Raw genomic sequence first — 115,343 nt, forward strand, 5'->3', positions numbered from 1 at the left:
GAACAGAGTACAAAAATTTTTGCTTAGTAGTGCTCTTTATAAATAGGACACTGTTGTCTTCCTATTCTATAAGAAGAGCATGTAGTGATTTTGTATACTTTATGATGAAGCCATATAGATTTGGAATATATAGAAAGAAAAGAGACGGAAAATGAATAAAAAGTTTGTAAAGGGAGCAGCGATTTTAACCATCACAACCTTTTTATCGAAGATATTAGGAAGCTTCTTTCAAATACCGTTACAAAATATTGCGGGAGATGAGGTTTTAGGAATTTTTCGCCTTATTTTTCCAGTATATATGATTGCTTTAACATTATCGGTAGCGGGAGTTCCTTTAGCAATATCTAAATTGGTTGCAGAGCTGCATGAAAAGAATGATCAAGAAGGGATAGCAAAATTATTTACTTCCGCTTCGATCATAGGCATGATATGTGGAACATTGGGATTTAGTGTGATTATGATATGGTCTCGTGAGATTGCCGATATGCTTGGAGGACAAGAGACTAGACTTCCGTTAATGATTACATCATTTGCGCTTTTGATTGCACCATATATGGCGGTATACCGTGGTTACTTTCAAGGGTTTGGTGATATGGTACCAACGGGTTCATCGCAAGTAATTGAACAATTTGTTCGCGTCTTTTTTATGCTAATCATTGCCTATATATTGGTTATCTTAAACAAAAGTAGTAGTGTTGTAACTGGCGGAGCCATGATTGGGTCGTTTCTTGGTGTTCTTTGTTCACTGTTTTATTTGAGATGGATTTATATAAAAAGTCCATATCGCTATAAAAGTAAAATATACGCATTTCAAGATTTCAAGAGGGATGGAAAAAGGATATTACGTGTATCGATTCCAATTGCAGTCGGTGCATTATCTATGCCTCTTTTAAATTTGATTGATTCGGTAACCATTCCAAACGTATTACACGAGTCGTCAGCAACCATTCAAGAACAGTTTGGTATATATAGTCGTGGGTTTGCATTTATGCAGTTAATTGCTGTTTTTTCCAGTGCAATTGTATTTCCACTCATTCCGTTATTAACATCAGCGTTAACAAAAAAAGATATACAGTTAGCAAAGATGACTGTGCAGCGCACCAATCAATTAGCACATATGATAACCATGCCACTTACAATATGGTTGATTGCCTTAACAGTTCCTTTGAATATTGGATTATTTACAGATGCGAAAGGAAGCAGCATGTTAGCTGTAATGATTGGAAGTTCGTATTTCTCATCATTTATGGTATTATCAATAGGGATTTTGCAAGGAATTAATCGATCGATGCAAGCTGCATGGATTGTGATTAGTGTAAGTTGTTTGAAAGTATTTTTTAACATGGTGCTTGTGAATAAATTTGGAATAGATGGAGCGGCATATAGTACGTTTATCACATATATGACAATCTGTGTTATAAATTATTTTTATATTCGAAAATACCTTGCATATTCTATTTCAATAATACGTTTTTTATCTGTTATAATGATATCTTGTATATTTGGAGCAGGGGTGTATGAGCTAACGAATATCGTTAATGTAACAAATTCACGATTCCTTGCATTACTATTTAGTTTTCTAGTACTTGGTATTGTTTCATTTTTATATATAATCTGTGCTTTGAAATTAGGATGGATGAAAAGAGAACAAATTTCATTTTTACGTAAGTGAATATAGTACGGGATTGTCTAATTTTTTGATATCTGATGTGAAATGTTAATAATTTGGAATTAGATGGTTTGTTTTGTTACAGAACATCCATGAGTGTTTAAGTATATAGTCTTACGTTATCAAACCTTTTTAGATGAGGAGTTGATGGCAATTTGTTCAAGTATAAAAAGAGTTGATTGCGGAATGTTGGAGGAGATTAAGAGTGCGGTTAGTTTTATCGGGATATTATGGTTTTTATAATGTGGGGGACGAAGCGATTTTGCAGTCAATTATTAAAGCGTTGTATGAAGAGGAGCCAACTCTTGAACTTGTTGTACTTTCAAATGACCCTGATTATACGAGAAAAATGTACGGTGTAGAAGCAGTAAATAGATGGGATATAAAAGCCATTTATCGAGAGATAAAAAAAAGTGATGGATTAATTAGTGGCGGAGGTAGCTTGCTACAAGATAAGACAAGCGTGAAAAGCATCTTATATTATACTGGCATTATGCGTTTAGCGCGCTTTTTGAAGAAACCGTATTATATTTACGCACAAGGAATTGGCCCCATTACAAAGAGACAGAATCGTTTGTTAGTCAAGTGGCATGTGTCGAAGGCAGAATATGTATCAGTTCGTGATGAAGATTCTTTTTTATATTTAAAAGAAATTGGTGTCAAAAAAGACATTGAGCTTGTCCCAGATCCAGTATTAGCATGTCAGCCTGAAGGGAAATCGAATTGGTTACAAAAACAGTCTGTACAAGGAAAAGTCGTGGCTGTTAGTGTACGATATTGGAATGCAAAAGAAGATTATATGAGAAAGTTAGCAGAAACATTAAAGAAGCTAAAGAGAGAAGGATATCATATTCTTTTTGTACCTATGCATGGCCCTTTTGATCAAAGCGCATCGAGAGATATTATTAATTTAATGGGGGAGGAAGCTCATATGCTTCCCTATCAAATGGATATTTATGAGAAAATATCTATTTTATCAGAGTGTTCGCTTTTAATTGGGATGCGTCTTCATGCCCTGATCTTATCTGCTGTTGCAAATACGCCAATGATTGGCATTTCATACGATCCGAAAATCGATTCCTTTTTACAACAAGTAAATCAGCCTATTATTGGAAATGTAGATGGAGATTGGACTGCTGAAACACTATACAACATGGCAACAAAACAGCTACAGCAAAAAGAAAATGTACAGTATGGATTGGTACAGCGAGTAAGCGAATTACGTCTACAAATCTCAAAGGCATCAAAATACATTATTCAAGATTTAAAAAAAAGAGAGGGTCTTAAAAGCGAGAGACAATCGAGCTTTTAGAGGAGACCCTCTTTTTGCTATTTGTAGATAGGAAGAAAGGGCTACGGGATTGTTTATCTTGTTGTTTTAGAGTCGGAATACAAGGGTGTTAATCAGTAGAGGTACAGAAAATAATCACTGATTAAAGGTTCATTTACGTGAAAGAATAATTGGAAATAAAAGTGAAAAAACAAAAAAGTTACCTGCTTTTTTGTTTTTTTTTGAACAAAACACGAAACATGTCGAAAAGTATCTGTAATTTTTGTCGAACAATGTCATAATATCTTTATAATTAAATGTTGCAATCCGTAACATATCTTTGTTATAATGCCATATAGATATATTTGGAATATTTGAATGGAATTTTAAATGCAGTTCTTGATATATCTTCTAAATAAGGAGATAAATAAATATGATTAACTAGTAACACCATTTTTTGTCGTATTTTAATGTTGAAAAATGTTTAAAAAAGTCCAGAAATGGTGTATTATGTATGTGGGTCATATTTTGGTAATTCAGTTCTTATTTTCCTTATTAAGATTTTTTTACCACAATGATTTCTACCAATTTCGTAAAATATGAAATTGGTATTATATTCCTAAAGGAGGAAATACATAAAAATGGCAAAGAATAACTCTTACAAAAAAATCGTTGCTGGAACAATGACAGCTGCAATGGTAGCAGGTGTAGTAACTCCAGCTGCAGCAGCAGGAAAAACATTCCCAGACGTACCGGCATGGGCTGCTGACTCTGTTAACTACTTAGTAGAAAAAGGTGCAATTAACGGTAAACCAGATGGAACTTTCGCTCCAACTGAAAATATTGATCGTGCTTCAGCTGCAAAAATCATGGCAGTTACTTTAGGTTTAGAAATTGATAAAGAAGCAAAACCATCTTTCAAAGATGCACAAGACAGCTGGGCAGCTCCATATATCGCTGCAGTTGAAAAAGCAGGCGTAATCGTTGGTGACGGTAGCGGCTTATTCAATCCAAATGACCAAATCACGCGTGCTTCTATGGCATCTATGCTTGTAAAAGCTTACGAATTAGAAGCTCCTAACGCAGAAACAAAATTTGCTGACCTTAAAGATCATTGGGGTGCAAAATATGCTAACGTACTAGTAGCATTAGGAATTTCTAACGGAACTGACAATGGTTGGGCTCCTGATAAAGCTGTAACTCGTGCAGAAGCAGCTCAATTTATTGCTAAAACTGATGCAAAACATGCTCCAGCAAAAGAAGCAAAAATCGCATCTGTAACTGCAACTTCTACAACTACTTTAGAGCTTAAAGGTGAAGGCCTACAAACTTTAAAAGCTGAAGAACTTTCTGTAGAAGGTAACAAAGTAGCTTCAATCACTCCATCTATTAGTGGTAAAACTGCGAAAGTTACTTTAGAAGGTAAATTAGCTCCTAACAAAGAGTACACTTTAAAAGCAAACATTAAAGGTGAAACAAAAGAATTTAAATTCGCATATGCTTATAAAGTAGAAACTGTAGCTGTAAATAACACTACTGTTGATAATGACACAAAAGGTCAAAAAGTAACAATTAACGTGAATGGTGCAGCTGCTGATTTAGATGCTTTAAAAGCTGCTGGATACACAGTTGAGTTCTTAGCATTAGATGCTGATAACAACAAAGCTGAAGTATTTGAAGATACAACAACTGGTGAATTAAAAGCTAATTTAGATGCATTTAATGACAAAAACCTTAAAGTACAAGTTACAGTAACAAAAGGTTCAACAGTTGTTACTTCTGAACTTGGAACATTAAAAGTAAGAAACTTAGAAGCTGTTACAACAGCAATTAACTCTTACGAATTAACAAACCCAGCTATTGCTGGTAAACAAAACAGCACAACACTTGTAGTTGGAGAAAAAGCTTTCTTCAATAAATTAGAAGTAACATCTGCTGGTGAAAAACTTACAATTGGGGATAAAGACGCAACTGCAACTCCTGATAAAGTAAAAGTTGAATCTTCAAACCCAGCTGTAATTTCTGTTAAAAATGGTGAATTAACAGCTAATACGCCAGGTACAGCAACGGTTACACTTACTTACGGAGATGTTAAGAAAAACGTAACATTTACTGTAAAAAATGATGCGCGTAAAGTAGCAAAAGTAACAACAGCTAAAAACTCAGTAAAAGTAATTAAAGGTAATACAGAAACTGTAGAAGTAACTGCATATGACCAATACGGTGATTTAGCAAACGGCAAAACATTTAATGTAAATCTTCCAAAACAAGTAACTGGTGCTGCAACAGCAACTACAGACCAAGAAGGTAAGGCAACAGTTACTGTAACTGGCGCAGAAGTTGGTAATGGAACTGTTTACATTAAAGATAAGAAGAAAAATGTATTAGGTTCATTTAACGTAAACGTAACAGAAGTGAATAACGTTGGTTCTAAGAAATTAGAAATCGTTAAAGATGAAAATGATGATACACAATCAGCTGATGCAACATTAGATATTAACAACGATAACAAAGTAATTTATCAATTAAAAAAATACACAACTGAAAATGTATCTAATGGCACTGAATCTTTAAACGGATACACAGTGAAGTATAATGCAGACGTTGTAACAATTGGTGCTAATGCAGAAGGTGAACAATCTCAAGCAATTAATGCAGACAACCTTGTAATTACTGCTAAAAAAGCTGGTTCTACAGATGTAGCAGTATACGATCAAGCTGGTAAATTTGTAACAAAAGTAAAAATTACAGTTGTTAAAGAAGAAGTAAAAATTACGGATGTTAAATTTAAATCAGTTCCAACAATTAACTACATCGGTAAAACTATCTCAGCAACAGAAGTATTTGATATGACAGATGTAGCTGACAATAAAGATCGTATTGTAAAAGGTATTACGCTTTCTAAACCAAATGCACATCCAATTCGTGTTGAAAATAGTGGTGTAGTATATATCGATAAAGATGGAAATGGTCATAAAGATGAAAAAGAAGTTGTACTTGGTTCAATCGAAGGCGCTGTAACATCTGATTCAGAGAATCTAACATTTGGTGCTACAATCTTTGATGGTGCTACTACTGCTGAGAAATCAAAAGGAACAGTTATCTTCAAAGTATTAGATAACAATAACAAAATCATTAAGTCTACATCTGTAAGCGTTAATGTGAAGTAATTTTTTCATAACGGACCTGTGAAGCATAGCTTCACAGGTTTTTTTAATCTAGTTTTATATTTTTGTATATTGATATATTAAGGAGAAAGTGCAATGACAAAAAATAAATCATATAATAAAGTAGTTGCCGGTACAATGGCAACAGCAATGGTAGCAGGTGTTGTAACACCAGTAGCGGCGGCAGGAAAAACATTCCCAGATGTACCGTCATGGGCTGCAAACTCTGTTAACTACTTAGTAGAAAAAGGTGCGATCAACGGTAAACCAGATGGAACTTTCGCTCCAACTGAAAATATTGACCGTGCTTCAGCTGCAAAAATTATGGCAATTAGTTTAGGGTTAGAAATTGATAAAGAAGCAAAACCATCTTTCAAAGATGCACAAGACAACTGGGCAACTCCATACATCGCTGCAGTTGAAAAAGCAGGCGTAATCGTTGGTGACGGTAGCGGCTTATTCAAACCAAATGACAAAATCACGCGTGCTGCTATGGCATCTATGCTTGTAAAAGCTTATAAGTTAGAGGGGAAAGTTGCAAATCCAGAAACGAAATTCCATGATTTAGAAGATCATTGGGGTGCACACTACGCTAACATTTTAGTTGCGTTAGAAATTTCTAACGGAACTGATAATGGCTGGGCTCCTGATAAAGATGTAACGCGTGCAGAAGCTGCGAAATTTATTGCGGTAACAGATATGAAATATGGTAAAAAACAAGAAAAAGAAGCAAAAGTAGAAGCTGTAAATGTATTAAATGCGAAACAAGTAGAAGTGAAATTTACACAGTCAGTTGATGTTCAAACAGTGGCAAAAGAAAATGAAACATTAAAAGATACAGTTGTATTTAGTGCGATTGGCGATGCAAAAGCAATTAATTTAGATAAGGCGAAAGCGCAATTAAGCGAAGATGGTAAAATATTAACAGTTACTGCGGGAGAAAATGAAATTTTTGTTGGTAAATATGCGACAACAATTATCGGTGTGAAAACAATTGATGGAAAAGAAGTAACTTCACATGCTAGTTTCTTTACATCAAATGATACAACACGTCCAGTTGTATCAGGTGTAGACTATACAGATAACAATACAGCAAAAATTAAATTCTCTGAGCCCTTAAAAGAACTTGGAACAGTAACAACTGACAATCAAAATGTAACAAGTGAAGATGTGAAATTTAAAGCAGGTAACGATTTCGCTACAATAGACTTATCAAAAGTAACAGGTGAGGGCACAGTTCCTGTAAAAGTTACACTTGTTGGTACGAAAGACTTTACAGGCAACTTCATTACACCAAATCCAGCTCAAGTAACGGTAGAAAAGAAAGAAGATAAAGTTGCTCCTGAAGTCAAAGGAGTTCAAGTTATTTCAGATACGCAAATAAAAGTAACATACTCTGAAAAAATTAAAGCGGCTACTGTGAAAATTAATGGAAATACAGTAACGGGAACACCAGATGCAGAAGGGCTTGTGTATACATATACAGCAAACTTTAAAGATGGTGTGAACAAACTTGATATTACTAGCTTAACTGATTTAGTTGGAAATACAGGGAAAAGCTACTCAAAACAATTTGTTGTATCAACGGATAAAGTAGCGCCAACTGTAGTAAATAATAAAATTGTTACAGAACATGGAAAAGAAGTTCTAGTTGTAACATACTCTGAACCAGTAACAGTAAGTAATCGTGAGGCACAGCGTTTCCATGGAACTTTTATGAAAGATTACGTAACAGCTGATGGTTCTTTCATGGCGACACCAGTTGTTGATAGTAAAGATAACAAAGTTGTGAAGATTCCTGTAACAGAAGCGTCAAAAGGAAATTGGACGATTACATTACCAAAAGGATTTGTAACGGATCAATCACAAGCGAAAAACCAAAGCCCAGAAAAAAGCATTGAATTTGTACGTGCTGGTGATGAGGTAGCACCAACAAAACTTACAACGAGTGTAAGTGAAAATAAAAACGTCATTACTGTAACATTCAATGGTAAAGTAGACGGGGCAACAGCAATCAAAGCTGAAAACTATAAATTAGAAGGTGCTGCAGTTGAGAAAGCAGTATTAAAATCAAATGAAGAAAAAGCTGCGGCTGTTGAGTTAACGCTAAAAGAAGGATCTGTGAAAGCGACAGGAGACTACCAATTAACGGTGTCAGGAATTAAATCAGCGGCAGGTGTTGATGTAGATAAAGTAACAAAATCTGTACAATTAGATGAAAATATTGCTCCAGTTATGCAAAAAGTAGAATTAGTGAACGGACAAGAAATTGTATTAACATTCAGTGAAAATTTACTTCCAGCATCTGTTGTAGAGAAAAACCCAGTAGCTGATTATGCAGTATTCATTGAAGGTGTGCAAATTGATGCAGCAAAAGTAACAGAAGCAATGGGAGAAAAGAATAATCAAATTAAGCTTACTTTAACAGACGAATTAAATAGTGATCAATTAGCAAAAGCAATTACAATTAAACCAACGGACCATTATGAAGTATTAGATCTAGTTGGCAATAAAGCAGCTACATTTGAGAAATTTAATGTTGCAAAGGTAATTAAATAATAGAATTAGAGTTTCTTTCTAGTAAATAGAAAAAGAGTTTGTCGAGAAGACAAGCTCTTTTTTCTTTGTCGGTACACGTGTATTCATGTATATTTCAGAAAATAAGTGAAGAAAATTGTCGTTCATCATATATGAGAATAAGTGTTATTTTTTGTGTTAAGATTTTGTAAACTTTAAAGCGATTTTTATCGAATAAAATTGAAATAAAATAGAAAATGTCGATAAAAAAGTGTTGTGGAATATAAAGTATGAATATCGATTTTTTTGAAATAATTTTCATGAAACAAATCGCATATTTTTTTCTTGCAATTTCAAGAAAATATACGATTAGAATGAGAATTGGATTTTTAAGCTATATATTAAAATAAAGAAAGGTAAAATTTATTATAAAATAATATCAATAATTAATAGAAAAATCAGAATGTGTCGAACTTTCTTTTGAGAAAAATCATTGAAAAAAAATATATAAGTGTAGTACTATAAACATGTTTCAACAAAATGGTAAAAGGAGCTAAATTTTCCACTTCGTTTTAGTTAAGTAATATGGCAATTTATTGAATCAATCATTGTACAAGAGAATACTCATCATTTTGTTTGGAATTATGTTGTTTAATAGATTGTAGATAGCTAGTTTTCAAATTACATACGATGAAACTAGTAGGATAATCTCAAAGGGGGAAATAGACGGGATGGAAAAGAATAATTCTTACAAAAAGTTAATCGCAGGTACAATGACAGCTGCAATGGTAGCTAGTGTTGTATCACCAGTTGCAGCGGCAGAGAAAACGTTCCCAGATGTTCCAGCAGATCATTGGGCTGCTGAGTCTATCGAGTATTTAGTAGATAAAGGTGCAGTTAATGGATTACCAGATGGTACATTTGGTCTTACGCAAAATGTGGACCGTGCATCGGCAGCAAAAGTTTTTGCCTTACTATTAAATTTACCAATCGATGAAAATGCAAAACCATCTTTTAAAGATGCGAAAGATAGTTGGGCAGCAAAATATATTGCAGCTGCTGAAAAAGCTGGTGTGATTCAAGGGGATGGAAAGGAAAACTTCTATCCAAACAGTAAAATTGACCGTGCATCTATGGCGTCTATGGTTGTAAAAGCTTACGGCTTAAAAGATAAAGTAAATGGACCATTAGTAACGAAGTTTGACGACTTAAGAAATCATTGGGGTGAAGAATATGCAAATATCCTAATTCACTTAGGTTTGTCAAAAGGGACTGGTAATGGCTGGGAACCATATAAATCGGTAACACGTGCAGAAGCAGTTCATTTTATTGCACAAGCAGATCAGAAATATGCAAAACCAGATAATAGCATTGCAAACGTCACAGAAGTTAAAGTTTCTGAACCTACAAAATTGACATTAACAGGTACAGGTTTAAATAATCTTTCAGCTGATGATGTGACTCTTGAAGGTGACAAAGCGACTGGAATTCAGGCAAATGAAACTGGTACATCAGCAACGGTAACGCTTGGTGGAAAAGTAGCGCCAAATAAAGAACTTACTGTGAAAGTAAAAGATCAAACATTCAAAGTGAAATTTGTATATGAGGTTACGAAATTATCTGTAGAAGAGCTAATATTTGATGATGATCGTGCTGGTCAATCAATCGCTTTCAAGTTAAATGATGAAAAAAGTAACGCAGATGTTGAGTATTTAAATTTATCTGGCCATGAAGTGAAATTTGTAGCAAATAAAACAGATGGTACGCCAGCGAACATCTTTGAAGGTGGCTCTGCTACTTCAACTACAGGTAAACTTGGTGTTGGTATTCCAAAAGGTGAGTATAAGGTAGAAGTACAAGTTACGAAAAAAGGCGGCTTAACAGTATCTAATACTGGGAAAATCAAAGTGAAAAACCTTGATGCACAAGCTTCAGCGATTAAAAATGTTGTAGTTGCAGTAGATAAAGACCAAAATGGTGTTGTTTACGGTGGTACACTTACAGGGAGCGACTTTGCATTAAATAGTAAAACGTTAGTCGTTGGTGAAAAAGCTGCTCTTCACAATGTTGTTGCTACAATTGCTGGTGAAGATAAAGTAGTAGATCCACTTTCTGTTAGTGTAACATCTTCCAATCCTGGTGTTTTATCTGTTGTAAATAACCATATTACAGCAGAGGCAAGCGGCAAGGCAACACTTACTATTAAAGTAGGCGATACAACAAAAACAATTGATTTTACGGTATCTACTGATTCACGTAAGCTTAAGACTGTGAAAGCAAACCCAGATCAATTACAAGTTGTTCAAGGTAAAACATTGCCAGTGACTGTTGTAACAACTGACCAATATGGAGATCCATATGGTGCAGAACTTGGGGAAGTTAAACCGTTTATTCCGCAAACTGGTGTTGTAGTAGCGAAAGATGTAGAATTTGCCACAACTGATTCTGGATCAATTGGTAAAAAAGTTCTAAATATTACCGGAAAAAATGTTGGGAAAGGAACAATTCATTTCCAAAATGGTAACCGTGATACATTAGGTTCATTATTTGTAAATGTAACAGAAGGTAACCTCGCTTTCAGAAACTTAGAGCTTGTTTCAAAAGTTGGTCAATATGGCGAATCACCAAATACAACGCTTGATTTAAATGTTTCAAATACAGTAGAATATCAGTTATCTAGATACACTTCAGAACATGTGTATTCTGATGCGGAAAATTTAGATGGATATGCAGTAGAATCGAAAAATACGAATGTATTTGATGCTAAGATTGTTGGTAATAAAATTGTTGTAACAGGTAAAGCACCTGGTAAAGCGGATATTTTATTGACGAAAAATGGTGCAACTGCTGGTAAAGCAACAATTGAAGTAGTTCAAGAAGTAATTAGTATTGATTCTGTTAACTTCAAACCTGTACAAACAGAAAACTTTGTGAATAAGAAAATTAATATCGGTACTGTATTAGATGTTGTTCCAAGTAATTCTGATGATATTTTATCAGGTGTTAATTTAACAAAAGAAACACAACATAAAGTACGCGTTGTCAAATCTGGAGATAACCAAGGTAAAGTGTATCTTGATAGAAATGGAAACTCTCGTTTTGACGGCTTTGATGTACCACTTGGTTATGTAACTGTTTCAGCAACAAGCGATTCTAAATTTACTAACTTTAGTACAGATATTTACAATACTTTAACAACAACAGCTACAGATAAAGGTACACTTGTATTCAAAGTATTAAAAGATAAAGATAACCCAACAACTGAGTATGGTTCTAAATCTGTAACAGTAAATGTTCTAAACAATCCAAATCTATAATTGAAAAAAATGGAGCAGCCCCTTCTTAAAATAGAAGGGGCTGCTCCATTTTTTTACGATTTAAACTTATACATTTCACCACTTAAATTGGAGTCGCTATATACGAATAAGACCATGTTAATATTGTTATCTTTTATATATTGGTAGACATCTTTTTCGTGATAGTGACGTAAGTCTAGTATCGATGTATGTTTAAAGTTTTGAGCGAAGTGCGGTATGATCGCATTTGCAAATGAGTCTTTTAAAATTAAAATGCGGGTATTGTTTGGTGCATCATGATTTTCAAAGATAATTTCCGGATAATCGTTTGTGTAATACCCTGCATATGATGTTGTGTCCTTCTGTTTTTCTGTGCCATATAGTTCATCTAGTGAATGATAGATTGTGCCATTTGCATCTTTGATCGTAACACTTGTGAAGTGGAAGCCATCTTTTGGTGTGTAATAGCATAGTTTTTCTCCTGTTGCATCGATGAGCTGATACAATTGGTTATTAAAGCTACCAACGAGACGTTTGTTGTTTGCACATACTCGCGTGTAATCTTCTCGTTTCACTTCTTTCCATATATATATAGAAGATTCTTGCTTTATCGTATTCATAATATATTGGTAGCCTAGAAATGCACCATCCATATTCCAGTGATGATCTGTTTTAAAATACATATCTTGTATTTCTTTTTGTGTATACTGCTTCTGGAAATATTCCATTATTTTAATTGGTTTTACATCCGCTGGAAGGTGATTCAAAAAGTATTGTAAATTTTCCTTCGCATATGTTTGAATGTGAGAAGGTAATTTAAATGATAATGCGTTCGTTTTAGACGGCGGCAGTGCAAAGTAAAACTCAATGTTTTGTTCTTTTAGAAACTGAGACAATTCTTGAATCCTTGGCATTGACTCGTCAATTTCTTTATATTTTGTTGTCCATGCCGGATTTTTTAAGAGCCATTTATCATCGGTAAGAATGATATCGTTAATGAGAGACTTGTCCATTTTGATTTGGGCAAGTGTATAGGTTTTTATGAGCTCATCTCGGCCAACTAATTGATCGTTTGTATATGCTTCGAAATCTTTAAAGAAATTGCCCGACACAATCGATTCTTTTGTCAGAGCAGGTTTTTGAGCAAGTTGGCGATTTTCAACAGGTGAAATCGCACGATCTGTTTTCAGAAACGATATAATTCCAAATGAAAGGATAATGGTGAGAAAACCGATGCAAAGAACAAAGTTCCCCAATTTTTTCATAATGACTTTTCCTTCCTTTATAAGTTAGAACCTAAAATAAATAAATGGATTATATGTCGAATTAACGAGATACATAATCGAAATCATAAATAATGTGAGTAATACAATGGGACGTGCAATTTGCATAGAAAATGCATACGTCTTTGGCGCAAGTTCGAGTACATTTTGAATGCGTGTTAAAATTGGTGTTGCTGCAAGGAAGGCAATGAGAAAGACAAGGCCATATTCATGTAAGTACAGCATCGTATTATCATCTGTTAGCGGATGATGAAGACCGAGCATCGATTGTAAGTATTGGAATGAGTACGCAAAATTGTCAGCACGGAAAAAGACCCATCCGATCATAACAAGTAATAATACATACATATGTTGCAGCGGTTTCCATAGTTTTTGTAACAGTTTTTCAAGGCCTGCTTTTTCAATCGAAATGATCAATCCGTAATATAATCCCCAAGCAAGGAACGTCCAACTTGCGCCATGCCATAAACCAGTGAGTCCCCAAACGATACATACATTTCGGTAATTGGCTAGTTTAGAGACGCGATTTCCTCCGAGCGGGATATATACATAATCGCGAAACCAAGAACCGAGTGTAATATGCCATCTTCTCCAAAATTCCGAAATGGATTTTGAAATGTATGGATAATGGAAGTTGCGAGGGAAATCAAATCCGAACATTTTCCCAAGTCCAATTGCCATATCAGAGTATCCGCTAAAATCGAAATAAATTTGCAGTGTATAGGCAATAATGCCAATCCATGCTGTGCCGACACTCATTTCTGAAGGAGGAAGGGCAAAAATTTGATCAGCAACAAATCCAACTTGATTGGCGATTAAAATTTTCTTTGCCAGTCCAAGGATGAAGATTTGAATGCCTTCTGTAAATTTTTCAAAAGAATGAATGCGCGTTTTAATTTGTTCCGCAACGATATTGTACCGAACGATTGGCCCAGCAATGAGCTGCGGGAAAATCGAGATATACAATGCTAAATCGAGCGGATTTTTTTGAACCTTTCCATCTTTACGGTATATATCAATGACATAAGACATTGCTTGGAACGTATAGAATGAGATTCCAATTGGTAATGGAACAGGGTCGATATGAATCGATAGGTTCAATGCTTGATTAAAAATGTCAGTAAAGAAGGAAATATACTTAAAATAAGCAAGAAGTAAAATATTTCCGATGATCGCCATAATTAAAAAGGTGATTTTCATATTTTTATGCTGTTCATAGCGATGTACGAGTAAACCGAAGCAGTAGTTTAATAGAATGGAGAAGAGCATTAAGAAAACAAAGCGCGGTTCTCCCCATGCATAAAAGATTAAACTAAATGCTAGTAATACGAAGTTCCGTAATTCAGCCCGCACAATAAAATAGAAAAATAATACTAAGGGTAAAAAGATAAATAAGAAAACAGTACTACTAAATACCAAGCTATTCTCCTCACTTTTTATGTAATACATTTATAGATGAAACCGTATTGTTTTTTTACTCTTATTTGAAAGAGTATATACCTTATTATATCGCTTTTTGCATCCATTAGATAAAGGGAATTTTCAATCAGTAGCTACTGATTATGAACTTTCATCAATTGGGCAGGGATTGTATCATGAATAAAGGGAATGGACATCAAGTATAGAAACAGATGTTCATTCCCTTTATATGTTATTCCGCTCGTAAATCAACAATTAAGTATGCAAGAATGACTACAAAGAAAATGCTAACAGATGGTGCAGTTAATACGTGACCGGACATAAAGCCGATGCCAAGCGATAAGAGAATGGTGCTAGCAAGCAGCATATATTTTACAGTCAGCATTTGTTTGAAGTTTCCAAGGAAACGGATTAGTAATCGGATTCCAAAGTATAGAAGCGGTATGAAGTAAATGAGAAAGCCAACGATTCCGAAAGCAAAGAATAGATCGTGGAAATCCATCTCGATTAACTTAATTTTTTTTGTATAATTTCCAGCGTACCCCATACCAAATAGTTTCTGTGACAAGGGTGCCTCTTTATAATATCCTTGGTATACCTTTAAGAATTTATCTCGGTCGCTATAGATTAAGCTCTTTACTTCAGAATCTGTCAGTTCACCTTGCGCATGTTTTTTCGCTTCGGCCGGGTCTTCTTTTACTACTTTTCCTTCTTTTCTTTCCTGTTCTTCTCGTACTGCTTTTTTGTATTCATATATTTGCAAATGTATGCCCATATTTTTGGCGATTGGAGTTAGCGGCGTAAGCACACCTAATCCCGCTAGTACAACGAGCGCAACAATTGTATTTACGAGCTGAGGGAATCCTTTCCCTTCCTTTTTCCGATTCATCATATATTCAATGAATGAAAAGAAAAGGGCTACGCCTAATGTAACAACAATTGCGCCATAACCAACTTTTGTTCCAACCATAATGCTTGCATACATGGCTAACAGTGTTGGAATCCAGTAGTATATTTTTGAGAATGAAGTCGTTTTATGTATCGAGTAAAGGACAACGATTGGGAACATAATTGCGAAAATAGCACTTAAGTCATTTCCGGCAAAGAACCATCCTCTTGAGCCAATCTTTGAATGCGGATAGCTCGGGAAATCCGTTCCCGTTGCCATCGATACAATCATGACAACACTTAAAATAATTGTTGTATATAAGAAATAGGTAATCAGTTTGTTGTATGTATCTGCTCGATCCTTTAATTCCTTAAAGACGATAATATATCCAAACAATAATACAAATGGATATACACTCTTTAAAATGAACTTCACTTCTTCGCTAAGTGAAACAGGTGATTTTACGATCATATTGTTGATTAGGCTAATTGCCAAAACAATTCCAAGTAAGATCAAATAAACAATATACTTTATATTGCCAGGCTTCTTTATGTGGAAAAGAAGATACCCTAGTGCAAGAAGCATAAAGGCAAAACGGACTACAACTCCGACTGTCGCACTCATGTGTAATATGTAGATTGAAAAAGATGTTAGTAAATCTAAAATGGGTTGAAACACAATGAATAGTAACAGGAAATGTGGGAAGTAGTTATCCGTTTGTTTCAACTTGTTAACCATGTTTTCCTCCATTTCTTCATTCCTTTATTGCAGCGTGAGTTTCCGCTGCTCATAAAAGCCTTTCATCTCTTGTAAGGCGAATGAATTTCGATATGATTTTGGTACATCAAACTTAAGAATACACTATTTCATTCTAATGGTAAATAGAAGAGAAGAGGTGAGGAATCTCTTTGAACTCCATTATTTTTCTTCGCGATCATTCGTTTTATACAAGAAAATATACAAAATTTGTCTATATTAGACAGAAAATTAGGAAAAAAGAAGGGTTTTGTAGCTCTTTTCTATAAGTATAGAAGTATAATCATTGGACAAGAGAGAGGGATATATAATGGAAGTAAAAAGCAAAGCAGAGTCTGTTGTTGTGAAATATGAAGGACGTGTTGCAACAGTGATGGTCAATCGTCCGGAAGTATTAAATGCGTTAGATGAGCCTACCTTAAGAGAATTACGAAAAAAATTGAAAGAAGTGGCAGAAAGTTCCGCTCACATTGTCGTATTATGCGGAAATGGCCGCGGTTTTTCCGCAGGTGGGGATATTAAATCCATGCTTTCTAGTAACGATGAAAGTAAATTTGATGACATTATGAATACAATTTCGGAAATTGTTGTTACGTTATATACAATGCCGAAGCTTGTGATTAGCGCAATTCATGGTCCAACGGCAGGCCTTGGACTAAGCATTGCGTTAACAGCGGATTATGTGCTAGCAGATATTTCCTCTATTATTGCGATGAATTTCATTGGAATTGCGCTAATTCCAGATGGCGGAGGGCATTTCTTCTTACAAAAACGACTTGGTGAAAATGTGGCCAAGCAAATCATTTGGGAAGGGAAAAAACTATCAGCAACGGAAGCGTTAGATCTCGGTTTAATTGATGAAGTAATCGGGGAAAACTTCCAAGGGGCTGTAAAACAAAAAATCAATGAGTGGTTGCAAAAACCAATTCAAGCAATGATTCAAACGAAACAAATTTTATGTGAATTCAATCGCTCAAGTCTGGAACAAACGCTAGCGCTTGAAAAGCGTGGACAATATGCAATGAGAAAAACAGCTGATCATAAAGAGGGAATTGCTGCGTTTTTAGAAAAGCGTTCCCCAATCTTTAAAGGAGAATAAAAAGGAAGAAAGTGCTAGCACATTTTAGTATAATTGTGTTAGCACTTTTTTTTAGGAGAAATAGATGAAAAACAAAAGAAAAAGTATGATGGTGATTACACTTTTCATCATTATGTATGTTATATTGCATAGCACACCAAACGTAACAATCCGAACGACAATGTTCTTATCTGGACATCCAAAGATTGCTGTGCAAGGAGACGTTCAAAAGAGAGCGAATCTTTATGAAGAGGCGATTCCTGAGTCATTGCGTGTTCTATACGGGGAAGAGAAAGATGAATATGATTCTTATCATGTATTTTCTTCAAAGAAAAAGGAAGAAGAGGAAGCTTTCGGATGCGTTTATGTAAAGAAAGTTTGGATGTTGTATAGTGCAGAGTTCAAAAGATTGTAAGGAATGAGAGGAAGGCAAAGAGACGATGGCAACATATAATAAGTTAGTAAGAGACCGTGTTCCAGAAAGGATTTTAATGTCTGGAAAAACGTATACAGCACAAACATTAACAGGGCAAGCCTACATACAAGCATTAGCGAAAATCGGAACGGAAGAACTTCGTGAATTTGCTTCGATGAAAGAGCGGGAACATGCGCTTGATTCACTTGCTGATGCATTAGAAGTTATCATTGCATTAGCAAGTGCAGAAGGGGCAACGTTCCAAGACATCGAACGCATTCGGAAACAAAAAGAAACAGAGCGCGGAGGGTTCGAAAAAGGCATCTATCTTCTTGATGTTTCTGAGGAATAGTGTAATAGAAAAAGCACAGCTGTTAGGAATGGCTGTGCTTTTCTGATGTAAAGATTCATCCTGAAAATGGCGATAGAAGTATCGATAGCGTAAGAGACTTGTAGGCAGAATAAAGATGATAATAACCAAAGTAAAAGAATTTCTCCATGTTTTTTTGTGAATTTTATAATTATCTTTTACCATAATGATGAAATTTGAAAAAAGATGTATAGAAGAGAAGTAGAGGTTTTATAAATACTTCTGTATACTGAATATTAGGGAAAAAAGAGGAGGAATGACAGTGGCACATCAAACAAAAGAAACGATGGAGCTGATCAAGCAGCTCGTTTCAATTCCAAGTCCATCTGGAAATACAGGGAAAATTATAAGCTTTATTGAAAACTATGTGAAGGAATGGAATGTAGAGACGAAACGAAATCATAAGGGAGCTCTTATTCTGACGCTAAAAGGAAAAAATGAGGCGCAGCACCGTTTAGTAACAGCACATGTCGATACGTTAGGGGCGATGGTAAAAGAAATTAAATCGGATGGTCGCCTTCGTTTATCGATGATTGGTGGATTTCGCTGGAATTCCGTGGAAGGAGAATATTGTGAGATTGAAACATCGAGCGGAAAAACGTATACCGGGACAATTTTAATGCACCAAACATCGGTTCATGTATATAAAGATGCAGGAGAAGCGAAACGTGATGAGAAAAATATTGAAGTCCGCATTGATGAGCGAGTATCTTCAGCTGATGAGGTGCGCGCATTAGGCATTGAAGTAGGAGATTTTGTTTCATTTGATCCGCGTGTGCAAATTACAGAAAGCGGATACATAAAGTCGCGTCATTTAGATGATAAAGTAAGTGTCGGTATTCTATTACAACTTATAAAACGATTACAAGATGAAAAGATGATATTACCATATACAACGCATTTCTTAATTTCTAATAATGAAGAAATTGGTTATGGGGGAAATTCCAACATTCCAGAAGAAACGGTAGAATATGTAGCGGTCGATATGGGAGCGTTAGGAGATGGACAAGCTTCAGATGAATATACGGTATCCATTTGTGCAAAAGATTCTAGCGGTCCGTATCATTATGGCTTACGCAAGCACCTAGTAGAACTTGCGAAAGAAAACAAGATTGCATATAAAGTAGACATTTATCCATATTACGGATCAGATGCTTCAGCAGCGATTCGAGCTGGATTCGATATAAAACATGCATTAATTGGAGCAGGGATTGATTCATCCCATGCGTTTGAACGTACACATGAAAGTTCAATTGCACATACAGAAGCACTTGTTTATGCATATGTGTTATCACCGATGGTAGAAGAGTAATCAATCGTTGAAAAAGGTGAGTGGTGTTTCGGTACTACTCACTTTTTTAATGCTTCAAAGGAGTATATTTTAAAAATATGTTTACTATAATATTTTAATAATGTAAACTATTATAGTTGACATATTTTAGGTGATTAGTAGAATGAATATTTTACGATGAAAATGAGAGATTTTGAGAGGAGAAGGATTGATTTATGAATTACAGAAAAGTTGTTGCGGGCATTTTGACAGCTGCGGTATTATCTTGTCCAACGAGCAGTTTGGCCGCGGGAAAAAGCTTCCCAGACGTGCCAAATTGGGCGCAAGATTCAGTGAACTATTTAGTTGAAAAGAATGTACTGGATGGAAAGCCAGATGGGACATTTGCACCGATTGAAGAGATTGACCGTGGATCGGCAGCTAAATTATTAGCAAGTGTTCTTGGATTAGATGTGAACAAAGAGGCAAAACCATCGTTTACAGATGCGCAAAATCATTGGGCAGCTCCCTATATTGCAGCAGTAGAAAAAGCTGGAGTGATTGTTGGGGACGAGAATGGGAAATTCAATCCAACAGGTAAAATCAATCGGGCTTCTATGGCGACGATGCTTGTTAAAGCTTATGCTTTAGAAGGGAGAATTATTGGGGAAATCCCAAATCAATTTGATGATATAAAAGATCACTGGGGCAGAAAAAATGTGAACATTCTAGCGGCTTTAGAGATGTCTAAAGGAAAAGGAAATGTTTGGGACCCAGAAGGTCAAGTAACGCGAGCGGAAGCAGTTCAATTGATTGCACAAACAGATATGAGAAAAGAAAATACATCTAAGAGAATGTATATGGATAGACCATTCATCACATATCATCAGCCATCCCTTTCATCTGGTATTACGTCTAATCAGCATAAACCACAAATTATTGAAGTAAAAGAACAGCGAAAAGACGGCTGGATGAAGATTGCAACAAGTACAGGTGATAAATGGACGCCATTACATGAGAAAACAGAGTATATCGGTGAGTCATTTACTACATATCAAGAAGCATCTCACAACTCTACAGTATTAGGGAAATATGAACCGCAAACCGTAACAGTTATGGAAGAAAATGGAAATTGGATTCGTATTCGTACTTATGCTGGTTTCCAATGGGTGGATAAAAATCAATTAAACCCGCCGAAACAAGCGAACTTCCTAGAAGGAAAAGCAATTATCATTGATCCAGGTCACGGTGATCCGGACCCAGGGAAAGACAGTTTATATATGGAAGAAAGTAAAATTGTGTTGGATACATCGAGACGAGTAAAGACACTGTTTGAGAAGAAAACACCACTTACTGTTTTGTTAACACGTGAAGGAGATGCAAGACCAGGAAGCAGTGCAGCGGACTCCCTAAAAAAACGAGTAGAATTTGCACAAAGAAATAAAGGGGATATCTTTGTAAGTATTCATGGTAATGCATATAACGGACAAGCTCATGGAACAGAGACATTTTATTATAACTCTAAAACAAAAAGAACAAACCCACATGTAGATGAAAGCTACATGTTAGCTCAAAAAATTCAAAAACGCCTTGTTGCGGCACTTGGAACACGCGATCGAGGTGTACAACATAAAGACTTATATGTGACCCGTGAAAATACAATGCCGGCTGTATTAACAGAACTAGCATTTGTTGATAACAAGATCGAGGGTGAAAAACTAGCTCAGCCAGAGTGGAGACAACGTGCTGCTGAAGCAATTTATGCTGGTATTTTAGATTATTATGAGTGGAAAGGCAACGACGTGTCAGCGTATCGCTAATATATAAGTTTGATAAAATAAGAGAGATTGTCTATGAATAATAGGCAGTCTCTTCTTACGATTCGTTAAGTAGTTTTTTAATCAAACTTCTTTATGAATTATCAGACTTTATTTTGAATTAATATCAATAAAAGTATAGCAAATAAAAGATGGCTCCGGTACAATGCCGGAGCCATCTTTTATTTGCTTGATTCTTAAAGGTCTTTTTATGAAACTGTCCATTTTAAAGGGGGAAAGTTCCCCTCTAACTATTCAACTTTTAATTTAATTTCTTTACCCATCATACCACCACGAGCTTTTAAAATGAATCCTTTAGCGTCTTGTGGTACATCAAATACAATCTTTCCTGTTTGAGTTAAACCAGGATTCAGTTGTTTTAAGAAAAAGTCTGATTTTCCGCCATTAGCAATATCGTAAGACGTTTGACCTTGTGTAGAATATTTAAACTCACGATCTTGATCATCAACTAATTTAAAACTGTTAGCATCAATAGTGATAGCGTCTTTTTGACCGTTTGTAATTGAGATTTCAACTACTTTAAATACACCTTGCGCTTTTTCATTCACATATTCATTACCAACAGAATCTAATGTTTCAACAGATCCTACAGCAATCTTAACTTTAGAAGATTCACCTTCTTTAGAAAGCTCCTTTTTAGGCTCATCCTTTTTTGTTTCTTGTTTTGGTTCAGTAGAAGTTGTTTTTGTTTCTTCTGTATCTTTGCCACCATTACCTGCAGCAACGATTACTACAATAACAACAATAACCCAAAACCACCATTTTTTGTAGAAAGGTTTTTTCATTTTTGTTTCCTCCGTATATTATATAAGATTTCTAGAACATAATAACAGAAACAACGATAAATTTTTGTCGGATTTTGTCGAAATAAAATTGGTGAAATTATAAATCTAGCAAATGGAAAACATTTCTTCTACAATGTACTTAAATCAGAATATTTTAGGTTTTTCTTTAATCATCCGAATGAATAAGCTAACCTGATTGCAAAAACGTTCTTTATGAGCTTCATTCAACGCCCCATACTCATTGGGTTATAATTAATCGCATAAATAATTTTGTAATATAAGGATGTTATGTTTAGAAGGGGATTCAAATTGGTTAAAAACTTACCTTTACTAATAGCTATTTTAATACTAGGTGTAAGTTCTTCTACATTTCTATTTTACAGAAACAACTTTCAGAACCTTTATCAGTCATAGAAAATGTACCGTTTCATCGCATTCGCATTTTATATTCAAATGGGTTTAAAACGCTAACAGCTGATTCAGATATGGGATATTACTACATAAATACATTTGACCATATATGTAATTCTTTGTAAAAATAATATGTATGGAAAAATTATGAATATATAGTTAACTTATGGATCGTAGTTTCCAAGAAATGATTTGGGGGGGAATTTCTTAGTTAAGTATATTAATTTTTTTTGTACGAAATTTTACAAATAAAGGGGTATTAGGAATCATGAAAGCAAAGAAATTAGTAAGTTTAGCGTTACCAGTTATGTTATTGAGTGGTTGTATTACAATTGAAACTGGCGGTAAGGAAGCTGAACCAAAGAAAGAAGACACGCAAAAGGTAGAGAAGGAGAGTAAGGCTTCTGAAAAAGAGAGTAAGTCAACTGATAGCAAGAAAGAGGATAGCTTATCTGCAACAAAAGATGAAGGTACAAACAGTAGTTCATCAAGTAGTCAACCAAGTTCTTCTTCAAGCAACTCATCTTCTTCTAGTTCTTCAACTGGTACGGTAACTGGTTCAGATGTTGAAAGATACAAGTCAGATATTATAAACAGTGCTACTCAAATTGAAGATACAATGAAATTAATTGAAGGAATAGCAGATTCAGACGTAAAGTCATACAAACAAAAGAAAAGTGAAGTACAACTGAGTTTAGGTGGAGCAAAGGCAACCACAACGAAACTGAAGAATCTACAAGCACCTCCTGCGTTACAGGAAGAACAAGCGAAGATAAAGCAGTCAATGGAACTATATGCGGATTGTTTCCAACTTCTCTTTGACGCATTAGAACAAGAAGACGAGAGTAAAATGCATCAAGCTGTATCAAAAGCAAAAGAAGGTTCAAAACTATTTGAAGAAGCAGCAAAGAGTATTGGTAATAAAACGAACTAAGGGGTATAGGGTATTGATTACGGTAGTGGCGTAAAAACTACGTTAGTACTAAAAGGTGATAAGACATTTGAGACTTATGCGAATGGTTCTTATCCGAATAAGGATAACTATTTAACAGGAACATATGAAGTGGATGTTCCATCATTCCAGTTAACATTAAAAGTAACAAAAGCAGTAAAAGACGGGCAAGAAGTAAAGCTAACAAATGATCGTGTAATGTATAAATTGCAAAACTACGATGGTAATACATTACAAATTTATCACATGGGCGATAATGTTCGTATTCGATATGTAAAACAATAAATAATGAGCAAAACACTGTGGAAACTTCTACATATTTTTTCCGCGGCTCTAAGTGTAATCAAAATAGGTGTAGCACCACACCGCTATCGAGTTAAGAAATATAAATCCTTTCAAAGCGAGAAAAATGATATCTTCGTGTAAAGATATCATTTTTTTGTTGTAAAATATGTGGTGCTCTGTTTTCTCTATTCCTACTTCAAAGTTGAGCTAGGTAGAAAGGTTTTTTTATCGTTATATCTAAATGATACGTTTCTGTAATCAATATTTAAATATTAATTAATGTTATTCATATTTACTCAAATTAATAAATGGAATACACTAATTTAGGTACTATTTTAATAAATGAGATTTTGAGAATGAGAAGATTTGAGAGGAGAAACTAGCGAATGAAATACGGAGTAATCGCAGCCGGAATTTTGGCAGCTAACTTATTTACTTATCCATTAAGTACTTCAGCAGCAGAGAAGACATTTCCAGATGTACCAAGTTGGGCACAACAATCTGTTGACTATTTAGTGGAGAAACATGCACTTGATGGAAAACCAGATGGAACCTTTTCACCATCAGAAGAAATTGACCGTGGTTCAGCTGCAAAGTTAATAGCTATGGTACTAGGTTTACAGATTAATAAAGAAGCAAAGCCGTCATTCCAGGATGCCAAACATCATTGGGCAGCCCCATATATTGCAGCAGTTGAAAAAGCTGGTGTCATTAAAGGAGATGGGAGCGGTCACTTTAACCCATCAAAAAACATTGATCGTGCTTCCATGGCATCTATGCTTGTTGAAGCTTATAAGCTAAATAATAGAATTATTGGTAATTTACCAACGCAATTTGCTGATTTAAAAGGGCATTGGGGCGAAAAACAAGCAAATACATTGGTTGCATTAGGGATTTCAAAGGGTACTGGTGACGGCTGGAAACCAAATGGTATTGTGACGCGCGCAGAAGCAGCGCAATTTATCGCACAAACGGATATGCAAAAAGCAGACACATCAAAAAGAATGTATATGAACAGATATTTCATTACATATCATCAGCCATCCTTATCCTCAGGGATTACATCAAATCAACATGTACCGCAAATGGTTGTGGTAAAAGAAGAGCGAGAAGATGGTTGGCTGAAAATTGTAACGGATAAAGGCGATAAATGGACGCCGTTACAGGAAAAGAAAGAAGCAATTCATAGCGCGTTTACTACATATCAAGAAGCGTCACACTCATCGAAAATACTAGGTACATATGCACCGCAAACAGTAACAGTTATAGAAGAAAGCGGTAGCTGGATTCGCATTCGGACAAGCTCTGGTTTTCAATGGGTCGATAAAAATCAATTAAATCCGCCAAAACAAGATAACTTCTTGGAAGGAAAGGCGATCATTATTGATCCAGGTCATGGCGGGATCGATCCAGGTCATACAGGCGTAAATATGGACGAGAGTAAAATTGTACTAGATACAGCGCTGCGTGTACAAAAATTATTTGAACAAAAAACGCCGTTTACTGTATTGTTAACACATGATACAGATGTACGACCAGGAACAGATGCAAAAGATTCTCTGAGAGAGCGAGTGGAATTTGCACAACAAAATAACGGGGATATCTTTGTAAGTATTCATGGTAACGGTTTTGACGGAACGGCTCACGGTACAGAAACTTATTACTACAGATCAGCAACACGTGCAACAAATCCATATGTAGACGATAGTCGTTTACTAGCTGAAAAAATCCAAAGTCGTCTTGTAGATGCACTTGGAACACGCGACAGAGGCGTTAAAGAAGGGGATCTATACGTAGTTCGTGAAAATACAATGCCAGCTGTATTAACAGAACTAGGATTTGTAGACAATCAAATAGAAGGTGAAAAACTATCTTCACCAGAATGGAGACAGCGTGCTGCTGAAGCAATCTACGCTGGTATTCTAGACTATTACCAAGCAAAAGGACATAACGTTTCTGCTTATCGTTAAAAAAGTGGTGCCCCCGGAGGGAGGGCACCACTTTTTTATATACTTGTTTTTTCGTTCTTAGTTTCGGCGAATTTTGTCGACCGGTCGATATTCCGTGTCGAATCGCCGATATTTTAGAAAGAATGAACAATATCGTTTTATCGGTTTATTCTAACTATTCACTTTTCTTTTGTTTTTCCGCCAGTAAATTGCGCAGTACATGTCCTCGGTAGCTTTCTAATTTCCGTCCCTCATGATAACGAATGCCTAATTTTTTCAGCTCCGCTACGTACCATCCTTTTGTGCCGTAGTACATGAAAATCACTTCCTTTTTAGCTTTTAGACAGTATATGCCCCAAAAGAGTAGGAGTTGATGTATTTAAAAATAAAAAATCCCTCTTAAGAGGGATTTCAAAAGTTTACGATATCGCTTGGTTTTCTTTCTCTACATGATTGTCTTCCCAACACTCTGTATTTTTTAAGTTGGGGATAGAACTTGCACGGAAAATGGGATCTTTTCCAGCTTTTCTTTGTTTTATATAGTCTGCTAAAGTCGCATATACAAACTTGCTAAGAAGTGTAATCGCAATTAAATTTGTAAATACCATTAGTCCCATAAATAAATCAGCCATATTCCAAACTGTTTGAAGTGTTGCGATGGATCCGAATAGTATCATTCCAACAACTGCAATACGATAAATCAGTAGCCATAGTTTACTTTCTTTAATGAACGCAATATTTGTTTCCCCATAATAGTAGTTGCCTAGTAATGAACTAAAAGCAAATAAGAAAATAATAATGGCTAAGAAACTGCTTGCCCATGGGCCAATTTGTGAACTTAATGCGTTTTGAGTTAATTCAATACCTTCTAAGTTTGTTGCTTTATATGCTCCAGAGCACAATACGATAAACGCCGTTGAAGTACATACTAAGAATGTATCTACAAAAACACCGAGTGCTTGAATGAATCCTTGTTTTGCAGGATGCGATACATCTGATGTCGCGGCAGCGTTTGGAGAACTCCCCATACCAGCTTCCGTTGCGAATAAACCGCGCTGAATTCCATACTTCATTGCAGCTCCAATCCCGCCGCCGATCGCTTGCTCTAAACCAAAAGCACCTTTAAATATTTCTAGAAAAACATCTGGCAATATATAGTAATTTTTAATAACAACAAAAACGGCAACACCGATATAAACGATTGCCATTGGAGGTACGATTGTTTCGGAAATACGTGCAATACTTTTAATACCACCAAAAATAATAATCGCCACTAATACAGCTAATACGATCCCTATTACATAACGTTCCACACCGAAAGCATTTTTAAATGCTAATGTTACTGTATTAGCTTGTACAGAGTTGAAAATTAATCCGTAAGTAACGGTAATGAGGAGTGAGAACCAAACGCCCATCCAGCGCTTCTTTAAACCTCTCTCCATGTAATAAGCAGGACCTCCGCGAAATCTGCTTCCGTCTTTTACTTTGTAAATTTGTGCAAGCGTACATTCTACAAAGCTTGTAGCTGCACCAATAATCGCGATGAACCACATCCAAAATACGGCCCCAGGTCCTCCCATTGAAATCGCGAGTGCCACACCAGCTAAGTTTCCGATTCCGATGCGAGCTGCTGCACTTAAACAAAATGCTTGGAATGCAGATATACTACCTTTTTTCTTTGTTTTTCCACTAAATCCATCACTTATTAATCGTATCATTTCGCCAAAATGGCTAATTTGTACAAATTTCAATTTAAAGGAAAAATAAAGCCCAAGGCCGATTAACATTGCAAGAAGAATATATGTCCATAAAATGTTATTCGTCATCCCAAGAAATCTACTAAAGGTTTCTATCATATAATGCACTTCCTTTTCTAGTTATAAGAAAAGTATATTCAAAAAATATAAGAGAATCAAATTATGAATAAAATTAACTTAAAAAAGCGATAATATATTAATTGTTAAAATTATTTTGTTTTTACTAAATAATTTTAAAATTCGATTGGATTGAAATTATCTCTTGATCGATACTAAAAGAAGTATGTGCATAACAATGGAGAAGTATACAAATTTGAAGTGATTGGATGAAGAAGGTAAAGAAATAAACGAGGAATGAGACAAAGAATCAAGCGGATGGTTTTTGCTTTTTTGGAGATACTCCTTATGAAATGTATGTAGGAAAGAGTATTTTGCACCATTGAATGGAGAATGTTTCGGAGACTCGGTTTAAATAGAATAGGTTATATTGTGAGTTTGCGCGTATGCTACAATAAAAGGAGTATGTGGCATAAGGAAGTGGAAGCATGGATGGATTACAATTTGTTCAATCTTATATTGTGAAAAGTGCAGAAAAGATAGATCATTTATATATACGTAAAGAAAAAGTATTTACGCTATTTGAAGAAGAATTACAGAGAAAAAAATCATGATATCGTATTGCCGGTTATTTCGTATCAGAGTGCAGGAAGACTTTTTTCCAAAAAGAAAAATAAGTGGGTAGACCCATTTGAGCGCCAGGAATTATCGAGATTCATTGGTTATACAGATTGTTTAGAAGCAGAATCAAATATTAAGTTATTTGTAAACTGGTTACGCAGAATGACAATGATTCAAATTCAAAAGAGGAAAAAGATTGGGGAGTTAGATGCCACTTTACATGCAGTTGAAGAATTTATGCGAGGGCTCGCCAAAGATAATGAAACGGTAAGTATGGTGTATGATTTTGAAGAAGAAGAAGTCATTGTACAATTAGGTGAACAATCGATACCGTTGCGTTTAATGAGTGCTGGATATAGAAGTGTAATTGGGATGGTAGCTGATCTTGCTTTCCGTATGTCACTTTTAAATCCGCAGCTTAAGGAGATGGCAGTAAAAGAAACGCCAGGTGTTGTTCTAATTGATGAGTTAGATCTACATCTTCATCCAAAATGGCAATGGAAAATTGTTGAGGATTTAAAGCGAACGTTTCCTAAAGTACAATTTATCGCAACTACACATGCGCCAATTGTAATATCTTCATGTAAGCAAGGCGAAATCATTCAATTATATGAAGATAATGGAATCATTAGGAATGAAAATCAAAATAGCCCGTATGGTTGGCAAACGGAAGATATTTTATTAAATGTCATGGGAACTGTGAACCGTGTGCCTGCTGTCCAAAAAAAGATTGAAGAAGTAAAAAAATTATACGCTCAAAAACTACAAAGAAAGTTAACGGAAGAAGAATTGATTCTGAAGCAACTTACAGCTGAGGCTATATCGTATGTTGCCAGAAGACGATCCTGCTGTGACTTTAGCAAAGTTAGATGCATTGGATGAAATGAAAAAGGTAAATCGTAGTACAATCCCAGATAGTTTAAGAATAAATGGTGGTAAATGGACGGCCGACCTGCTAGCGGCCATTCAGCAAGCTGGAGAATTTAGTAAGGTATCATCCTCTTTAAAAAATAACTACAATCAACCAGATGTCAAAGCAGCTTTAGAAAAGATGTATAACTGGAAATGTTGTTATTGTGAAAAGTACCTTGGTATTGAAAGTTATGAACATATCGAGCACCGGAAGCCAAAGGCGCTTCCTAAATTTCATCATTTAACATATGAATGGAATAATTTACACTGGTGTTGTCAAAAGTGTAATATGGCTAAAAAAAATCAGTGGGATGATGAATACCCTATTCTTGACCCGGCAGTAGACGACCCGAAAGAGTACTTAACATTTGATATTATAACCGGAGAAATTGTCCCTATTCAAAATCAAAAACGTGGAGAAACAACTATTAAGCACGCCGATTTGAACAGGGACAAACTTGTTCGAGCTAGAGAACGGATAAGCCAAAAGGTAATGGCAACCATTCTTAGGGCAAAGTCTACACCAACACCCGAAGATGAAGCATTCTATAAAGAAAGTTTACTAGAATTAACAAATGAAGAAACGGATTTTTCATCCTTTATGGAACAGATTGTGGGGGAGTATTTGTAGGATTGGTGGAGGTAACTTCCTATATAAGTTGATTTAGCGTGACCCAATAAAGTGGAACAAGGGTAAAATACCCCCATTGTCGGTAGATATAGCGACCAGTTGGAGGTGTTTTTCTGTGGGGAAAAAGAAAAATTTTTATAACAGAATTTAGAATGAATGTTGATGGTTCAATTTGTTCATAAAGGTTGTTCTAAGCAGTAGTTATTAGGTTGTATTCTGGTTAAATCATACTTGACTAATCGGAATGATGAGTTTACACTTATTGTTAATTAAATATAAGAGTTGACTAGACCACTAGAGACTTTATTTCATTTTTTGGAATAAGTCTCTTTTTGTATTTAAAGGGGGGATGCCTGATATAAAACAGTTTTGTCACAGTAATTTTCATATGAACGGGGTGGGGAAAATGAAGAAAAAGAAAAGCATCCTTTATATTTATGTTGTAACAATATTGAGCGCATTAACCATTTTAACTGGATGTAACTTAGGAAATAAAGAAACAGCCGGAAAAGAAAAAGGAGATAAAACAATTAGGATTGGCTATCAAAAAGGGAATACGCTTAACATTTTAAAAGAGAAGGGTTATTTAGAAGATAGGTTAAAAAAAGAGGGATATAAGGTAGAATGGAAGCTTTTTACAACAGGTGGATTGCTGATGGAAGCTTTGGCTACTGAAAATATTGATTATGGGCATGGAGCGGATGGCCCTGGTATTGTTGCTCAAGCTACAAATAAACCAATTGTCTATGTAGGCGCTGATAAACCGAATCCTGAAGGTGTAGGATTAATGGTAGCGAAAGATTCTGGCATTACAAAAATAGGAGAATTGAAGGGGAAAAAGATTGCAGTAGTAAAAGGTGGCAATCACCACTATTTAACGGTATTAGCATTAGAAAAAGAGGGGATAAAGTTAGAGGAAGTTCAATTTGTTTACACGAAAGATGCTTCTGAAGGAAGGGCGTTATTTGAAACAAAACAAGTAGATGCGATTGCTTCATGGGATCCGTTTTTTGCGGGGCTTGAAAATGACTTAAAACCAATCACTCTTACAGATGGTGGTAATGAATATCCAAATCGGACTTTTTATTTTTCTAATCATGTTTTTTCTAAGAAACACCCTGAGTTAATTAAAATTATTTTAGAAGAAACAAACAAATCGGATGTATGGGCGAACAAACATAAAAAAGAGGTAGTTCAACTTCTTGCGAAAACGCTTGGTTTAAAAGAGGAGATTTTAGAAAGAGCAATTGAGAGAAGACAGTATGGTGTAGATAACATTTCAGAAGATATCATTCAACCACAGCAAAAGCAGGCAGATGTTTTTTACCGCATCGGATTAATATCTAACAAAATTTCTGTAAAAGATGTGATGCCAATTCAAAATGCTTGGGCGCCAAACTTAAATGATAAATAGGGGGAGATTAGAATGAAAAATAAATTTATTTATAACGTATTACCTTGGATTCTCCCTGTTATTTTGCTTATTCTTTGGCAATTGATCTCTACATTTGAAGTTATATCAACAAATTTATTCCCATTGCCACTCACGGTATTGCAGTCTGCTTGGACATTAATAACGAGTGGGCAATTATTGTACCATATGGAAGCGAGCTTAGGTCGGGCGTTAATCGGGACAATGATTGGCGGGACGATTGGATTTTTGCTTGGTGTGTCAAATGGAGTATCTAAGGTTTCGCACCGCGTTTCAGATACGACAATTCAAATGATACGAAATGTGCCGCATCTGGCTCTAGTACCGTTAGTAATTATATGGATGGGAGTCGATGAAGGGGCGAAAATCTTTTTAGTTGCACTTGGCGTAATGTTTCCGGTTTACATTAATACGTATCATGGCATTCGTACAGTTGACCCAGGGTTTATTGAGATGGGGAAAATGTATGGCTTAAATAGATGGCAGCAGTTTACAAGAATATTATTACCAGGAGCATTACCGTCTATTTTTTTAGGAGTGCGCTATGCGCTTGGTGTGATGTGGTTAACTCTTATCGTTGCAGAAACATTGGCTACGCAAAGAGGAATCGGTTATTTAGCCACAAATGCAAGGGAGTTCATGCAGGCAGATATTATCATTATTAGTATTGTATTATATGCCTTATTTGGAAAAACGGCAGATTTATTAGCGTACTGGGGAGAAAGAAAAGCGCTTAGATGGCATCCAAATTACAGGAAACAATAGGAGGGAGTATATGTCAAAGGCAGCGACTGAACTTGAAGTTTCAGAAGGGCTAGAAAGTGGTGTTCAAATTAGTTTAAAACATGTAGAGAAAAGATTTGAACAAACAGAGGTATTAAAAGGGATCAATTTAAACATTCATTCAGGAGAATTTGTTGCAGTAGTCGGGAAAAGTGGGAGTGGAAAAAGTACACTATTACGATTAATTGCAGGGGTAGAAGCGCAGACTTCGGGAGAATTATTATTTAATCATGTTTCAGTAAAAGATTCAAAAGTAAAAGTGACAATGATGTATCAAGATTCTAGGTTGTTACCTTGGGAGAAAGTTATAAATAACGTTGCGTTAGGAATAAAGGATGATTGGGAACGAAAGGCAGAAGAAGCATTAGAAGCTGTTGGCTTACTTTCTTTAAAAAAGGAATGGCCTGCCACGTTATCTGGTGGCCAAAAACAACGTGTTGCATTAGCGAGAGCGCTCGTTCATGAGCCAACTCTATTACTATTAGATGAACCGCTTAGTGCCTTAGATGCGCTGACGAGACTTGAAATGCAAAATCTAATTGAAACAATATGGCTAAAGAATAAATTTACAACCATTTTGGTGACACATGATGTGAGAGAAGCAGTACGATTAGCGGATCGAATTATATTAATTGAAGATGGCTATATCTCTATGAATATTGTAAATCAAGCACCTCGCCCTAGAAGACTATCAGATACCTTGCTTAATGCATTAGAAAATAAAGTGCTTGAGAAAATTGTTGGGGAAGCTTAAAAAGAAAAAATAGTTTGCATTTTTGACGGAAGGAGTACAATGTATTTTGTGTAAAACTATTTTTAAATTGTAGAAAGTCATTTTTACGAAATGATTTTAAATTTTTTCTAAAGAAAACTCAAAATTTGACGGTTTGTATTAAGGGCTGATATGTAGTATTTTTAATGTGCGTTCACTTGTCACCGCTCCAAACAAGCTATAAAATACTTTAAAAAAGTAAAGGGCTATTTCGGTTTGAAATAGCTTTTTTGTTTGGGGATTGCGAACTTTGTCGACTGGTCGATATGTTGTGTCGAATCACCGATATATTCGGAGTTGTGTTCGATATAATCGGAGAATCGCTGATATATTGAGTAGAACGGTTAATATTGTTTTATTGATTATGATTATTGTTATACGAATGCATATTTTCTTTTTGGTGTTTCGTAGTAACATACAATCTATCGAAATTGGATTAGGCATAAATTGTACACTAACTTCGCAGAAATAAAATATTACAGGACTTCCTCATGTATCATAAACTTGACTTTACTAGTTATATATAGCCCCATGTAGATTGAATCCAAACAATAAAATTGTAGGGAACAGAAGTATAATGTTTAAAATTCTAAAAGTGAAAGAGGATGATTATGGTGGGAGAAAAAGAAATCAGTTTGATTCTTTCTCATATGATTATGAATGTGATAGAGCAGCATGTTGCTTTTAAATGGGAACCTACAAAAGAACCGTTTATCAGTCCGTACACGGGAAGAGTAAGCTATGATTATTCTGGGGAAGTCAAAAAAATGACAAAAGAGGATCTAATGGAGATTGAAAAGACATTGGGTGAAAATAATGTTTCCTCTTGTTATGGTTCTAAATTGGATGAGTTGTTAGATACAATTCATATTAATAGCTGGACAGCCACTTGCACATCAAACTTCGGAAAACATTGGATCAGTTTTAAAGATTTAGTTGAGGAAAAGTATAACGAATGGAAGTATGCGAACTTTGAGTTATATGATGAAGAAGGCAATGAAATAAACGAAGAGTTAGAAGAAGAGCTGGACGACTTGTTTGTTTCCTTTTTGCGGAATACTTCGCATGAATTTTATTTAAGGAAGCTGTTGCAGAGGATGGAGTGATTAGTTCAATATCAGATTGAAGGAAGCTATCAATTTTGTGTTTCACAAATGAGTGAGCACTGGAGTATGCAGAAAGATATACACACTTGAATTGTATTTGTATACAATGGGATTCTTAATAAGAAAGGATTTAAAAGATAGTTTCGGTATTGTAAATGAAGCTATCTTTTTTATTATCTATTAGTGATGATAATTTTGAATGGTATCGTTTCGTATCACTTGAAGAGATTGAATTCTAAAGCCCTGGTGATGCTTATAGAAATAAAAATGTTCTCTATTATAGAAGGGGGGATCTATATGTTATAACAAGAAGAAAATTTACGAATGGTTGCTTGGAAGACAGAATGAATTAGTCAGCTTGCTTTAATTACACATTCTTTAATGAAAGATGACTTATACACTAAAGAGGATGTTGTAGAAGAGTTGATGAAGATTATAAATAGAGAAATATCAGATACTCCAGAATTTTATTGAATGATATTTTGCTGGGAATAAGTGATGGTTTAGAAATGTATTAGGTTAAATGTACCTGAATTTTCGATAATGAATTGTAAGAGAACCTATTATTTTTGCAAAATAGGTTCTCTTATCTTTTATGTAATATAGAGAACAGTATTAACTTTCCATTTTAAAATTGTATAATATAGTTCTGATAATGTATTGATTTTAGGTTTCGGAGGGAATTATGAGTGAATATTAATGAGTTGCAAAAAGTAGACAAACGTACTATAAAGATTTGGAATATAGGAGATACCATTAAGTTTCTTATATTTACTGCATTTATTGTAGTGGTACAGTACATTTTAAAGGATTATAAATTTGTACAAAAGCTTTGTTTAGTAGGATATTTTGCAAATGTGGGGCTTTATATTCAAAATATCTTTTTTAATTATCTTCTATTTAAAAATAAGTTATATAAAATAACAGAAGAAAATATTTGCATCTATAAAAAAGGAATAATCAATGAAGAGATCCGGATCCCTATCTTCCGCGTTCAGCATATGAACATTTCTCAAACATACATATCAAGGTGGTTTGAATTATATGAATTAACAGTGTATACCGCAGGTGATTGCAACACTATTGGATTTATTTCCAAAGAAGCAGCCGATGATATTATGCAACAGGTTCAGCAGTTTCTTCGCGGAAAGGAGGATATGAATGCACCAAAAATTGAGAATGCGTAATCATCCTATCGAATTATTGTATATTAACTTTACTAAAATTAAGGATCATCTATATCCACTCCTTACAACACTTATTGCTACATTAGGGATTAATGGGAAATGGGAGAGGTTCGCTTATTATGGTTTTACAATTCTTGTAAGTTATATCCTATTGAAATCATTTTTGATTTGGAAAAATAATGTATTTATCTTTTATGAAGATATACTTTCTGTGAGAGAAGGGGTATGGAGTAAAGAATATAGCGATATACATTATTCTAAGGTTAAATCAATCAGTATAGATCGTACGTTTGTGAAAAGAATACTAAACGTATCCAATGTTAATATAGAAACAGTTGGTGGCGACACAATTCAAATAGTTGTTTCCAATAAAAAGTTATCTTACATAAAAAGTATATTAAACAAGCGTATTAACAAAGTTGCAAAAGAAACGCAAAATACAAATTTCTTTAAGCTAAAAGATTATATATTAATAGCGACAACAAATCTTAAACTCTTCTGGGGTTCTATTCTGCTAACCTTAACTACATCCCAACAAGTAATTAAGTATTTAGGACTTGGAGAAAATACGGAAAAAAATAAGAGACAAGAAAACTTGTTTTCCTTTGATTTTACAGAAGATAGTATACATATAAATTTAAGTCAAGACTTTAAGAATGATATTCAAGGACTCTTGCTTTCAAGCGGAACTGTTAAAACAGTACTATCTTTTATTTGTGTTATTTTTATCATCACTACGATAGCTTGGTGTATATCAATAATTATTACGTTCTTTACGTATAAAAATTTCAAGTTTCAAAGAAGTACATTTGGTATTGATATCTCATATGGGTTAATTAATAAAAAAGAGGTATCTATTGCAAAACACGATATTAGAGCAGTTGAAATTGCTCAACCATGGATTTATCGTTTGTTTGGATATAGTAAAATACATTTACAACTTATTGGAAATAGCTCTAGAAAATCGAAAATTGTTCTTATTCCGTCAATTCAAAGTAGTGAAGTATCATCATTATTCACAAAATATTTGCCTGATTTTTCAATGCCTAAATGTATAGAGAAAGTACATACTATTGCATTTTTAAAACCAGCAGCAGTTAAAATCATAAAGATCGGATTGCTTATGCTTGTATTATGGTTATTCACAAACCTTCAAGTGAAATATGGGGTATTACTTTTCCTATACATCTTTGGAATGGAATTTCTAAAAAATAAACAGAAAGGTTTTTCTTTTGAGGAAAAACAAATTACTATTCAAACTACTAGACGTGGTACTGTTCGTAAGGTTATTTATTTGAAAAAATTTATAGAAACTACAGGTGTATCAGAAAATACTTTAGAGAGAAAATTAAGCTTGGCTACGTATGAAATGGCTGTCTTTTCGGAAAGAGTAAATGATGTTAGAAAAATCCGTTGCGCTACAAATATTTATAAGAAGGAATTTTTAGAATACCTTAAACAACATAAAGAGGGACATTTAGCGAAAGATATTTGATAGGGTATACTCAATTAAAAGAAAAAACATCACAGGAGGAAATCAACAAACGAAGTATTTAAGGAAGAAGCTGTCTCCAAAAAATCGTGAAAAATGACCTTTTGGAGGCAGCTTCTTTTATATTATCGACTTTAGTCAGTTGAGCCTGAGGAAGGCGAAACATAAAACCCCTCACTATGCAAGTGGGAAATAGAAGTTATAAAATTATAATAGAGAGTGTTCAAGTCTCTGTAATAAGGAAGGAAAGTGAGAATCTTTGGCTAATAAAGCGAATAGTTTGGCACACACAAAATGAGCGTGTAAGTACCATGTAGTCTTCACTCCAAAGTAGAGACGAAAAATAATTTACGATCAATATAGAAAGAGTGTTGGAGAAATTTTAAGAACGTTATGTAAATACAAAGGTGTAGAAATTATAGAAGGTCATTTGATGCCAGATCATGTGTATACGTTGGTGAGTATCCCACCCAAGCTGTCTGTTTCAAGTTAAAAGGAAAGAGTTCACTTATGATATTTGATAAACATGCAAACTTAAAATATAAATTTGGAAATAGATATTTTGGAGCAGAAGGATATGATGTGAGTGCAGTGGAACTAAATGAAATAACAATAAAAAAATATATTTAGGACCAAGAGAAACTATTTTTGATAGAATATTCATACGATACTTTTATGTTCAAAATTCTGAAAAAAACCATAAGACAGATTATACATAAAGTATTGAAAAATAATTATTTTATAGAATTGAATAAAGGGGGGAACATGAGTAATCTAGAAAATTTCTATTAAAAAGGGAAGCGATAAAATAGTGGAAATGACAAAACAAGATGAGAAACGGCAAAACATATTAGAAGTTCTTGAATAATCTGGATACGGAAGTAGGGGATGGAAAAGAGATGGATGTGCATTATAAGTCAAAGCATTGGCAACAAATGAAAGATGGGATCAATGAGATTACAAAAGATGCAATCATGAAATTACGGCAGGCAGATGAACTTTTAGAAGATATACAAGAGCGAATACAAGACTTAGATTCAGATAGATGTATTGATTTTCATCATAGAAAACAAGAAAAGAAAATAAATACATTACTTGAGGATTATACAACGCTGCAAAAATATTGTGATAAAGCAGGACAGATTGTATATGAACATATAGATGAACCGTTCTATAAAAAGATGGATGAATTTGCTCAAAAAATGAGAGACATATCCATTCGAGACTTTCAAACAAAAAATCGAATTGGTGCCAAAGCGAAAACAACATTACCAAGTAGCCATGCGTATGGGATCACGCAAACAATTACGACAAAAAAAGAAAAAATAACAGTAGATGACATTTTCAAAGATTCGCTGGCCTTTGATCACGTACTTCGCGCGCAGTATAAAGAAGTCAAAAAGCAAAATCCAGATGCGAAACTAAACTACAAAGAATATCGTCAACTAGTCCCATCTATGCGAGGATTTGAGTATACCTCTATAGAAGACGAACAGAAAAAATTAGAAACATGGCGTGATGTAGCAATCAGCGGAACACTTATCGTCACGACGATCTTCTGTCCGCCACTCGGAATCGCAGCCTCAGTTGTATACGGTGGCTTGCAAGTAAAAAGTGCCATCGAAGGGGAGGACTGGGGGACGCATCGAAAACTAAGTAAAGAAGAACAAGTAGAAGATGGCTTCTTCGGAGCACTCGACCTTATGCCAGGACTCGGTTTAGCAACAAAAGCATTCAAAGGAACAATCGACATCGGTCTTCTTACAAAACTCACAAAATTGAAAGAAGGAATCACTGATCTCAATCCAAGTATCGGAAAAAATGTGGTACAATCGTTAAAGGATAATGAGACGTTAAAGAATGCATTCCATACATGGAAAAAAACGAAAGTCCCCGTAGCAATCAGGTCAGCAGACACTGGAATGGGAATAAAAATTCCTTATATAGAACATGCAACTGTTGGAGAAATAGCAGAGAACTTTGCAAGAGTACGAAGAGCCGCTAAAGATGATGCTTATCAACTTGCGAAGGGGAATGGTGGTTCGGGAGTTAAGGGTACGGGTAATAATTCTTCGAGTAAGGATGTTTATGGACCTTATTATGATGAGGCAAAAAAATTACACGAAACTAACCCTGATTGGTATCCTAATCCTGATGAATCTACAATAGTAAAGGGTAAAGAACTAAAGGAAGCAAGAGCAGACTATCAAGCGTTGGTTAGAAGAGGGGAACTTGAAAAAGGTCACCATGTACAAGGTTTATCTTTTGGGGGAGAGAATGTAAGTTCAAATATAAAGAATACAGGAGAATCGACTATTCGTCGAGAGCAAATTGATGATTTGAATTTGGATTTTTATCATGAAATGGGTTATGGTAAAGAAAATGCTAAGGTACTAAAAATACATGAGAATGAAAAGGGGATTATTGTATTTGGTAATAATCCACAACATACTGAGGTTACTGTTTTTCAAAATAAAGTTCTGAAATGGCAACGAGAAAATGGAAAGAGATAATTTAATGAAAGTAGGTGCATTTATGGGAGAAACGAGAAATCTTATGAATAGTATATGGTTTGGAGAAAAAACAATTTTAGCTAAATCGGAAATAAAAGAAAAAATTTTAAAATCTGTAACAGAAACGGAAGTTTTATTTAACTTAATAGAATTATTTAAAACGGGAGATTTTACTCAAAAACCACTATTAGTTCAATTAATGAATCAGACTAAAGATGAAGCGGTTCTGAATTTATGTATTAGAGTATTTTTATCTGTCGCAACACATGAAGACTTAAGGGATTCAAATAATCTCCGTTTTCTTAGTGAGGTAACTGAAGAAACAGTAGACACTTTTGCATCAGCAGCCACAACCTCACTTTCTCTTGAGGTAATTCCATATTTATTGGCTTTACTTGAAGAGTGGGAGGAATTCAGTGATACAGCTACTATTATAAGAGACTCTATTGATTCCTTTATTAATTTTGAAGAGCAAATTGGTGAAGATGCAACTATAGATGAAATTGGAAATTTTTATTTTAAGTATTGTCAGGAAAAGGATACAAATAGTTATTATTTCCAACAGAATTTAGCTTTTCCTGGAGACTTAGCTAAAAAATTGATTCAGCGGGTTATGATTGCTGCTAATAATGAGGAGCAATTAAAAATGGAATTAATACCATCTTTATTATCAATTTGGACTGGTGAAAGAGTACCTGCGGATTACAACACTATTATTAGTGCAAGTAATTATAAAGATTTTATTGACTATATAAACGAACTTTCAAGTGAAAACTGGGAAAAGGGACAAAAATATTTTTACGGATATAAGCTTTAACTATAACCTATGAAAAACAAAGTATATGTGAAGTGGATAGGAAAAAATAATAGGGTGTTTGAAAATACATACTTCATGATGGTTGTACCATCATGGAGTACTGTGTGCAATGATAGAATAGAAAACGAAGTACGAGCTTAGGTGAGATAACATTTTATTTGGTGGCGAATATAAACACATGGAATGAACATGAAAGTAATGAACTCGTACAAGCTCGTAAGTTTTAATATAGTAGTTGTCATGACATACAAAAGGTGTCATACTGTTACTACAAAACTTACAAATTTATGCTACTTAAAAACGGATGGAACTTAAAGCACTTGATTGTCGACTAAAGGCAATGAGTGCTTTTTGCGTTTAAGGATAGAAATTAGTAGGTGCATTATAATTTTATAAGTGCATTAATTGTTAATTTTTATAGATTGTAATGGCTGTGAACAGTGTATGACGATAGTAGAGGAAAAAATAAAGGGTTGTGTTACTTTTTGAAGTCATCGTAAAGTACGTTTTAACGGATGGACGTTATGCACACGTTATCCGCAAAAAACGGGGAATCGTTACAGGGACTCAAATCACATCTGGTACAATCGTTAAAGGATCATGAGACGTTAAAGAATGCATTCCATACATGGAAAAAAACGAAAGTCCCGGTAGCAATCAGGTCAGCAGATACTGGAATGGGAATAAAAATTCCTTATATAGAACATGCAACTGTTGGAGAAATAGCAGCAAACTTTGCAAGAGTACGAAGAGCCGCTAAAGATGATGCTTATCAACTTGCGAAGGGGAATGGTGGTTCTGGAGTTAAGGGTACGGGTAACACTCCTAAGATAACGGAAATAAAAGAGGGAGATCTTGGGAAGCATATTATTAAAGGGAAAAATGGAAGGAAAGAACTTGCGCCAAATGTACGCTATATTACTGAGGATAGTTATAAATATACAACAGATGAGCTTGGTAGAATAGTAGATGTTGAGGCAGAAGAATTAATACTTCAAAAAGGAAAACGAAATACAGGAATGCAGGTAGCAGCAGGACGAGAAGATAGGTTGCCTGATGATGATGGTGGTCACTTGATAGGAACACAATTTCATGGATCCGGTGACATTGATAATTTAGTCGCTCAAAATAAACAAGTTAATCGTTCCGGTGGAGAATGGTATAGCATGGAGAAAGAATGGGCTAATGCTTTGAGTGAAATTCCACCGAAAAAAGTATATGTAAAGATTGAACCAGTTTATCAAGGAACTTCACTAAGACCAAATTATTTTGAGATAGTTTATGAAATAGAAGGAAAAGGGATATTTGAGAAGACGATTAGAAATCGCGCAGGAGGTTGATTAAAGTGGAAAAAGAAATGAATAAGTTGTATAGAGAAATAGCTGAAACAGTTAACGAAATGATTCCAGAAGAATGGGAGAAATTTTATTTTTATGCTCAGATATCGGAAACTGGGGGGGGAACTTACTTTTTTTATAATACACCTGAAAATAGACAATGCTTTAATTATAGTGTAAAAATTCCATTTAACTATGCTATTGATAAAGAAGAATTTAAAAAAAATAAAAGAAAGCTGTTTGAGTTGAGCGATGAATTAAGAAATGTTTTTAAAGATAATCAGCAAGAACTTTGGTACTCCTTTACAATGACTCTTGAGAGTAGTGGGAAATTTAAGATGCATTACGATTATACAAATTGGTTCGATACAGAATATAGTTTTAGTGACCAAATGATTATTTGGAAAAATAAATACTTAGGCGAAGTACCAAATGATGAAAATTATAAAGCGTTGATTGATAAGTATTATAGTGAATTTCCGAATAATCCTATTTAACTAAATAAAAGACAGAAAAATAATAGGCTGTTAAAAAGTATATACTTCATGATGGTTGTACCATCATGGAGTACTGTGTGCAATGATAGAATAGAAAACGAAGTACGAGCTTAGGCGAGATGACATTTTACTGAGTGATGAATATAAACACACGGAATGTATACGAAACTAACGAACTCGTACAAACTCGTAAGTTTTAACGTAGTAGTTGTCATGACATGTAAAAGGTGTCATACTGTTACTACAAAACTTACAAATTTATGCTACTTAAAAATAGATGAATTTAAAGCACTTGATTGTCGACTAAAGGCAACGAGTGCTTTTTTGCGTTTTAGGATAAAAATGAGTAGACACATTATAATTTTATAAGTGCGCTAAGTGTTAAATTTTTATAGATTGTAATGGCTGCGTACAGGGTATGACGATAGTAGAAGAAAAAATAAAGAGTTGTGTTATTTTTTGAATTCATCGTAAAGTACGTTTTAACGGATGGACGTTATGCACACGTTATCCGCAAAAAGCGAGTAAACGTTACAGGGACTCAAATCACATCTGGTACAATCGTTAAAGGATCATGAGACGTTAAAGAATGCATTCCATACATGGAAAAAAACGAAAGTCCCGGTAGCAATCAGGTCAGCAGACACTGGAATAGGAATAAAAATTCCTTATATAGAACGTTCAACTGTTGGAGAAATAGCAGAAAACTTTGCAAGAGTGCGAGCAGCCGCCAAAGATGATGCTTATCAACTTGCGAAGGGGAATGGTGGTTCGGGAGTTAAGGGTACGGGTAAAGGTAGTACTGTAAGTGAAGTTAAAACATTTGTGGACAAAGGGGAACAGTTTACAAATGGAAGAAAAAATAGGTTAAAGCCTGATATTAGGTATAAAACGGGAGAGTATGATTACTTTTACGAAACAGATAATCTTGGGAGAATTGAAAAATTTGAAACAGATAAGTTACAATTAACTGAGAGAGAAGAGATTATCACATAGCAAAAATACACCAGGAAAAGTAAAAGGACAAGACCATGCGGGGCATTTGGCAGGTGATAGGTTTGGAGGCTCGCCTAAAATTGACAATCTAGTTTCGCAATTATCTGATGTTAATTTAAAAAAATATAAAAAAGTTGAAGATAAATGGGCTGCAGCTTTAAAAGAAACACCACCCAAAAAAGTAACAGTTAAGGTTGATATAATATACTCTGGGAATGCTGTGCGTCCAGACAAATTTATAGTTAATTACACTATAGATGGTAAGCCAGGCAGTGCGAAATTTAAAAATTTATAAAAGGAGTGTAATGTAGTATGAAAGAATTTGAAGATAGATTTAGTGAATTGCAAGCTGATATGATATCCATATGTATGGAATATGTTGAAAATAGAGCCGATAAAGTATATGTTTACGCTTCATGTGAAGAAGATATGATATCTAGTAGTTTCTTTTATTTAATTAACAATAAGTATGTAGAGTGTCATAAGGTTAATGATGCATTGGAAAATGAAGAAGAAAAATATGATGTATCGCCAGAACGAATGTTTCAGGTGCTACAAATTATAGGTGAAGATATCGAAGAAATTGAAACATTATGCAAAGAATACGAAAAAGATATGCCAACTGAGATGAAATTAATATACGATGCTAAGAGTGGCAAGTTTAAAGCTGAATATAAGTATGATTTAATACATACAAATGAGGATGTAAAAACGGCTGATGATTTTGCTGATGAGTGGTTTGAGGAAGTAAAAAATAATAAACTTTAAAAAAATTATAGTAATAGATATATTTAAATTGAATTAATAACTCATGAAAGTTTTAGCATCCATTTGTAGAATAGCATTTGGATAGTATTTAGTGACTTATAAAGGTTACAGCATTTGCATACAGGAGTGACAAAGTATTGGCTGTAATTAATTTAAAACGTATTATGAAGTGTACAGGAAAATAATAGGCTGTTAGAAAGTACGTACTTCATGATGGTTGGACTATCATGGAGTACAATGTACAATGATAGAATAGAAAACAAAGTACGAGCTTAGGCGAGATGACATTTTACTAGGCGATAAATATAAACACATGGAATGGACATTAAACTAACGAACTCGTACAAACTCGTAAGTTTTAATATAGTATTTGTCATGATATACAAAAGGTGTCATACTGTTACTACAAAACTTACAAAATTAATGCTACTTAAAAACATATGAACTGAAAGCACTTGATTGTCAATTAAAGGCAACAAGTGCTTTTTTGCGTTTTAGCGTAGAAATTTAAAAGAGCAATATAATTTTATAAGTGCATTAAGTGTTAAATTTTTATTGTTGTTTTATAGATTGTAATGGCTATGTACAGCGTACGACGATAGTAGAGGAAAAAATAAAGGGTTGTATTATTTTTGGAAATCATCGTAAAGTACGTTTTAACGGATGGACGTTATGCACACGTTATCCGCAAAAAACGGGGAATCGTTACAGGGACTCAAATCACATGTGGTACAATCGTTAAAGGATCATGAGACGTTAAAGAATGCATTCCATACATGGAAAAAAACGAAAGTCCCCGTAGCAATCAGGTCAGCAGACACTGGAATGGGAATAAAAATTCCTTATATAGAACGTTCAACTGTTGGAGAAATAGCAGAGAACTTTGCAAGAGTACGAAGAGCCGCTAAAGATGATGCTTATTAACTTGCGAAGGGGAATGGTGGTTCGGGAGTTAAGGGTACGGGTAAAATTGATTATGATTTAGCTAAAGATTATATTAGAGATGTAGAGTCAAAAACAGGATTGAAGCTTCATAAAAACCAAATAGAACAATTAAAGGCTGCTCTAAGGGAACATAAGTATGAAAAAATGACGCCATTGGAAACGTTAAAACACAGAAATAAATTTAACAGTGTGAAAAACAAATTGATAAGTGAATGGGAAGAAAAAACAGGTCAAACATGGCCAAGATATACTGAGGAAGTTTATGATAAAAAAGGTAGAGTAGCAAGGGATATTGGGCAATCCTATGATGCGCATCATATTATAGAGAATAATTTTGGTGGGCCTCATGAATGGTGGAATATACATCCAGCTAAGTTTCCTGATGAACATCAGGCAGGAATTCATGGTAAAGGGTCACCATCAAATAAATTATTTCCAAGGAGGTAGTTTTTATGGCTACATTTGATTTTATAAAAAATAGTCATCATAAGTTTTTTAAATTACAAGAAAATGAACTTATAGTGGCAGAAGAGAGACTTGGATTTACATTTCCTAATGAACTTAGAAATTTTTACTTAGAAGTTGGCTATGGTTTTATAAAAGGAAATAATGTGGATGCAATAAATAGAATAATGGATCCAGATACTATAGCGGATATTACATTGAGAGAAGGTATTTACGAGTTTGATCCAGATTTAGAGGGAATATACGAGGAAGAAGATAAATTAGTTTTTTATGAAGTAAACGAGGGTGTATATTTAACACTTGATTTGAATACACCTCAACAAACTCCTGTATATTTTTTTGAGACTCAAATAGCTGATTCATTGGAGGAATTTATACGAAAAATTAATCAAGATACTGAATACTTTGTGGATATGGTTGATTAATGCTCTATAGTATAGATTAAAAGTCTTCAGTAATAAGTAAACAAACGAGATTGGTTATAGTAGCTTTATAAGTATTATAGTCATCGATACTACTCGATGTATACTTTACACACGAGAATGACAAAGTTCGTGATGCTAAAGTTAAATATACACTGGCACATAAGACAAGCAAACGAAAAAGTACTTTTTTTGAAGTGGACAGAAAAAGAATAGGCTGTTAAAAAGTATATACTCTATGATGGTTGTACCATTATAGAGTATTACGTGCAATGATAGAATAGAAAATAAAGTAAAAGCTTAGGTGAGATAGCATTTTATTTGGCGATGAATATAAACATATGGAATGTATATTAAACTAACGAACTCGTACAAACTCGTAAGTTTTAACGTAACACTTGTCGCCACATGTAAAAGGTGTCATATTTGTGCTACAAAACTTACAAATTTATGCTATTTAAAAATACATGAACTTAAAGCACTTGATTGTCGACTACAGGCAATGAGTGCTTTTTTTATTGAAAGGTATACTATAAATTTAAAGGAATTATTTTTATGAATTAAAGCTAACAAAAATTACTAGTATTATATAACTAGAACTACATTAGTCAAAGGTGTGGAAATACTGCCAGATGGAAGTGTCGCTAGAACTGGCACGAACTATATCGGAAAATTCCAAGAAGCCCATGATACCTCAAAGGCGAGTATTTAGAGTAGGATCTCGAATTTGGAGAGTGGTCGGGTTAAGGGTACGGGTGAAGCTACACCTAAAAAGAAAAATGTACCGGATTGGCTTAAAGAGCGATGGGAAGCAGGGAATAATTTTAATAAGGAAAATCGTCCTCGTTACCCTTATAATGAGGTAGAGTTGGAAGCAAAAGAAGTAGGGGGTAAAAAATACGTAGTTGACTCATATGCACACAATAAGGAAATGGTATTCAGAAAATTCACTTAACTTAGTGAAGTGCAAGAAAAAACAGCTAAGAGTTATTTAAATGAAATTATAAAAAATATCCTTCAGGTTCTAAAATATCAAATGGTCCTTTTAACCCTAACGCTCTCAAAGGGGAGCGACTTAAAGGTGAGTTAATATTAGAAGTACCAGTTCAAAATAAACCAATTCCGCAAACGATTCTTGATGAAGCAACAAAAAATAGGATTATTATTAGGGATATTAAAGGGAAGGTGTATAATTGACTATGAAAATTTATTATTGTGACGAATGGTCGGACATTAAAAAGAAGCCTTGGAATATTCTAGATGACTGTGATGCATACACATACCATCAAAAACATGAACCATATACGGCGGTATTAACTGAAGATGAAAACCTTAAGTATATTGTAAATGTTACAAATGAATGGGTTTCGGTGGGATTTTATGATGACTTGATTCGTAAGTATTTAAATTATGATTTTGAAGTTATGAGTGACAGTAAGATATTTTTAAGAACAGCTACGTATTGGGAATATGATGATGAAACTGATACAGAAGTAAGTAGCTTGATTTTGGGATTCCGAGAAAATGGCTATATAGCAATGGAAAAAAGGGATTTAAAGACTGGTTTAGTCGAGGAGCGTGAGATTAGCGATACCCTTGAAAGAAACTGGGATGTATTTCCTGAATTTGGTCATTACATTCATTTGTGTAGAGAGGAAAGATAATGTTTTTAGGAGCATTCTATAGTGCCAAAGCTATCTATAAGAAAGGTGTTATATATCACTAACACATAAGGCAAGCGAACTAAAGATAATTAAAATATTGAATTAGAAAAAAGAAAAATGATATATTTGAAAATAGAGACTCCATGAAGGTAATACCCTCATAGAGTACTATGTGCAATGATAGAATAAGAAAACGAGGTACGAGCTTAGGCGAAATGACATTTTACTGGGTGATGAATATAAACACATGGAATGTATATTAAACTAAAGAACTCGTACAAGCTCGTAAGTTTTAACGTAATAGTTGTCACGACATATAAAAGATGGCATACTTTTACGATAAAACTTACAAACTTAGTGCTACTTAAAAACATATGAACTGAAAGCACTTGATTGTCAATTAAAGGCGACAAGTGCTTTTTTGCGTTTTAGCGTAGAAATTTAAAAGAGCATTATAATTTTATAAGTGCATTAAGTGTTAAATTTTTATTGTTGTTTTATAGATTGTAATGGCTATGTACAGCGTACGACGATAGTAGAGGAAAAAATAAAGGGTTGTATTATTTTTGGAAATCATCGTAAAGTACGTTTTAACGGATGGACGTTATGCACACGTTATCCGCAAAAAACGGGGAATCGTTACAGGGACTCAAATCACATCTGGTACAATCGTTAAAGGATCATGAGACGTTACAGAATGCATTCCATACATGGAAAAAAACGAAAGCCCCCGTAGCAATCAGGTCAGCAGACACTGGAATGGGAATAAAAATTCCTTATATAGAACGTTCAACTGTTGGAGAAATAGCAGAAAACTTTGCAAGAGTACGAAGAGCCGCTAAAGATGATGCTTATCAACTTGCGAAGGGGAATGGTGGTTCGGGAGTTAAGGGTACGGGTAATACTGTTCATAGATCTGAAATTGACGAAGTAATTAAAAATAATTACGATAAAGACGGAAATTTGATTAATAGATCAATTGTTCCTAAGGGATATAATAGTGTTGAAGATTTCTTAAAACAAGTAGATGATACTACTATCAAAGAATTTGGGTATGATAGTGTTGAAGAGTTTAAAGAAGTGGTAGGTTATGTTGATGAATATTTGAATGCCTCACCTAAAAATAATATTTTAAATAAATCATTAGCGGGAGGTACACATGTGAAAGGTGTAGACTACGATGTACTAGGATTTCCTATTTTTAAAGGAGATGCTGTTAAGTTTCAAATAAAGTTGGATAAAGGGATGTTTATAGCATCTGATGATAAACAGTTTAAGTTCTGTACAAAGGCTTTAAAAGAAGAATAGAGAAGGGAGATATACCAAAGGAAATCTTTACAGAGAAACAGCTCCGGGATATTTATAATGAGGAAGCTAGAATAAAAGGATTGACTTGGCATCATCATCAAGTACCTGGTAAAATGCAGTTAGTAGTGTCTAAAACGCATAAAGTTAACCATTTAGGTGGAAATGCATTATGGGGGGATGGAATCAGATGAGTAAGGTACAATGGAGATCACCAGATGAACCTATTATACGAGAAGATGTAAAGAATGTTGAACAGGAATTGAACATTAATTTTCCTTTAGATTATATAGAATGTGTGATGAAGAATAATGGAGCGCATGTTAGTCCAGAGGTGTTTGAAGTTGAAGGGAAAAGAAAGGTTTTTGGAACGTTATTAAGTTACGATATGGATGATGATGAAAATATTATAGAAGTATTTGATGATTACAAGGATACACTACCGGCAGAATTAGTTCCTTTTGCTTTTGACCCAGCGGGAAATTTAATATGTTTTGACTATAAAAATGACAAAAATAACCCTGTTGTGGTATTTTGGGAACATGAAAATGCTGGTGAAAAAGAAATGTTGATGCGAGAAGAAGGATTAACAGAAGAACAAGTGGAAGAACGTGCAAGAGAGAATGTATTTTACATTGCAGATACATTTACTGATTTTTTAAGTAAATTACACGATTAAAAAATATAATGATGAATGAAAAATAAAGTTTATGTGAAGTGGATAGAAAAAATAATAGGGTGTTTGAAAATAGATACTCCATGATGGTTGTACCATCATGGAGTACTGTGTGCAATGATAGAATAGAAAACGAAGTACGAGCTTAGGCGAAATGACACTTTACATGGCAGTGAATATAAACACATGGAGTGAGCATGAAACTAACGAACTCGTACAAACTCGTAAGTTTTAACGTAGTAGTTGTCATGACATGTAAAGGGTGTCATACTGTTACTACAAAACTTATAAATTTACGCTACTTAAAAACATATGAACTTAAAGCACTTGATTGTCAATTATGGCAACAAGTGCTTTTTTGCATTTTAGCGTAGAAATAAGTTGGTAAACGTATAATTTTATAAGTGTATTAAGTGTTAAATTTTATAGATTGTAGTGGCTTTGTACAGTGTACGACATTACTAGAGAAAAATTCATTGTAAAAATTAAGGGTTGTATTATGTTTTGAAGTCATCGTAAAGTACGTTTTAACGGATGGACGTTATGCACACGTTATCCGCAAAAAACGAGTAAACGTTACAGGGACTCAAATCACATCTGGTACAATCGTTAAAGGATCATGAGACGTTAAAGAATGCATTCCATACATGGAAAAAAACGAAAGTCCCCGTAGCAATCAGGTCAGCAGACACTGGAATGGGAATAAAAATTCCTTATATAGAACATGCAACTGTTGGAGAAATAGCAGAGAACTTTGCAAGAGTACGAAGAGCCGCTAAAGATGATGCTTATCAACTTGCGAAGGGGAATGGTGGTTTACATGAATGGCATTTAGTATCAAGGGCTCCACAATTCAAGTTTTAGAATATAAGTGCTGAAAAAATTAAAGATTTAAGAACAGCAATATCTGATGTTAAATTTGTAAATCCTAAAGGCGTTCATGGAGGATTAGGTTCTACAAAAGCACATAATGAATTATTGGCAATTATTGATACATCAAATGACTATAACACATTTATTAGAAGACTTAATAATTGGGCTTACTATAGATTAGAGGGTGGAATTTCATCATTGCCAGAAGGATTAAGATTAAAATAGGAGTGTGTTATTTATGGAAAAGCAAGGAATGGTTTCAATATGGTTAGGTAATATTAAAACACAAAACCAGTTAGAGAAATACGTCAATTTAACATACGATGAAGACGGAGAGTCTGTACCTTCTAAATTTTTTGTAGATTTCAATATTGATATGGATGAAACAGATGAGGATTTTATTGAAAAAGCGGTATTAGAAGAAAAGAGTGATAATATCTCTGCTTTATTAGAGGGTTGTTCATATGAGGAGATTATACTACCTAAAATTAGAGGATATGTTAACTTAAATAAGTTATATAACGCTGTTATTTTAATTTACAATTTTGAGTACGAGAACCTAGTTAATTCTTTTGAGGATTTTGATTATATTACTTCTACTAGTTACTTACAATAGTAATCTCGAGATTGAAATTTGAATAAACCGTTGAATAGTGAAGAGCGTTAATCTTATATTAATTTGAAACCTTGATGGGCTATATGCCTCTCAAGGTTTTTATAATTTTATATTGAAATTATAAGCTTATAGTAAAAAGAAAAGCGCACGGGATTGGTTACAATGACTCTATAAGTATTGTAACTACACTTACTACTCGATGTATACTTTACACAAGAAAATGAAAAAGCTCGTGGTGTTAAAGTTTAAATATACATTAGCACATATACGAATGGAAAATAAAGTACATGTGAAGTGGATAGAAAAAATAATAGGGTGTTTGAAAATACATACTTCATGATGGTTGTACCATCATGGAGTACTGTGTGCAATGATAGAATAGAAAACGAAGTACGAGCTTAGGTGAGATAACATTTTATTTGGTGGCGAATATAAACACATGGAATGAACATGAAAGTAATGAACCCGTACAAGCTCGTAAGTTTTAACGTAGTAGTTGTCATGATATATAAAAGGTGTCATACTGTTGCTATAAAACTTACAAATTTATGCTACTTAAAAACATATGAACTGAAAGCACTTGATTGTCAATTAAAGGCGACAAGTGCTTTTTTGCGTTTTAGCGTAGAAATTTAAAAGAGCATTATAATTTTATAAGTGCATCAAGTGTTAAATTTTTATTGTTGTTTTATAGATTGTAATGGCTATGTATAGTGTACGACGATAGTAGAGGAAAAAATAAAGGGTTGTATTATTTTTGGAAATCATCGTAAAGTACGTTTTAACGGATGGACGTTATGCATACGTTATCCGCAAAAAACGGGGAAACGTTACAGGGACTCAAATCACATGTGGTTCAATCGTTAAAAGATAATGAGATGTTAAAGAATGCATTCCATACATGGGAAAAAACGAAAGTCCCCGTAGCAATCAGGTCAGCAGACACTGGAATGGGAATAAAAATTCCTTATATAGAACATGCAACTGTTGGAGAAATAGCAGAGAACTTTGCAAGAGTACGAGCAGCCGCCAAAGATGATGCTTATCAACTTGCGAAGGGGAATGGTGGTTCGGGAGTTAAGGGTACGGGAAATAAGGAGGAAACCTTTACTGTTCCTAAATGGAGCAATGATGGCAAATATGATAAGGTTAGAGGATATAGAGGTAGAGACCTCACAAAGTATGATGAAGAGTATTTAGTTGACCCTAGACTTGTAGTTGAAATGAATTTTAAAGGGAAAACTAATTCAGGAACTAATGCTGCAGGATGGGAGAGAAATGCAAAAAAGTTCTTCAATACATTATTTAAAAGTAATCCGGAGTTTTGGAGTGCAGAAAATACGGCTTTGATAAAGAGAGGTCGAGTTCCAATTGTTGATGAACAATTTATAAAACATTTTCCGCAGTATAAGGAGTATATAAAAGACCCAATGAGGCATCATCATATAGGAGAAGGTGGTCAAGCTGTAGCTTTACCAAAAAGTTTGCATCCTGGATATGGTGGTATTCATAATGTAGAAAAGGACTGGGGAATTACTGGAATAGATGATGAAATTGCAACTAGATTAGAAACTTTTATAAATAATTTAAGAAGGTGAGAAGATGATACTACCAGAGGAATTTAATGATAAATGGGATGTTAACAAAGATGGTCCACTAATTAAATTTAATTCCAAAGATTTAATGAGCACAAATTTTTCGGATGATGTGAAGGAGTTTTTGTCTATAGGAGGTTTACCAGAAACTCCGCCACCATATTTAGAGTTTACTTCGTCACAATCTTTAATAAGATCTATTACAAATGTATTTAATATGCCAGAAGAGTTTCAAAAATATTGGTTTCTGGGATCAACTAGTTCTGGCGATCCGATATGTATAATTGAGAAACAAGAAAATATAGTGTTTCTTAATAATAGTGATAATTATAAAGAAGTATTTATTAATTCTTCTATAAATCAATTTGCAGAATGTTTATTAGTGTATTCAAAAATGATTGATAAGGCAATAGAGGTAAATGGTGAGGATGCCTTTATTGATAATGATATACCAGAATCTGTGATTAATTGGTTAAAAGAAGAATTAAAAAGAATTGACGCTAAGTGTACGGAAGAGGGATGTTTTTGGTTTACTGAGATTGAGAATTTATATGAATAACTAATAGCATTTTATTTAAAATAGGTTATTGTTTTTAAAAAGTCTATGGTGTATTGCAGAAGGCCAAGAGTGCTTGAAGTAACTTCATAAGTGTTACTAGCATGACTTTTTCAAATTATATTTGAAAATGAAGAAGAAGTTGTTTTTGAATTGGAAAGAAAAAGAATAAGCTGTATAAAAGTAAAGACCTCATGATGGTTGTACCATCATAGAGTATTACGTGCAATGATAGAATAGAAAACAAAGTACGAGCTTAGACGATATGACATTTTACATGGCGGTGAATATAATCACATGGAATGTATATGAAACTAAAGAACTCGTACAAACTCGTAAGTTTTAACGTAGTAGTTGTCATGATATACAAAAGGTGTCATACTGTTACTACAAAACTTACAAATTTATGCTACTTAAAAACATATGAACTGAAAGCACTTGATTGTCAATTAAAGACAACAAGTGCTTTTTTGCATTTTAGCGTAGAAATTTAAAAGAGCACTATAATTTTATAAGTGAACTAAGTGTTAAATTTTTATAGATTGTAATGGCTGTGTACAGTGTATGACGATAGTAGAGGAAAACTAAAAGGTTGTATTATGTTTTGAAATCATCGTAAAGTACGTTTTAACGGATGGACGTTATGCATACGTTATCCGCAAAAAACGGGGAATCGTTACAGGGACTCAAATCACATGTGGTACAATCGTTAAAGGATAATGAGACGTTAAAGAATGCATTCCATACATGGGAAAAAACGAAAGTCCCCGTGGCAATCAGGTCAGCAGACACTGGAATGGGAATAAAAATTCCTTATATAGAACATGCAACTGTTGGAGAAATAGCAGCAAACTTTGCAAGAGTGCGAGCAACCGCCAAAGATGATGCTTATCAACTTGCGAAGGGGAATGGTGGTTCGGGAGTTAAGGGTACGGGTAATAGAGAGGCTGAAGTTCCACCTGCTTTTAGACAAACTGATTTTGCTAGTTCTTATGAAGCAAGGTATAATCAGACACCTTCACCAATTAATTCGAAGGTTGAATTTGAAGGGATCAGAGGAGAATCTTTAAGTACGCTTAAACCACCACCAGACCCTAAATTGAAACGTATATTAGATGAAGCTGGCATTAAAGGTATTCAATATAAAAACGGAGTTCCTGATTTTTCACCAGTATCAAAGGCTCAAATTGAAATTGACTATATGCTTGGAGGAAAAGGAAATTATGGTACAAAGGCTAGGACATACAATTTTGCTCAAGCAGACCAAAAGTTAGCAGATAAGCTAAATGACTCAGTTGAACTAGCTCGCCAATTTGGAATGGAACCTGGTGGGATTACCGCGAAAGACATAGACAAATATCGAACAAAAAATCAATTAACATGGCATGAAGTAAATGATGTGAAAATAATGCAACTTGTACCGACAGAGATAAATAAAAGATTTGGGCATCTTGGTGGAGTAGGTGAGATAAACGCAGGGGCGTTTGAGCCAGGAGGATTTGCTAAAAAATAAAAAGGAGAAGTAAGATGAAAATAAATGATGCGGTTTTTGGTGAGCTTGAATATGATTTTGTGTGGTCTAAGGATACTAGCATTAACTTTTTGGGAAATGAAGTTGAGATAGCACTAATAGTAAAAGGTGATGAGGATGGTAAGTTTGATGAAGAACAATATGTAGCATATACTTCATTCATGCAAAATTGGGAACAATTACAACAAAGCTTTTTGCAATCAATATTAGACTATTACAAACAAGAGCGTCAGGAACTAGGTTATGATATTGAAGTAAATGAAAACTATCCATTAGTTGAAACAACTAATGAAATATTAGAAATGATAAGTTTAGATGGGATTGTTGTTCCCTATGCAGGTATTTTTGACGGTCGGGATATTGGAATTACATTTAATTGTACATGGGATACAGAAAATGGGCTAGGGATTCGTTTGCTAAATGAAAAAGTAACTGAAGTAGGTTATCAAGACGTTGCAATTTAAAATAGGCTGTTAAAAAGTACATACTCCATGATGGTTGTACCATCATAGAGTATTATGTGCAATGATAGAATAGAAAACGAAGTACGAGCTTAGGCGAGATGACATTTTACATGGCGATAAATATAAACACATGGAATGTATATTAAACTAACGAACTCATACAAACTCGTAAGTTTTAACGTAGTAGTTGTCATGACGTATAAAAGGTGTCATACTGTTACTACAAAACTTACAAAATTAATGCTACTTAAAAACATATGAACTTAAAGCACTTGATTGTCAATTAAAGGCAACAAGTGCTTTTTTTGTGTTTTAGCGTAGAAATTTAAAAGAGCATTATAATTTTATAAGTGCATTAAGTGTTAAATTTTTATTGTTGTTTTATAGATTGTAATGGCTATGTACAGTGTACGACGATAGTAGAGGAAAAAATAAAGGGTTGTATTATTTTTGGAAATCATCGTAAAGTACGTTTTAACGGATGGACGTTATGCACACGTTATCCGCAAAAAACGGGGAATCGTTACAGGGACTCAAATCACATGTGGTACAATCGTTAAAGGATAATGAGACGTTAAAGAATGCATTCCATACATGGGAAAAAACGAAAGTCCCCGTGGCAATCAGGTCAGCAGACACTGGAATGGGAATAAAAATTCCTTATATAGAACATGCAACTGTTGGAGAAATAGCAGCAAACTTTGCAAGAGTGCGAGCAACCGCCAAAGATGATGCTTATCAACTTGCGAAGGGGAATGGTGGTTCGGGAGTTAAGGGTACGGGAAAAAATAGTGTTGAGCCAGACCATATAATTAAAGGTGAGTATAAATTAAAACCCAATATCAAGTATACTGCCAATGGATATAGTTATTCGACCGATGACATTGGTAGAATTGACAATGCACAAGGAAAGTTACAGTTAGGACAAGGAAAAAGAATAGTACTCATCAGGTAAAGGTTGGTGGAGAAGATAGAAATAAAGGTGATCATGGTGGCCACTTAATCGCTCATATTTTTGGTGGTTCAGGATTAATTGACAATATGGTACCTATGAATGGAAAATTAGTAAACCAAAGCTCATACAGGAAACTAGAAATAGAATGGAAAATAGCTTTAAAAGCAGGACAAGAAGTTTATGTCAATATAACGCCTAAATATAAAGGTAATTCATTAAGGCCAACAGAATTTATAGTGAATTATACAATTGATGGTAAGAATATACGAAGACGTTTAAGTAATCCATAGGAGGAGATATAATTGGAAACAAATAGAATGGAAGAGTTGTACCAAAATATCGCTGGAATTTTAAATGATATGATTCCAGTTGATTGGTTAAAAATTTATCTTTATGCAGAAGTTAGTGAAGATTCTAGACAAGTGTTTTTTTATTTTTACTCAGCAGATGAAAGTGCTCCGATATACAGCCTTGATATTGTAGAGAAGTATAATGTAGAAGAACATTATTGTGAAGAGTTAGAAGATGAATTATATGAATGTTTTACTGAATTATGGTATGAATTTGAGAGACAAAAACAAGAAAAGTGGACTAATTTAACATTTACACTTAATAATTCGGGTGAATTTAATATTGATTATGATTATAGTGATTTATCTGAAGTAGATTCATATGAGCAACAAATAATTTGGGAATATAAACATATGGGGATAGTAGCAGATGGAGATAGACCAAAAGCAATTATTGAAAGATATATTGCTGAAAAGCACTGATTGAAAACTAACTAAATTTTTTTCTGTATTGATTATTTGTGAATATTGTTGATTTATGATTTGAAAATACAGACCTCATGATGGTTGTACCATCATGGAGTATTACGTACAATGATAGAATAGAAAATAAAGTACGAGCTTAGGCGAGATGACATTTTATATGGCGATAAATATAAATACATGGAATGTATATGAAACTAATGAACTCGTACAAACTCGTAAGTTTTAATGTAGTAGTTGTCACGACATATAAAAGGTGTCATACTGTTACCATAAAACTTAAAAACATATGAACTGAAAGCACTCGATTGTCGACTAAAGGCAATGAGTGCTTTTGGTTTTGAGATTGTGAACTTTGTCGACTGGTCGATATGTTGTGTCGAATCGCCGATATATTCGGAGTTGTGTTCGATATAAAGGGGAAATCGCCGATATATTTGGAGGAACAGTTGATATCGTTTTATGGGGGGATACGAACTTTGAGTTATGTGATGAAGAAGATAATGAAATAAACGAAGAGTTAGAAGAAGAGCTGGACGACTTGTTTGTTTCTTCTTGACAGCTTTATCATTTTAATCTAGAAGATTCCCCCTTCTAAAAGAAGTGAAGGCAGGAATGAAATAGTTTCGTTTGAACATCGATAGTTATAAGAACTTAATCATGCGTTATATCAAAATTAACGATGAAAATGTTACTTCTTGTTTTATAATATCTGAATATTCATTCTGTTATTTATCAATTTATAACAAAGGTATTCTTCCTATGGAAAATGTATAATTGTGGTAATGTTTAGATGAATGAAGAATGTTGAGGTTGAGGAGGACTTAGTGTATGAGCATGGGTGTTTTCGCGCATGAAGTAATTATGGAACAACTTCATGATTTGTATCAATTGATGTTATCGCAGCAATTAATAAAAGCAACACAATTAAAAAAAGAAATAGATGAGAAAATAGAACATATTAAGCATGCAGAAGAAGAAAAACAGAATCAGAATGTATTATTATACCATTCTTTACTAGATTTTAAATACAAACTACTGACTGACAGATTAAGTATTAGGAAAGATAGTTTCGATGTCATTGGTTCTATTGATGAAACAACCGATAAACTTACAGCTTATTACTATCACTCTTTCAAAGCTGAGCATGCTTTAATGTTTAGTGATTATAATGAAGCTAGCAGACAATATGAAGAAGCTGAAAGGTTATTAGAATATATTTCTGATGAGTTAGAACATGCTGAATTCAACCAAAAACTCGCTGTATTACATCATACTTCTAAAATGTTAACATCGATTGAATATGCGAATAAAGCAAAAGAAATTTTTGCAAAACATGCTGGATATGAAGTGAAAGTGGCATCTTGTGAAAATACATTAGGAACTGCTTGTATATTTTTAAAACAATTCGAACAAGCTGAAGAACATTTGAATCGATCCATTGACATTTTACAAAAACAGAATGAAGAAAAACTAACTTTAGTAGTTAGACATAATTTAGGATTATTATATGCAATGCAAAACTTATCTCTATTAGCGATTCGTCATTTATCTGAAGTTACAGAAAAAAATCCAAATCATTATAAAGCATTGTTCTTACAAGCGCGTGAACATTATAAGCTACAAGAAACAAATATTGCACAAGAACTGATTGAAAAAGGTTTGAAAGTTTGTGATGAAATAGGAAATGAAGAGTATGTGTATCATTTCAATATTTTACGTTTATTAAATGAAAACAAACCTATTGAACTAGTAGAAGAAGAAGTGAAAAAAAGCATTTCTTATTTCAAAAAACAAGGGTTATGGGAGTTTGTTGAAGAATATGGAGAGTTGTTAGCTGTTGCGTTTCGTAAATTAAATAATCATGAAAAAGTTAGTGATTACTTCAATGTATGTTACGAAGCGAAACAACAAATATTTAGTAAAGGAGCATTAAAATGATGAAAAAATTTGTATTCGCAACGTTAGGATTAGTAATGGCTTTAGCGATTGGGTGGAATAACGAAGGTGATACACAACATGCTCTGCAAAAAGAAGAAATCATACAGTACTCGCATGCTGACCATTTTTAATTGATATAACAAAAGAGTAATTATTTGAACTGCACTTCAATTGTTAGATATAGCTAATAATGGGGGTGCAGTTTATTTATTAAGGGGATTTTTAGGATGAATCTTCATTTTAAAATAAATATTATAATCGTTAAGGTTACTTTAAACGAGATGGACGGATATTTTGTGTATTTGCTAGCTCAGCCTCGATATGAAAGACTTTCGAAGAAGCCATACGCCGATACATGATGAAGCTGATAGCGATACAACCGGCTACATAAAGGTAGAAGAGTGACGATAGCGTATGTTATTTGCTCCATAATTAAGAACGGTGATACCGTCAACAAAATCCCCAATATCCCAAACCAAATCAATAGCGGGCGTCGTCCAATCCGGTCAGATAACATACCGGTAATCAGTTGAAGTACGACGAAAACCAATAAGGCGATAAAGTTAATCCAGCTGACAACATCCTTAGGAAGACCGACAATGTTCACCATGATCTTTGTAAATACGTCGTGTATGTATAGAAAAATAGTTCCAGCGCTTTCACGGCTTTTAGAATCCATTTTTGAAAACTACTTCGGTGAAAAAAGAATACGCCAGTCCCAAGATTGCATATCTGGTTCGCTGAGTATTTGTTGGAGGATGCTTTGAACACCTAGTGCTACCACCTGTCCAGCAACATAGGAAAAATTATTTTAGGTAATATTTTTTTAGGGCTAGCTTACGCGAAATGGATGAAGCCAAATGGGATTATTAGTGGTGGTGTTACTAGTATTGCAATGATATTAGAAAAGGTAACAAGTATTCGAATTTTCTATTTGACGATAGGAGTCACCGTACTACTTTTAGTTTTTTGTTGGATATTTTTAGGGAGAGGGAATTTTTTGAAATCCATTATTAGCAGTATTTGTTTCAATGTATTTTTTACACTTTTTTATTTTTTACAGTGGGATATTCAATTTAATCTAGTGATCGATTTTTTATTAGCAAGTTTGTTTATTGCATTTGGTTACTACTATTGTATTTCATCAAATGCTTCTACTGTTGGAATGGATGTTATTGCATTGGCTATAAACAAAAAACATCCTGAATTTAGTATTGCTCGAGGCATTCGCTACATAAATTTTATCGTGTTAGCTTTAGGGTTAGTAATTTATGGGGTAAAATCAGTAGTAGTGGGTACATGTTTCAGCCTAGTGAATTCTTATATACTAGACCTTTTTTAAAGGAAGAATATCAAAGAGAAAGATAATATTTACTAGACATTTTCAGAAGAAACAAGGACTCCTACTACTTTAGAAGTAGCATTAAATAAGTTTATATCGGCTAACGAGTTTTAGTAGAAAGAGATTATAGTAGTCACAAATATTACTGTATATTACGAAATGAAGCATGTAGAGGTTGTCCCAAAGTTGTATCGGGAAGGGATTGTATAGACAGTATAGACAAAAAAGAAGAGGCTACCCATAGGGCGGTTTCACCGACTTATAGGGCAGCTTCTTATATATTTTGATTCTAATTGGAGATTTATATAAATAAACTATCCTGAAGATTATTTTTGTTTAGCTTTATTACTTTACCTAGCTTACGTCCATTTTCTCTTTTTTCAACAATTTTAAACGTTTTAGGAGCCTTCAATCCTATTAATAAAAGCGGAACGCTAAGTTGATTCATCATAGGTTTTAAATGATCTATAAATTTTTCAAATGTTCCAATTGCTCCATCGAAGTTTCCATTCTTTTTCATTTCTTGTGTAGCAGTAATGATGACTCCCATTTTTGTTTGAATAGCTTTTTCTACATGATTAAGTTCGCTCGCTAATACGGGTTTTAATAAATTCCATGCAATTACGGTGGAATGGTTAAAAGCTACTTCAATTGAGATGTCATCCTTTGCAAAGTCAAGCCGCCAGTAATCACCTTTAACATTTTTATATTGAGGCTCTTGAAAAATGGGGCTTTCACTATTCCAGCCAAAATTGATAAATTCATCTTTTAATAATTTATTGATAGTTGTAGATAAACTTTTGTTTTTGTTTTGAAATTTTTCTTCATAACATTGTATGAGCATTCCATCACTTATTTTTGTAATAATATGTTGGATTTCTTTCCAGGCCTCTAGAAATTCAGGTTCATTTTCCAAAATTGTTAGTGCATTTCTATGAGAATAGAGTAAATATTCCATATGTTTCTCCTTAATAGTATCGTTGAGTTTATCTCTATTGAAATTAGTATGTAATAAATAGAGTGTATTTTGATGCCTTGAATTTTAGCTAATTTGATGGATGTTTGTTTATCTTACTTAGATAAACGATATTAGTCTGTGCCATCAATAACATTGGCTATGTAAGAATTATTCAACCAATAACACTGCTTTGTAATTCGCTGCCCATCAGGTAAGGTTACTTTATCTGATCCATCTTTACCTTTTGGACGTATGTGCGCAACTCCGTTAAATTTGCTCTTTGGTAAATTATTTGTTTCCACCATTTTATTACCACGTTTTTTGTATTGAATTTGAATGCCTTCTTTTATAACTTTGTTAACTTCTTCCCATAGTTCTTTTATTTTAGTCTCTATTGTATGAACAGGCATGTTCCAAAGTTTAATTCCTTTTAAATAAAGCTCCCGTTTTGGATTTTCTTTTTTTGTTTGTCTGAATTCAAAAATAACAAATAAAAATTTCGTTTGATAAAAACGTTCACGAATTTCACTTTCTTCCCAAGATTCGGTTGCCCATTGATGAAAATCAATATTTTCAAATGACATACTTTGTTCAGGTTTTCCGTTTGGTTCTAAGCGAATCGTTTTAAATTGGATATTTGCTTTGGAAAATTCTTCAATATTATCAAGGCGTGTTCCTTTAATGCCTAGTAGGGAACTGACTAGCCATGGAACGAAGCTTTTCGAACTAGGTTTATAATCTACGGATAATTTTTCTGCGATTTCTTTATCTGTTAATCCTATATATGGCGTAAATTTAGAATTCAGAATTTCTTCTAGAGATTTACTTTTTAATTCATTTGCGTTTGTAAAGCTTATAAGTTCTTCATTTTGAATATATCTACGTACTAGCGCTGTCATATAAGATGGTTTTAATGAGAATGCACGTTGCATTGCGGGTATTTCTGAAAAAGGCTGTGAACGAAGAGAGTTCTTATTTGAACCTTTTGTACAAGCACCTAAATAGTTTGTATCACCTTCTGATAATTCATGTGCTTTTCCGGAGCGAATCTTAGTTATGATTGTTTCCCAATCTTGTTTAATTATTTCTAAATCGGCTTCAGGATATGTGAAGAGTAGACTTTTGGCAATATGATAGTCTTTACGATCTACATTTGCCACCCACTCATAAAACATAAGTAATAATTTTTCGTTCTTTTTCCAAAAGCTTGATGTTTCAAAATGTGTATGAACTTCTTCCATATAGTTGATAATATTTAACACTAAACGTTCTTTAGCAGATAGAGTTCCATTTTTATTGCGTTTAAAAGGTGTAACTTTTAACTCAATACCAAGATTTTCAAAATCTGCTTCTGCTTTTGAATTTACCTCATATCCAAAAAAACTTTCTTCAATTACTTGGCCTAGTCCACCCTTTGATTTTCCATTTGCAAGCCTATTAGTTGTATCAATTTCACCAAACGTTTTTCCTTCAGCTTCTTTTGCTTTTAACATTAATTCTTCTACTGTAGTATATTCCATAATGAACCCCTTTCCGTGTCTACTGTTGTTTTGAGTTTTATTCAGGAGTGAAAACATTACATATAATATGATATAATAAAAAGCTGTTTTTTAATTAGCATAAATAAAATATAAGTAGGTAAAAAAGATAAACTTCTTCTATAATAAATTTGTATTATGAATTTGGTTAAAAGGTTTTGTTTCATTTATACTGTTTTAAATAAAACATACAGGTTATTTTAGAAATGCAACAGTAAGCCAGAAACTTATGAAATTTTTTATTCATAAAACATTGGAGTTGATCTTTTGCTTACTTTCTATTATAATGAAGCATAGGTAAAAAAATACCGAAAGGATGTTCGTGTATTTATGATGAAAGTAGTAGAACTTTTTGCGGGAGTAGGAGGTTTTAGGTTAGGACTTGAAGCGAATGAAAACTTTGAAGTTCTTTGGGGAAACCAGTGGGAGCCTTCGACTAAAGCACAACATGCATTTAATTGTTATGCAACTCGCTTTGAAAATAGAGGAATACATGTAAATAAGGATATAGCTGAGGCTTGGCAGGAGGTACCTGAGCATGACTTATTAGTCGGTGGTTTTCCATGTCAGGATTATTCTGTGGCACGTACTTTATCGAACGAAAAAGGAATACAAGGGAAAAAAGGAGTTCTTTTTTGGGAAATAATGAAAATAGTTAATTCTCGAAAACCTAGGTTTGTTTTATTAGAGAATGTAGATAGATTATTGAAATCTCCAGCAAAGCAAAGAGGTCGTGATTTTTCTATTATGTTGGCGAGTTTTAGGGATGCGGGATATGCAGTTGAGTGGAGAGTTATTAATGCTGCGGATTATGGATATGCACAAAGAAGACGAAGAGTATTTATTTTTGCGTACTTAAAAGAGTCTCATTTCGCATCTGTTCAAAGTGAAATGAAGTCGTTAGAGATATTGTCTGATAAAGGATTTTTTGCTCCGATTTTTAAAGTGCATGAAGCACCTGAAGAAAATAAAAAAAGAGGGCAATTTGAGTTGCCGGTCGATATTATTGAGGTGTCTGATACATTTAAAGCGGAATACTATAATTCTGGCGTGATGATAGATGGACAAGTATATACTGAGGAAGTAGTTCCAGTAACTGAAAAACCAGAGACTTTAGGTGAGATTGTTCAGAAGGCGTATGATAAATTTGGTCCTGCAGATGAATCATATTATTTGAAAATGGATAAGATTAACAAGAAGGGAAGAACAGAATTTGAGGAACTTAAGTATCTTAAGGGTCCTAAAAAAGAAGAAAGAATCTCAAAAGCAACTGGCCATAAGTATTTTTATTCTGAAGGTGGAATGACTTTCCCTGACGATTTAGATAAGCCTGGACGTACGATGTTAACAAGTGAGGGAACATGTAACAGAAGCTCTCATGTGATTGAAGATCCTTATACGAAAAGATTAAGATATTTGACACCTGTGGAATGTGAACTGTTGAATGGATTCCCAATGGATTGGACAAATACAGGTATGCCACAAAGAAATAGGTATTTTTGTATGGGAAATGCTCTTGTTGTTGGACTAGTAGAACAGATGGGGAAAAGGATTTTAGAAATTAATAAAGAAGAGGAAAAGAAGAATAGTGTTGTGCAATTGAGTTTGTTTTAGTAAATAAGAAAGAGTAGATTGAAATTCAATCTACTCTTTCTTATTTACTCGTGATAAAAGTGTTGGTTCAATCAGATAGGTGTGTTTTATATGATAGGAAAATTTAAACAATAATGGGTATTTACATAAGGGGTTTTGACATAGATAATATTTTTATACTGTGATTTTTAGAAAAGGATTGATTGTATGGCGGGATATATTTTTAGTTTAGATAATAAAACCTCACTAAAAAATTGTTTGCGGAGTGGTGTGTATAGTACTAATTTAAGTTTGCCTAAAAATAATATTTGGAAAATACACCATGAAGGAACGTTTACAGACTATCTTAGTATGAAAGAAGGAGACAATGTTTATTTTTTTATAGATAGAAAGGTGTATGGTATAGGGGAATTAACAAATATTAAGAATGATTGTAAATTCCTTAATTATCCAAGTGCTGATATCCCCATTGTTCCAGACTATGATGCTCTTAAAGAGGCTATGTTGTTAAATAAAGATAAAGATAGTGTGAAAAATAGATGTGTCTGTATATTTAAGCCAGCTCCATACTTTTTTGAAGATGGGGAGAACTTCGCGTGGGTTGCAGTATAACAACAGCTATATTAAATAGAATTATTCATCGAGCAGAAGTTATTCACTTAAATGGCGATAGCTATCGTATGAAGCATAGAATTAACATTTTCGAGAACGAAAATGATCCAAGTTAATGAGTAAAAAATGTTCAATACTATTTGATGGTTACAGCTGTGTAAATTATAGCTAAAATCCATTGGAAATAAATACATTTATGCTCCTAATTTATGATAAAATAATGTTGATTTAGAGATACTAATGATATGTATTATTTAAGGAAATCTAATACTCTAAAATAATACTAATTTTATAATAATATTCCATCTTATACATAACAGTTTTGTGTATCAAATAATATCTCATTTTATAAATGAAAAAGTTACTATAATTTGATTAGGGCATAATTATCTGTATATTGTAGAAAAGAAACATGGAATAAACTAAGCGTTGAAAAAGAAACTTACTTATAGGGAGATATATATAATGCAGATTAATTTAAATGAATTAGTTGGATCTAAAATAAAGATGACAACTGCAACACGTAAGTTAACAATTAAAGGCCAAACAGGGGAATATCGAATAGCCATTATTCCATTAGATTTATGTCATTACAATGATCAAAACGGACGAATTTCAACTTATATTAGTGAATATATTTCAAATGGGAACACACTTAATAAATCATCCCTAGAAGATTACAATAATGTTTTAGAAAAGTTCATCTATAACTCAAATCCTGAAGCACTAAAAGCTACGAAGAATAATATTAAACTTTTTAAACAAAAAGTGGCGGGTGTTGTATTAAACGACGGACGCATTATCGATGGAAATAGACGTTTTACAGCGTTACGTCAATTAAAACGTGAAGGTAAAGATGTATACTTTGAAGCAATCATTCTTAATCCAGATGAAGGATTAGAAGAACGTGATATTAAACGATTAGAACTAAACTTACAACATGCTGAAGAAAAACCTGTAGATTATAATCCAATTGATAATCTAGTCGATGTTTATCGTGACTTAATTGAAAATAAATTGTTCTCTGAACTTGAATATGGGGAAAATATAAACAAAAAACCAGCTGAAGTCGAACTATTGATGAAGAAAGCTGAGTTAATGGTTCAATTTTTAAATTATATTAATGCAGATAAAAAATACTATATTGCGCGTGATTTAGCACTTGATGGACCACTCCAAGAAATGGTACGTATTTTAGAAGGGCAACTCAAAGGAATTGATGTTCGTACAATCTTATTAGAAGACCACCAAGATAAAAGTGAACAGGCTGAATATCTTCGCATCAGAAATGCCTTATTTACAGCTATATTTGCTAAGCGAAAATTAAACGAATCAGAAAGTAAAGGCGACATGACTCGTGATATTCGTGAGATTGGCAAATTTATTATCAAAGCAACAAATCGTGAGGAGTTTTTAAATCAGTTTGAGGATACTGTAGAGGACGTTTACGAGGCTTTTCAGAATTTAGACGCAGTTGATGTGAATAGTGTAAAAGAATTAGGTAGGGACTTAGCAGATGTACGTCAAAAAGCACAGAAAATAATTGAAAAGCACGTAGAGGATACTCGCTTAATACTTGCGAAGGCGAAACCTGTAGACTTATTAAGTAAAGCATTTGAAGATTTAAAACGTATTGAAGTTGACCAGGTAAAATATATGGACCCTGCTACAGAGCAAGAATTTCTAACAGTATTCGAAGAAGTGCAGAAAAAATTGAAGGAATTTGGTGAGGCTCTGAATGTTTAATCAGCTTACTCTATATCCTTCATATTATACAGATACCTCTGACCTTGCAGAGGAATTTTATAATCCAGTTTTATCTGTAGCGAAAGTATATGACCGTGTAAGCGCATATTTCAGCTCGAAAGCCTTGGCAGCCTATGCCAAGGGGCTTTCGGGCTTAATTGGTAATGGAGGAAAAATGCGTTTAATTGTTTCTCTAGAGATTAGTGAAGAGGACTTTGAATCTATTAAAAAAGGATATGCATTACGTGAAGAATTAAAAAATCATATCCTAACTAGATTAGAAGATGAGTTAACAATTCAGGAAGAGAAAAACTTTTGTAATTTAGCACATTTAATAGCAAAAGGATACGTAGATGTAAAAATTGGATTTACTAAAAAAGGAATTTTTCATTCTAAGTTTGGATTATGTAAAGATGATAATGGAAATGTCATCTATTTTACAGGTTCGAATAATGAAACAGAAGCCGCAATTAAAGCAAATTATGAAGCATTTGATATTACAGCGTCTTGGTTGTGTTCAGACTTTGATATGCAAAAGTTATATAGGGCAGAACTCGAGTTTGAAAAACTATGGAGTTCTACAGATAGTAGTTCTTTAGTTTATGTAAAGGAAATCAATGAAATAGTAAAAAAGAAGGTTATCCAGTTTGACAAGGGGAGAGTAATCTTGAATACAGAAACATTAACCGATGATGCATTAATTTTAGATTATGAAGGAAATAAAATCGTATTATACGATAATTTAAGCTCTTATAAAATCTCTGATAAAGACATGGTAATTTCTCAAAAATTATTACCATATTATGATGGAGGCTATCCAAATTTTTCACCCGATTTAACATATATTGAAATGAACGCCGTAATCAAAATTCTAGAGAAATATGCAAAGAGAAAAAAATTCGAATTTATTGTTAGTAAGTCATTGAAAGAATATTTATCCACTGTGTCTTATTTCATAAAAGAACGTGCGGATTATGGAACAGCTATTAAATATTATGAAAAAGAGCCGAATCCACTTATCGAAAATCGATTTGAAAAATTTAAAAATATCGTCAACAATGAATTAGAAAGAACTCTGCGCCCTAAACAAATGTGGAGTGCATTTTATATGTATGAAATGAAAAATGCTGCGAATTTTTCTGTACCAGGAGCAGGCAAAACATCAATGATTTATGGGACATTTGCGTATTTAAATTCGCCTATAATTAATAAAGTTGATAAAATTGTTATGATTGGTCCCAAAAACTCATTCTTATCATGGAGAGATGAATTCAAAGCGAATTTTGCCGACAAAAAAACATTGGCCTGTTTAGATGTACAGTTAACTAAACTAAGCGAATTTGAATTCCGACTGGAAAGTGGAGATCGGAATTTGATTTTAGTGAACTATGAAGCATTGCCTAAATATGAATCTGTACTACTCGATATAATAGACTCTCGTACGATGCTGGTATTTGATGAAGTACATAAAATCAAAGGCTTAACTAGTATAAGGGCTCAAGCAGCCAAACGGATTTCTACCAAGGCTGGCTATAAGTATGCATTAACAGGAACACCAATACCAAATACTTATCAGGATATATATAACCTATTAAACATTTTGTATGATGAAGAATATAAAATATTCTTTAATTTTAACAAGAACGATTTAAAGGAACCTAGTCCTGTTATGGTAGAAAAAATTAATGATAAACTATATCCTTTCTTTTGGAGAACTACTAAAAAGGAACTTGAAGTACCACAAGTTAATGAAGATGAACTGGTACAAGTTCCTGCATCACATGAAGAACAAGAAATCATTAATATGCTTTATCGTAAATATGGAGGAAATGCTTTTCATTTATACATACGCCTCATTCAGGCCTCGGCTAATCCAGAGTTATTATTAAAATCATTAGACTACATTGAAATGTACGGAGAGGAAAATAATCCATGGAAAGATATGGATTCAGATGCAGTAGTATTTACTCAAGAAGAGATTGAACTTATTAAACGAATTCCTAAAACGTCAAAGTATTATGATGCTCTAAGATTAGCAGAGAAGTTACATTCTGATAAAAAGCAATCTATTATTTGGTGTATGTTTGTAGATACTATTGACAAAATATATCAAGATTTACGTATGAAAGGTATTAAAGCAGGCGTTATATATGGAAGCACCCCTCAAGATGAACGTGATAAGATGATTAAGGCATTCTTGAATAAAGAGATTGATGTATTAGTAACCAATCCTCATACATTGGCAGAATCTGTTTCATTACATCATACTTGCCATGATGCAATCTACCTGGAATATTCATTTAATCTTACACACATGTTACAATCTAGGGATCGTATACACCGTTTAGGCTTAAAGAATACGGATTACACTCAGTATTATTACTTTATGTTACAGGGGAATGAAGGCGAACGAAATACAATTGATGAGCGCATTTACTATAGATTAAAAGACAAAGAAAAAAGGATGATAGATGCTATTGAAAGAGGCGTTCTTGAGCCCGATCCAGAAGTAAATCTAATAGAAATTTTAGCTTTATTTGATAACTAAAGTTGGAGATGGGAAAATCGCTCCTTTACATTTTAAAATTCATTTTAGATTCACTGAGGAACATGTCATAATAATTAAGCGTAAATTAACACTAGAAAAAATAAAAAGGTGCTTAGTAAAACAGAAGCTTACTAAGCACCTTTTGTTTATTGGCGGAGGTAATTTATATACCCTGTTTTATCTATAAATAGTCGCTCTAATTCTACTGAATAATAAGGTTTTTTTTCATATCTTAGCAGCATTTTTTCTAACTCATCGTAAGAGACTGATTCTGAAAAAAGTTCCTCCAAAATACTACAAATTTGACCTAACTTTAGTGAAGAGACTTTACTTTGCTCTAAAATAAACATAAAGAACTGTTCGCTTTTTAATTTACGGTTGGATTCTCTAAAAAATAGAGTACCGAACAATTTTATAGATTTTAGATATGAAATTTGAGTAATAATGGATTCATAAAAAATAGAATCGAATCCATATTCATCTATTTCATGAGAAAAACCAGATTTCTTTAGAGACTTATAAGTAAAATACCCCTGACCCTTAATTGCACTAAAAACAGCTGCTTGATAAGATTCTAGATCTTTCTTTTTAAGATCCGCTGATTCCATTGTGTTTTTCGTAATATAGGAAGTGCTATCTACTTTAACGATGGAAAGTGATTTTTCCAAGTTTTTAAGGTACCTTTGGAAAAAATCAGTTTGAAAGATAGCTTTATCGGGTACAGCAAAATATTTTTGGCTGAAAATAGCATCATTAAAAAAATTATTTATCTTTTTATATTTTTTATTAAAAATATAAGGTGGACTTATTTTAAATCCTATAGCGTTTAAAAGTTTTTCATTGATTTCAAATATATTAAATCGAGGTATAAGCCTCTTAGCAAGATTATAAAATTCTTCTATCGTGTAAACTTCTTTTTGAATACTTGACTTAACTAACTCTAGCTCGCTAGGTAACAATTGTAGCACAGATTTTTCGATAGAATTCTCTATCTCTAAAGGAGGCAAATCAGATACTACGTCACCAATAAAATTAGAATCCAGCCAATAACACTGTTTTGTAATTAACTGTCCATCTGGCAATGCTGTTTTATCGTTACCGTTAGCAGCTTTAGGGCGAGTATGCATTACTTTATTGTCTTTTATACCCGGAAGATTATTTTCAATGATGGTTTTGCTTTTTTGTTTAACAGGTGTTAATGTTACGCCTGTTAAAATTGTATTATGTAAATGAGCCCAGAAATCTTTGCCTTCTGTTTCAAGGATGAGGCTAGGCATCTTCCAACTCTTTATTCCTTTGAAATAGAGCACGTCATCTTGTGTCTCGAAAACTATAAAAAGAAAAGATGTATTTGTAAATTTATTTCTAATGAAGCTGTCTTCCCACTGTTCTTCTGCTACTTTTTGAAAATCAATTTGTTCGAAAGACATTGGTTCTTTTGGAACTCCATTTTCTTGTAAGCGTATAGTTTTGACGGAAATATTGTTCTTTTTATATTTTTTCAATAGATTTTCTAATCCTGCATAAGTGAACATTTCCTTCACTAATGAAGCTGTTCCTAAATGTGGCCCCATAAGCAAAGGATTCACACCTATAACTTTCCCTATGGAATATACTGATAAGTTTTTAAATTGATTAAAAGAATCCATATTAATTTGAATATCTTTTTCCAAATCATTATCTATACAAGTACTATTTTCAAACATTTAATCACTCATTTCTCATTAGATTATTATATGTTTTACTATTTTCATATTTCAAAAAATACATTAAACTTATCACTTCCTAAATTAATTTATCCTTTTTAATACTGAATGCTTTACCTGTGCTTATAATCCTTACTAGGCCCATCAATTTTTCTTTGATTTTCTTGCCCCCCTAATACCTGAATCCTATTCATACCATGTATAATTACTATTTTATAACATTTTATTGAAATAGTCTTAAATGTTACTAATTTAAAGGGTTTCGAGAGTATAAAATATTTTGTGTAAATGAATAAATATAAAAAAGAAGACCCTCTCTAGTAGAATGGATTTACCACATAAGAATCCATAGAAAAGAGGTCTTCCTATTGTAAACGCTAAAACAAAATTGACAGTTTTCGCTAAGATATTTTTTACACTTTCGCCAAAAAAATTCAACTTTCAAGTAAACTAGAAGTATTCGTTTACTGGGGGTTAGTATTTTGGAGGGAAAATTAGTGCGAAATGCCTGGACCATCTCTTTCTAAACAAAAACAACTTATTACACAGATTCGTAATGGCGAAGTCGATGAAGCTGTAGTTGATGCTAGTGTGAAACGTATTCTGGAACTCGTTGTGAAAGCGATGGAAGGGAAAAAACTTGCGAAAGATGCTTATGATTTCGACCAACATCATTTCATCGCAAAACAAGTAGCAATTGAAGGAACTGTGTTATTGAAAAATGATAACGCTATCTTACCGATTCAAAAAGAACAAACCAAATCAGTTTTAGTGATTGGCAAACCGGCTATTTCTCCTCGAATTGGTGGTAAAGGAGGAAGTGCAATGGTTACGCCATATCGCTTAGACATTCCACTGGAAAAAATGAAGGAAATTGCTGGTGATGATATTACAATTCATTATGTGGATGGGTATGATGATTTTGATGCAAGTCAAAATGAAATGAATCAGCAAGAAGCGATTGCTTTAGCAAAACAAGTAGATAAAGTTATTATTTTTGCGGGAATACCAGAAGAGTTAGAAGAAGCAGAGGGATTTGATAAAGAAGTGACTGAATTACCAGATTCGCAGGTTCATCTTATCTTATCTGTTGTACGCGAACAACCTAATACAGCAGTTGTCTTATCGAATGGTTCGCCATTGACAATGACTGACTGGGTAGAGCAAGTACCTGCTTTAGTGGAAGGGTGGTTCGCTGGACAAGCAGGAGGAAGTGCGATTACTGATATTTTATTTGGATTCGCTAATCCATCAGGTAAGCTATCTGAAACATTTCCTGAACATATCGCCCATAATCCAGCACACTTAACTTACCCAGGAGAAAATGGAAAAGTTCATTATCATGAAGGAATCTTCATTGGCTATCGCTATTATGATAAAAAGAATATGAAGCCACTATTCCCATTTGGACATGGATTATCTTATACAGAATTTACGTATGAGTCGATTCAAGTAAATAAAGAAGCAATCAACGATAATGAAACAGTTGAAGTATGTGTAACAGTTCGCAATCGTGGAGAAATGGCCGGAATGGAAGTAGTCCAACTGTATATCCGCGATCGTGAATCGAGTGAAATCCGACCATTAAAAGAACTAAAGAAATTCGAGAAAATTCATTTACAATCTGGTCAAGAAAAGCAGATTACTTTTACATTAGCGAAACGTGATTTTACATTCTATGACGTAGCCTCTCAAGGATAGCGTGTTGAAACAGGATTATTTGATATTTTCGTTGGACGTTCTGTAGCAGATATTCGTTTATCAACTACAATTCATGTAACATCAACTGAAGTGAAGAAACCTGTATTTACACGAAAAAGCTTAACAAAAGAATGGTTGCGAGATGAGAATGGTAAAAAATTATTATGGATTTCTTTGCTCAGCTTAGTGATGAATTGAATATGGAAGATGAATACACTTTAGCTTTCCTTAAGGAATGTCCGATTCCAGCTGTTATTTCTTTATTTGGACAAAAATGGCTGGATACGAATGATGCTGAATCTGCATTAAAGTTGAACAGGGGGGAAGTCTGACGGCTAGTGAGGAAAAAGATCATCTCCTAACAGTATGTAATACGAATGAAAATTAAGATATGTGCAATTTTTTTGATTTTTGTTATAAAATAGGAATGTTGAGAAAAAAATAAGGGGATTAAGGGGAAAGGTGGAAATGCAGCATGAAGATTAAACAGTTTATGAGTGTTTGTTTTGCCGCTATTCTTACGGTAGGTTTTGTAAGTGGTTGCAGTTCATCTGAAAGTGCGACGGAAGTAAAAGAGAATAAGGTATACGAAGTTGGGGATACAGGAAAAACACAAAATGTTGAGCTGAAATTGGAAAGTGCGGAATTTGTCTTACCAGAACAATTTACGAAGCAAACAAATGATAGAATTTTAAAGGTGAATGTAAGTTTGAAAAATAAAGGTGATAAGGTAATTAAAATGTTGCCACAAGATTTTTCGTTATATCAAAAAGATGAGAAAACGAACCTGTATTATACGTCAGATCCAAATATGTTAAAAGGGGGAGACGTCGATAAGGGGAGAAAAGTATCTGGAGCCATTTATTATGATGTGAAAGATTCTGCTTCTTATGAATTGGTTTATAAAAAGTTTGTAATGGATCCGAAAAAAGAAAAAGAAGAGAAAATTTCATTTAAAATTCAAGGAAAAGAATTGGCGAAAAAAGCAAAAGAGTTACAAAGACCTGCTGAGGCTTTGAGTGCATATTTAAATGCAGCCTTCTATGATAAAGATTCTGATAAAATTAATGATTTATCAGGTGAAGATGGTACTGCGTTTGTGAAAGAAGTAGAATCTTCTTTTAAAAGTACAAATGATAGAATCTTTAACAATCAAATCGATGAGCAAGGGTTGTTAAATTACTTTAAAGCTTTAAAAACAGCATTTCAAAAAAATGTGAAATTTGAAACGAAGGTAATATCCCAAAATGGAGATAAAGCGCAAGTTGAATTAAAAGCGAAACCAATTATATTGAACGATTTGAGATCTAAAGTTCAAAGTGAAGGGATGACAATCGCAAATCAAAATCCAAATATCACAGAAGAGGAGCTAACGAAGAAATTATTCGATTATGCAGTACAGTTAATACCAGAAGCAAGACCTAGTGATACGGAAGAAATAGTTAAAATTACTATGCTGAAACAAGGGAAAAATCAATGGCGTTTAGATACAGCCTCCGCAAATCAAATTATGAAAGTATTTATTAAATAATCGTAGTAAGCATTTTGTGTCTCTTATATGTCAACGTCGAATAGTAACTATGAACTAGGCGTGTGTAGACGGTAAAGCTATTGATATAGAAAGACAGATTATCACATGAAAAGTACAAAACTTTGGAGAGAATAAAATGCAACTGTTTGATGGTAAGAATTTCTAAACATCCCATTTCGTAAAACAAAAATAAACGTAGGAAAAGGATTAGGTGCTGCAACCTAGTCCTTTTCCTTTCTTAATAAGAGTGTAGAAAGGCGTAAGAAACATCATTGAATTAAAATGGATTCTGACCATTCGTTTATATAGTTTTTGTGTATGTATCGAAAAGTTAGCTGTTATCTCAATAATGAGACAGCCTCTGCCGATTTTGTTATTTGAGCTAAATCCAGTATGTATAAAGAGAGGCAGCGCCATCCGATAGATATGGTAAGTGTTCTTTCAACTTGTGAAAAACAAAGGCAAATCCGTTTTAATGTGGGATTCGTAATGTTCAAATTGCAGCATATTTTTTCATGTTAACGGGAATTTTATTTTGTTAGTTTGCTAGCAATGTGGCGGTCCTCTTATTAAAGGGAAACAGTAGAAAGAAATGTAGTCTCTTATATTAGGCTTTACAAAGTAGAGATTTGTGCAATCAATTATTATTCCAAAACTTAAAAGTTAGAATTTTTTCAATATTATATAATTTATTTTCAGAATCTTGTGCTATGATTAACCTGTAATTGAAATGTAGCTCTTACATTTGGTGCAAGTATTGGTTATAGCGGTGTAGATAAAAGTTGTTAGATGGACTCATTGAAATTCTAAAATATGAAAGGAAGATCGCATATGAAAGCAGTAGTGGTTAATAAAAACAGCAAAGCAAACATTGAAGTTATCGAAAAAGAATTACGTCCGTTACGAGCAGGTGAAGCGTTAGTAGATGTAGAATATTGCGGAGTTTGTCATACTGACTTACACGTTGCAAATCATGACTTTGGTAACACAGATGGTCGCATTCTTGGGCACGAGAGCATAGGAATTGTAACGAAAATTGCGGATGATGTTACTTCACTTCAGGTTGGTGACCGTGTAAGTATCGCATGGATGTTCCAATCTTGTGGTCGTTGTGAATATTGCGTAACTGGTAGAGAAACCTTTTGTCGTGAAGTTAAGAATGCGGGTTATACAGTAGATGGTGGTATGGCTGAACAATGTATCGTTACTGCTGATTATGCGGTAAAAGTACCAGAAGGATTAGATCCTGCTCAAGCATCATCCATCACATGTGCTGGTGTAACTACATATAAAGCAATTAAAATATCCAATATTAAACCTGGCCAATCTATCGTAATCTACGGTTGTGGTGGATTAGGTAACCTTGCTGTCCAATATGCGAAACATGTATTTGGTGCAAAGGTTATTGCAGTAGATATCAATGATGACAAATTAGCATTGGCTAAAAAGGTTGGTGCTGATATGACAATCAATCCAACTACTCAAGGTCTTGCTGATAAGATGATTCAAGAGGAATTTGGCGGTGCTTATGCTGCTGTAGTAACAGCAGTTTCTAAAGTGGCCTTCAACTCAGCGGTTGATGCAGTCCGTGCTTGCGGTAAAGTCGTTGCGGTAGGTTTACCAGTAGAAACTATGGATTTAAGCATTCCACGACTTGTATTAAATGGAATTGAAGTAGTAGGTTCTTTAGTTGGTACTCGTAAAGACTTAGAAGAAGCATTTATGTTCGGTGCAGAAGGAAAAGTAGTGCCGGTTGTTCAAACTTGTTCATTAGATGAAGTACAAAATGTATTCGAAGAAATGGAGCAAGGTAAGATTCAAGGTCGTATGGTAATCGATTTTAAACAGCATAAGTGTAATTGCTAGTGTAAACAATTTATTTTGTTGTCATTATCGTTGATGCGATGCTCTTAGTAAATATGAAAAAGGCAGGTTCTTGGGGATCAGTCTGGTATGAAATGAAGTCACTAAAAACTCTATTTAGTTTCACTTGGTGAGATATTCGCCGATTCAATCGACGAATATCTCACCTCTTTAGTTTATAATAGAGAGATTAAATAAATGAGCAATCTGATTACAACATACATTCTATTCTTTTGATAAGTCATTATACCGAAGATGAAAGATAGTATCTTTTTCTCTTATTTTCTCCGAATACCAATTGTTCTTCCAGCTTGTTTCGGTTTTTGTAAACTTCTATGTGATTTGCCAAGCCTTTCAATACGCGTGTAAATCTCAGGCGGGAAAGGGGCAGGGCGGCCTTTGTTCATATCCATGCCCATCAACATTTGTTCACTCGTTGCGAGTAGTTCTCCTTGTTCATTTTCCATTGTGAAAAAGATATGCAATCGTTTTGGGTCATAATCTAATAGCTGGATTTTGACTTGAAGAGCTTGTCCTTCATGAGCTTCAGCTATATAGCAAAGGTGCGTTTCCAATGTGTAAATGGAATATTGCTGATTGTTACGAAAATCGGCATTGATTCCTAATTCGATCATGAATTGGTCTACGGCCATACTGAAGACGACGGCGTAGGCCGCATCTGTCATATGCCCATTATAGTCAATCCAATCTTTTTGGACGCTTTTTTGTAAAAGTGGGTTTTCAATTTGAGGCAATTGATTTTCTCCTTTCTTGTTAAAGCTTTCCGTTTAAGTTTGCTCCTGGCCAATATTTTTCAAGTAATTGAATCAGCTCAATTAAGAATTTATCACGACGTTGTTCTAGTTCTGTCATGGAATGTCCAGTTGTTTGCGCTTCACATCCTGCAACGACTTGATTGGTCAGTTCGGTAGTTAGTTCTGGTGCGACTAATTTCGTCCATGGCAGTTGTAAGGCTGGACCAAATTGCTTCAGCATATGTCTCATTCCTTGTTCACCACCTGCAAGATGAAGGGTGAGAAACGGTCCCATAAGTGCCCAGCGCAATCCTGGGCCATAGATAATCGCTGCGTCCACTTCTTCCGTTGTGGCAACACCGTCATTGATCAGGTGTAGTGCTTCGCGCCATATCGCTTCCATAAGGCGGTCAGCAACATGTCCTTCCACTTCTGTTGAAATGACAAGCGGTTTCATATGAATAGATTGATAAAAGTGCTCTGCCATTTTTATCGTTTTAGGAGAAGTAGCTTTTCCGCCAACTAATTCTACGAGTGGAATTAAATAAACGGGATTGAATGGATGTGCAACAATGACGCGTTCCGGTCGTTGGCAATCTTCTTGTAACGTACTTGGCTTTAGTCCGGAAGTGCTTGAGGCAATAATGGCTTCCGGTTTAGCGAAACGGTCAATTTCAGCTAAAACGTTTCTTTTTAACGCTTCTCGCTCAGGGACATTTTCTTGAATTAAATCGGCATCTGCTACAGCTTTTGCTAAGTCTGGTTCGAACGTGAGTCTATCTTTAGAAGCTCCTTGCGCTAATCCTTGTTTTTCAAGTGCTGGCCAAGCATTCTCTACACTTTGTCTTATACGTATTTCTGCATGTTCTGCGATGTCAGTTGCAACGACATCATAGCCTTGTGATAGAAAACGAGAAATCCATCCATTTCCAATAACACCTGTTCCAACAACGGTTACTTTTTTAATCATATTTGAGCTCAAATTATTCCGCCTTTCCATAAGGATTTCTTAATCCTAGCTGTTTCCGTGCTTCTTCTGGTGTCATGGGTGTAGCACCTAATCCGCTCATGGTCGTGACAACGCGGTCTACTAACTGTGCATTTGTTGCAAGCACGCCTTTATCTAAATAAAGGTTATCCTCCAGTCCTACGCGAACATTTCCGCCTAGAAGGATGGACTGAATCGCCACCTGCAGTTGCATCCGGCCAATTCCAAATGCTGACCAGTGAGCATTTTCAGGAAGTTTATCGCGCATATACAGCATTGTTTCTGTATCCGCTTCTGCTCCCCATGGGATTCCGAGGCAAAATTGGAACATCGGATTACCATCGATAAGGCCTTCTTCTATTAATTGTTTCGCAAAGCGAACATGACCGGTATCAAAGCACTCTAATTCAGGCTTCACACCGCTTTTTTGAATGAGGAGCGCTTGCTTGCGTAGCCAATCTGTTGGACTGACGTAAAGTTGGTCGCCAAAATTTAGACTTCCGCAATCTAATGTACAGATTTCAGGTAATAAAGCTTCTACAGGCTCATGACGCTCTTCTGGTGTTTGCATGTCCGTTCCAGGACCGCCAATTGTTGGATCCTCTTCGCTTGGAATCCAATCACCGCCGCCTCCAGCCGTAATATTTAAAATAACATCTGTATCGGATTCTCGAATTCTTTCCACTACTTCTCTAAATAAAGCAAGATCATGACTTAGCGCTCCCGTTTTTGGATCACGTACATGGATATGAGCGATTGTGGCACCGGCCTTCGCAGCTTCAATGGATGCTTGTGCGATTTCTTTTGGGGTAACTGGTACGTGTGAGCTTTTTTTCGTCGTGTCTCCAGCTCCTGTTACTGCGCATGTTACGATTACATTTTGATTCATGTTATCTCCTCCTTTTTTTCATCCTGTACGAACGGGCACTTATAAATTAAGAGAAGCGAAAGTGCCTGACTCGTTCCATGAACCATGAGTGAGAATATGGATGGTTCATTCCTTTTTTTGAATCTCTTCCATTTTAAAACTAATAATTCGAAATAGAAAGATATTTCTTGAAATAACAACATCTTAAACGGAGATTATTTTTCAAACAATTCAACTTCAGTTTTATTCTGTAAAGGAATGAAGCAAGCAATTAAAACCTATTTTGTTCCTTTAATAAGTAACAAGGGATATGAAAATGCGGTAAAATATTGGTAATGAATGAAGGGGATAGAGTGCTGATTTTCCCGAATTATTGCATCTTCCCCTTTGATTGTCGCAGTCGTTTTTCCCTTTATACCATGGTAAAGTACACAATATGATTTTTCTTTGTTTTAGTATTTTAATAGGAGTGTTTATGAAGGGGATTTGCTAGTTTGCTCTTTAGCTAAAGGGATATTTGTATAGATGAGGAGGAAAGAGAATGAAAATTGTATGTATAGGAGATAGTTTGACAGAAGGATTAGGTGTTGAGAAAGAAAAATCTTGGCCAATGGTGTTAGCGGAGTTAGGAAAATTTGATGTTATAAATAGAGGGATTTCTGGTGATACAACAGCGGGTATGCTCGGCCGTTTTTATCACGAAGTTATCAATGCTCAGGCTACGCATTGCATCATTATGGGTGGTCATAATGATTTATGGTGGGACATGCCAATCAATATGATAGTAGCGAATGTATATAGTATGGTAAAACAGTCACTTCATCATCATATTACACCGATAATCGGAATTCCTATTCCGCTCTATAGGGAAGGAATTAATCGTCAAAGCGCCGGGGAGCCTATCGCTGGTTATGAAGTGTTTCAGCATAAGCAATCTCAATTGATTCATGATGTAAAACATATGGCGAGCGAAAACGGTTGGCATTATATCGACTTTTATCATTTGTACATGGATGAAAGAGAGGCTGTGAATTCTTCTTATTTTGTAAAGACGGACGGCATTCATCCGAATGAAGAAGGGCATCGGGATATGGCAGAGTTTGCATGGAAAGAGCTTAGGAAATGGTATCCAGCTTATTTGTCTTGATGAACCGATCTGGTTAAGACCCCCTTATAAGCCCCTTATAACCCTCTATTCATACATAAATCATGAAAAAGAAACAAAATAAAAAACAATGACAAGCTTTTCTTCGAAGAATAGTAGTCGTGAAAAAATATACAATCATCCCGCCAAATTTCCTTGTTGATTCCTATATACATGATGGAACGATTCATTACATATGTTTCATTAAGGAATGGAGGAATCGAAATGGCAGTGTATCGTAATGTGCAGGTGAATTTTTGGCAGGATGATTTTGTGATTGATTTAACGCCAGAGGAGCGCTATTTTTATCTTTATTTGCTGACTTGTTCAAAGACGACACAATGCGGAATTTATCCACTTCCGAAACGGTTGGCAGAGATGGAAACAGGTTATAATCGGGAGACGGTTGAGAAGCTATTAACGCGCTTTATTGAGTATGGAAAGATATTGTATGATGCGGAGACGAAGGAAGTATACGTTGTCAATTGGCTACGTTATAACCCGGTTACAAATACGAATATAGAGAAGTGTGTGTTACGTGAGTTAAAGACTGTGAAAAGTGGAGTGTTTATAAAGAGATTTTTGAAAAAATGCTTGGAGGAGAAGATGAATATTCCGCTACTCTTAGAGCATTTCGGGTCGCCGTATGATCTGTCTGATATTGTTACGCCAGAACTGGTTGAGCAATATAGCGCTGAAGAGGAAGTAGAGGAAGAAGAGACAGAACGTGATATATTTACGTTTTATGAACAGCACTTTGGCAGTGTATCGCCTTATGTGGCGGAGGAATTGAGCGAGTGGATGGCGGATTTATCGGAGGAGCTTGTGTTAAAGGCACTCCAGATTGCGTTTGAAAATAATAAACGGACGATTGCTTATGTGAAGGGGATTTTGCGAGAGTGGCATAGAAAGGGCTATACAAAGCTGAGTGAAGTAGAAGAAGCGGAAGCAAAGTTTCGAAAGAAGGAACGCCATGACGTGCGTGAGACAGAGAAGTTTTTGGCGGAGTGTGAAGAGTGGGAGAAAAATGTACCATCTGAAGAGGAATTGCAGAAGTTCTTGCAAGAGAATGGGTGGAGGCCGTGAGCATTCAAAATGTGGAAGCTGAACAGACTGTACTAGGGGCATTGCTACTTGAAGGCGAGCGAATGAAAGAATGCCGACTTACGAAGCAGCATTTTTCTATCGTGATACATCAAGCGATCTTTAAGATGATGCGAGAAATAGTGGAGGGCGGGCAACCGCTTGATATTGTTACGCTTGTTTCTAGGATGGATTCCCGGTTTTTGCAGGAAGTTGGTGGCGTTGAATATTTTGTAAATATGATTGAGAGTGTCCCAACTACAGCAAACTTCTCCTATTATGAGGGGCTTGTTTGGAGCGCGTGGAAAATGAATCAGGCTGGGAGTGTAGCACATCATATGTGTGAACAGCTTCTTGCGGAGAAGGATGAGAAGATTATTGGTGAGACAATTACGAGACTTTGTGAACTGGAAGAAGGAATTGATACGCTTGATTTTGATTTGAAGGATACGCTAGTAAATCTGTATGAGGAACTTCATGAAGATACAGATGAGATAACGGGGATTCAGACAGGTTTTACAGCGTTAGATAAAATGACATGTGGCTTGCAGGAAGGCGACTTCGTTGTAATTGGGGCACGACCTTCCATTGGAAAAACGGCGTTTGCTTTAAATATTGCGCTTCATGCGGCGAAAACAAGTGCAGCCGCTGGAATCTTTTCTTTAGAAATGAGCAATAAACAACTGCTAAAGCGCATGGTTTCCTGCTTAGGTGAAGTATCTGGGGGAAGGTTAAAAAATCCGAAGCACCGTTTTACAATGGAAGACTGGAAAAAAACGAGCCAGGCATTTGCAGAAATTGGGGATTTACCTTTAGAAATGTATGATAAAGCAGGCGTGACAACGCAAGAGATTTGGATGCAGGTGCGGAAGCTGAAGAGAAAGTATGAGGGGAAAAAGTTACTTGTGATCATTGATTACTTACAGCTGATTACAGGAGACTCCAATTATAGAGGAAATCGGTTTCAGGAAATGAGTGAAATCTCTCGTAAATTAAAAGGGATGGCACGTGATTTAAACGTGTGTATCATCGCACTGTCACAATTGTCCCGCGGAGTAGAATCCCGGCAAGATAAACGACCGCTTTTATCTGACTTACGGGAAACAGGGCAAATTGAACAAGATGCGGACTTGATTATGCTAATGTACCGAGAAGATTATTACAATAAGGAAACGGAGCAGAAAGATATGACAGAAATTCAAATCGCAAAGCATCGAAACGGGCCTGTTGGAGGGATAAAGCTGCGGTTTTTGAAGGAGTTTGGGAAGTTTGCGGAGGAGAGAGTGGAAAAATAGATGGAACTGCTTGTAATGTATTACATGTATATCGTTTAATAGTATTTCTATTTTCATTCGACAAAAAAAGACAAAAAAATACTAGTGAAATCTGTTATGATTACTTCGGAAATCTTACATTTTCGGAGGATCAAAATGAATAAAAAACTGATTTTTAGTGTGCTAGGTGGAGTAATTGTATTCATTGTCGCGATGAATATTTTTATAACGAAAGGAAACTCCAGAACTAGTAACAAAACTACTTATACTGAAGAGCAATATAATAAATTAGTAGAGGAACATTCTCAAGAAAAGGAAAAATTAAGAGGAGATATTTCTGTATTAGAGTCAGAAAATAAATCTCTTGATGCGGAAGTGAAAAAGTTAAAAGAGGAATTAGCGAAGAAAGAACAAGGAAATGTTCAGACTCCAGCAGCTCAAACGACACAATCTGTATCTCAAGAGCAGCCTAAGAAAGACGAACCAAAACAAGAGACTGAACAACCTGCTGCTCAACCAGAAAAGAAAGAAGAGCCACAACAAGATACAGCTGCTTTTACGAATCCTATGAAGAATATTGATAAAACAGAGGCAATGAATAAAGTTAAGGAAAAGGCAAAACAAGATTTTCCAGATGATTATATGACGCAGAATTTTGTTCTTGATGAACAATCCAAAGCTTTCGATGTCTTAAATGGTGTTGAAATTAAATCACAAGAGGAATTAAATGTTATGAAAAAGGCATTAGGTGATTTTCCTAACGATTTTATGACCGCTAAGTTTGTGTATGAAGAACAAATGAAGGCAAAGAGTAAACAGGAATAAGAAAACTTTTGAATGATAGATCGTTAAAAATAGTTTTCAATCATTTATAAATTGGTTCTATAAGTTTAGATTGTTCAACACTTATAGAACCAATTTTCTTTTTATTTTTTTGTTATTTGGCATTCATCTTATGTATTTTGATAGAACGGTACTTGAGTGTGATTAGTATGGGAACAAAGGAACATCTGTAGTGGGAAGTCACTTTATTGACGAGCAAAGTAATATTCATGCGCAAGGCTTATGATATGATACCTACCATTATGTTTTTGAATCGTTATTTTTCCACCATACGATTGTTTCTTCAATACCGGAATGAATATCATATGATGGTTTCCAGTTTAGTTCATATTTTAAACGTGTAACACTTACGCCGATAAATAAAGGTTCATCTTTTGAAAAAGGAATGGCACCTAACTTAATTAAATGTCCTTTATTCATTTTGTTTGCGATTATATTCGCAATTTCTTTAATTTGAATAGAGTGGCCAGAAGCTATGTTAACAGTTCCTGTAAGTTGAGAATGTAATAGTGAGACAAGGGCGTTAGCAACATCGCTTACATGGAGGAAATCTCGAGATTGTTCGCCGTGTGTACATAAAGCTTCTTCGTTTTTTAATAAGGAAGTAATAATGTGAGAAATAAGGCGATTCCCTTGTTCATGGGGGCCGTATAAATGGAAAATTCGGCTCCAACATACACTGAGATTTGTTTGTTCAGCGTATGATTGTAACCAAGAATGTAATGCATTTTTGCATAAAGAATAAGGGTTTTTATAGCATAGAAGTTTAGAATCTTCATATAATACACCATTTATCCATTTATACTCTGCACCTGTGCCAGCAACGACAATTCTTTGGCCGCCACAATATGAGAAATGTTGGATTAATGTAATGCTAGATTGGAACCAATAAAAATTGTTAATCGATTCATAACATTTTGGTGGTACAGCCTCCCAAGCTAAAAGAACAAGATGACTCGGTTGAAGAGTGTATATGAGTTTTTTTATTTCATCATCACAAAGTAAATTTATTTTGTGCCAATGACAAGGGAGGTGCTGAGGTGGTTTATTTTTATTGTAAGTCGCGTGAACTTCATAGCCCATTTGTACAAGGAAATGTACGACATATTTACCAATCCAACCATTCCCACCCGTTACAAGGACTTTTTTCATGATTCAATCACTTCAACTTTAGGAATTGCCACAACAAACTTTCCGCCCCATTCCTTTATAAATGAGCATTCTTTCATAATCTCTTCCTTTAAATTCCACGGTAATATGAAAATATAATCTGGTTTTGTGCGTTTGATTTCTTCTATTGATTTTATGGGGATGCGAGTCCCTGGCAAAAATAGATTTTGTTTATAAGGGTTTTTATCGACAGTATAAGGAAGAAATTCTTTCCCGATGCCGCAATAATTTAATAGAGTATTCCCTTTCGCTGGGGCACCATAACCGATCATTTGTTTATTTAAAGAGTGTACTTTAATAAAAAATTTTAAAATATCTATTTTTAATTGTTTCACTTCTTTAGCGAAAAGAAGATAGGAATCTAGTTTATCTAAACCGTAATCCATTTCTTTTTGCATAATACTTGATACGTTTTCACTTATTTTTGCATCTCTGTTGATATGCTGTATAAATAAACGTAATGAACCACCATGTGTGGGGAGTTCCTCTGCATCTATCACTTGCAAGTTATAGTGAGAGAAGATCTTTTGAAGACATATGAGTGAAAAATAGGAGAAGTGTTCGTGATAAATTGTGTCAAATTGTTTTAAAGATATGAGATTTAATAAGTGTGGGAATTCAATCGTTATACTGCCATTTGGCTTCAATAAAGTTTTTAAACCGGCGATAAAATCGTGTAAATGAGGAACGTGAGCTAATACGTTATTTGCAATAATTAAGTCAGCTTGGAAATTTTCGTCTGTTAATTGTTTTGCGACATTGTTGCTAAAGAATTCTATTTTAGTTGGGATTCCTTTTTGAATGGCAATATCGGCAACATTTTTTGCAGGTTCAATCCCTAAACTTGGAATCTTTTCTTTTTGAAAATATTGGAGTAAGTATCCATCATTGCTTGCAATTTCAATGACTTGTGAGTCTTTCGTTAATTTGAATCGTTCCATTGCCATTTCTACGTATTGTTTCGCGTGTAATAGCCAACTTGAGGAGTAAGAGCTAAAGTATAAATAATCATGAAAAATATTTTGCGGGGATTCGAATTCATCTAGTTGGACAAGTAAACAATTATGACAAACGAACGTATGCAATGGATAGAAAGATTCCATTTTGTGTGCATGTTCTGAGGTTATAAATGAATTTGCGAGGGGGGAAACACCTAAATCTAAAAAAGTGTTCTTTAGTGATGTGTGACAAAAGCGACATTTTTTCTGATTCATTGTATAGCCTCCCTATAATTTTTTAAATGCATCTATTTGATCGTTTGTAAAGGATTCTATGTTTTCACCACATGCATATTTTTTGTACCATTCGATGGTCCAAGAAATAGAGTCTTCTATCGGTAGTTTTGGAGACCAACCAAGTTCAGATATCGCCTTTGTACTATCAAGTGTTAAGATGGGGGCTTCATAAGGTTGTAGAGTAGTAGGGAGCAGTATGTTTAATGGTTTATCCCATAGCTTACTTACAGATTGAATAAGTTCATGTACTGTTATGTGATTTTGATGATTTGGCCCAAAATTCCAAGCATCCATATATTGATCATTATCCCAAAGCTTCTCTGCTAAAAGGATATATCCGTGTAGAGGATCTAATACATGCTGCCAGGGACGAATTGCATGAGGGTTTCGAATGTTTAATGTTGCACCATGTAGATAAGAACGAATCATATCTGGAAGTAATCGGTCTTCTGCCCAGTCTCCGCCGCCAATTACGTTTCCGGCTCTTACAGAGGCGAGTTTAGGGAAATGCTGAAAGAAAGACTTTTGATAGGAAAGTGCTACTAATTCAGCGCAAGCCTTACTAGCGCTATAGGGATCATGCCCACCTAACCGATCGCTCTCTTTAAATGCTCGATTGCCTGTCCCGTCGTTTTCATAACACTTATCACTCGTAACATTAATCATAACCTGTACGCTGTCAACATGTTTGGCGGCTTCTAATACGTGCGCTGTACCTAAAACATTTACTTTAAATGTATCAATTGGATTTTTGTATGAAGCAGTGACAATCGGCTGCGCCGCTAGGTGAAAAATAATATTTGGTTTATTTTGTTTTATGACCTGTAATAAAGAATCGTAATCTGTAATATCTCCTGTAAATGAACGGCATTTTTTTATAGCGTTCGATTGTTCGAATAAATATGGTGTTGAGGGTGGATGAGAAGAGTAGCCGGTTATTTCTGCACCTAAAGAATGTAAAAAAAGTGTTAACCAAGTTCCTTTAAAGCCAGTATGCCCAGTAATAAATACTTTTTTCTTATGCCAAAAATTTGAAGAATTCATTTTACCAAACCTTCCATGGAGCATAGTTACTTTCCCACAACTCTACTAATTTTTTCTTATCACGAAGTGTGTCCATCGGATGCCAAAAGCCTGTATGTCGATATGCTTCGAGCTCATTTTTAGCAGCTAACTGTACGAGAGTATCGGTTTCAAATACAGATGTATCATCTTTCATATAGTTGAACACATCTTTATTTAAAACGAAGAATCCCCCGTTTATCCAGTTCCCATCTCCTAGCGGTTTTTCTTTAAACGCTGAGACAGATGTGCCATTCAGAATGAGAGAACCGAATCTACCAGGAGGTTGCACTGCAGTTACGGTGGCGATTTTTCCATGCTTTTTATGAAATTCAGCAAGTTTTTTTAAATTTACATTACTTAATCCATCGCCGTAAGTGAGGAAAAAAGAATCCTCGTCTATATATTTTTGTATTCTTTTTACCCGCCCAGCAGTTTGAGTGTTTTCACCCGTATCAATGAGTGTAATCTGCCATGGTTCTATATGATGAAAATGATTCGTAATGGTATTATCTTTTAAATGAATTGTGAAATCAGACATGTGTAAATTGTAATTCAGAAAAAATTCTTTAATAGCATAGCCTTTATATCCTAGACAAATAATAAACTCAGTAATGCCATAATAATGAAATAAACGCATAATATGCCAAAGAATGGGCTTTGTGCCAATTTCAATCATCGGCTTCGGTTTCAAATGTGTTTCTTCACCAATTCGAGTACCATATCCACCAGCAAGAATTACAGCTTTCATATCTGAAATCCCCCAGTTTAAAAGCATTTTTTAATGGCCATATCAACAATTATTATATGAAGTGATAGCAGGTCTATGAATAAAACACATGATAATTTGCATGAAAAAAAGTAACCAAAATTGGTTACTGAAAACAAGGGTGTTGTATGACATCCCTGAAAAACAATCTGCAATAATAACATATGGCTTTACGGAGAGTTTTATAACGAAAAATATTTAATCTTCTCATAATGGACAAAACGGTTGCTTATATATGGTAGTAAAGAATCGTTTAGGAGGGGGATATTATTGCAACTTTAATCTCTCACTTTTATAATGAAGAATACTTGCTACCTTGGTGGTTAATGCATCATAAACAGATCTTTAATCATGGGATTTTAATTAATAGGGGTTCTACAGATCGATCGGTAGAAATGTGTAAAATATTTGCGCCAGACTGGGAAGTGAGAACTTCAAAGGTACCTGAGTTTGATGCAGAACAAGTTGATCATGAAGTTATGGATATTGAAAGTGAAGTGCACGGTTGGAAGATGACTTTAAATACTACAGAATTTCTTTGTTGTCAAAATAAAACAAGCTTCTTTCATTCATTAAATGAGCTACAAAAAAGAATGTATGCGATTCGAATGATTTTAATGGTGGATCCTTTAAATAATCATTATTCTAATCCAAGGTATTCTAAACCTCTAGTGAAACAGAGGTTTCATGGATATTTTCCACATGATCCACATCTTACCAAGAGTTGGAGATTCATCCATAACTATAAAAAGGGACACTATACACCAGGGAGACATTCATCCGCTTATCCATTTGAATTGTATACCTTGCCCGCCCTTGTGCTAAAGTTTTATTTTAGTCCATGGAATGATCAAATAAAAAAAAGAAGGTTGCAAATTGCCCCGACTCTTTCGCAGCGTTGGAGTGCCTTGAAAACTTTCTATGGAACAACTTTAGAAGAATTGGAGTCGAAATTTATCGGTGTTGCAGAACACACACAAGACCTTCGTCTAAATCCAGTATACCAAGAAGTATTTTCTCAAAAATAGGGTGAATCGTATATAGGAGGATTGACATGAACGAAAATAATGTTAAAAAAATCTTATTTATTCGATCAGGAATTCCTTCTTATTTCCCAGCACTAGAAATAGCAATTTTTAATAGTCTACAAAGGGCAAGCAGCAATGTAATGATGGTACATATAGAGAAAGCAATAAAAACAGCAGTACGGACAAAGCCGGATTTTATTTTGGTATTGCATGGTTTAAGAGAAGAGTTTAATCAAATAATCCCCGAATTAAAGAATTTGGGCTTTACGACAGGAATTTGGTTGACAGATGATCCCTATTATACGGATTTAACCCAAAATATTGTTCCATATTATGACTACATATTTACTCAGGATTTAAATTGTATTAAATTTTATAGGAGTAGGGGATGTAAAAATGTTTTTCATCTCCCTTTAGCAGCGGATCATAACGTATATAAACCCGATTTGAAAGATAAGACTCATCATTATGAAATTAGTTTTATTGGTACAGCGTTTGAAAATAGAATTGAATTCGTTGACTCAATTTCTGAATATTTAGTTTGTAAGAACTTGAAAATTGTAGGATTTGGTTGGGAAAAATTGAAGAGTTATAAAATCTTGAAAGATAAGATAAAACTCTTACCACTTGGTAAATATGAAGATGCGTTACAATATTATTTATCTACTAAAATTAATATTAATTTGCACCGTTCACCATATGATAAGGACATGAATAGTAATGCAGCAAATATTGCTGCATATTCAGTAAATAATCGAACATTTGAAATTAATTCCTCAGGTTCTTTTCAGTTAACGGATATACGTCCAGATATAGCGAAGCACTATATACCAAGTGTTGAAATCGAAACTTTTTGTAACCCACAGGAGTTTATAGAAAAAACGGAATATTATTTAGAAAATGTAAAAGAGAGAAAGCAAATAGCGAAAAATGGGCTGATTAGAACTTTAAATCATCACACATATGATAAACGTGTCATACAATTATTAAACTATATGAATGAAATTGATAAGTATCCAAAGAAATAGGAGAGGGGTCAAATAAATTCTAGTGACGATTTGAATGATCGTCATGTTGTATTTTTTAGCTTAAGTGTATATCTTTTAAAAGGATATACCAAGTTCTTTTATTTAGATAATTACTTGAAACTTGAATTGGAAAGACATGATTTATTCCCCATTCCAACTCATGTATCTCATTTTCAAGTCCTGTTGGATAGAGTAAAAGTATCTTAAAGTTATTTTTAACAATATTTGATAAAATGGATTGTAATTCTAACGTTTCAGTCAAATCTCCGCCCCATCTAACAAATAAAATAGATTGAGAATTTTGCATTCTTTTGTAAAAATTATCAATCCTTCGATCTAATTTTTGTTTGAAATCTTGGTATGTGATAAACCAATCTTTATTTGAGATAATAGGGAAATCATGATAGGATGTTACGTTATATTTTGTGTCTTTTACAATGTAAGAATAAACAGGTTGTATTACGCCATCATGAAAAAGAACATTTTTATCTGGCAATGCATGCATATTTTTCAAGTCCATAAAGTCTATAAAGTTATTTTTTAGTAATTGATTAATAGAAGAAAGGTCTGGAGACACAAACCAATCTAGAGGACCAGCATATTTACGTAGCCCATATTTTCTTAGATGGATAGCAGTATAACAATTGTGCCCTAGACTAATAACATCATCATATATCCCTTGAGCTCCTTTAATTTCCAATACAATCATCCTTTTCTTCATACAAATTAAAAGGTATTTATATAACAGCTTAAAATAATGTATCCTCATTACATATATTTTTTGAGAAATGTAATATAAAAAATATCTATTTTACAGAATTAGGAAATCGTTTCCTCACGAATAATATATGTATGTATAAATATGAATGTGAAAATAAATGAAAAAGGTTTATGTAAGAATAGAATGATGTTTTATTTATATGTGAAATTTGTTGAGGTGAAGACATTTTAAAAGCACATACAGTGGATTATATTGGATTTAGCTACTATGCTAGCCGAGCAGCAAGTACAGACCCTGAAGTATTAAAGAGTATTACAAGCGGAAATGTGTTTGGCTCTGTTGAAAATCCATATTTGGAAAAATCAGAATGGGGCTGGACAATTGATCCGAAAGGGTTCCGTATTACAGCAAACCCAACTGTACGATCGTTATCAGAAGCCGCTGTTTGTTGTGGAAAATGGTCTAGGTGCAATTGACACATTACATGCTGAAGAAGAGATAAACGATGAGTATCGCATCGAGTATTTACGAAAACATATGATTGAACTTCCAGAGGCAATCCAAGACGGAGTAGAGATGATTGGATATACAAGCTGGGGCCCAATTGACCTTGTCAGCGCTTCAACAGGTGAAATGAAGAAACGTTACGGATATATTGATGTTGATAAAGATAATGAAGGAAAAGGATCAGTGAACTACCCGCCACTTAAATTCTAACGAATTTTGAAGTAGGGGCTTCTCAGTTCCACGACGAAAGCAACCTTTCGTCTCCCTGAGCGTTACTTCGGGTTATTCCACCCCTAGATGTCCAACGCTTGGACGTTCTTTTTTACGGTTGATATTTTACGCAGGAACCGAACGGCTTGGTTTTCGCACTTTGTTTTCTTCCTGCAACCTTATATATCAAGTTATCAAAGAACTTCATGTTTCTAGTTTATCAAAAATATTTTGGCTATGCCAAACCGAAATTTATCTCCCACCTACCGTTGGGTTATCGTCCTGCACACGCTTGAGGAAGGAGAATTCTTCCGGATAAAGCGTTAAAAAGATTCAAAAAGAAAAGTTTTGATTGGTATAAACAAGCCATTGCAACAAACGGTGAAAGTTTAAACGCTTAAATCGTAAGAAAAACCTGTGCCAAAAGGTCGTACAACATGACCTTTTGGTGACAGGTTTTTCTTTTTTACACGATATGAGTGATGCTTCGACATGATGTATCGACCAGTTGATAAAATTCGCTACTTTGTTGGTTATTAAAAAAATAGAAAAAAGGGCTGTGCATATCATTCTACGGTCCTAGTTACATTTATAAACATTTGATATAATGTTATATTGATATTATATATGTATGATTTATATTTTTGATTTATATAATCGTTCATTACTCATGAAAGAAAAGAGGTACAAAATAATGGGTACGAAAAAGACTGTAGTGATAGCCACACTTGCTTTAGCGATGATTACGGGAGTTGACACGATTCATGCGCAAGCGGATGAACCTACTCAAATACAAGATTCTATGAAACAAAATGTAGAAGAGAAAATTTCTGAATGGAAACAAGCGAAGCAAAATGTGAAAGACAAAGTGGATGAATGGAAACAGGAAAAGCAAAATATAGAAAACAAAGTGGATGAATGGAAACAGGAAAAGCAAAATATAAAGAACAAAGTCGAGGAATGGAAAGAGGAAAAACAAAATATAGAAAACAAAGTGGATGAATGGAAACAGAAAAAACAAAATATAGAAGAGAAAGTAGATGAAATGAAGCAGGCGAAGCAAAATGTGAAAGACAAGGTCTCTGAATTAAGACAGGAAAAGCAAAATATAGAAGAGAAAATGCCTGAATTGAAAGAAATCAAGCAAAATGTGGAAGAGAAAATAGAGGCATTCAAGCAGTTAAAGCAAACTGCAGAAGAAAGAGTGGCTGAACTGAAACAAGCAAAGCAACATATAAACGAGCATATGTCTGAATTAAAACAGTTTGTCAAACAAATGGAAGAAAAAGTGGACGAGCTAAAACAAATAAAGCAAACGATAGAAAATAAAATAGCTGAATGGAAACAGACGAAGCAGCCAGAAGACAGAGTCTCTGAATTAAGACAGGAAAAACAAAATATAGAAGAGAAAATCGCTGGATTAACAGAGGCGAAGCAAAATGTAGAAAAGCAAGTCTCTGAACTAGCGCAGCAGAAACAAGCGAAAGAGGAGAATCGCATTACCTTTTTTAAGTCGAAAACTGAAAATAGAGAACTTCCTAACGCCGGAGCGAGCAAATCTCATACAATGCCTTTAGGGGTGTTATCGATTTTAGGTGGAATTCTATTACTCGTGCGAAATAAAATGAAAAAGGTATGGTAAGCAACATAGAAGAAAAAGAGCAGTTTCAAAAAATGAAGACTGCTCTTTTTTTCGTTTACTGTAAAACGCTTTCATTTTAATATAGTTAATCATACCCTTTCAAATATAACATAACGGAAAGGGAGATGGATCGAGGTAGGAATTTTCTATAAATTCATCTAATGATGTAAACATGTGAAGAATAATTGAGGAAAACAACAAAATGAATAAAGGTGGAATGACAAATGAAAAAAATTATAAATAAGCCGGAAACGCTCGTGATGGAGATGTGCAATGGAATGGTCATGGCGCATCCAGAACTTGAGTTATTAAAAAAGTATAAAGTAATTAAGAAAAAAGAAATGAATGAAAATAAAGTTACATTAATTAGTGGTGGCGGTAGTGGTCACGAACCAGCTCATGCAGGATTAGTTGGACAAGGAATGTTAGATGCGGCAGTATGCGGAGATGTGTTTGCTTCCCCTTCACAAATTCAAGTATATCAGGCTATTAAAGCAACAGCGAGCAAAAAAGGTACGCTCCTTATTATTAAAAACTATAGCGGCGATATTATGAATTTTAAAAATGGTGCTCACTTAGCTACTGAGGATGGCATTCGAGTCGAATATGTTCGCGTAGATGATGATATTGCGGTAGAAGATAGCCTTTATACAGTTGGTCGCCGCGGTGTTGCTGGAGTTATACTTGTGCATAAAATTGCCGGTGCAGCAGCGGAAGAAGGTATGGATTTAATGCAGGTTAAAGCTGTAGCGGAAAAAGCAGCGGCGAATGTTCGAACAATTGGTATGGCGCTAACTTCTTGTACAGTTCCGGCTAGTGGTTCACCTACTTTCAAACTAGGTGAAGATGAAATGGAATACGGGGTCGGTATTCACGGAGAGCCAGGAAGAAAGCGTGAAAAAATTATGAGCGCAGATGAGCTAGCAATGCGCATGACAAATGACCTTTTGAAAGATTTAGAGCTAGATGAAGAGACGGAAATTGCTATTTTAGTGAACGGTTTTGGCGGTACACCGCTTCAAGAATTGTATGTATTTAACAATGCAGTTACGAGAGAACTAAGTAAACGAAACATACGAATTAATAGAACATTTGTTGGTAACTACATGACAAGTATTGATATGGCTGGGCTTTCTTTCACTATTATGAAATTGGATAAAGAGCTAAAGACATTGTTATCGAAAGAGTGTCATACGCCAGCATTTCAAGTAGATGGTCCGGTAGAGAGTGTAGCATATATGCCTCTAGAAGAAGAGGAAGAAAAACAAGTTTCGTTTGAAGTAGAAACAGCGGAGAAACATGCGACAATTCAAAATGAGGTAATCACAATAGACAATATGATGTATCTTGTTGATAAAATGAGTGAAGTTATTATTCAAAATGAAGTACCGTTTTGTGAACTAGATACGCATGCAGGTGACGGAGATTTTGGAATGAGTGTTGCGAAAGGATTCAAGCAGTTGAAGCGTGAGTGGAGCTCGATATTGAAACAAGAGCCTTTCAATATTGGAACATTTCTAGATGCGTGCTCTATGGTCATTATGGAACATTGCGGCGGTGCTTCTGGTCCAATTTGGGGCGGAGCTTTCCGCGCTGCGAGTAAGGCTGCCGGAGATCAAACAGAATTAACAGTTGGAGAGTTTGCCAACATGTTAGAAGCTTCCTTAAAAGGTATACAATCGATTGGAGAGCGCTCTTTCGGACGAGGAGCTGAAGTAGGCGATAAAACACTTGTGGATGCATTTGCACCTTGTGTACAGTCTTGGTTAGACAGTGCTGCAAATGGTGTAGACTTTAAAACGGCTTTTGAAAAAGGAGCAGAGGCTGCTGTTAAAGGGGCGGAATATACAAAAGAAATCGTTGCTCGAATGGGCCGTGCTGGTACAGTTGGAGAACGAAGCTTAGGATATCCAGATGCCGGTGCTTATGCATTAGGGGTAATCTTTACGGAGCTTTCTCGCGCTTTAAGATCATGAAAAGAAGAAAAAGTAAAGCAAGTGTGAAGAGCCATTCTTTACAAATCTGTCACGGTTTTGTAAGGGGATGCAATCGCTTCATTTTTGTTTTTGTGTCATAATAAACGATAAGAAATACAAAAATATGATAGGAGAGTGTCAGTCATGATTGTAACAACAACAAATGAAATTCAAGGGAAAGAAATTAGCGAGTATATTGATATTGTAAATGGTGAAGCAATTATGGGGGCAAATGTTGTCCGTGATTTGTTTGCTTCTGTTCGTGATGTTGTCGGTGGGCGTTCTGGGGCGTATGAAAGCAAGTTAAAAGAAGCGCGTGATGTTGCGATGGCAGAAATGAAAGAGCTAGCAAAACGAAAAGGTGCCAATGCAATTGTTGGCGTTGATGTAGATTACGAAGTTGTTCGTGATGGAATGTTAATGGTTGCGGTAAGTGGTACAGCGGTACGTATATAATAGAAAAAGTAGGTCCTCTTATAGTAGGCAGTATTTGCTTATTGTAAGAGGATTTTTCTTTTGGAAAGCACCTAGTTTATATATTCAGATAATTATATACAATCAAAAAATACTGTAAATATAAAGATATAATGGTATAATATTACTTGTTCAACTAGTAAATAGATAAGGGGATTGGAGAGATTACAGTGTATTTAAAGAAATTTGTAGGGATTAGTATGGTAGCGGCGCTTACACTTGGGGGGATGAGCGCTTGTAAATCAGCAGAAAGTACAAAGGAAGTCAAACAAGAAAGCTCTTCTAAGGGGCAGAAAGAAGAAAAGAATCAAAAGAGTAAAAGTTATGAGATGACATTAGAAAGTACAGAGTATACGCTGCCTGAAGAAGATTCAGCACCTCTTAATGGACGAGTTCTGAAAGTGAAGGTAAGTATTAAAAATATAGGGAAAGAAGCGTTGAGATTATCTCCAGACGATTTTGCCCTATATGTCAAAGATGAAAAAATGAAAGCGTATTCGAAATATGATGAGGATAGACTTTCTTTTGATGTGGTAGATCCAGGTAGAAAAGTATCTGGGGCTATATATTTTGATGTGAAAGAGGCTTCTTCTTATGAGTTAGAATATAAGAAGCATCGCACGACTCCTTCTGAAAAAGAAAAGCCGGAAAAAATAAAGTTTGTAATTGATGGGAAAAAACTTACAAATAAGGCAAAAGCATTGGAACGCCCTGCTAAAGCGTTAGAAGCTTACTTAAACGCAGGTTTTTACGATAAAGATATAGATAAAATGAAAGACCTTACAGGTGAAGATGGAGCGGAATTCCAGAAGATGGTCGCAGAATCAGTTAAGAAATCCTCATTAGCAGGTTCTTCCTTATCTGGTATGACAGAAGAATCGCTCGATATTTATTTTAAAAATTTCAAAACAGCACTGCAAAAAAATGTGAAATTTGAAACGAAGGTAATCTCTATGGATGCAGATGGTAGAACAGCGGAAGTAGAAATAAAAGCGAAGCCGCTTGCGTTAAGGGATTTGAGACCAAAAGTTGAAGCGGAACAAAAGCGAATCCAAAGTGAAAATCCTAATATTTCTTATGATGAATTGAAAAAACAAGTATTTGAATATGCATCTTCTCAATTACCTGAAGTGGGTACAAGTTCTGTTGAAGAGTCTGCCGTAGTTAAGATGAATAGCAACGGAGATGATAGATGGCGTCTTGATGATAGTACAGGAGATAGAATTTCAAGAATACTATATACTTATTAATTTGATGGAGAGATGCTCTTAGGCGTCTCTCTTTCGTTTTCTCAAGCAAACAAGCTTAAAGTAAAAGTGGTTATCAAGTTGGAGAAAGGCATTTATGAGAGTGCCTTTTTAATTGATCCCGCTATTTGTGGGCAGTAAAGTGGGAGCTCATACTTAGTGAGGATGAAGAAAATCTCCGCTGATTAAAGTTTCACTTTATACAAATGGGATATAAATGAAGAAAAGAAGCAATGCTCAAAAGCGTTGCTTCTTTTCTTCTATTAAGCAGATTGTCTTTTTACTTTTTCAAGTAAGCGAGCTAATATGTGTGCACGATAAGATTCTAGTTTTCTACCTTCATACGTGCGAATACCTAATTTTTTCAGTTCTTTTACGTACCAACCTTTACTTCCGAAATGCATAGTATCTCTCCCCTTCAAGTTATTTTTTTATAATTGCTTCTGATTTTTGGAGCGGGACATAGATGAAGGAAATGAATTTCGTGTAAAATAGTTAACTTTGTTGCAAAAGACATATATACTAAAGGTAGTATATAACGAGGTGGACAGACGTGATGATAGAGAAGCACGAAATTCAAATTGACCAAATTACGAGCGGAAAGGTAAATATTTTTACTTTTTACCGAAATAGAAAGCAAATTGATGACCCGTTTTTAAAATTGCAAGAACCATCGCTAACAGCTAACTACTTTTTCCATTTTCATTTGGACGTAGAAGGTTTAAGCGTGCTGCAGGAAGAATTTCCAGGCATATATCCGTACGACGGGAATGGAACCATTCACGACTGGACGGAGAAAATGAAACAAGAATTAACGCGCCAAATTCAAACTGGACAGTGGAATAGACGCGTGCGTATTGGAAATCGTATTCTTGATGTGGTATTTACGTGGTGTGATGAAGATGTTGAATGAAAAAGAAGCGAATCACGCTTCTTTTTTAGCGCTGGAATAAAATAAGTTTTCCTGCAGAGGATGTGCAGCGATGTGTTTTTTCATACAATCCTTTTTCTCGTAAGATAGATTCTCCTTTTAATTTCGCTTCTTTTTCTGTTGCGGCCTCGAACGATTCATCTAATGCTTTGGAACCATCTTTTTCAAAGACTGTTAGAACGTATACTCCCATGAAAATTCCCCTCCAATTTAAAATCAGAATCTTATAACTATTTTGTCATAAAACGATAGAATATGCAAAGAAATATATGACATAGCGTGTTACAATAAAGTGAAACTTTTGAAGGATAGAAAGGATCGTTTGTTAGTGAAACAAATAAAGTTTATACATGCAGCTGATTTGCATTTAGATAGCCCATTTAAAGGTATGGAAATGAGTGTACCAGCGTCTATTTGGGAAAGAATGAAGCAAAGTACATTTCGATCATTTGAACGTATCATTGATAAAGCCATTCAAGAACGCGTTGATTTTGTATTGCTTGCTGGTGATTTATATGATGCGGATACGAGAAGTTTACGCGCGCAAGTATTTGTAAGAGAGCAGATGAAACGACTTGCGCAGTATGACATTTCGGTATATATCATTCACGGTAATCATGATCATTTAGGAGGAAGCTGGGCGGCGATTGAGTTTCCAAGCAATGTTCATATATTTACGGAGCCGTATGTGGAAGAAAAGTCATTTTACAAAGATGGAGAACGTCTTGCTTCTATTTATGGATTTAGTTATTTACAACAAGCAGTAACCGATAATATGACAGCGCAGTATACGAAAATGAGCGATGCGCCATTTCATATTGGGATGCTTCACGGCAGTGTAGAAGGGGATGCAGAGCATAATCGTTATGCACCATTTCAAATTCGTGAACTGAAAGAAAAAGAATTTCATTATTGGGCACTTGGCCATATACATAAGCGTGAGATGTTAGCAGAGAATCCACCTATCATTTATCCAGGGAATATACAAGGGCGTCACCGGAAGGAAATGGGTGAAAAAGGTGCATATCTTGTGGAAATGACAGAGCAAGAGACAAAGTGTTCGTTTTTTCACACAGCGGACGTGATTTGGGAAGAGATGGAACTTTCAATTGAGGGACTGGATACTGTCGATGATTTTATGAAGGTTGCTGCAGAAGTATTGCAGAAGCAGCGTAAAGTTGAAGAAGGAGTTTTTCTAACTGTTATTTTGACAGGACAAGGTCCGCTGTCTCCCTATTTACGTGATGAAAAACGTGTGGAAGAGATTTTTCATATTTTAAGTGCTGGAGAAGAGCGCAAAGATTTTGTTTATGTGATGAAGTGGAAAAATGAGACCGTGTCCTTGGCAGAAATTCAGCGGTTAAAGGAAGAAAATCATTTTGTGGGGAGCGTATTGCAAGAGTTAGAGTCTTTTTCAAATATGGATCCAATCCTTCAAATGATTTGGACATCGCCTGTTGCCCGTAACGCTATTGAGCCGTTTTCAGATGAGGAACAAGCAGAGATTCGAAAGGAAGCAGAAAATATTATAGTAGAGCAATTATTCCAGCAAGAGAGGGAGACAAAATGAGAATTGAAAAACTCCATATTTATGGCTATGGAAAACTAGAAAATGTGGAAATGGATCTTTCCTTGTTGACGGTGTTATATGGTGAAAATGAAGCGGGAAAATCAACGATTCGTTCGTTTATGAAAAGCATTTTATTCGGCTTTCAGACTAGGGGACAAAAGCGTTATGAACCGAAAGAAGGCGGTAAGTATGGCGGAGCAATCACTGTGATGACGAAGCAGTATGGCCGGATAAAAATTGAGCGCCTTCCGAAAACAGCAAGCGGGGAAGTAACAGTTTACTTTGAAGATGGAAAAACGGGCGGAGAAGAAGTGTTGCAAGCTATTACAAATGGGATGAACGAGCGGTTATTCGACTCTGTTTTCTCATTTGATATGCACGGTTTACAAAATATTCATCAGCTCGGCGAAGCGGAAATTGGAAACTATTTATTTTCAGCAAGTGCGGTTGGAAGTGATGCGTTATTGCGACTAGATAAAAAGCTAGAAAAAGAAATGGATCAGCGCTTTAAACCGAATGGTCGTAAGCCTGAGATTAATGCATCACTGCAAGAGATGAAGAAACTGAAAGAGAAATTGAATGAATGGCAAGGAAAGATTGGTACGTATGAAAAACATGTGAAGCAGCTCAAGGAAAGTGAAGAGAAACTCGTTCAAATTCGCCATGAAAAAGAGCGAGCAGAGCAGCGCAAGCAAGATTATGAAATCTTGTCAGCACTTCAGCCGCTTATGATTGAAAAACGAACTTACGAAATGGGATTGAAAGAGCAGCCGGAGCATTTTCCTGTTTCGGGTATCGCACGCTATGAATCGATAAAAGCAAAGCTTGAACCACTTCATGTTCAGTTACGTACACTTCAAGAAAAGATGGACATGGCACAATCGAAAATGAAATTGCTGCAAATAGATGAGGCGCTTTTGCAAAAAGAAAGTGATGTCGAAGAACTTCGCATGCAGCACCTATCATATGAAAATGCGCGCCAAGAAATGCGAGAGATGACGAGCGGTATTCAAAATATAAGAGAAGAAATAGAAGAATTACAACAGCAAATTGGCGCTAGTTTTGCAGAAGAAAGCGTGCTCTCTTTTGATACAAGTCTGGCGGTAAAAGAATTGATTACACAAACGGTTCAAAAAGCGAGAGAATTAGAAGCGCGGAAACAGGAGTTAGATCGGAACTTTCAAGTGGCGCAGGAGCAATTGGAAGAACAGGAAGAACATATCGCATACATTCGAAAACAAATGTTGTCAGAGGAAGAAAGACAAGCGCTTATTCAGAAAGAAAAATCGTTTCAAGGTGGAATTCATACAAGTGCAGAACGTACGCAGCGTACATATGAAGAAAGAACAAGAGGCACGTTTGAAAAGAAAAATCGTTGGCAGAAAATTTGTTTCTTCTTATTACTTATGAATATAGGAGTTTTACTAACGGGTGTATTGTTAGATTATCGTGCTTTATTATTTACAAGCGTCATTTTCTTTGTATTCATTGTACTGGCATTTGTTTTGTATAAAGACCCCGCTTCAAGCCGCTCGCAAGAAGAGTTGTTCACACGTCAGCAAAACAACGAGAGACGGCAAAGTGAAGAAGTTATGTCCATTCGTTATCAGTTAGAAAAAGATGAAGAAATGCGCAAAGTATTTGAGCGAGAGGCTTATAAATTGCAGCAAATAGAAAGAAGCTATGAAAAGATTGTTTCGGCATATGAAGAGTGGGAAAGAGATACGTTTCGTGTAGGGGAGCAGGTAGATGGATATAAAAAACGTTATCATTTTCCAGCCTTTTATACGCATGCGCATCTATTGCCGGCATTTGAGCGAGTGGAAAAGATGCAACAATTGTACCGAGAATTAGGAAAGAAGCTCGAGCGAAAAGATGCATTATATGAAATGATTTCGCAATTTGAACATAAACTAAAACATGTTTTGGCAGGAACAGATTTTGATGCACTTCTGAAAATCACTCATCGTATTCAGCAGGAAAAAGAAAAAATGCAAGAGTTGAAACAATGGCGAGAGAAGCTTGCGGAGTGGCGGGAAGAACAGGCAGCCTTACAGCACCAAATGATGCAAATTCAATCTGAAAGAGATGGATTATGGAACATGGCGGGAGCAAAGGATGAGGAATCATTTTTGGAAGCAGGGGTGCAAGCAGAAAAACGTGAAGAGGCAGAGAAACAATTACAGCGCCTCTTACCACAAATTGATATGTTAAAGCAGCGCCTAACACATTTATCTTTAGAAGAGAACTATCAAGTAGACGGTTATGAAGACAAATTAAGAGAAGAAATGCAGCACATACAAGCTCTTCTTTCGAAAGAAAAAGAACAAACGGAGCGCATTGCAGCGTGCCGCGTCGAAATTGCAAATTTAGAAAAAGGTAGTACGTACGGGGATGTATTACATGAGTGGGAAATGAAAAAGTCACACGTACGAGAACAAGTGAAAAAGTGGGCGGCATATGCGGCAGCGAAAGCGGTGTTAACGAAAACGAAGCAATATTATCATGAAGTGCAGCTTCCGCGCATTTTACAAAAGGCGGAGGAGTATTTTGTTTACTTAACAGGTGAGAAATATGGCAAAATCTTTTCACCGTCAGAAACAGAGCCATTTATCGTTCAGCGCAGTGATGGACTTCGTTTTTACAGTTATGAGCTTAGTCAAGCAACGGCGGAGCAGCTCTATTTATCACTACGTTTTGCGCTTGCTCATACGTTTGAACATCATTATCCATTTATTATTGATGATAGCTTTGTTCATTTCGACGCGGTTCGGACAGAGCGGACAATCGCGTTAATGAAAGAGATTGCAAAGGAGAGACAAGTCATCTTCTTTACATGTCATGCTCACTTATTATCGTTCTTTACGGAAAAACAGATAATAAAATTAACGCCAGAAGCGTAAAGAAAATAGCGTGTAGTGTGCTATACTAAAAGTACTTAAGTTGGTGGAGGAATCAGGATGAAAAAGAAAATTGCAGAATATGAAGTTGGTGAACAAGTCGATCTTTTCTTGCTTATTAAGACAGCAACAAAAGGAATCGCAAGTAACGGGAAACCGTTTTTAACAGTAATCTTACAAGACCAAAGCGGAGATATTGAAGCAAAGCTATGGGATGTATCACCGGAAGTAGAGAGACAATATACAGCAGAAACAATTGTAAAAGTAGCTGGTGATATTCAAAATTATAAAGGACGCATCCAGCTTCGTGTTAAGCAAATCCGTGTTGCAAATCCGAATGAAGTAACCGATATCTCAGACTTTGTTGAAAAAGCACCAGTGAAAAAAGAAGATATGGTGGAAAAAATTACGCAATACATATTTGAAATGAGAAACTCGAACATTCAGCGTCTAACAAGACATTTATTAAATAAGCATCAAAACGATTTCTTAGACTATCCAGCAGCGACGAAAAATCATCATGAGTTCGTATCAGGGCTTGCTTACCATGTTGTCTCTATGCTGGATTTAGCGAAAGCAATTTCGACGCTGTATCCATCTTTAGATAAAGATTTACTCTATGCAGGTGTCATCTTGCATGACCTTGGTAAAGTCATCGAGTTATCAGGTCCAATTTCGACAACATATACATTAGAAGGTAACTTACTCGGTCATATTTCAATTATGGTGAACGAAATTGGAAAAGCAGCAGAAGAGCTGAAAATTGAAGGAGAAGAAGTATTAATCCTTCAGCACATCGTCTTATCTCATCATGGCAAAGCGGAGTGGGGAAGCCCAAAACCACCATTAGTAAAAGAAGCGGAAATTTTACATTACATTGATAATTTAGATGCAAAAATGAACATGATGGACCGCGCCCTTGGACGCACAAAACCAGGCGAATACACAGAACGCGTCTTTGCGCTTGATAACCGTTCGTTCTATAAACCTTCTTTTCATAAATAAGGAAATGTAAAAAAGCAAGTGATCTTGGTGTATAGCTAAGGTGACTTGCTTTTTTTATCCCGCTTTTTTCAAAAATACGATTCGCTTAAAATATAGTTGTTTCAAAAGAGTCTCTTCGATATGATAATTTTAAGAGACAATTTTGTTGTTTTCGCATATAGAAAGAGGAAACTTCAGATGATCCAATAGAAACTTAGGAGAGAGTAAGAATGAGGCAAGTATTTTGCATCGGTGAATTACTAATTGATTTTATTTGTTGTGATCATGCATCATTACGTGATGGGATACATTTTGAAAAGAAAGCGGGCGGAGCTCCAGCAAATGTTGCGGCAGCGATTGCAAAATTAGGCGGAAACGCTTCTTTTATGGGGCAAGTTGGCAAGGATCCTTTTGGTGATTTCTTAGAAAAAACATTGCAAGAAAACAAGGTTGATACGTCTATGCTTGTCAAAGAGAAGCAAACAACATTTGCTTTTGTTTCAATTGATAAGCACGGTGAACGTGATTTTACTTTTATGCGCGGGGCGGATGGAGAGTATCAGTTTCAGCAAATTGACCTTTCGAAAATGCAGCGAGGTGATATGATTCATTTCGGATCCGCAACAGCTTTATTGCCAGGGGAGTTGAAGGAAACTTATTTTAAATTGCTGCAATATGCGAAAGAACAAAATCACTTCATTTCGTTTGATCCAAACTATCGCGATGCCCTCGTTACAGATAAAGAGCAATTTTGTAAGGATTGTTTCTTTTTTATAAGCAAATCTCATTTTGTAAAAGTAAGTGAAGAGGAAGCGATTATGTTATCGAAAGAAACGAATAGGAAGAAAGCTGCACAATTTTTACTGAGAGCAGGAGCAAAGTGTGTTGCGATCACGCTTGGAAAAGAAGGAACACTTCTTGCAACAAGGGAAGGCGAAGCAATCATTCCTTCTATTGCTGTAAAACAAGTGGATTCAACGGGTGCAGGTGACGCATTTGTAGGTGCTATGTTGTATCAATTTGCAAAAGAAGAAAATATACTTGATGTGAGCTTTGAGACGCTTTGCACATTTGCTACATTTGCGAACAAAGTAGGAGCCATTACGTGCACAAATTATGGGGCAATTCCATCGTTACCAACATTAGAAGATATCGTTACGTTTGGATAAATGTATAGAAAGAGAAGAACGTTTCCTCTCATAAAGAGACGTTCTTTTTTTTATCTCATTATTTTGAAATAGGGTTGTTCCAACATTTCCCTTTCGATATGATGAACGTAAGGGAGATTGTTTGTTGTTTCACGAACGAAAAAGAGAAGCTAGTAAAGTATCTTTTTCCTCTTATGTAAAATACAATTTCGGTAATGGAAGTGCTTGGATCAGAACGGTCAATTCTTTTTAGAGAAGGAATTGACTTACTTTTTATTTGTAACTATAATGATTACAAAATATTTAGTATGAAGAAAATGGAATACGAAATATATTTTTTATTATAGTTGTAATCAAATAAGTTACAACTATGAAGGATATAAAATATTCATAAAAAGTCAAAGCTAATAGTAGGAAGAGTTGTTCATCATTCAAAATAGAGGAAGGGAGACAATAATGTTGAAGCGATTGAAGTTGTATGTGATTTGTTGTATTGCTCTTGTTGCGTTAGTTGTATGCAGCATGGCTGAGAAGCCAACGGCGAAAGTAGAAGAAGTGAAAGATACGGTAGTAACAAAACTGAATACAAAAGAAAAAATGGCACAGATTGATGGACAAACGATATATTTTAAGCAAATTGGTGAGGGAAAACCACCGCTTCTTATGCTTCATGGATTTGGCGGCTCTTCAGATGGATTTCGTGATATTTATCCAGAACTAGCGAAAGATCATACGATTATTGCGGTTGATATTTTAGGGTTTGGACGTTCTTCCAAGCCGATGGACTTTCAGTATACATTTCCAAATCAAGCAAATTTATATTATAAGTTAATGAAAAAGTTAGGATATGATCAGTTTGCGTTACTCGGTCATTCTATGGGCGGAGAGTTGTCTCTTAATTTAACATATTTATACCCAGATGCAGTGACACATCTTATTTTAGCTGATGCGACAGGAATTGAATCTTTTCAGCAAAAAGGAAGCGACACTAAGCCGAACTTTTCATCTCATAGCGAGTCTATCTCTATTACGGACTATGATAAAAATGCAGTGAAAAATAGACGAGATGATAAAGAACATTATAAGGAACTAACGAAAATGAGAGAGCGCCGCATAGTGATGGATGCAGATAAAATGAAAGTGCCAACTTTAATTATATGGGGGCGACATGATAAGAGTGTTCCGTGGAAAAATGGTGAGTTGTATCATAAGTTGTTTAAAAATAGCACATTCCATATTATCGAAAAAGGATATCATGCACCATTTCGCCAAGAACCAGAGGAATTTATGAAATATGTGCAAGACTTCTTTGCAACTACATAAGTGTGTTTTGAAAGAGGCTATTCTAAAAGGTGGTAAAATGACCTTTTCGTGATAGCTTCTTTTTTGTTTTCAGAAAAAATTTCTTAACATTTGCTGATTCTAAATGATATATAAACGACATCATCCAGACAAAGCTAGGGAGTCATGCTGCAGGAGCAGTTTGGATTCATCGATAAAAAATGAAATGAGAAGCAGTACTCTCAAAGGGTACTGCTTTAATCATCTCTAAATCACTTTTATATAGTGAAATGAACAAGGGTATGAAGTGGAACCTCCACGAAATAATTTGTTCATTTGGCTTGTTGAAATATGTTTAATGTAGGTGAAATTTCATATTACGTGACAGATATTCAATAATTCGACATGGATTTTAATAAAAATAGTGAAGTGAATGAGTTTTTTATGAACTTTTGGTTCCCAGACTGTAACGAACCATTTTTTAATGTTACCAATTTTAGTGTATTTACTATAATTAAATATTTTTTCGTAAAAACGATTCGAACTTCAGAAAAGAAAATATATATAAAAGATGAAAAATGTTACTTTTTTGCAAAAATAAATTAGAAAATTTAAAATAGTGTTACAAAAAATAAAAAATATAAACATATATTGGAATATATATGAAAATTGTGTATTATTTTATCGCAAAAGGTGCTCAATTCTGACAATTATTATATTGAAAAAGGGGAATGGAAGAAAACTATGTTAAAAGCAAAGAGACGAGCCATAATTTTACTAGTGATTTCTTTTTCGTTAGCACTTGTAGCTGGTTTTATGTATGTTCAAAAAATGGGGCAGTTAGATCAAGAAATGGGAGAGAAAACGAAGGTGTATGTTGCAGCGAAAAATATTGCGTCACGTAAAGTCATTACACAAGAAGATATTGAAACGATTGAGCTACCTAAAAAGTATGTAACAAGTTCTCATATTACAAAAATGAAAGAGCTTCAAAACAAAGTGTCAGTTGTACCATTATCAAAAGGCGATTTAGTAACGAAAAGTATGTTGAAACAGGCTGTAAATCTACAAAAAGAAAACACTAGACTTGTTGCTTTACAAGCTTCTGAAAAAGTCGGATTTAATCAGGCTGTGGAATCGTTAGATCGAGTAGATATAGTCGTTTCAGATAAAGTGAAAGAAGGAGAAGGTACTGAAACAACGATGTTTATGAAGGATGTTCCTGTAGTTATGGTGTCTAAAGATAAAGACAAGTTTTTAGGTATTGCAGTTGAAGTTCCAGTCGAAGAAGCAACTAAATTAATTCATGCACAAAATTATGCCCAAAGCATGAGAATATTAAAAGCAAATGTTGAGTTTATTAAATTATCGCGAGAGTTACAGTTAGGAGTTAGTTTAGAACATGTGTTAGAGAATTTTTAAAATAAGTATCAATCTAGAGACTTAAATATACTAATCGCGACATTACAAGTGCAAAAAGAAGCAGGTGGAAATTTAGCAGCTGCATTAAACGAGATGTCCCAAACATTAGATGAGCGGAAAATATTAAAACAGATGGTAAAAACATTAACAGCAGAGCAAAAATATGTAGCGATGATATTACCGTTTATGCCAGTCTTTCTCGTATTACTAATGAATGCAATTATTGATGGATTTATTGATCCACTTTTTACACCGGTTGGTTTCATATTATTAGTCATTTTTGGTACTGGTGTATTCTTAGGGTTTATTCTCATTCGAAAAGTTACAAAAATAAGGGTGTAAATGATGATGGAAACTTTAATGTTACCTGTTGTAATTCTATTTTGTATTAGTTTTTGTTTTGCCGTAAAACTAGTTTACGAGTATCGAATGGAAAGAAAAAAATTGGTTCGTCATTTGGCAGAGATTACAGAAGTACAACATGATATGAAAAAGAAGAAACGTAAACATGGTTTAAAAGAAAAGATACTTGTTTTAGCAGATGATTTATCTGCTATTGGGAGTAAAGTACAAATATTAAGCGAATCAAAAGAGGTGAAAAGCTGGTTAAAAAAAGCCGGACAGCCGAAAAACATGACTGTTGAGAGGTTTCAAGGGTTGAAAATAGCTCTCTTTCTAATTGGCTTTTTTACTGGCTTTGCTTGGGTGATTGTTGGATTACCGTTTGCACAAATTATTATGATTGCTTTTCCGTTTCTAGGATACTTTTATCCGATTTACTGGATTAAAAGTATGGCGAAACGAAGACAAGAAGAGGTACGCTTAGCGCTTCCAGATTTTTTAGACATGATGAGTGTCACGCTGCAAGTAGGTTTAGGATTTGACCAAGCTTTAGCCAAAATTTTGCCTTATTTTAAAGGGGCATTAAGTGAAGAGTTTCAACGATTTACACAAGAAATTAGGCTTGGCGTACGCCGTGAACAGGCTCTAGATAACTTATTGGACCGAAATGATTGTCCGGAGTTACAAGCACTTATTAAATCGTTATTACAAGGTATACAGCTTGGTGTACCAATCTCGACAACGTTTAAACATCAAGCAGAAGATATGAGAGTGATGCAGCAAGAACGAGTAAAGGAGCTAGCTTCAAAAGCATCGCCTAAGATTACGTTAATTACAACTTTCTTTATTGCACCAACCTCTATCATTATGATTGTTGGATTAATTGTAATGAATTTCATATTTGGGGAAAACGGTATAAGTACTGTATTTAAATAATGAAGGGAGGTGACAAAAAGATACGTTCAATTTATACATGATGAGATTTTTGGGGATAAAACATAAAAGAATAGAAAGGGAGAGCAAATATATGAATCAGTTTATGACAAAGATGTATGTGAAGGGAAATATGCAATTGGAGAATGTGAAAGAGCGCGTTATGAAAAATGAAGATGGTTCCCAAGCATTAGAGTGGTTAGGGATTGCAGCGGTAGTAGTTGTTCTAGCGGCGGCATTAGTCAAAGTATTTGGTGGCAACGTAGGGAAAGAGATTGGCGAAAAATAGGAGAGGTATTTAAAGGACTAGCTGACAAGTTAAAACTGAACTAATAACTAAGAGCGCAAAGTAAATACTTTGCGCTAAGCTGTTAAGTTGAAAGGGTGTACAACGTGATTAAAAGTTTAAAATATTTATTTTTTTCTCTTAGTCTATTTGTTTTTTTAGTAGGTTGCCAAAATCAGACCAGTCAATCGGAGGAGCAAAAAAAACCAGAAGAACAACCGGTATCAGAGAAAAAGAAGGAGGAGAAGAAACAACCAAAAGAAATTGTAGTAAAATTTCCAAAAACAATGGAAGAATTTGTGAGTTTTCCTGTAGGAGCTTATGGAAAGTTATCTGAAGAAGAACGAAAGAAGAAAGAAAATATAGATCAAGTAGTCGATGAGATTGAGAAAAGTCATAAGAAATTAGATGCAAGCTCCATGTCAGATGAAGAGTTGAAAAATTTCTATATGATGGAACTTTTTAAGTTAACAAAACGAGAGCTTCCAGCTTATAAGCTGGATTATAATCCAGATATTAAACCAACGCCAACAGATGAGAATGAAAAAGGAGCGAACCAAACTTTAAAAGAGAATTTAAATGTTGAAATTATTATTGATTCTAGCGGGAGCATGGCTGGGAAAGTAGATGGAAAAACAAAGATGGAAGTAGCAAAAGAAGCAGTCCGTAATTTTGCGAAATCGTTGCCGAAAGAAGCGAATGTATCCCTTGTTGCTTACGGTCATAAAGGGTCAAATAAAGAACAAGATAAGGGAGTATCGTGCGGGGCAATTGATACTGTATACTCTCGCCAAGCATATCAAGAGCAGTCATTTCAACAAGCATTAGATCAATTTCAATCGACAGGATGGACGCCACTAGCAGGAGCATTACAAAAGTCGATGGAGAATTTTACGAATGCTCCAGGCGAAAAGAATACGAATATTATTTATGTTGTCAGTGATGGAATTGAAACGTGCGGCGGAGATCCAGTCGCTGTAGCAAAACAACTAGGAGAATCGAACATTCAGCCGATTGTGAATGTGATTGGCTTTGATGTAGATAATGAATCACAACAGCAATTAAAGCAAGTAGCTGAAGCGACGAAAGGAAAATATGTTTCGGCAAAAAATACGAAGGAACTAGAAAGTGAGTTTAAAAAAGGAAAAGATCTTTCTCTAAAATGGTCAGAATGGAGAACAAAATCTAGTTTGGAAGTAAGTGGAAAAGCAACAACTACCTCACTAGATATTTATAGTTTAGAACATAAATGGTTTAATGCATTAATCGAACAAAAATATTTTGTAAATGATGTCGCTGAACAGTTAGAGAAACGAAATCCAAAAGAGGAAAAAGTTATTAAGGCTGTAAAGCAAGAACTAGAAAAGTATTTAATAGATTTTAGAGACAATGTAATGGAACCGTATGCAAAAGACATGAGAGCACAAGTTGATAAGATGAAAAAAGAAAAAGAAGCGGAAATAAACGACACTTATAAAAAAAATGAACAATAGTAGGCAGAGTACGCACAAATTGGGGATGGGAGTGAAATGTGAGTGCGACTTAGGAAAATATGTGCAATAATTGCGTTAACTTTTATTTTCTTTCTACAAATGATGCCGTTTATGGCGTGGAAAGTCTCGGCTAGTGTCGGCAGTTTAAATCCAGGTAGTTTGAATCCAGGTGGCCTAAACGCTGGTAGTTTGAATCCAGGTGGCCTAAACGCTGGTAGTCTAGATCCAGGTGAATTAAACCCCGGCAGTTTGAATGGAGGGAGTTTAAACGCTGGTGGACTAAATCCTGGCAGTTTGAATGGAGGGAGTTTAAACGCTGGTGGACTAAATCCCGGCAGTTTGAATGGAGGGAGTTTAAACGCTGGTGGACTAAATCCCGGTAGCTTGAACGGAGGAAGTTTGAACCCAGGTGGATTAAATCCCGGTAGCTTGAACGGAGGAAGTTTGAACCCAGGAAGTTTAAATCCCGGTTCTATTCATGTTGACCCAAACTTAAACCCAGGAACGATTTCAAATCCTGGAACAATTGCAAACCCTGGTAGTACGAAAGGTGGAAACTCGAAGTCTGGTGAAATGACGGATGGTGAGATTGAAGCTATTAGTTGTCTTCAACCAACCATCACTTGTAAGCAAATTCAAGATAGTATTTCCATGGCTAAAACTGGTATAGATGTAGGAAAACATCAAATAGGTTATGGTAATGATAAAAATAAAAATATATTTTCGAATTTAACCGGTATGGATGAGGGGACCCTTGATAGAAATAGGAAAATAAGAGAGGCAAGAACAAAGTCAATACTAGATGTAGGCCGTACTGCAGGGAAATTGCAAGGTATTGATGCGATAGAATTTGGGTCAGATGGTTATGACATATATAATAATTATAAAAGTGTCAAGGGAGCAAAAGCAGAGGGCACAGAATATAACTCTATAATATCTAAATTGAATGAGGCAAAAGGAGAACATGCAACGAAACTCGGAAATTTAGATAGCGAAAAAAATATTCTAAGTGATCTCCAAAATAAAATTAGTCAAGAGAAATCTAAAAAAACACAATTAATGAAAGAGTTGCAACAAAAGTATAATAATGCAAGAGCAGCTGGGAATTCTGCAGAAGCTTCAAAAATATTAGGTGATATGTCTTCTCTTGAGCAGAAATATTCAAGAGAAATAGCAGTTTTGGAAGGGAAGATTGTAAACAGCGGTACAAAGGTTGCAAATCTAACTCATGAGCTTGGGAAGTTAGAGGAAATCATTAAAGCTGGAAGTAAAGTGAAATGGCTCGCACACTTCAATGTAGGTACTTCTGTTGTATCTGGCGGTTTAAGTGCTGTGGATGCGTATGCTAAATTTAACCAGGCGAGTGAAATTTATAAAAAAGATGGGGCTTCCGATGCGTTTCGATCAACAATGGGAGACGGTGTTTCTTCAGTTGGTGAAACGATTTTTGCTGCTGGAGAGGTGGCACTTCTAGTAAATCCAGCTGTCGGAGCTGGAATCATGATTGCAGGAGCTGGAATATTTGCAGCAGGTGCACTTTATAAATGGCTTGCGAAAAAAGGTTATGATAAAAAAATATATGAAGGTACGAAAAACTTCTTTAAGAAAATGGGAGATGGCTTTAAAAAGTTAACAGGCTTGTTTGGATAAAGCATTTCTATAATAAGAAAGTATAACGATCATGATTATACTTTCTTGTTTTGTTATATACGGTACTTCATCTGGAGGAGAAAGAATGCAAAAACAAGATGCGAAAAAAATTACCCCTACGCCAGAAGTGTGGAAAACAGCAAATGGTTATAAAAAAAAGTATTATTCAGCTGTATTTATTTCATATGAAGAAACAGTGAGTTTATGGAATTCATATGAAGAAAATGGCAACAAATATTTTCGATTTATATTTTCTAGAGGCTCAAAAGGAGGCTGGAGAGGAACACTTATTGTTAATGAATATGGACAAGTTATTTCACGAAGAGAAGCGGAGAGAATTGAAAGCATCATAATAAATTATAAGAATTATTTTGCCACTCTTACACCTAGTCTTGAATTACAACCGTTATGCGTAAAATTGAAACAACATTTAGTTGAATTGATCATTATGTTACAGCAAGAAGAAAAAGAGACTTCCTTTATTACTGAAGTATTAAAGTGTATTTTGGATATCATGGTAGAATTCGATAAGTTTATTGAATTTTTAGAGGCAAGAAGTGCATTAACATGTAAGTTTAATGAACCGATTGATACGGAGTCTTATGATGTTGCGAAAGAATTATTAAAATATCATACGCATTATTTGTTTGAGATGGAAAAACTGTATATTTCAGCAAGAAAAGAGATACAGAGATGCAAAAAGGAACTGACGAAAATGAATCTAGAAAATAAAAGGGAGGTCCTTAGCTGTATATCTAAATTTAACAGTGGTATTACATATACCAAGTGGTTGTATCATATGAAGAAATATAGAGCCGAAATTCGATATCATAAAGTATATGAAGGTATTTCACAGAGAGAAGAGTTAGCACAGCATATTATAAAGGTTAGTCAAGAACAGTTTCATAAAGAGTATAAAAAGAAGTTACGTAATTAGTGTGAGGGATAAAAATGGGATATATTGTTGGGATGTTACGGAAAGATGTAGAAGAGTACGATTCATTGGCAGATGTCATGAATAGTGAAAAAATAGCAAGATTGCTTGATGTAATAAAACAATATGGGAATAGCTTTGTTCCAAATCGAATAAAAACAGAGTTCACTTCGATAGATTCATCCAATCCTTTCGAAATGCAAGTAGAACACCTTTTACAAGAAGCAGCTTTTGTCAAAGGGTTCGGAACATCGGAGTGGATAAAAATAGATGAAAGTGGAAAAGAAGTCTTTCGAATGTACCAAAAACGAGATGCCATCTATTTTATAGCGGATGCGAATTATTTGATGCAACCTGAAAAGAATGATTTGGAATGCTTTTTTAAGATGTTTAAAGAAATAGCGATTCAGTTAGATTTCCAAATCGGTGTCATTGGTTATAATGCGTTTTATTTGTTTACGTTTTTTTGGAGAGGGCAAATTCCAAAACTGGAACATTATATTTTGGCTCATAAAGGTTCAAGCATAGGTGGAAGGTTAGAGACGCATTTTGATTATAATTATGAAGAGCAATGTGAAAAGTTATCTTTTAAAGTAAATAAAATAGATTCCTATTATGAAGTTTTTTTATCAGATTCTATTACTTCCCCTGTGAGCAATAAGGTGGAACAAGAGTTTGTATATGAAGTGCTTTATGGTAAAAGTAGATCATTAATTCCATATACACTAACAGGAAAGTTAATGAGTAAACATTTAGAGAGGATGGTAAATAGATGATGGGTAAATATGTACATGAGTATTTCGAATTGTATAAAGAAAACTTTCAAAGTCTGATTTTATTAACGATAATCGTTATTTTACCTATGTATGTATTGACGGAAATCCAACCAATTATTTTTGAAGTTCGAACGGCGTCTGATCAAATAGGGATGTCCGTTTATAATGTATTTATTTCCGTGTTGTTTGCTACTTTAGGGGCAGCTCCTCTTGTCTATTTTTTGACAATTGTTGATGAAGAGCAGCGTCCTTATGTGAAGACGTGTCTCTTTTTCTTAGAATACGGATTCGGTTTTTTTGTATATGTCGTGCTATATAGCTTTTTATCTGCAGCAGGGATGTTGTTGTTCGTTTTGCCAGGAATTGTAATTATGGCTGCGTTGTTTGCACCTCCGATCATAATGTGCTTTAAAAATGAAGGTTTGTGGAAGAATGTTAAGTTTGCTATGCACGTTACAAAATCAAATTTCTTTAAAATTTTATTTATGATTATAGCAACCGGAGGAATTGAATTACTCATTAAATATGGAATCAATTTAATTGTACAGGCAGTTTCTCCTTATTATGCAACATATGTATTACTGAATTTACTTGTTAGTATGTTACTTTTTCCATTTTATTGTTGTATATATAAAGTTAATTTTGAAAAGTGGGCGTTTACAAAGACATTTAAAAAGGAAAAAAGAATAGTCATTTAAAGCACTGGGAGGGGGAGAGTAGTGAAGCGCTTATTCAAAAATGAAGAAGGGTCAGCAACGTTAGAATTTATTGGAATATTACCAATTGTAATTATATTTTTTGTTTTTTTATGGCAATTTTCTCTCGTTACATATAGCTATTTTCTAGGCCATAGCGCAGCAAACGAGGCAGCTAAAGTATATTCGATAACCGGGAATAGTGCGAAAGCAAATTCAATTATTAAAAAAGCAATCGGTACCAATTCAAATAATTTTTTGTCTTTAAAAGATAGCGAGATTACCTCGCCGAATAGTGAAGGAGAGTTTAAAGTTAAGGTGTTAACACACTATAATATTAAGATTTTACCGGATTTTTTAGAAACGGAAATACCGCCAATTGAAATGAAGCAAGAAGTAGCAAGTCAGGTGATTGAATAATGAGGAAAAATGAGAAGGGAAATGTAACATTATTTACACTTGGGTCTTTAACTGTCATTGTGTTAGCTTTTGCGATGATATATGGTGCATCTACAGTATTAACGATGAAGCAAAAAGCAACAACGGCTGCGCAGCAAGCGAGCTTAGCTGCAAGTGATGAAATCGTGAATGGAATCATACCGATAGCTGAGTCTTTTAGTGCATTAGATCCTCTTTTAAAAGAAAGATATGTAAAGAAATATTCTGAAATTAGTGCGAAAAAGCTAGATTGGGGGGAAGGAGCGAGGAAGAGAAAAGCATGGAGTGAAATATTAGCTGAAGGGGGATTTTCTCCAGAAATGCAAACGCAATTGATGGAAAGTCTACCCCATAGCCAAGCTAGAGCAGAGAAAAAAGCGGAAGCAATTATAAAAGCAAATGGTGGAAAGTTTCAAGGGATTGCGTGGGGAAAAGATGGCATGCAGAAGGTTTTTGTAACGGCGTCAGTTGATGTTGGGTTTCAATTTGTCGATAAGTTATTGAAAGAGAAAAGAAAGTTTACAATTGATTCGGAAGCTGCGGGACCAGATTTACCATTTATAAACTCAATCGGCTCATTGACATCTACATATAATAAATTGAAACACAATGGACAACCATTATTTTAAATAGGAGATTGAAGCATGATATATATTTTACTTACCATATGTGGAGTAATAATTGGATACGGATTAGAATGGTTTTCTGTTTTTTCCCTTCAAGGAAGAGAGTTTACCCGTATGAAATATGGCAAACACTGTACAGCAGTTGTTTCAGGAATACTTTTACCTTCGTTATGGTATATTAGCGATTCATTTGAGGCGTTTATTATGGCAGCTGTATTGGCAATATTGATGATTATTGTCACACTGACAGATATGATGGCAATGCTTATTTTAAATAAAACGTTACTTTTATTTGTATTTCCGATTATTATACTGAGAAGTATATTCCCGTTAGAGAACGGTCTAGTTTCTTCTATTTCAGGTGCGCTTCTTGCTTTTGGAATTTTAGCTGTACTGGCGATTGCTTCAAAAGGACAAGTGGGCGGAGGAGATGTGAAGCTTTATACGTTACTTGGTTTTTTCTTTGGGATGAATGCTATACTTTTACATTTATTTCTTGCTTGTATACTCGCAATTGTAGGGACGCTATGCCTCATTCTTTTGAAAAAGAAGCAGCGTACAGATGCGATTTCTTTTGCTCCTTATATTGCATTAGCAAGTATGGTTATGATTATTGTAGGGTGAAAAACTGTTCTGGAAAATAAGAGGGACGGTTTTTATTTGTATTGAGATGATATAGTCATAAAAATCGCCTTCCTTTCATACAGTGAAATTAACAAGGCTTGTCTAAAAGAAAGGAAGGAAGAAAAGTGGAAACTTTACCATGGTGGATTTATCTTGTGATTATTGGAATTGTCGTAAGTGGCTACATGGTTTTATATACTTCGAAAAAAGAGCAAGAAATAGATCATGAGTTTATTGAAAAAGAAGGCGAAATATATATGAAACGTTTAGAGGAAGAACGGGAGCGCCGCAATCAAGACAATGATAAGGATTCTGTGTTACTATAAGCGTAAGTGGATAACGAATAGGTTATCCACTTTTTTCATGGTCCTAAAAGATACAAGATATTCGACAAAATCAGACAAAAAAAGATGTGAATTTTTTATGAACTAGCTATACTATAAAGGTAGAGAGGAAGGTAGAGCTTAAATGGAATTTCATGAACAAAAAATTTTACCAGCAGTAAGGCAAATTAAAGACTTAGAAAAGCTTGTGCATAGTTCTTATGAGTATATTGTCATTTTAGATATTCATATTGGACAATTGAAAAGTGTTGTGAACTTAGCGAAGCAATATGAGAAAAAGGTATTTTTACATGTTGATTTAATTCATGGATTGCAAAGCGATGGTCATGCGACAGAGTTTTTATGTCAAGAGTATAAGCCATATGGGCTTTTATCGACGAAGGCAAGCGTGATTATGAAGGCGAAGCAAAAAGGCGTTGTAGCAATTCAGCGCATCTTTTTAATCGATTCAAGTGCGATGGAAAAAAGCTGTCATCTGTTAGGGAAAACAAAACCGGATTATATCGAAGTGCTTCCAGGAGCTTTAACAGGTGTGATTGCGGAAGTAAACGAACGCACAGGAATACCGATTTTAGCCGGTGGTTTTATTCGTACGGTGGCTGATGTAGAAAGGGCTTTAGAGGCTGGTGCGACAGCAATTACAACGTCGAAAAAAGAACTATGGAAACATTTCCAAAAAAAGTGACGAAAATGTGAAAGAAATTCGTTGACACCGCTTTCATTTGC

The 115,343-nt window shown here is 34.8% G+C and carries 101 protein-coding genes and 12 pseudogenes; 93 read left to right on the forward strand and 20 right to left on the reverse strand.

Annotated elements, in window-relative coordinates; all coding sequences use genetic code 11:
* Positions 1-151: 151 nt before the first annotated feature.
* The 5 genes from MR058_RS00645 to MR058_RS00665 all read left to right on the forward strand — a co-directional run bounded on the left by MR058_RS00645 (position 152) and on the right by MR058_RS00665 (position 11,940).
* Entirely contained in the window at positions 152-1,672 is a 1,521-nt protein-coding gene (locus MR058_RS00645) for a putative polysaccharide biosynthesis protein (RefSeq protein WP_242141928.1), read from the forward strand.
* Positions 1,673-1,874: 202 nt separating this feature from the next.
* Positions 1,875-2,981 (forward strand): polysaccharide pyruvyl transferase CsaB, encoded by a 1,107-nt coding sequence (csaB, locus tag MR058_RS00650; RefSeq protein ID WP_242141930.1) that lies wholly within the window; start codon positions 1,875-1,877, stop codon positions 2,979-2,981.
* 599 nt (positions 2,982-3,580) lie between these two features.
* Complete coding sequence (locus tag MR058_RS00655; RefSeq protein WP_242141932.1) at positions 3,581-6,109, forward strand: S-layer homology domain-containing protein; 2,529 nt, start codon at positions 3,581-3,583, stop codon at positions 6,107-6,109.
* A 93-nt stretch (positions 6,110-6,202) separates the two neighbouring features.
* Positions 6,203-8,665, forward strand: coding sequence for an S-layer homology domain-containing protein (locus tag MR058_RS23230; RefSeq protein ID WP_277926658.1), 2,463 nt, complete (start codon positions 6,203-6,205; stop codon positions 8,663-8,665).
* A 689-nt stretch (positions 8,666-9,354) separates the two neighbouring features.
* Positions 9,355-11,940: an S-layer homology domain-containing protein gene (locus MR058_RS00665; protein ID WP_242141934.1), complete on the forward strand. Its 2,586-nt coding sequence runs from the start codon at positions 9,355-9,357 to the stop codon at positions 11,938-11,940.
* A 53-nt stretch (positions 11,941-11,993) separates the two neighbouring features.
* Here the strand turns inward: MR058_RS00665 and patB1 are convergent, their stop codons facing one another.
* The 3 genes from patB1 to MR058_RS00680 all read right to left on the reverse strand — a co-directional run bounded on the left by patB1 (position 11,994) and on the right by MR058_RS00680 (position 16,248).
* A complete protein-coding gene (gene patB1 / locus MR058_RS00670) occupies positions 11,994-13,184 on the reverse strand; it encodes a secondary cell wall polysaccharide O-acetyltransferase PatB1 (protein WP_242141936.1) in 1,191 nt (396 codons plus the stop codon).
* Positions 13,185-13,208: 24 nt separating this feature from the next.
* Positions 13,209-14,621: an MBOAT family O-acyltransferase gene (locus tag MR058_RS00675; RefSeq protein WP_242141937.1), complete on the reverse strand. Its 1,413-nt coding sequence runs from the start codon at positions 14,619-14,621 to the stop codon at positions 13,209-13,211.
* A 232-nt stretch (positions 14,622-14,853) separates the two neighbouring features.
* Positions 14,854-16,248 carry an O-antigen ligase family protein gene (locus MR058_RS00680; protein WP_242141939.1) on the reverse strand — a complete coding sequence of 465 codons (1,395 nt, stop codon included), beginning with the start codon at positions 16,246-16,248 and terminating at the stop codon, positions 14,854-14,856.
* A gap of 328 nt (positions 16,249-16,576) precedes the next feature.
* On the opposite strand from MR058_RS00680, the gene MR058_RS00685 reads away from it, so the two are divergent.
* The 5 genes from MR058_RS00685 to MR058_RS00705 all read left to right on the forward strand — a co-directional run bounded on the left by MR058_RS00685 (position 16,577) and on the right by MR058_RS00705 (position 21,219).
* The gene (locus tag MR058_RS00685) at positions 16,577-17,365 is read left to right on the forward strand and encodes an enoyl-CoA hydratase (protein ID WP_242141941.1); all 789 of its coding nucleotides are present in this window, start codon (positions 16,577-16,579) and stop codon (positions 17,363-17,365) included.
* A gap of 64 nt (positions 17,366-17,429) precedes the next feature.
* The gene (locus tag MR058_RS00690; RefSeq protein ID WP_242141943.1) at positions 17,430-17,759 is read left to right on the forward strand and encodes a hypothetical protein; all 330 of its coding nucleotides are present in this window, start codon (positions 17,430-17,432) and stop codon (positions 17,757-17,759) included.
* Between the two features lie 25 nt (positions 17,760-17,784).
* Entirely contained in the window at positions 17,785-18,111 is a 327-nt protein-coding gene (locus MR058_RS00695) for a nucleoside triphosphate pyrophosphohydrolase (RefSeq protein WP_242141945.1), read from the forward strand.
* A 280-nt stretch (positions 18,112-18,391) separates the two neighbouring features.
* Positions 18,392-19,441 carry a M42 family metallopeptidase gene (locus MR058_RS00700; protein ID WP_242141947.1) on the forward strand — a complete coding sequence of 350 codons (1,050 nt, stop codon included), beginning with the start codon at positions 18,392-18,394 and terminating at the stop codon, positions 19,439-19,441.
* Between the two features lie 194 nt (positions 19,442-19,635).
* Positions 19,636-21,219 carry an N-acetylmuramoyl-L-alanine amidase gene (locus MR058_RS00705; protein ID WP_242141949.1) on the forward strand — a complete coding sequence of 528 codons (1,584 nt, stop codon included), beginning with the start codon at positions 19,636-19,638 and terminating at the stop codon, positions 21,217-21,219.
* A 248-nt stretch (positions 21,220-21,467) separates the two neighbouring features.
* Here MR058_RS00705 and MR058_RS00710 read toward each other — a convergent pair whose 3' ends face one another.
* A complete protein-coding gene (locus tag MR058_RS00710) occupies positions 21,468-22,022 on the reverse strand; it encodes a DUF4352 domain-containing protein (protein WP_242141950.1) in 555 nt (184 codons plus the stop codon).
* A 679-nt stretch (positions 22,023-22,701) separates the two neighbouring features.
* On the opposite strand from MR058_RS00710, the gene MR058_RS00715 reads away from it, so the two are divergent.
* The 3 genes and pseudogenes from MR058_RS00715 (at position 22,702) to MR058_RS00730 (ending at position 25,640) form a co-directional block, all read left to right on the forward strand.
* Positions 22,702-23,367: a DUF7018 domain-containing (lipo)protein gene (locus MR058_RS00715; protein WP_242141952.1), complete on the forward strand. Its 666-nt coding sequence runs from the start codon at positions 22,702-22,704 to the stop codon at positions 23,365-23,367.
* Positions 23,368-23,376: 9 nt separating this feature from the next.
* A pseudogene (locus MR058_RS23235) lies at positions 23,377-23,670 on the forward strand (DUF3994 domain-containing protein); the annotation flags it as partial.
* 386 nt (positions 23,671-24,056) lie between these two features.
* Positions 24,057-25,640, forward strand: coding sequence for an N-acetylmuramoyl-L-alanine amidase (locus tag MR058_RS00730; protein WP_242141955.1), 1,584 nt, complete (start codon positions 24,057-24,059; stop codon positions 25,638-25,640).
* 154 nt (positions 25,641-25,794) lie between these two features.
* Here MR058_RS00730 and MR058_RS00735 read toward each other — a convergent pair whose 3' ends face one another.
* Both MR058_RS00735 and MR058_RS00740 read right to left on the reverse strand, forming a co-directional pair.
* Positions 25,795-25,935, reverse strand: coding sequence for a YflJ family protein (locus MR058_RS00735; protein ID WP_242141956.1), 141 nt, complete (start codon positions 25,933-25,935; stop codon positions 25,795-25,797).
* A 103-nt stretch (positions 25,936-26,038) separates the two neighbouring features.
* Positions 26,039-27,475, reverse strand: coding sequence for an alanine/glycine:cation symporter family protein (locus MR058_RS00740; protein ID WP_242141958.1), 1,437 nt, complete (start codon positions 27,473-27,475; stop codon positions 26,039-26,041).
* A gap of 446 nt (positions 27,476-27,921) precedes the next feature.
* Here MR058_RS00740 and MR058_RS23240 point away from each other — a divergent pair, with 446 nt between their 5' ends.
* From MR058_RS23240 to MR058_RS23245, 39 genes and pseudogenes are all read left to right on the forward strand, one after another.
* On the forward strand, positions 27,922-28,047 hold the full coding sequence (locus MR058_RS23240) for a hypothetical protein (RefSeq protein WP_277926656.1): 126 nt from the start codon (positions 27,922-27,924) through the stop codon (positions 28,045-28,047).
* The gene (locus MR058_RS00745; protein ID WP_242141959.1) at positions 28,016-28,936 is read left to right on the forward strand and encodes an AAA family ATPase; all 921 of its coding nucleotides are present in this window, start codon (positions 28,016-28,018) and stop codon (positions 28,934-28,936) included. Before MR058_RS23240 ends, MR058_RS00745 begins: the two co-directional genes overlap by 32 nt.
* Positions 28,881-29,597 carry a retron system putative HNH endonuclease gene (locus MR058_RS00750; RefSeq protein WP_242141961.1) on the forward strand — a complete coding sequence of 239 codons (717 nt, stop codon included), beginning with the start codon at positions 28,881-28,883 and terminating at the stop codon, positions 29,595-29,597. The genes MR058_RS00745 and MR058_RS00750 overlap by 56 nt, the downstream gene beginning before the upstream one ends.
* 406 nt (positions 29,598-30,003) lie before the next feature.
* Positions 30,004-31,011 carry an aliphatic sulfonate ABC transporter substrate-binding protein gene (locus MR058_RS00755; RefSeq protein WP_242141963.1) on the forward strand — a complete coding sequence of 336 codons (1,008 nt, stop codon included), beginning with the start codon at positions 30,004-30,006 and terminating at the stop codon, positions 31,009-31,011.
* Positions 31,012-31,023: 12 nt separating this feature from the next.
* Positions 31,024-31,794 (forward strand): ABC transporter permease subunit, encoded by a 771-nt coding sequence (locus MR058_RS00760; protein WP_242141965.1) that lies wholly within the window; start codon positions 31,024-31,026, stop codon positions 31,792-31,794.
* A gap of 10 nt (positions 31,795-31,804) precedes the next feature.
* Positions 31,805-32,566, forward strand: coding sequence for an ATP-binding cassette domain-containing protein (locus MR058_RS00765; RefSeq protein WP_242141967.1), 762 nt, complete (start codon positions 31,805-31,807; stop codon positions 32,564-32,566).
* Between the two features lie 629 nt (positions 32,567-33,195).
* A complete protein-coding gene (locus MR058_RS00770) occupies positions 33,196-33,690 on the forward strand; it encodes a hypothetical protein (RefSeq protein WP_242141969.1) in 495 nt (164 codons plus the stop codon).
* A gap of 689 nt (positions 33,691-34,379) precedes the next feature.
* Complete coding sequence (locus tag MR058_RS00775) at positions 34,380-34,877, forward strand: PH domain-containing protein (protein WP_242141971.1); 498 nt, start codon at positions 34,380-34,382, stop codon at positions 34,875-34,877.
* On the forward strand, positions 34,852-36,372 hold the full coding sequence (locus MR058_RS00780; RefSeq protein WP_242141974.1) for a PH domain-containing protein: 1,521 nt from the start codon (positions 34,852-34,854) through the stop codon (positions 36,370-36,372). The genes MR058_RS00775 and MR058_RS00780 overlap by 26 nt, the downstream gene beginning before the upstream one ends.
* A 256-nt stretch (positions 36,373-36,628) precedes the next feature.
* Positions 36,629-36,996, forward strand: a pseudogene (tnpA, locus tag MR058_RS00785) (IS200/IS605 family transposase); the annotation flags it as partial.
* A gap of 272 nt (positions 36,997-37,268) precedes the next feature.
* Positions 37,269-38,882 carry a hypothetical protein gene (locus MR058_RS00790; protein WP_242142806.1) on the forward strand — a complete coding sequence of 538 codons (1,614 nt, stop codon included), beginning with the start codon at positions 37,269-37,271 and terminating at the stop codon, positions 38,880-38,882.
* Positions 38,883-38,886: 4 nt separating this feature from the next.
* Positions 38,887-39,699, forward strand: coding sequence for an Imm47 family immunity protein (imm47, locus tag MR058_RS00795; RefSeq protein WP_242141977.1), 813 nt, complete (start codon positions 38,887-38,889; stop codon positions 39,697-39,699).
* A gap of 578 nt (positions 39,700-40,277) precedes the next feature.
* Positions 40,278-41,039, forward strand: coding sequence for a DNA/RNA non-specific endonuclease (locus tag MR058_RS00800; protein ID WP_242142807.1), 762 nt, complete (start codon positions 40,278-40,280; stop codon positions 41,037-41,039).
* Between the two features lie 5 nt (positions 41,040-41,044).
* The gene (locus MR058_RS00805; RefSeq protein WP_242141979.1) at positions 41,045-41,533 is read left to right on the forward strand and encodes an antitoxin YezG family protein; all 489 of its coding nucleotides are present in this window, start codon (positions 41,045-41,047) and stop codon (positions 41,531-41,533) included.
* A 156-nt stretch (positions 41,534-41,689) separates the two neighbouring features.
* Complete coding sequence (locus MR058_RS23425) at positions 41,690-41,902, forward strand: hypothetical protein (protein WP_313949151.1); 213 nt, start codon at positions 41,690-41,692, stop codon at positions 41,900-41,902.
* A 348-nt stretch (positions 41,903-42,250) separates the two neighbouring features.
* On the forward strand, positions 42,251-42,529 hold the full coding sequence (locus MR058_RS00810) for a hypothetical protein (RefSeq protein ID WP_242141980.1): 279 nt from the start codon (positions 42,251-42,253) through the stop codon (positions 42,527-42,529).
* Positions 42,504-42,824, forward strand: a complete 321-nt coding sequence (locus MR058_RS00815) for a DNA/RNA non-specific endonuclease (protein ID WP_242142808.1) — start codon at positions 42,504-42,506, stop codon at positions 42,822-42,824. Before MR058_RS00810 ends, MR058_RS00815 begins: the two co-directional genes overlap by 26 nt.
* Before the next feature lie 17 nt (positions 42,825-42,841).
* Entirely contained in the window at positions 42,842-43,297 is a 456-nt protein-coding gene (locus MR058_RS00820; protein WP_000657437.1) for an immunity protein YezG family protein, read from the forward strand.
* Positions 43,298-44,011: 714 nt separating this feature from the next.
* Positions 44,012-44,689: pseudogene (locus MR058_RS00825) on the forward strand (hypothetical protein); the annotation flags it as partial.
* Between the two features lie 5 nt (positions 44,690-44,694).
* Positions 44,695-45,132 (forward strand): SMI1/KNR4 family protein, encoded by a 438-nt coding sequence (locus MR058_RS00830; protein ID WP_000190066.1) that lies wholly within the window; start codon positions 44,695-44,697, stop codon positions 45,130-45,132.
* Positions 45,133-45,481: 349 nt separating this feature from the next.
* Positions 45,482-45,688, forward strand: a complete 207-nt coding sequence (locus MR058_RS00835) for a hypothetical protein (RefSeq protein ID WP_242142809.1) — start codon at positions 45,482-45,484, stop codon at positions 45,686-45,688.
* Between the two features lie 30 nt (positions 45,689-45,718).
* A pseudogene (locus tag MR058_RS00840) lies at positions 45,719-45,838 on the forward strand (hypothetical protein); the annotation flags it as partial.
* A gap of 18 nt (positions 45,839-45,856) precedes the next feature.
* Positions 45,857-46,084 carry a hypothetical protein gene (locus MR058_RS00845; protein ID WP_242141983.1) on the forward strand — a complete coding sequence of 76 codons (228 nt, stop codon included), beginning with the start codon at positions 45,857-45,859 and terminating at the stop codon, positions 46,082-46,084.
* Positions 46,085-46,328: 244 nt separating this feature from the next.
* Positions 46,329-46,793 carry a hypothetical protein gene (locus tag MR058_RS00850; RefSeq protein WP_242141985.1) on the forward strand — a complete coding sequence of 155 codons (465 nt, stop codon included), beginning with the start codon at positions 46,329-46,331 and terminating at the stop codon, positions 46,791-46,793.
* A 759-nt stretch (positions 46,794-47,552) separates the two neighbouring features.
* Positions 47,553-48,292 (forward strand): annotated as a pseudogene (locus MR058_RS23430) (HNH endonuclease).
* Positions 48,289-48,777 carry an SMI1/KNR4 family protein gene (locus MR058_RS00865; protein ID WP_000049179.1) on the forward strand — a complete coding sequence of 163 codons (489 nt, stop codon included), beginning with the start codon at positions 48,289-48,291 and terminating at the stop codon, positions 48,775-48,777. The pseudogene MR058_RS23430 and the gene MR058_RS00865 overlap by 4 nt, the downstream one beginning before the upstream one ends.
* An 807-nt stretch (positions 48,778-49,584) precedes the next feature.
* Positions 49,585-49,872, forward strand: a pseudogene (locus MR058_RS23555) (WXG100 family type VII secretion target); the annotation flags it as partial.
* Positions 49,873-49,885: 13 nt separating this feature from the next.
* Positions 49,886-50,263 carry an immunity 22 family protein gene (locus MR058_RS00875; protein ID WP_242141989.1) on the forward strand — a complete coding sequence of 126 codons (378 nt, stop codon included), beginning with the start codon at positions 49,886-49,888 and terminating at the stop codon, positions 50,261-50,263.
* 450 nt (positions 50,264-50,713) lie between these two features.
* Positions 50,714-50,899 (forward strand): hypothetical protein, encoded by a 186-nt coding sequence (locus MR058_RS00880; protein WP_242141990.1) that lies wholly within the window; start codon positions 50,714-50,716, stop codon positions 50,897-50,899.
* 152 nt (positions 50,900-51,051) lie between these two features.
* The gene (locus tag MR058_RS00885; RefSeq protein WP_242141992.1) at positions 51,052-51,861 is read left to right on the forward strand and encodes a hypothetical protein; all 810 of its coding nucleotides are present in this window, start codon (positions 51,052-51,054) and stop codon (positions 51,859-51,861) included.
* A gap of 4 nt (positions 51,862-51,865) precedes the next feature.
* Positions 51,866-52,417 (forward strand): SUKH-4 family immunity protein, encoded by a 552-nt coding sequence (locus MR058_RS00890; protein WP_242141995.1) that lies wholly within the window; start codon positions 51,866-51,868, stop codon positions 52,415-52,417.
* Positions 52,418-53,048: 631 nt separating this feature from the next.
* The gene (locus tag MR058_RS00895; RefSeq protein ID WP_396021843.1) at positions 53,049-53,927 is read left to right on the forward strand and encodes an HNH endonuclease; all 879 of its coding nucleotides are present in this window, start codon (positions 53,049-53,051) and stop codon (positions 53,925-53,927) included.
* 14 nt (positions 53,928-53,941) lie between these two features.
* Entirely contained in the window at positions 53,942-54,409 is a 468-nt protein-coding gene (locus MR058_RS00900) for a DUF2004 domain-containing protein (protein WP_242141997.1), read from the forward strand.
* A gap of 481 nt (positions 54,410-54,890) precedes the next feature.
* Positions 54,891-55,364 carry a DNA/RNA non-specific endonuclease gene (locus MR058_RS00905; protein WP_242141998.1) on the forward strand — a complete coding sequence of 158 codons (474 nt, stop codon included), beginning with the start codon at positions 54,891-54,893 and terminating at the stop codon, positions 55,362-55,364.
* 29 nt (positions 55,365-55,393) lie between these two features.
* Positions 55,394-55,654, forward strand: a pseudogene (locus MR058_RS00910) (DNA/RNA non-specific endonuclease); the annotation flags it as partial.
* Between the two features lie 12 nt (positions 55,655-55,666).
* On the forward strand, positions 55,667-56,137 hold the full coding sequence (locus tag MR058_RS00915) for an immunity protein YezG family protein (RefSeq protein WP_242142000.1): 471 nt from the start codon (positions 55,667-55,669) through the stop codon (positions 56,135-56,137).
* Positions 56,138-56,513: 376 nt separating this feature from the next.
* Positions 56,514-56,696, forward strand: a complete 183-nt coding sequence (locus MR058_RS00920; protein WP_242142003.1) for a hypothetical protein — start codon at positions 56,514-56,516, stop codon at positions 56,694-56,696.
* A 272-nt stretch (positions 56,697-56,968) separates the two neighbouring features.
* Positions 56,969-58,078 (forward strand): tetratricopeptide repeat protein, encoded by a 1,110-nt coding sequence (locus tag MR058_RS00925; RefSeq protein ID WP_242142005.1) that lies wholly within the window; start codon positions 56,969-56,971, stop codon positions 58,076-58,078.
* A complete protein-coding gene (locus MR058_RS23245) occupies positions 58,078-58,209 on the forward strand; it encodes a hypothetical protein (RefSeq protein ID WP_269147651.1) in 132 nt (43 codons plus the stop codon). Before MR058_RS00925 ends, MR058_RS23245 begins: the two co-directional genes overlap by 1 nt.
* Before the next feature lie 136 nt (positions 58,210-58,345).
* Here MR058_RS23245 and MR058_RS00930 read toward each other — a convergent pair.
* Positions 58,346-58,889: pseudogene (locus MR058_RS00930) on the reverse strand (MFS transporter); the annotation flags it as partial.
* Positions 58,890-58,928: 39 nt separating this feature from the next.
* Between MR058_RS00930 and MR058_RS00935 the strand changes: the two are divergent.
* Positions 58,929-59,420: a DUF6198 family protein gene (locus tag MR058_RS00935; RefSeq protein WP_242142007.1), complete on the forward strand. Its 492-nt coding sequence runs from the start codon at positions 58,929-58,931 to the stop codon at positions 59,418-59,420.
* A 301-nt stretch (positions 59,421-59,721) separates the two neighbouring features.
* On the opposite strand, the gene MR058_RS00940 is transcribed toward MR058_RS00935, so the two are convergent.
* Both MR058_RS00940 and MR058_RS00945 read right to left on the reverse strand, forming a co-directional pair.
* Positions 59,722-60,378, reverse strand: coding sequence for a BglII/BstYI family type II restriction endonuclease (locus tag MR058_RS00940; protein WP_242142008.1), 657 nt, complete (start codon positions 60,376-60,378; stop codon positions 59,722-59,724).
* A 131-nt stretch (positions 60,379-60,509) separates the two neighbouring features.
* Positions 60,510-61,898 carry a Sau3AI family type II restriction endonuclease gene (locus MR058_RS00945; protein ID WP_242142011.1) on the reverse strand — a complete coding sequence of 463 codons (1,389 nt, stop codon included), beginning with the start codon at positions 61,896-61,898 and terminating at the stop codon, positions 60,510-60,512.
* Between the two features lie 348 nt (positions 61,899-62,246).
* Between MR058_RS00945 and dcm the strand changes: the two genes are divergently transcribed.
* The 5 genes and pseudogenes from dcm to MR058_RS00970 all read left to right on the forward strand — a co-directional run bounded on the left by dcm (position 62,247) and on the right by MR058_RS00970 (position 68,415).
* Entirely contained in the window at positions 62,247-63,530 is a 1,284-nt protein-coding gene (dcm, locus tag MR058_RS00950) for a DNA (cytosine-5-)-methyltransferase (RefSeq protein WP_242142013.1), read from the forward strand.
* A gap of 186 nt (positions 63,531-63,716) precedes the next feature.
* A complete protein-coding gene (locus MR058_RS00955) occupies positions 63,717-64,121 on the forward strand; it encodes a hypothetical protein (protein ID WP_242142015.1) in 405 nt (134 codons plus the stop codon).
* Positions 64,091-64,237, forward strand: a pseudogene (locus tag MR058_RS00960) (ATP-binding protein); the annotation flags it as partial. The gene MR058_RS00955 and the pseudogene MR058_RS00960, both read left to right, overlap by 31 nt.
* 349 nt (positions 64,238-64,586) lie before the next feature.
* Complete coding sequence (locus MR058_RS00965; protein WP_242142017.1) at positions 64,587-65,867, forward strand: ParB/RepB/Spo0J family partition protein; 1,281 nt, start codon at positions 64,587-64,589, stop codon at positions 65,865-65,867.
* On the forward strand, positions 65,860-68,415 hold the full coding sequence (locus MR058_RS00970) for an SNF2-related protein (RefSeq protein WP_242142019.1): 2,556 nt from the start codon (positions 65,860-65,862) through the stop codon (positions 68,413-68,415). Before MR058_RS00965 ends, MR058_RS00970 begins: the two co-directional genes overlap by 8 nt.
* Positions 68,416-68,561: 146 nt before the next feature.
* Here the strand turns inward: MR058_RS00970 and MR058_RS00975 are convergent, their stop codons facing one another.
* Positions 68,562-70,121: a MutH/Sau3AI family endonuclease gene (locus MR058_RS00975; protein ID WP_242142020.1), complete on the reverse strand. Its 1,560-nt coding sequence runs from the start codon at positions 70,119-70,121 to the stop codon at positions 68,562-68,564.
* Positions 70,122-70,625: 504 nt separating this feature from the next.
* Between MR058_RS00975 and MR058_RS00980 the strand changes: the two genes are divergently transcribed.
* The 4 genes from MR058_RS00980 to adhP all read left to right on the forward strand — a co-directional run bounded on the left by MR058_RS00980 (position 70,626) and on the right by adhP (position 75,219).
* Positions 70,626-71,822, forward strand: coding sequence for a glycoside hydrolase family 3 C-terminal domain-containing protein (locus MR058_RS00980; protein WP_242142022.1), 1,197 nt, complete (start codon positions 70,626-70,628; stop codon positions 71,820-71,822).
* 164 nt (positions 71,823-71,986) lie between these two features.
* A complete protein-coding gene (locus MR058_RS00985) occupies positions 71,987-72,154 on the forward strand; it encodes a hypothetical protein (protein ID WP_242142024.1) in 168 nt (55 codons plus the stop codon).
* Between the two features lie 143 nt (positions 72,155-72,297).
* On the forward strand, positions 72,298-73,353 hold the full coding sequence (locus MR058_RS00990; protein WP_242142026.1) for a DUF5105 domain-containing protein: 1,056 nt from the start codon (positions 72,298-72,300) through the stop codon (positions 73,351-73,353).
* Between the two features lie 831 nt (positions 73,354-74,184).
* Positions 74,185-75,219, forward strand: coding sequence for an alcohol dehydrogenase AdhP (adhP, locus tag MR058_RS00995; protein ID WP_242142027.1), 1,035 nt, complete (start codon positions 74,185-74,187; stop codon positions 75,217-75,219).
* Between the two features lie 275 nt (positions 75,220-75,494).
* Here adhP and MR058_RS01000 read toward each other — a convergent pair whose 3' ends face one another.
* Genes MR058_RS01000 through MR058_RS01010 form a run of 3 tightly spaced genes read right to left on the reverse strand, consistent with a single transcriptional unit; the run spans position 75,495 to position 77,848 of the window.
* Complete coding sequence (locus MR058_RS01000; RefSeq protein WP_242142029.1) at positions 75,495-75,971, reverse strand: thioesterase family protein; 477 nt, start codon at positions 75,969-75,971, stop codon at positions 75,495-75,497.
* Positions 75,972-75,990: 19 nt separating this feature from the next.
* Positions 75,991-76,971: an L-carnitine dehydrogenase gene (locus MR058_RS01005; RefSeq protein ID WP_242142031.1), complete on the reverse strand. Its 981-nt coding sequence runs from the start codon at positions 76,969-76,971 to the stop codon at positions 75,991-75,993.
* Positions 76,955-77,848: a beta-keto acid cleavage family enzyme gene (locus MR058_RS01010; protein ID WP_242142033.1), complete on the reverse strand. Its 894-nt coding sequence runs from the start codon at positions 77,846-77,848 to the stop codon at positions 76,955-76,957. The genes MR058_RS01005 and MR058_RS01010 overlap by 17 nt, the downstream gene beginning before the upstream one ends.
* Positions 77,849-78,368: 520 nt before the next feature.
* Here MR058_RS01010 and MR058_RS01015 point away from each other — a divergent pair.
* The 4 genes from MR058_RS01015 (at position 78,369) to MR058_RS01030 (ending at position 82,153) form a co-directional block, all read left to right on the forward strand.
* A complete protein-coding gene (locus tag MR058_RS01015) occupies positions 78,369-78,974 on the forward strand; it encodes an SGNH/GDSL hydrolase family protein (protein ID WP_242142035.1) in 606 nt (201 codons plus the stop codon).
* A gap of 222 nt (positions 78,975-79,196) precedes the next feature.
* Positions 79,197-80,057 carry a DnaD domain-containing protein gene (locus tag MR058_RS01020; protein ID WP_242142036.1) on the forward strand — a complete coding sequence of 287 codons (861 nt, stop codon included), beginning with the start codon at positions 79,197-79,199 and terminating at the stop codon, positions 80,055-80,057.
* On the forward strand, positions 80,054-81,349 hold the full coding sequence (gene dnaB / locus MR058_RS01025; protein WP_242142038.1) for a replicative DNA helicase: 1,296 nt from the start codon (positions 80,054-80,056) through the stop codon (positions 81,347-81,349). The genes MR058_RS01020 and dnaB overlap by 4 nt, the downstream gene beginning before the upstream one ends.
* A gap of 135 nt (positions 81,350-81,484) precedes the next feature.
* Positions 81,485-82,153 carry a hypothetical protein gene (locus tag MR058_RS01030; protein WP_242142040.1) on the forward strand — a complete coding sequence of 223 codons (669 nt, stop codon included), beginning with the start codon at positions 81,485-81,487 and terminating at the stop codon, positions 82,151-82,153.
* A gap of 203 nt (positions 82,154-82,356) precedes the next feature.
* Here MR058_RS01030 and MR058_RS01035 read toward each other — a convergent pair.
* The 4 genes and pseudogenes from MR058_RS01035 to rfbF all read right to left on the reverse strand — a co-directional run bounded on the left by MR058_RS01035 (position 82,357) and on the right by rfbF (position 86,389).
* Positions 82,357-83,323, reverse strand: a pseudogene (locus tag MR058_RS01035) (NAD-dependent epimerase/dehydratase family protein).
* The gene (locus MR058_RS01040) at positions 83,320-84,555 is read right to left on the reverse strand and encodes a class I SAM-dependent methyltransferase (RefSeq protein ID WP_242142042.1); all 1,236 of its coding nucleotides are present in this window, start codon (positions 84,553-84,555) and stop codon (positions 83,320-83,322) included. The pseudogene MR058_RS01035 and the gene MR058_RS01040 overlap by 4 nt, the downstream one beginning before the upstream one ends.
* 12 nt (positions 84,556-84,567) lie before the next feature.
* On the reverse strand, positions 84,568-85,620 hold the full coding sequence (gene rfbG, locus MR058_RS01045) for a CDP-glucose 4,6-dehydratase (RefSeq protein WP_242142043.1): 1,053 nt from the start codon (positions 85,618-85,620) through the stop codon (positions 84,568-84,570).
* Between the two features lies 1 nt (position 85,621).
* Positions 85,622-86,389, reverse strand: a complete 768-nt coding sequence (gene rfbF, locus MR058_RS01050; protein WP_242142044.1) for a glucose-1-phosphate cytidylyltransferase — start codon at positions 86,387-86,389, stop codon at positions 85,622-85,624.
* Between the two features lie 284 nt (positions 86,390-86,673).
* On the opposite strand from rfbF, the gene MR058_RS01055 reads away from it, so the two are divergent.
* Both MR058_RS01055 and MR058_RS01060 read left to right on the forward strand, forming a co-directional pair.
* A complete protein-coding gene (locus tag MR058_RS01055) occupies positions 86,674-87,435 on the forward strand; it encodes a glycosyltransferase family 2 protein (RefSeq protein WP_242142811.1) in 762 nt (253 codons plus the stop codon).
* A gap of 26 nt (positions 87,436-87,461) precedes the next feature.
* On the forward strand, positions 87,462-88,463 hold the full coding sequence (locus MR058_RS01060) for a CgeB family protein (RefSeq protein ID WP_242142046.1): 1,002 nt from the start codon (positions 87,462-87,464) through the stop codon (positions 88,461-88,463).
* A 55-nt stretch (positions 88,464-88,518) separates the two neighbouring features.
* Here MR058_RS01060 and MR058_RS01065 read toward each other — a convergent pair whose 3' ends face one another.
* Complete coding sequence (locus MR058_RS01065) at positions 88,519-89,172, reverse strand: DUF1796 family putative cysteine peptidase (RefSeq protein ID WP_242142048.1); 654 nt, start codon at positions 89,170-89,172, stop codon at positions 88,519-88,521.
* 230 nt (positions 89,173-89,402) lie between these two features.
* Here MR058_RS01065 and MR058_RS01070 point away from each other — a divergent pair.
* The 5 genes and pseudogenes from MR058_RS01070 to MR058_RS01090 form a co-directional block, all read left to right on the forward strand.
* Positions 89,403-89,877: pseudogene (locus MR058_RS01070) on the forward strand (family 1 glycosylhydrolase); the annotation flags it as partial.
* 718 nt (positions 89,878-90,595) lie between these two features.
* Positions 90,596-91,543, forward strand: coding sequence for a cell wall anchor protein (locus tag MR058_RS01075; protein WP_242142050.1), 948 nt, complete (start codon positions 90,596-90,598; stop codon positions 91,541-91,543).
* 224 nt (positions 91,544-91,767) lie between these two features.
* The gene (gene dhaK, locus MR058_RS01080; RefSeq protein WP_242142052.1) at positions 91,768-93,519 is read left to right on the forward strand and encodes a dihydroxyacetone kinase subunit DhaK; all 1,752 of its coding nucleotides are present in this window, start codon (positions 91,768-91,770) and stop codon (positions 93,517-93,519) included.
* A 144-nt stretch (positions 93,520-93,663) separates the two neighbouring features.
* Complete coding sequence (locus tag MR058_RS01085) at positions 93,664-93,975, forward strand: heavy metal-binding domain-containing protein (RefSeq protein ID WP_242142054.1); 312 nt, start codon at positions 93,664-93,666, stop codon at positions 93,973-93,975.
* Positions 93,976-94,163: 188 nt separating this feature from the next.
* Positions 94,164-95,243 (forward strand): DUF5105 domain-containing protein, encoded by a 1,080-nt coding sequence (locus MR058_RS01090; RefSeq protein WP_242142056.1) that lies wholly within the window; start codon positions 94,164-94,166, stop codon positions 95,241-95,243.
* Between the two features lie 260 nt (positions 95,244-95,503).
* Here the strand turns inward: MR058_RS01090 and MR058_RS01095 are convergent, their stop codons facing one another.
* Positions 95,504-95,644 carry a YflJ family protein gene (locus MR058_RS01095; protein ID WP_011983883.1) on the reverse strand — a complete coding sequence of 47 codons (141 nt, stop codon included), beginning with the start codon at positions 95,642-95,644 and terminating at the stop codon, positions 95,504-95,506.
* A 149-nt stretch (positions 95,645-95,793) separates the two neighbouring features.
* Between MR058_RS01095 and MR058_RS01100 the strand changes: the two genes are divergently transcribed.
* A complete protein-coding gene (locus tag MR058_RS01100) occupies positions 95,794-96,153 on the forward strand; it encodes a hypothetical protein (RefSeq protein WP_242142058.1) in 360 nt (119 codons plus the stop codon).
* Positions 96,154-96,178: 25 nt separating this feature from the next.
* On the opposite strand, the gene MR058_RS01105 is transcribed toward MR058_RS01100, so the two are convergent.
* Positions 96,179-96,364, reverse strand: coding sequence for a YhzD family protein (locus MR058_RS01105; protein ID WP_242142060.1), 186 nt, complete (start codon positions 96,362-96,364; stop codon positions 96,179-96,181).
* Between the two features lie 135 nt (positions 96,365-96,499).
* Between MR058_RS01105 and MR058_RS01110 the strand changes: the two genes are divergently transcribed.
* From MR058_RS01110 to MR058_RS01200, 19 genes and pseudogenes are all read left to right on the forward strand, one after another.
* Positions 96,500-97,741, forward strand: a complete 1,242-nt coding sequence (locus MR058_RS01110) for a metallophosphoesterase family protein (protein ID WP_242142062.1) — start codon at positions 96,500-96,502, stop codon at positions 97,739-97,741.
* A pseudogene (locus MR058_RS01115) lies at positions 97,738-100,660 on the forward strand (ATP-binding protein). Before MR058_RS01110 ends, MR058_RS01115 begins: the two are co-directional and overlap by 4 nt.
* A 41-nt stretch (positions 100,661-100,701) precedes the next feature.
* Positions 100,702-101,646 (forward strand): 3'-5' exoribonuclease YhaM, encoded by a 945-nt coding sequence (yhaM, locus tag MR058_RS01120; RefSeq protein ID WP_242142066.1) that lies wholly within the window; start codon positions 100,702-100,704, stop codon positions 101,644-101,646.
* Positions 101,647-101,855: 209 nt separating this feature from the next.
* Positions 101,856-102,794, forward strand: coding sequence for a carbohydrate kinase family protein (locus MR058_RS01125; protein ID WP_242142068.1), 939 nt, complete (start codon positions 101,856-101,858; stop codon positions 102,792-102,794).
* 435 nt (positions 102,795-103,229) lie between these two features.
* Positions 103,230-104,096, forward strand: coding sequence for an alpha/beta fold hydrolase (locus tag MR058_RS01130; RefSeq protein ID WP_242142070.1), 867 nt, complete (start codon positions 103,230-103,232; stop codon positions 104,094-104,096).
* A 702-nt stretch (positions 104,097-104,798) separates the two neighbouring features.
* A complete protein-coding gene (gene cpaB, locus MR058_RS01135; protein ID WP_242142072.1) occupies positions 104,799-105,476 on the forward strand; it encodes a Flp pilus assembly protein CpaB in 678 nt (225 codons plus the stop codon).
* 27 nt (positions 105,477-105,503) lie between these two features.
* Positions 105,504-105,818, forward strand: coding sequence for a type II secretion system F family protein (locus tag MR058_RS01140; protein ID WP_396021416.1), 315 nt, complete (start codon positions 105,504-105,506; stop codon positions 105,816-105,818).
* Positions 105,819-105,824: 6 nt separating this feature from the next.
* On the forward strand, positions 105,825-106,754 hold the full coding sequence (locus tag MR058_RS01145; RefSeq protein ID WP_242142074.1) for a type II secretion system F family protein: 930 nt from the start codon (positions 105,825-105,827) through the stop codon (positions 106,752-106,754).
* A gap of 91 nt (positions 106,755-106,845) precedes the next feature.
* The gene (locus MR058_RS01150; RefSeq protein ID WP_242142076.1) at positions 106,846-107,040 is read left to right on the forward strand and encodes a hypothetical protein; all 195 of its coding nucleotides are present in this window, start codon (positions 106,846-106,848) and stop codon (positions 107,038-107,040) included.
* 104 nt (positions 107,041-107,144) lie between these two features.
* A complete protein-coding gene (locus tag MR058_RS01155; RefSeq protein ID WP_242142078.1) occupies positions 107,145-108,530 on the forward strand; it encodes a VWA domain-containing protein in 1,386 nt (461 codons plus the stop codon).
* A gap of 111 nt (positions 108,531-108,641) precedes the next feature.
* On the forward strand, positions 108,642-110,180 hold the full coding sequence (locus tag MR058_RS01160; protein ID WP_242142079.1) for a hypothetical protein: 1,539 nt from the start codon (positions 108,642-108,644) through the stop codon (positions 110,178-110,180).
* Positions 110,181-110,265: 85 nt separating this feature from the next.
* Positions 110,266-111,117, forward strand: a complete 852-nt coding sequence (locus tag MR058_RS01165; RefSeq protein ID WP_242142081.1) for a hypothetical protein — start codon at positions 110,266-110,268, stop codon at positions 111,115-111,117.
* Positions 111,118-111,131: 14 nt separating this feature from the next.
* Complete coding sequence (locus MR058_RS01170) at positions 111,132-111,890, forward strand: hypothetical protein (RefSeq protein WP_242142084.1); 759 nt, start codon at positions 111,132-111,134, stop codon at positions 111,888-111,890.
* The gene (locus MR058_RS01175) at positions 111,887-112,588 is read left to right on the forward strand and encodes a YciC family protein (protein WP_242142085.1); all 702 of its coding nucleotides are present in this window, start codon (positions 111,887-111,889) and stop codon (positions 112,586-112,588) included. Before MR058_RS01170 ends, MR058_RS01175 begins: the two co-directional genes overlap by 4 nt.
* 21 nt (positions 112,589-112,609) lie before the next feature.
* On the forward strand, positions 112,610-113,005 hold the full coding sequence (locus MR058_RS01180; RefSeq protein WP_242142087.1) for a TadE family protein: 396 nt from the start codon (positions 112,610-112,612) through the stop codon (positions 113,003-113,005).
* Positions 113,005-113,652, forward strand: coding sequence for a pilus assembly protein TadG-related protein (locus MR058_RS01185; RefSeq protein ID WP_242142089.1), 648 nt, complete (start codon positions 113,005-113,007; stop codon positions 113,650-113,652). Before MR058_RS01180 ends, MR058_RS01185 begins: the two co-directional genes overlap by 1 nt.
* Before the next feature lie 15 nt (positions 113,653-113,667).
* Entirely contained in the window at positions 113,668-114,273 is a 606-nt protein-coding gene (locus MR058_RS01190) for a prepilin peptidase (protein WP_242142091.1), read from the forward strand.
* 125 nt (positions 114,274-114,398) lie between these two features.
* Entirely contained in the window at positions 114,399-114,599 is a 201-nt protein-coding gene (locus MR058_RS01195; protein ID WP_242142093.1) for a sporulation YhaL family protein, read from the forward strand.
* 142 nt (positions 114,600-114,741) lie between these two features.
* Positions 114,742-115,302 (forward strand): glycerol-3-phosphate responsive antiterminator, encoded by a 561-nt coding sequence (locus MR058_RS01200; RefSeq protein ID WP_242142094.1) that lies wholly within the window; start codon positions 114,742-114,744, stop codon positions 115,300-115,302.
* The last annotated feature ends 41 nt before the right edge of the window (positions 115,303-115,343 follow it).

The sequence above is a fragment of the Bacillus cereus group sp. BfR-BA-01430 genome (genome assembly GCF_022663115.1).
GTDB classification, from domain to species: Bacteria; Bacillota; Bacilli; order Bacillales; family Bacillaceae_G; genus Bacillus_A; species Bacillus_A cereus_BD.

Excerpts from the sequence above, each read along its gene's own strand:
- MR058_RS00685 (WP_242141941.1), top strand. The coding sequence starts at position 16,577 with ATGGAAGTAAAAAGCAAAGCAGAGTCTGTTGTTGTGAAATATGAAGGA.
- MR058_RS00790 (WP_242142806.1), top strand. The coding sequence starts at position 37,269 with ATGGATGTGCATTATAAGTCAAAGCATTGGCAACAAATGAAAGATGGG.
- MR058_RS01200 (WP_242142094.1), top strand. The coding sequence starts at position 114,742 with ATGGAATTTCATGAACAAAAAATTTTACCAGCAGTAAGGCAAATTAAA.
- MR058_RS00780 (WP_242141974.1), top strand. The coding sequence starts at position 34,852 with ATGCACCAAAAATTGAGAATGCGTAATCATCCTATCGAATTATTGTAT.
- MR058_RS00740 (WP_242141958.1), bottom strand. The coding sequence starts at position 27,475 with ATGATAGAAACCTTTAGTAGATTTCTTGGGATGACGAATAACATTTTA.
- MR058_RS01185 (WP_242142089.1), top strand. The coding sequence starts at position 113,005 with ATGAGGAAAAATGAGAAGGGAAATGTAACATTATTTACACTTGGGTCT.
- rfbG (WP_242142043.1), bottom strand. The coding sequence starts at position 85,620 with ATGAATTCTTCAAATTTTTGGCATAAGAAAAAAGTATTTATTACTGGG.
- MR058_RS01150 (WP_242142076.1), top strand. The coding sequence starts at position 106,846 with ATGAATCAGTTTATGACAAAGATGTATGTGAAGGGAAATATGCAATTG.
- MR058_RS00955 (WP_242142015.1), top strand. The coding sequence starts at position 63,717 with ATGGCGGGATATATTTTTAGTTTAGATAATAAAACCTCACTAAAAAAT.
- rfbF (WP_242142044.1), bottom strand. The coding sequence starts at position 86,389 with ATGAAAGCTGTAATTCTTGCTGGTGGATATGGTACTCGAATTGGTGAA.
- MR058_RS00735 (WP_242141956.1), bottom strand. The coding sequence starts at position 25,935 with ATGTACTACGGCACAAAAGGATGGTACGTAGCGGAGCTGAAAAAATTA.
- MR058_RS23240 (WP_277926656.1), top strand. The coding sequence starts at position 27,922 with ATGGATGGATTACAATTTGTTCAATCTTATATTGTGAAAAGTGCAGAA.
- MR058_RS01060 (WP_242142046.1), top strand. The coding sequence starts at position 87,462 with ATGAACGAAAATAATGTTAAAAAAATCTTATTTATTCGATCAGGAATT.
- MR058_RS01125 (WP_242142068.1), top strand. The coding sequence starts at position 101,856 with ATGAGGCAAGTATTTTGCATCGGTGAATTACTAATTGATTTTATTTGT.
- MR058_RS00750 (WP_242141961.1), top strand. The coding sequence starts at position 28,881 with ATGTTGCCAGAAGACGATCCTGCTGTGACTTTAGCAAAGTTAGATGCA.
- MR058_RS00820 (WP_000657437.1), top strand. The coding sequence starts at position 42,842 with ATGAAAGAATTTGAAGATAGATTTAGTGAATTGCAAGCTGATATGATA.
- MR058_RS00710 (WP_242141950.1), bottom strand. The coding sequence starts at position 22,022 with ATGAAAAAACCTTTCTACAAAAAATGGTGGTTTTGGGTTATTGTTGTT.
- MR058_RS00715 (WP_242141952.1), top strand. The coding sequence starts at position 22,702 with ATGAAAGCAAAGAAATTAGTAAGTTTAGCGTTACCAGTTATGTTATTG.
- MR058_RS00900 (WP_242141997.1), top strand. The coding sequence starts at position 53,942 with ATGAAAATAAATGATGCGGTTTTTGGTGAGCTTGAATATGATTTTGTG.
- MR058_RS00985 (WP_242142024.1), top strand. The coding sequence starts at position 71,987 with ATGGATTTCTTTGCTCAGCTTAGTGATGAATTGAATATGGAAGATGAA.
- MR058_RS01065 (WP_242142048.1), bottom strand. The coding sequence starts at position 89,172 with ATGATTGTATTGGAAATTAAAGGAGCTCAAGGGATATATGATGATGTT.
- MR058_RS01095 (WP_011983883.1), bottom strand. The coding sequence starts at position 95,644 with ATGCATTTCGGAAGTAAAGGTTGGTACGTAAAAGAACTGAAAAAATTA.
- MR058_RS01020 (WP_242142036.1), top strand. The coding sequence starts at position 79,197 with ATGGCAGTGTATCGTAATGTGCAGGTGAATTTTTGGCAGGATGATTTT.
- dcm (WP_242142013.1), top strand. The coding sequence starts at position 62,247 with ATGATGAAAGTAGTAGAACTTTTTGCGGGAGTAGGAGGTTTTAGGTTA.
- MR058_RS00645 (WP_242141928.1), top strand. The coding sequence starts at position 152 with ATGAATAAAAAGTTTGTAAAGGGAGCAGCGATTTTAACCATCACAACC.
- MR058_RS00850 (WP_242141985.1), top strand. The coding sequence starts at position 46,329 with ATGAAAATTTATTATTGTGACGAATGGTCGGACATTAAAAAGAAGCCT.
- MR058_RS00905 (WP_242141998.1), top strand. The coding sequence starts at position 54,891 with ATGGACGTTATGCACACGTTATCCGCAAAAAACGGGGAATCGTTACAG.
- dhaK (WP_242142052.1), top strand. The coding sequence starts at position 91,768 with ATGAAAAAAATTATAAATAAGCCGGAAACGCTCGTGATGGAGATGTGC.
- MR058_RS00695 (WP_242141945.1), top strand. The coding sequence starts at position 17,785 with ATGGCAACATATAATAAGTTAGTAAGAGACCGTGTTCCAGAAAGGATT.
- MR058_RS00865 (WP_000049179.1), top strand. The coding sequence starts at position 48,289 with ATGAGTAAGGTACAATGGAGATCACCAGATGAACCTATTATACGAGAA.
- MR058_RS00770 (WP_242141969.1), top strand. The coding sequence starts at position 33,196 with ATGGTGGGAGAAAAAGAAATCAGTTTGATTCTTTCTCATATGATTATG.
- MR058_RS00980 (WP_242142022.1), top strand. The coding sequence starts at position 70,626 with ATGCCTGGACCATCTCTTTCTAAACAAAAACAACTTATTACACAGATT.
- MR058_RS00990 (WP_242142026.1), top strand. The coding sequence starts at position 72,298 with ATGAAGATTAAACAGTTTATGAGTGTTTGTTTTGCCGCTATTCTTACG.
- MR058_RS01075 (WP_242142050.1), top strand. The coding sequence starts at position 90,596 with ATGGGTACGAAAAAGACTGTAGTGATAGCCACACTTGCTTTAGCGATG.
- MR058_RS01105 (WP_242142060.1), bottom strand. The coding sequence starts at position 96,364 with ATGGGAGTATACGTTCTAACAGTCTTTGAAAAAGATGGTTCCAAAGCA.
- MR058_RS00940 (WP_242142008.1), bottom strand. The coding sequence starts at position 60,378 with ATGGAATATTTACTCTATTCTCATAGAAATGCACTAACAATTTTGGAA.
- MR058_RS00890 (WP_242141995.1), top strand. The coding sequence starts at position 51,866 with ATGATACTACCAGAGGAATTTAATGATAAATGGGATGTTAACAAAGAT.
- MR058_RS23425 (WP_313949151.1), top strand. The coding sequence starts at position 41,690 with ATGTATACGAAACTAACGAACTCGTACAAACTCGTAAGTTTTAACGTA.
- MR058_RS00730 (WP_242141955.1), top strand. The coding sequence starts at position 24,057 with ATGAAATACGGAGTAATCGCAGCCGGAATTTTGGCAGCTAACTTATTT.
- MR058_RS01005 (WP_242142031.1), bottom strand. The coding sequence starts at position 76,971 with ATGGAAAGGCGGAATAATTTGAGCTCAAATATGATTAAAAAAGTAACC.
- MR058_RS01040 (WP_242142042.1), bottom strand. The coding sequence starts at position 84,555 with ATGAATCAGAAAAAATGTCGCTTTTGTCACACATCACTAAAGAACACT.
- MR058_RS00705 (WP_242141949.1), top strand. The coding sequence starts at position 19,636 with ATGAATTACAGAAAAGTTGTTGCGGGCATTTTGACAGCTGCGGTATTA.
- MR058_RS00935 (WP_242142007.1), top strand. The coding sequence starts at position 58,929 with ATGAAGCCAAATGGGATTATTAGTGGTGGTGTTACTAGTATTGCAATG.
- MR058_RS00965 (WP_242142017.1), top strand. The coding sequence starts at position 64,587 with ATGCAGATTAATTTAAATGAATTAGTTGGATCTAAAATAAAGATGACA.
- MR058_RS01190 (WP_242142091.1), top strand. The coding sequence starts at position 113,668 with ATGATATATATTTTACTTACCATATGTGGAGTAATAATTGGATACGGA.
- MR058_RS00830 (WP_000190066.1), top strand. The coding sequence starts at position 44,695 with ATGGCTACATTTGATTTTATAAAAAATAGTCATCATAAGTTTTTTAAA.
- MR058_RS00895 (WP_396021843.1), top strand. The coding sequence starts at position 53,049 with ATGGACGTTATGCATACGTTATCCGCAAAAAACGGGGAATCGTTACAG.
- imm47 (WP_242141977.1), top strand. The coding sequence starts at position 38,887 with ATGAAAGTAGGTGCATTTATGGGAGAAACGAGAAATCTTATGAATAGT.
- MR058_RS00880 (WP_242141990.1), top strand. The coding sequence starts at position 50,714 with ATGAAAGTAATGAACCCGTACAAGCTCGTAAGTTTTAACGTAGTAGTT.
- MR058_RS01170 (WP_242142084.1), top strand. The coding sequence starts at position 111,132 with ATGGGATATATTGTTGGGATGTTACGGAAAGATGTAGAAGAGTACGAT.
- MR058_RS01160 (WP_242142079.1), top strand. The coding sequence starts at position 108,642 with ATGGCGTGGAAAGTCTCGGCTAGTGTCGGCAGTTTAAATCCAGGTAGT.
- MR058_RS00945 (WP_242142011.1), bottom strand. The coding sequence starts at position 61,898 with ATGGAATATACTACAGTAGAAGAATTAATGTTAAAAGCAAAAGAAGCT.
- MR058_RS23230 (WP_277926658.1), top strand. The coding sequence starts at position 6,203 with ATGACAAAAAATAAATCATATAATAAAGTAGTTGCCGGTACAATGGCA.
- patB1 (WP_242141936.1), bottom strand. The coding sequence starts at position 13,184 with ATGAAAAAATTGGGGAACTTTGTTCTTTGCATCGGTTTTCTCACCATT.
- yhaM (WP_242142066.1), top strand. The coding sequence starts at position 100,702 with ATGAAAAAGAAAATTGCAGAATATGAAGTTGGTGAACAAGTCGATCTT.
- MR058_RS01145 (WP_242142074.1), top strand. The coding sequence starts at position 105,825 with ATGGAAACTTTAATGTTACCTGTTGTAATTCTATTTTGTATTAGTTTT.
- MR058_RS00765 (WP_242141967.1), top strand. The coding sequence starts at position 31,805 with ATGTCAAAGGCAGCGACTGAACTTGAAGTTTCAGAAGGGCTAGAAAGT.
- MR058_RS00680 (WP_242141939.1), bottom strand. The coding sequence starts at position 16,248 with ATGGTTAACAAGTTGAAACAAACGGATAACTACTTCCCACATTTCCTG.
- MR058_RS01030 (WP_242142040.1), top strand. The coding sequence starts at position 81,485 with ATGAATAAAAAACTGATTTTTAGTGTGCTAGGTGGAGTAATTGTATTC.
- MR058_RS23245 (WP_269147651.1), top strand. The coding sequence starts at position 58,078 with ATGAAAAAATTTGTATTCGCAACGTTAGGATTAGTAATGGCTTTAGCG.
- MR058_RS00755 (WP_242141963.1), top strand. The coding sequence starts at position 30,004 with ATGAAGAAAAAGAAAAGCATCCTTTATATTTATGTTGTAACAATATTG.
- MR058_RS00975 (WP_242142020.1), bottom strand. The coding sequence starts at position 70,121 with ATGTTTGAAAATAGTACTTGTATAGATAATGATTTGGAAAAAGATATT.
- MR058_RS00760 (WP_242141965.1), top strand. The coding sequence starts at position 31,024 with ATGAAAAATAAATTTATTTATAACGTATTACCTTGGATTCTCCCTGTT.
- MR058_RS00885 (WP_242141992.1), top strand. The coding sequence starts at position 51,052 with ATGGACGTTATGCATACGTTATCCGCAAAAAACGGGGAAACGTTACAG.
- adhP (WP_242142027.1), top strand. The coding sequence starts at position 74,185 with ATGAAAGCAGTAGTGGTTAATAAAAACAGCAAAGCAAACATTGAAGTT.
- MR058_RS01015 (WP_242142035.1), top strand. The coding sequence starts at position 78,369 with ATGAAAATTGTATGTATAGGAGATAGTTTGACAGAAGGATTAGGTGTT.
- MR058_RS00925 (WP_242142005.1), top strand. The coding sequence starts at position 56,969 with ATGAGCATGGGTGTTTTCGCGCATGAAGTAATTATGGAACAACTTCAT.
- MR058_RS00655 (WP_242141932.1), top strand. The coding sequence starts at position 3,581 with ATGGCAAAGAATAACTCTTACAAAAAAATCGTTGCTGGAACAATGACA.
- MR058_RS01175 (WP_242142085.1), top strand. The coding sequence starts at position 111,887 with ATGATGGGTAAATATGTACATGAGTATTTCGAATTGTATAAAGAAAAC.
- MR058_RS01085 (WP_242142054.1), top strand. The coding sequence starts at position 93,664 with ATGATTGTAACAACAACAAATGAAATTCAAGGGAAAGAAATTAGCGAG.
- MR058_RS01010 (WP_242142033.1), bottom strand. The coding sequence starts at position 77,848 with ATGAATCAAAATGTAATCGTAACATGCGCAGTAACAGGAGCTGGAGAC.
- cpaB (WP_242142072.1), top strand. The coding sequence starts at position 104,799 with ATGTTAAAAGCAAAGAGACGAGCCATAATTTTACTAGTGATTTCTTTT.
- MR058_RS01130 (WP_242142070.1), top strand. The coding sequence starts at position 103,230 with ATGTTGAAGCGATTGAAGTTGTATGTGATTTGTTGTATTGCTCTTGTT.
- MR058_RS00665 (WP_242141934.1), top strand. The coding sequence starts at position 9,355 with ATGGAAAAGAATAATTCTTACAAAAAGTTAATCGCAGGTACAATGACA.
- MR058_RS01165 (WP_242142081.1), top strand. The coding sequence starts at position 110,266 with ATGCAAAAACAAGATGCGAAAAAAATTACCCCTACGCCAGAAGTGTGG.
- MR058_RS00690 (WP_242141943.1), top strand. The coding sequence starts at position 17,430 with ATGAAAAACAAAAGAAAAAGTATGATGGTGATTACACTTTTCATCATT.
- MR058_RS00875 (WP_242141989.1), top strand. The coding sequence starts at position 49,886 with ATGGAAAAGCAAGGAATGGTTTCAATATGGTTAGGTAATATTAAAACA.
- MR058_RS00970 (WP_242142019.1), top strand. The coding sequence starts at position 65,860 with ATGTTTAATCAGCTTACTCTATATCCTTCATATTATACAGATACCTCT.